This window comes from Desulfoplanes sp. PS50 (assembly GCF_053851535.1).
The window spans coordinates 1-105249 of sequence record NZ_JBSPZA010000010.1; the positions used below are offsets into that span (position 1 = coordinate 1).

Below are 105249 nucleotides of genomic sequence, written 5' to 3' on the forward strand. Positions count from 1 at the left end.
AACGCCGTAAAACCCAAGGAGCACTCTCCATGTCTTCAACCAGCAAACGCCCTCAGGATTGGACTGCCGAAGAACGTCTACAAGCATTGGTTGAAACAGCGCCCCTATCTCCAGAAGAAAAAAGTGCGTGGTGCAGGTCAAGAGGTGTGCATGTTCAACATCTCGACAATTGGAAAAGAGATTTTCTAGAGGGAGCTTCTCAGAAATCCAAGTCGAAACGATCTTTGAATGATTCAAAAATTCAAAAAAAAGTTCATACATTGGAAAAGGAGTTGCTCCGTAAAGAGAAAGCTCTAGCTGAAGCATCTGCCCTGCTGTTGCTCAAAAAAAAAGTGGACGCGATCTGGGGGGATCAAGAGGAAGACTGATCACCCCGGAAGAAAAACAACTGGTCATCCAGCTGATTCGCGAAGCTGTTGCCTTGGGAGCGAGAAAGAAAAAGGCCTGTGAGATTCTGGGACTTTCCCTACGAGCGTTACAACGTTGGGAAAAGCACGGTGTTGAGGATAAGCGTAAGGACAACAACAAATCTCCCGTCAACAAGCTGACAGAGTTCGAGAAAAAACGGGTTCTGAAAGTCGCAAACAGCAAAGAATTCAAAGATCTTCCTCCGAGCCAGATTGTCCCCAAGCTCGCTGATAGAGGTGAGTATGTCGCATCAGAATCCACGTTCTACAGAATACTCAGGGCAGCTGGTCAAAATGCTCACAGGGCAAAATGCAGACCAAGAAAAAACAAGGCTCCCAAGCCGTTGACTGCGACAGGTCCGAACCAGGTCTGGAGCTGGGATATAACATATCTCCCTGCGCCTATACGAGGAACGTATTGGTATCTCTATATGTACCTGGACATCTACAGCCGCAAAATCGTTGGCTGGAGTGTGCACGAAACAGAGAACTCAGATTATGCGTCGGAGCTTGTTCGGACCGCTTGTTTCACTGAACAGGTTGCGCGGGATCAACTGGTCATTCACTCCGATAACGGATCACCGATGAAAGGTTCTATCATGCTTGCCACGCTGCAAGAGCTTGGAGTGATGCCATCATTCAGCAGGCCAGCTGTCAGCAACGACAATCCCTTCTCGGAATCGCTATTCAGGACCTGCAAGTACCGTCCTGATTATCCGGAGAAGCCTTTTGAAACTTTGGATGTCGCCCGGAAATGGGTCTCTCAATTCGTAGCCTGGTATAACACAGTGCATCTTCACAGCGGGCTGCGGTTTGTGACCCCGGATGACCGTCATCAGGGCCGAGATAAGCAGATATTGTACGCACGACATCAACTCTATCTGGCTGCTCGGAAGAAACGGCCTGAACGCTGGGCTAGAGAGACCCGAAATTGGTCTGTTGTGGGCGATATAAAACTCAACCCCAAGGATCACAAAGAAACATCAAAACGGAAGGTCGTATAGGTATCAAAAAAAGCGACAACTTCTTTGACAATTACCGTTCATGATGCTGCCGTTTTTGCAAAACCTGTTAACCCATGGGGTCTGACCCCTCGAAGTACTTGATATCGTTTGATTTAAGCTTTAAAAAAGGCTATTTTTCGTGTTTAGAATTAACGGCATGAGTCACGATTAGCTACAGATATTTGAGATATATGGCTATTTGCCATATATGGGTTGCTATGGGGTCTGATCTCTTGAACTGTTTTTTGCACGTCCAACGTACTCCAAAAAGCAGGAACTGTTTCGTTGGCAAAATTTAATTTGCTCATGGAAAGAAATGCCTCGACCTATTAGATTCTTTGTTCCTGGCCATGTGTGGCATATTACGCACCGGTGTCATGACAGGGAGTTCCTCTTGGACTATGCCGTACACCGTAATCTTTGGATAAAATGGCTGGCCGAGGGCTCTCTTCGGTATGGAGTGCCCATTTTGAATTTTACGGTCACGTCCAATCATATCCATCTTCTGGTTTTGGCGCCTGAAGATAAGACGGCTATTCCCCGGCTGATGCAGCTTGTGGCGGGCAGAGTCGGGCAGATTTATAATAAAAAGCAATGCAGAAAGGGCTCCTTTTGGGAGGACAGATACTACGCTACGGCAGTACAGACAGGTGAACACTTGGCCAGGTGTTTTCTGTATATTGATCTCAATATGGTACGGGCAAAAGTCGTCAATCATCCGGCCAAGTGGCAGCATGGCGGGTACCATGAGATCGTCAAACCCAAGAAGCGATACCGGCTAATCAACCGAGATGAAGTTGGCCGCCTGTTGGAGATTGAGGAGAAAGACCTGAGTAAAATTTATCAGGCTCGGATCAAGGAAGCTCTCCGAAAAGGGAATTTATCAAGAGACGATATCTGGACAGTAAGTCTTGCGGTTGGTGACGATGGCTTTGTGGAGAAGGTCAAAAAGAGTGTCGGCAGATTTGTGGCAAAAATGAATCTAAGGGAAGAACCTGCTGCGTATGGCCGGATCGAGCAAGTTTTTGAGAATTCCCTGGAATGGAAGATTTTTGATGAGTCCGAATTGTAGTAAATTCTCCTTTATTTCGTTGGTTTATTTGCGTTTGGGCTGAGTCCGGTTCATTCTAAGGCCGGAAACCGAACCTTTTTGAGCAGAAAAAATTGGAATATCAAATAGTTAGATGGGTCAGACCCCACGGCTATTTTCAGCATAACTCATTGTTTAACGGGCTAAATTCATTTGACGAGCAGTTTCGTATCGCAGGTGATTCTGATTTCTTGATTAGAGAACTGAAGGATAGAGACGCGAAGTTTATCCCTATCACCATAACAAAACATACGATGGGTGGGGTAAGCGCAGATTGTAAAAATATAACAGCCTGTTATGACGAATGTAAGGCTATAATGGCAAAATACGGTCTTAAAGTCCCCTTCATGACAATGATTGTTGATTGGAGTAAAGTAAAAATAAAAAGTTTGCTGTATCGTTGCCTTGATAAAAAAAAAGCGAATATATGTCGCGATGTAGGAAGATTTTTTTTTCGCAAGAAAAAATTATGGTCTAAACTAGAGAATGGTCAATGAGCGATGTGTTGATAATCACTGGTTTTCATGACAAACTGGAAACAGATAGTCCTGTGATATCTATTTTAAATTATTCAAAAATATACGCTGCTTCTTTTGGATTGGCTATGATTATGTTTTTGTGGCCGATGCAAATTTCAGTTAGTGACTCAGGCATTCCGATATATATTCCGATAAGCCTATTTTTGTTGCTGGTTTCAAATATAGATTACAAGTATATATTTGTTTTCTTGTTATTTTTTTGTATACTAGTGTTTTTATCTCTTTTACAGTGCCTTCAAGGTGTTAGTTTTACAACGCCGATACGTTCTCTATTGTCCATACCTATATTTTGTTTTGTAGTTTCCTGTGCGTATCGATGGATAGCATTGGCAGAAAAAAATAATTTTTTGATTTTTTTTAAAATTGCCAAGTTATTTCTTCTACTTCAGTGTGTTCTTCAGGTAGCCCAGGTTGTTCTTTTTGAGCTAGGTATGTTTGAAACGCATTATCAGCATCTTTTTGGATTTCCAAGATGTTCCGGCTTTTTTGAGGAACCTTCGCATGTTGCTTATGGTCTGTCTCCATTTTTATTTTTATTTTGTTTTTATAACAAACTTTTTTTTGCATGGATGGGCCGGAAAGAAGCTATTCTGATTTTTTGTATATTTGCTCTTAGTCCTTCTTCAACCCTTGTTGCTGTTTTCATGATCATTGTATGTTTTTTACTAATTCGATCATGCAATTCGCTTAAATCATTTTTAAGGATTATTTTTCCTATTCTTCTATTATCATTTTGTATTTTTGTTGCATTATTTCAAGTCCCAGCAACATCAGAAAGATTTTTTAATTTAGTCAATGTTTTTTTTGACCCATCAATTATTCAAGCAAGTGATAACTTATCAGCTCTTATGTTTTTAAAAGGTTTCCAAATGGCCTTTGCCTCACTGCAAAATTTTCCCTTTGGTTCTGGTTTTTTGAACTTTCAATTTCTGAATGATTACAGTTCTGTTAGCATGTTAAGCGATATGCACTATGTAATGAATATGCATGATGGGACTTCTGTTGGATTCAAGCTTGTTGGGGAATATGGATATATAGGATTGCTTTTAATTTTTTATTTGATATGTGCATTTCTTAAAAATATTAGAAAAACCAATATCAAGTTGGTCTTTCAAAATATGTGTTTTTTTGGAGTGATTGTTTGCTGTGTGAGGGGGGGTTCATATTTTGATGGTTCCCCGGTTTTTTTCTTTGCTTATGTGTTTTTGAATTTGTTTAAAAGGTATCGTATCCCATATGTGGCTAATCGTATGGAATTATTTCAACATAAGAACAAAGTGAATTTGTCTGTGTAATATGATTATATGATATTAAAAATTCTTTTTTTTGCGAAAATATCATTTACAATTTATTCCATGTGCATTTAATAAGGTATTAGTGATGTCACAAGTAGTTGTTAATACGCGTATCCTTAGCGGCCACATTACTGGCGTACAGCGCTATCTCTACGATATTTTGGACGTACTTCCTCGTGACGCCCGAATTGATTCAATTAGCCCTGAGAAGCCAATGCATGGAATTGCTGGACATTTTTGGGAGCAATTTGTTTTGCCATCGCCTGTCAGGGGAAAAGTGCTTTGGAGCCCAAGCAACACAGGCCCTCTTGCTGTCAGTAAACAAGTTGTCACTATCCATGACGTTGTTCCTCTTGATCATCCGGAATGGTTAAACACTCGTTTTGGAGCATGGTATCGATTTTTATTGCCAAAACTTGTTCAAAGGGTTGAGCGGGTAATTGCTATTTCTGTATTCACAAAATATCGTTTGCTTGAAAGAACAAATATTTCTGCAGATAAAATTGAGGTCATCTACAATGGAGTAAGCCCACGATTTAGCCCTCAATCTTCCGAAAGCATCGCAGAGATGGTTCAATCCCTTAAAATTCCGAGCAAAAATTATATTCTAAGTCTTGGTTCTCTGGAGCCCCGCAAAAATTTAGGTCGTTTACTCCAAGCATGGAATTTTATCCAATCAAAAGTGCCAGATGATATATGGTTGGTTGTAAGTGGCGCAAAAGGGAAAAATTTGGTTTTTCAGGATGTCCCGGAATTAAAAAAATTGCCGTCACGTGTATATTTGACAGGTCATGTACCCGACACATTACTTCCTCAATTATATGCCGGGGCGTTAGCGTTCGCTTACCTTTCTGTTTATGAGGGATTTGGCCTACCTCCGCTTGAGGCTATGGCGTCCGGAACGCCAACTCTTGTTGGCAATCGAAGTTCGCTTCCGGAGGTTGTTGGCGATGCGGCTATTCAAGTTGATCCATACGATGCAGAAGCAATTGCCGAAAGCCTTAAGTTGCTCATTGAAGATAGTGAGTTGCGGAATGTACTTCGAAAAACAAGTATAAAGCAGGCAAAGAAATTCAGTTGGAAAAATACAGCAAAGCAAACATTGCAAATTTTAAATAAAGTAATATAACAAATTGATATATAAACTCGAAACTTTAATGGATTTAAAATTCAAACAGTCGATTCTGGGAACTAACGTTCTATTTTGGAAAATATTTTGTAGCCATTATTAAATTAATTACGATTTAACCCATGCCTAAAATTGCTGTTATACATGATTGGTTGGTTACCTATGCTGGTGCAGAACGGGTTCTTGAACAAATTTTGGAATGTTTCCCCTCTGCTGAGATATATTCCGTAGTTTGTTCGCTACAAGATGATGAACGTTCCTTTATAAAAAACAAATCAGTTCATACCTCGTTTGTCCAACGTCTTCCTTTCGCTAAAAAGAAGTATCGCTCATATCTTCCTTTCATGCCACTGGCTGTAGAACAATTTGATCTTTCCAAGTACGACATCATCATTTCAAGCTCCCATGCAGTGGCAAAAGGAGTGATCACAGGACCGGATCAGCTGCATATTTCCTATGTTCATTCCCCCATGCGCTATGCCTGGGACTTGCAGCACCAATGCCTTAATCAGGCAGGTTTTTGTGTCATTAAGTCCGGTATTGCTCGCTATCTCCTCCACAAAATGCGCATCTGGGATGAACGCACCGCAAACGGTGTGGATTATTTTCTCGCCAACTCTCGATATATCGCCAGGCGCATACTGAAGGTCTATAGAAGAGATTCTCTCGTGATGTACCCTCCAGTTGCCTTGCGAAGATTCAAGCCTATACAACCAAAGAATAGTCATGATTATTTTGTGACGTACTCCCGGTTCGTTCCATATAAAATGATTGATCGCATAGCAGCGGCCTTTAAATCACTCACCAGCCCTTTAACAATCATTGGTACTGGCCCTGACTGGAAAAAAGTACAAAACGCCAGCTCTCCTAATGTCTCTTTGCTGGGCTTTCAATCAGATGAGGAACTGCTCTTCCAGCTTCAAAATGCGGCCGCATTCGTATTTATGGCAGAGGAAGATTTTGGCATCGCATGCGTGGAAGCACAAGCATGCGGCATTCCCGTGATCGCATACGGGAAGGGCGGAAGTCTTGAGACTGTCAAGGGAGTATGGTCTGGAGATCCTTGGCCAACAAATTATGCCCCCACTGGTATCTGGTTTCGAGAGCAAACTCCCGAGGCATTAGCTGATGCCGTTCGTTATTTCCAAGTCAACAAGTATCGATTTTCCGCTGAAGCATGCCGGAACAATGCACTACGTTTTTCTGAGGAACGATTCCGAAGAGAATTTAAAAATTTTGTTTTGGATAAATGCACTCAATTACAGAATGAAATTACTCCTGTATTGCATGATGACCAATTAATATAAGAAAGGTTCTTGTTGGATTCCGGGGACCTTTTTTTTGTGGATCATCTATAACATTATGAATTTATTCAAATTGGATGATGCTAACGAAACGCGATGGATCCAAAAAAGGGTATAGGAAAGACTCAAATGAAATGCTTCAAAGCCTACGATATCCGTGGGCATCTCGGTGACGAACTCACTGACGATATCGCGTACCGCATCGGCAGGGCTTTTGGGGAATACCTTCATCCAAAAGCGGTTGCTCTGTAAGCGTCCAGCCAACCCCTTATTCTTGGTCATGGGGTCTGACCCCCCGAAGCTACCGATTTTATAAGATTTATGTGCCTAAGAAGGCCATTTTTTGGCGTTAGAATCAATAGCATCAGTTATAAGTGGTAATAAGCATACAAAATATATGACGATTTAGTTAAATTGGCCGCGTGGGAACAATTCCTGCCTGGATTTCACGCCGGAGGGGGTAGGCTCTGTGGGGCGCATTCGCCAACAACATTCAATCCGTTCATGAAAATAAATGCCTCGACCCATAAGATTCTTTGTTCCTGGACACGTGTGGCATATTACACACCGCTGCCATGACAGAAAGTTCCTTCTGGACTATGCCGTACATCGCAATCTCTGGATGAAATGGTTGAACGAAGGGACTAACAGGTACGAAGTGCCAATTCTCAATTTCACGGTGACTTCAAACCATATCCATATCCTGGCTTTGGCACCTGAAGATAGAATGGCCATCCCACGGCTGATGCAGCTTGTGGCAGGCAGAGTCGGGCAGGTTTACAACAAGAAGCAACTTCGGAAGGGGGCCTTCTGGGAAGACCGGTACTACACCACTGCCGTACAGACGGGTGAACACTTGGCCAGGTGCTTTTTGTATATTGATCTTAATATGGTGCGGGCGAAGGTAGTCAATCATCCAGCCAGATGGCAACATGGCGGCTACCATGAGATCGTTAAGCCGAAGAAGCGCTACCGAACAATAAACCGAGACGAAGTTGTCCGTTTGCTTGAGATTGAAGAAAAGGATCTGAGTAAGGTTTACCAAGCACGGGTCAAGGAAGCTCTGCGAAAAGGCTGTCTGTCGAGAGACGATATCTGGACGGTGAATTTGGCTGTAGGTGACGATGGGTTCGTTGAGAAGATCAAGAAGGGTGTCGGACGCTTCGTGAGCAAACTGAACGTGAAGGAAGAACCGGCTACCTATGGCCAAGTTGACTGGGGATCAGAGAATTCTTTGGAATGGAAAATTTTCGACGAGTCTGAATTGTAGTAAATCGTAAATAATTTTAGCTAATTACTTGTATTTGAAGTCGTTGTCGTTAATTCTAAGGCCAAAAAAAGACCTTTTTGGGGGAACAAAGTCAACAATATCAAGCGTTTCGAGGGGTCAGACCCCACGGACAGAAAATTTCTGGGGGGGGTGAGGTCATTATTGGCGACAATTTTCACTCCGGCCCTGAATGTCTGATGATCACGCAAAATCATAATTTTGATCACGGCACAGCCATACCCTACGACAGTACGTATATCTATAAAAAGATCGTGATCAAGGATAATGTCTGGCTGGGTAGCCGGGTGATCGTGTTGGGCGGAGTGACCATCGAAGAAGGCGCCATCATCCAGGCGGGCAGCGTGGTTGTAAAAGATATCCCTAAATACGCCATTGCCGGGGGACACCCTGCTACGGTTTTCAAGTACAGGGATATTGATCATTATGAGCGACTGAAAGCTGAGGGCAAATTTCATTAAAATCCTTTCTACCTGCTTTCCAGAACCAATCCTGTTTTTCTCGGATCATCCTTGGTATTAGCCATGGGGTCTGACCCCTCCAACAACAAGAAAGGCGTTGGTCGTTTTGTCAGCAAGATGAATGTGAAGGAAGAACCGGCAACCTATGGTCCGGTTGACCGGGATTCAGAGAATTCTTTGGAATGGAAGATTTTCGACGAGTCTGAATTGTAGTAAATCCTCATTGATTTCATATGGTTGATGTGGTTCGAGCCGAACCCGGTTTATTCTAAGGCCGAAAAACAAGCGTTTTTGAGCAATAAAATCAATAGTAGTAGGGCTTTGGAGGGGTCAGACCCCACGGGCAGAGTATTTTGTATTTCTCTGTGTAACTCTGAGATCTCTGTGGTGATAAGAATGTTTTAAAGATATTCTACCACGGAGCTCGCAAGGGAAGACAGGATAACGAAGCTTCGGGCTTGGTTTCCATATAATTTCCTCTCATATTTTTTTTCATCATAGCCATAAGGAATATTTTCAATGATCATACCTGTCATACTTTCCGGTGGTTCAGGGACTCGTCTTTGGCCCATGTCGCGGAAATTGTTCCCAAAGCAACTCATGCCTCTGCTGGGTGGAGATGCTTCTTTGTTCCAGACGACCGTCAACCGTCTCGACGTGGTTGACGGATGCAGTTCACCCCTTGTGATCTGCAATGAAGTGCACAGATTTATGATCGCCTCACAGCTTCAGGAGCTTGGCATCGAGCCGTTACGGATCATTCTGGAGTCTAGCGGTCGAAATACCGCACCTGCAGTAGCTGTTGCCGCCCTGGAGGCTCTTAGTCATGAGGATGATCCCGTCCTGTTGGTGTTGCCGGCAGATCATGTGATCAAGGATCAAGATGTTTTTGCTCATGCCATGCTCACCGGTGCATCTCGGGCTAAGAAGGGCGACCTTGTCACTTTCGGGATAGTTCCGGACAAGGCCGCGACAGGATTCGGGTATATCCGTTGCGTTAAAGATGGTAGAGATGTGGATGTGTTTCCCATCGCCGAGTTCGTGGAAAAGCCCGATCGGCAGACAGCGGAAGTCTATGTGAATTCCGGAAATTTTTTGTGGAACAGCGGGATGTTCATGTTCAGGGCGCGTGTCTACCTGGATCAGCTTGGATTCTTTGAGCCTGATATAGTTGAAAGTTGCCGAAAGGCCTTTGATCAAGCTCGTCGCGATCTTGATTTTCTCCGTCTTAACCCAGCGTCTTTTGACGTCTGTCCCAGTGATTCCATTGATTATGCTGTCATGGAAAAAACGAAAAACGGTGTGGTCGTTCCGTTAGATGCCGGTTGGAGTGATGTTGGATCATGGTCGGCATTGCATGGCGTTCGGGAAAAGGATGAACATGACAACGTGTGCATTGGTGACGTCATTTCCCATGATACCACTCATTGTTATCTTCATTCCTCAAATCGTTTGGTGGCCACTGTCGGTCTTGAAAATCACTGCGTTGTCGAGACCAAGGATGCCGTGCTCGTATCGCCTCTCGACCGTGTTCAGGAGGTCAAAAAGATTGTCGAGAGGCTTGCAGCCCAGGGACGCGAAGAGGCCTTATCGCATTGCAAGGTGTTCAGGCCTTGGGGAAACTATGAAGGGATCGATCTTGGGGGGCGATATCAGGTCAAACGGATCACGGTCTATCCGGGCCAGGTTCTTTCTTTACAAAAGCATTTTCACCGTTCGGAACATTGGATTGTTGTCAAGGGAACTGCATTGGTCACCCGTGGTGAGGAAGAAATCATGCTCGTGGAAGATCAGTCGACATATATTCCCCTTGGAACAATTCATCGCCTTGAAAATCCAGGTAAGGTCAACCTGGAATTAATCGAGATTCAAACAGGGAGCTATCTGGGAGAGGATGATATCGTTCGGCTGGAAGATATATATGGGAGAGGTGGAGAAAATGTATAGCCAGCCCACTGTGCCCATTGAAACAGAAGAGAGGAATAAATGAGGGTGGACCCCGTAGGTGCAACTATGTTTACCATTCTTGATTCGTTTCTGCTTCCCGATCAAAAATACCTGCATTACCAATGGCCTCCCGACTCATGATAATCAGGGGCAATTTGGCGAGTGAGTGGTTGTGGGCTATTCTCAGAACGCGTTCTTGCCGCAAAATCCTTTGCACAGGGTCATGAGGATGATCTTGATGTCCAGCCAGAGCGACCAGTTCTGGATGTACCAGAGATCGTATTCAATGCGTTTTTGCATTTTTTCCAGGGAATCCGTTTCCCCCCGCCATCCATTGACCTGCGCCCACCCTGTGATTCCGGGTTTGATCTTGTGGCGCAGCATATATCCGAAAATCTGTTTGCGATAGAATTCGTTGTGAGCCACGGCATGGGGCCGGGGGCCGACAATGGACATTCTGCCCTGGAGCACGTTGATAAATTGGGGCAGTTCGTCCAAAGAGGTGCTCCGCAAAAAAGCGCCCAGTCGGGTCACCCGGGGATCGTTTTTGCAAGCCTGGGGGACATGGTCGCCATCCTGGCAGACAGTCATCGTGCGAAATTTCCAGACTACTATTTTTTCTCCGTTCAGGCCGTAGCGCTGCTGCTTGAACAGGACCGGACCCTTGGAGGTCAGCTTGATCATCACGGCGATGACGCACATGGGCACGGCAATGATGAGCAGGATAAGAGCTGCCAGGACCATGTCTTCGATTTTCTTGGTCAGGACGTTGATTCCAAAGAAGGGAGAGTCAAAGAGGCGGATGGTTGGGATGCCGGCAAAGTCGGCCCAGTCTCCGTGCAGGATGCTGAATATGAGTGTATCCGGGACAACGTAGATGGATGCGGTTGTGTCGGCGAGCCGGGAGGTTATGGAGCGAAGCTCTTCGGAAGCGATGGTTGCTGAGCAGAGAAAGACCTGTTCGATGCGCCCCTGCCTGGCCTGTTCCACGAGATCGTCCAGAGTGCCGGCCAGTTTCCATGCGGGTGAGGAGATTCCGGCAATCTCGGAGGGGAATCCCTGACCGTAAAATCCCACGAATCTGAGCCCCAGCCAGGGGTTGCTGCAGATGGTCCTGGTGATGGATCGGCTGGCCGGACCTGAGCCGACAACAGCAACCGTGCGGGTATTACGGCCCTTACTGCGAAGGTGTTTGAAGCCGACATGGGTGGCGATGCGCAGACAGGCCAGAAAGACAAAGACGAGTACGAGCCAGGAAAAAATGGCCAGGCGGGAATAGGCTTCGCTGGTTTTCAATGCGTAGCCGAGCCCGAAAAGCGTCAGCCCCGTTTCCGTCCAGGTGAACAGCAGGCTTTTCAGCTGGCTGGAGAGGGGTTTACCCCGCCAGGAGCGGTACAGCTCGTTGAAATGGGCGTATATGTAATAGATAATAAAAACGACCAGTACTACCAGCAGAAAGCGCGTGTCCCAGGCCAACCCCCGCAGACGCAGGGAGAGATGAAGGCCCAGGGCTATCAGAGCGGCGTCCATGGTCTTGTATATCAGGACCATGGACGCCGCATGTTTTGTGCCGAGCCCGCGGGGGATGTCGAAAGTATTGAACATGGATGGGTTGGGTTGATATGTGTTGATGAAAACTGTCAGAAACCGGTCATGATTGTTTTTTTCCATTCACAAACGAAACTAAAACCTAGCGGATTTCCATAAAAAAACAACCCTTCGCTGGCCCCTTGAAATAGGGCTCATGGTAGGGTTGTTTATGGTTTTTAATAAGGTTTTTTGCTATATCTGGTTGAAATAATAGAAAACAAAAATTGTGAGATATATTGAGTGGTGGTAGGGTTTTGGGCCGTTTTTTATGATCTGCCATGGAGCCCTCGGCTGGAAGCATTAAAATACGTATACGCTGACCGAGCTTTGTCGTCTCCTCCTCCTGGTGGTGCGGCCAGGTGTTTCTCCTTCATTCAGAGGCTACGTCATGCTATGTGTTTAAACGTCTATCCCGTTGTTTTGGATATCGGGCGGTTCGATTTCGGCACAGCATGGTTACTTGCCTTGTCTTGTGCAGCCCAGTGTCTTCCGATTGCTAATCCATAAACGATAAAGAAGATGAACAGTCCGTCTTTTCTGTAAATAAAGAATTCCAATAAGCCGGATAGAGCGAAATACGACAACGCCAGAAAAGGAAAGACATATCTATTCTTGAAAGAAGCAATGGCAACGGACCCTGTAGCCACTGTAAATGCTAGGAATCCAATCAATCCCCAGCAAAAAAGAATGCCGACATACATATTGTGGGGGTGTGATATTTCTATATAAGAAAATTTATATTTTTCTTTTAATTCGTCATGGTGTTTAGTGACATAGTTTCTATGAAATTCTCGAAAATTAGAAAATTCATGCCCCAGGATTGGTTTTTGCGAAAAACCTCCATTCATGCACGCATCCCAGATAGAAAGTCTGCATAACAAATTGGGCTCATTGAGTGGATCGATAAGCGCATTTTTCATACGCATCGTTCTGTGCGTTGAAGACAGTGTGAATCCTGTAAAAAGTAGTGCACCGATGATACAGATCGTTATAGCCAGTTTCTTGCGTCGTGAAAAAAATAAAGCATAGATGAGAAGTGCTCCGCCAAGACCAAGTATGGAATTTCTGGAATTAGTCATAGCCAGAATAATGGTCGGGAACAGAATCCCCGGCATGAACAGCCATTGTTTCCATTTTCGGGACATGTCGTTGAGATGGCCAAGATAAATGAGTACTGAATATCCCGCCAACAGGCCGAGTTCGTTATGGCCCCGTTCCGGAAATGAAAATTTGGTTTCCATGGAAACTTTTCCAGTCAGTGCCAGATACAAAAAGGTCAGGGAGAGGGTGATGGGCAGAAGCATCATGGGCTTCCAAACCTGACGAGGAAAAGCCGATCCGGCAGCCATCCCCGTGGCAACCACGGCCAGCCACATCCAGGCATAATGGAGATCGCCGTCCTCCCCGCCTTGAAGCATGGTGGTAAAGGTCGTCAGGTAAATGGCTGCAACAGGGAGTAGAGGCAGCAGCAGATGCCAGGGGAGCTTTTGCTGTTTGCTGAGCATGAAAAAATACACGATCGAGGCTATTAGCCCCATATGCAAGCCAAGATACATGTGTCTGTCAAAAACAGCGAATATCGAAATCCAGGCAAAAGAAAATGCAATCAGAGCTATTATAATATTCTCATACTTCAAAAAAATTTTTTCCATTTACGATCTCATCGGTTTCAGAGTCACAAAAAAATCATGATGCGTGCATAGACAGATGTTTTGTGCCTTTGGAGGTTTATAAAGCACTGCTTGCTAGCGTGCTTCGATTGTTATTTTTTCCTGAAAAATTTTGAAAAAAGTATCGCCCCGGGGCGTGAGGCATGCATGCGCAGCCTGGTTCTAAGCCACTGGGGTGTTTTGCGCGTGGTCACCGGTATGCGGTGGAGATGAAAGGGATCAGTTCCCGTGCCATTGTAGAAACGGTCGAGGTTGAACGCGCCTGCAAATCCGGCCTTGCGGGCCGCCTTGATGGTGATGGCATCAAATTCCCCCCAGGGCCAGCAGATGAGCTGGGATCTGGCTCCATTGATCGTCTGGATGGTTTTGAGACTGCGTGTGAAGTCCTGAACGCAGAAATCAAAGCGTTCCTGGTCGCTGCGCTTGTGAAACGATTCAGAGGTTCCGCCCGGTCCGGTCGGCCAGAAGCCGTTGTAGGCGTAGGCGCTGCCACGCTCGTAAGTAGGCCAATCACCTTGCGGGCGATCATAGATCCCGTAGGATGACCAATGGCCGTCGGAGACGGTGACCTTTCGGGTGAGCCGGCGAAAACACCCCTGATGCCGGGAACTGTGGGAGTACACTTCCATGCCGTGATCTGCAATGGCAGAAATGAGCTCCTCCCTGGTCATGAACTGGGAGCAATCATTATGGGCCAGGGCCAGGGTAAAGGAGTCATGAGCTGAAAGAAAGGTTGGGGCGGTTTGTTCGGTTCGAGCAGGACCGTTGGTGATAAAATCGGTGATGGCAAAAAAAATGCCGTGCATGGACCGTTTCCTGAGCTCGGGGATAGCATGGATCCAATTGCTTACATGGCAGTCGTCAAAGGTGATGACAATGGGTTTACCCCGAAAGCTTGTCTGCCCCGAGCAGATGGCCAGAAGCTTTTGGCCGGAAATGGTTGTGAATCCCATGGCTTCGATGACGTCCAGATGGGCACAAAAGCGCGTTAGAGTCATACCCTCAGGCGTGGCCAGGTCATGGAAGCAGAGAACGGGTATGTTGGTCAGAAATGGGGGCATATAGCTCGTCGAATCCTAATCACTCATGCGGGTAAAGCCCGCACTCCAAATAAAGGCATGAACCGCCCGTTCGCAGGCTCACTCGACAACTGCAGGACCACTGCAGGACAAAAGATCTGGACAACTGCAGTTCCGGCCGGCGGACTGTCGCCGGGCGAAAAGTGCCACCACTTCGTGGATCAGTAACAGTGTCGGTCTCATCGATACTTATGTGCGCAGCACCAGCAGTTTTTTCCTGGCAGAGAGGGACGGGCGGCTGACCAGGATTAATCGTCAGTTGCTGCCGAATAATTTCTTACAATCCGTTTGATTTGGGCTTTGGGGCTACGAAAATTCACCAATAAACCGATCATAAAGCCTGTACCCGTGAGGTAATTCATCAATTGAGCAATATGTACTCGATCAAGAGATTCAACGGTCTTCAACTCGATGATGACTTGGTCTTCGACAACGATGTCGGCATAGTATTCACCAACAGTTTTATCTTTGTAGAAAATCTTAATAGGCACTTGGCTTTCTGCATGCAGTCCCCGCTGTCGCAATTCAATAAGAAGCGCATTCTCATAAACCTTCTCAAGGTAACCTTCTCCGAGAATTTTATTGACCTCGAAGACAGCTCCATTGATGGCGTATGTGATCTCGTTAATGTCCATGCAAACCTTTACAAAGCTATTAGCCGCCCGTTCGCAAGTTCACTCGACATCTGCGGACAACTGCAGGACAATTGAGCTGGACAACTGCAATTCCGGCCGGCGGACTGTCGCCGGGCGAAAAGTGCCACCACTGCGTGGATCAGTAATAGTGTCGATACAATCGATACTAATGCGGGCAGCTAATCAGGGTTTAAAAAACATGAACCGCCCGTTACTGCTTTGCCCGGGGGCCAGACGTATTATCACTCGTTACCTCGATTCTGCTTGATTTCCTGTTCGTAAAGTATGTCACGCATGGAGGTAATCCTTCTCGATCTTGGAGATAATGGACATTTCAACCCGCCGTACATGGGGAACAAGGCGGTCGTACAGCCGCTTGCCCTTGATGATGTTCATCTGCAAAGGGGGTGGGACGAGTTCCAGGTCGACAACCGATATTTTGGTGTACATATTCAGTTCACGCTCAAGGCGCGCTTCGACCTGTTGCGGGCGGGAGACACGCTTAAGAATATCGGGTTCAAAATCCGAAAAAAGCACGGCAAGATCCCAGTCGCTTTCGGCATGTTCCTGATTTCTGGCCCGTGAACCATACAGATAGATGGCGTCAACCGCAAAATGGGTGCGAATGATGCTGATCATTTCATCGAGCAGAGGGCCGTCTTGTGTCATTGTGCCATTTTTCCTTGCAGCGGTCTTGTATCGTAGATTCTGTCAAAAGAAAATCAGATCATGATTCGCAAACCTTGGCCTTGGAGTATTCCATGAAAGAGGATGTAAAAAGTCAGGCTGTAGAGAGACAGTTTCTCTTGTCTGGTCGGAAACACTGGCCGTTTTTGATTGAAGAGGAAATTCCCGCAAAACCAAAGAGCATGGTTGAGAGTTGTGATCCGTACAGGCTCATATTGAGTTGAAAGGCGATAAAGGCGATGCAGAACATGCCTGTTATTGCCATGGCAGTGACGTCCCGGGTACGCAATCCGGCAAGCATGACCGTGCCCCAGAAACAGAGCATGGTCAGCAGGCCGACAACGCCTGTCTCTGCCAAAAAATGCAGGAAAATGTTGTGCGCATTGTTTGTTGATGGAATGGTATGGGGGAATTTTTCATGGAAGTCTTCTTGTTTCGAGTGACGTTTCAATCCTGCATCGTATTGTCTGTCAAACGTGTCGAATCCGTTACCAATCAAGGGATGCTTGAGAAAGTTTTCCCAGGCGATGGTCCAGGTGAGCATTCTCTGCTGAAAGGAGATGTCGTGTTCAATGCCCTTAGCCAGCGTTGCCATTCGACTTTGTTGTAAAGGGGAATGCATGATCCCCAAGGCACCCAATCCGAAAATAAGACCCATAATTGCCAGCGTTTTCCAAGAGTGCCTGAAACGCCAGACAAGAGCGATCCCATAGATTGTGATCGTGGCAATGAAGCTTGCCCTGGCTCCGGTCTTGAAAAGGAGAAAGAGACATATTCCCGAAACGAAAAGAAAGAGTGCTTTTATAAGGAGCCCACGCTGCATCACGGCAAAGCATGAGGACGTGAATGCTGCTGCTCCACAGATGACTCCAAGGTGGTTAGGCCGCTGGCTGAAGTAACGCTCGAGGCGGACCGGAGATGCCGGGTTGAGATATTCCAGCCCTTGTCCGATAAGAAGCGGGTGCAGAATATAGACGCACACAAGGGTAATCGGAATGACCATGAGCATGAGAAGGCGATGCTCACCCAAAAAACGGGTTGCAAGGTATCCGGCGGCAAAGGCGATCATCCAGTTGAGAATCTCATCCACATTGCCAAGCGGCTGCCCGTTGAAGGCAAGACTTGTGAACGCCACCACCAGAAAGGCGGCCAGGATAACGAAGGGATATGAAGAAATCAGCGCCTTGAATGTGTCTCGCTCTTTCATACAATAGAGCGCAATCAGGCCCAGAAGGACATATCTGGAGTACTCGATCCCCCTTCGGTAGAAGATGGTAAAGGAGAGCATTGACAGAAAGGCAACAACCAGGATGCTCTGCAAAGAGAACGGCTTTTTACGACGAGCTGAAAAAAAAACCATCATGCGTCCTGTGGGAAACTATATTGACATGCAGGTATGAACAAGGCCCAGGATTTTTTGTGCCGTTGCATCCACGGAGAATGTCGTGAGTAAGCTGTCTCTCTCAAATGATGCAATGGGTAGCTGATCCAGTGTTGTCAGTGTCTGACCAAGAGATGCCGGATCGTCGGCTTTGAAAAAAATGGCGTTGCGACTATCAAAAATTTCAGTATACATGGGGATTCGGGGGATAATCGGAACCAGACCGCATTCCACATAGTCTGTGACCTTGAGGCCTTCCATAAGGGACAACCCGTAGCGGTATCGAGCCAGAACTTCGGGGACCTTGCTGTACGGCACGCTGCCTAGAAAGGTAAGATTGTCCAGGACCCCTCTTTGTTCTGCTTCGTCTTTGACACGCTCGATGTCCTTTGATGTTCCCCCCAGGATGTCGATCTGGATCGAGTGGCTACCTAATGGTAGGGCATCGAGCAGAAGATCTATGAGTTTGTTTGTCGCCAACGAGCCGCAGTAAACAATTTTCTTGTCCCGGGGCTTGTCGAATCTGCGACCATCAAGTGGATACCAGATGAATTGTGTATGCCGGACCCCCACTTCCTCTTCGATGATTCGCCTGCTCTCGTTGGACGTGAACGTGATTGCGTCCACGTGCTTGTAGATTTTTTTGAGGGTGCTTTTGCTTTTGTTGTTTTTTTCGATATTCCCCCGAAGGGATGCATACCTGCTGTTTTCGACGTTGTCTTCCTTATGATATCCGCTTTTTTTGTGCGATTCCAGGATGACCTTTCGCAAATGGAAGGGTCGCGTTCTCCCCAGTCGTTTGGCTATGTTGTAGGAGCGGGTGTAAAAAACGGTATTCTTGTCAAATTCTTTGCAGAGTCTGGCAAGGGTCACGTAAAAGAGAAACCCGGTGAGTTTTTTCTTGGGGATCTCCAGAAAGCGAACGGGGGAGAGATCGTAGCCATATTGGTCAAGAATTTTTTTAAAAAGATCGCCTTTTGCTGTCAGTTTGTTACATATAAATGTCACATCGGTGTGTCGGGAGAGTCCGAAGAGCACCTTTGTTATCTGGATCGAGTGCGCTTTGGGATTGGGATAATCCGTGTTCATGAAATAGACGATCGGAGGATGCATGCGTCTATGCCTCGTTCAATTCAGCTTCGGAAAACTGCATGGTATAGAGCTTTCGGTACACAGAACAGGACTCAAGAAGCTGGTCGTGCGAACCGATATCCACGATCTTCCCTTTGTCCATGACCACGATCCGGTCGGCGGACAAGATCGTTGAAAGCCTGTGAGCGATGACAATGCTGGTCCTGTCCTGCATCAGATTTTCCAGGGCCTGTTGCACAATGCGTTCGGACTCCGTATCCAGGGCGCTGGTGGCTTCGTCCAGGATGAGCAGGGGCGGATTCTTGAGCAAGGCCCTTGCGATTGTGATGCGCTGCTTCTGTCCGCCGGAAAGTTTGACTCCGCGTTCTCCGATGATTGTTTCATATCCGTTATCCAGTTCTTCGATGAAATCGTGGGCATAGGCAGCCCTGGCCGCGTCTATGATCTGTTCGCGTGTCATCCCGTCCTGACCGTAGGCGATGTTTTCGGCAATGGTCTGATTGAAAAGGAAGTTATCCTGGGAAACAATGCCCATGCACAGCCTAAGACTGGGCAGGGTATAGTCTTTAATGGGAATATCATTGAGCAGGATAACGCCGCTTTCCGGTTCATAAAAACGGGGGAGCATATTTACTAGGGTGGTCTTGCCCGATCCGCTGGAACCCACAATGGCGATGCGTTCTCCCCGGCTGACCGTGAAATCAATGTGATCAAGGGCTGGCGTGGAGCTCCCGTGATAGGTGAAGCAGATGTCCTGGATCTTCAGATGTTCAAAAGGGAGTTGGACCTCGTGTTTGCCGCCTGTTTCAATGGCAATTTCCGGTGTATCCAGAACTTCGAAAACACGCTCGGCTCCGGCCAGGGCTTTCTGGATAGTCAGGTTGGCGTCATTGAGCTTTTTGACTGGATCGTAGAGCATAATCAGGGCGGTCATAAAAGAAAAAAAGGTTCCCGGTGTTGAGTTGCCTGCAATAACCTGCTGGCCTCCATACCAGACCACTAGACCGATGCCCAGCGCTCCGATGAGTTCCATAACCGGCGAAGAGAGCTCATTGTACACGATCTGATCAACGGCTATCTTCACCAGCCGACCATTCTCCTTGCCGAAGCGTTCTTTTTCTTTGGGTTCAGAGGCGAATGCTTTGACCACCCGGATGCCGCTGAAAATTTCCTGGAGAACCGTTGAAATATCGGAAATTTTTGCTTGATTTTTCCGGCCCAGCTTGCGCAGTTTTTTTCCAAAATAGACAAAGGGATACACGGCCAGGGGCAGTACCAGAACGGCGAAACATGCCAGATAGGGATCGCGGTAGAAAACAACTACCAGCAGGCCGATCATGGTCAGGATCTGGCGGATGAGCATGACGATGGAGGGCAGGCTGGAGCGGATCTGGGTCACGTCATTCAAGATTCGGGACATGAGCATGCCCACCTGGTTGTCTTCAAAAAAACCAAGGGGAAGCCGGATTATTTTTTCGTACAGCTCGTTTCTGAGCTCTTCAAGCACTTTCAGGCTGCAATAATTCATTTCATAGTTCTGCAGAAATCGGAAGATCCCCTTGAGCAGAAAGACCCCGATAAGCACCACGGGAATGAAGACCAGGGACTTCTCGTCTTTGTCGATGAAGATATTATCCAGGGCCGGTTTGACCAGAAAGGCAGCAGCACCAGAGCAGGCCGCCACCACGGCCATGGAGATGACCGAGAGGGTGATCCTGATTTTATAGGGGGTAAAATAGCTCATGGACCGCTTGAGCAGTCGGAGGCTATCGACTTTTTTCCAGGTTGATTCAAGTTTCATTGAAGTTCCAGACCACCGGTGTGGTTGTTTGTATGTTCTTCTCTGTGCCTCTCTGTGCTCTCGGTGTTGCTTTTTTATACCACAGAGAGCACAGAGAACACCGAGGGAAAGACATTTGCGAAATGCAGATGTTATCTAGTCGTATTCGGATTCCAGACCACGGGCGTGGCGGTTTTTTTTTCATTTTTCTTACGGAAAAATTTATAAAAGATCGTGGCACCCAGGGCTGTTGTGTGCATACGCAACCGATTTTTGAGCCAGGATGCGTTTTTTTTTCGCCCCACTCCGATGCGGTGCAGGTACATGGGATCGGTTCCCAGGCCGTTGCGGAATCGGTCCAGGGAAAAGGCGCCTTCATATCCTGCCTCGCGGGCCGCCTGCACCGTGAGTTTGTCAAAATGCCCCCAGGGCCAGCAGATAAGCTGGGTGTCTGCCTTGTTGATCTCTCTGATCACGTCCAGGCTGGTTGTAAAATCCTTCAGGCAGAAGTCGTACCGTTCTCTATCTGTCCTGCGCCTGAAGGTTAGGTTGTTGCCTTCCTGATTGTCCGGCCAGAATCCGTTGAAGGCGTAAGCACTTCCGTATTCAAAGGTTGGCAGCTCGCCTTGTGGATGATCATATATTCCGTGGGCCGACCAATGACCGTCCGAGACAGGAGCTAGAAACTGCAGATTTTTGAAGCACCCCTGATGGCATGTGGTGTGGGAGTAAATCTCCATACCGAAATCATGCACAGCGGAAGAAAGTTCCTGCCTGGTCATGAACTGGGAATACGCTTTGTCCCCCAGAGCCTGTTGAAAACTCTGGCTGGCTCTGGAAAGAACCGGCGCGTTCTCAAGAGTGCGCACGGGACCATCCCAGATGAAATCCGTGACGGGAAAAAAGACCCCGCACATGTCCCGTTTGGAAAGCTCGGGCACACCGTAGAGCCAGTTGCTGACATGGGCATCGTCAAATGTGATGACAATTTGTTTGCCTTTGGGACGTGCCTCGCCTTTGCAGATTTGCACAAGCGTATGTGCTGAAATTGTTTGAAATCCCATCTCCAGAATGGCGTCGAGATGGTCACAGAAATGTGCCAAGGGATGTCCGCCGGGCGTGCCGATGTCGTGGTAGCAGAGGATGGGGATATTGTGGGTGGATGGGATCATGTATTTTCCAGGTTTGCCAGGATACCTGCGTAGGCAAAAAGGACGGTACTCACGTGTCGATCGTATAGATTCATGTTCAACTGAAATTCAATAAAAGACAGGATAAATACGCAGGCGATTGTCCCCCCGAGCATTGAAGACGACCAGAATCCTTGCCATATCACTATCCCCCAAAAACCAAGCATGAGAAGACATCCGATAATTCCTGTTTCAGCCAGAAAATGGAGTATGAAGTTGTGGGCGTTGTTGGTGCTCGGATTGATACAGGGATATTTTTTTTTGAAGTTCGGAGATTTTTTGGCTGCAGAATATTCGTTTTGATATGCTTTATGGAACGTTGCGAATCCGTGCCCAAAAAAAAGGTTTTTTGAAAAGATATTCCATGCTGAATCCCAGATAAAAAAACGTTGGCGAAAGGATATGTCTGTTTTAATATTGGTAATAACATTTGCATATCGGCGAGGAGAAGGCTGTTTTGGGGAAAATTGTGCGATGCAGATCGTTATCAAAGCGAGAATTGCACCTGCAAAGATAATTTTTTTTATATTTTTTTTGAATGTGAAGATAATCATAATTGCAGCGGCAACCAGTAGGGCAAAAAAACCTGATCTTGCATTTGTGAGAAAACTCAAAATGAAAAGGATTGCTGCACCGAAAATACAAAAAATACGAACGAATTTTTTTTCTGTTGATTCTATTGCGATGAAAAATAATGAAAGAACTCCTGTCCCGCAGAGAATAATGAGTCGGTTCGCCTGTGTCCCGTCAGCATAAAAGAGGATCAGCCGCGATGTTTTCAGGATGTCCATATCTATATAATCGAAGGTATGTAAAAGAATCGCACCCAGCGTGTAGCCTAGGAGACCCAGGGGGAGTGCGGCCAGAAGCCGGCTTTTTTTGTCGCCAAGGATCGCGGCTGCCGTGAATCCTGCGCCAAGGGCAAGAATCCAGTTCAGAATGCGATCAATGCCTCTCAGGGATTGGTGTCCGACGAGAAGTCCGATGCATGCTGTACCTAAAAAAGCAGTGAGGATCCATAGTTCCTTGCTTGTAAGAAACTTTTTTCGTTGTTCTGGAAAAAAATAGAGGAATGCCAGACATAACGGGATGATTATGTATCTGGTTATTTCAATGCCGTAATGCCACGATCCGGAAAAAACAAGTAGCATGAAACATGCTGTTGTAAGGATTGTATTGCATATTGTTAATGGAGTGAAATTTTTTTCCATAATATACCCTGCATTGTATTTTTGATATTTATGTATTGCGATCCATGCGTTTTGAAAAAATACGTTATTTTAGGGTTCCTTGTTGTCGATATACACATGCAGAAGATTTTTTATTTTTGCATCCAAACTGAAAATCTTACGGAATGATTTCTTGTTGTTGCACGACATGCCATGCCTGAGATCAGGGGTGTTCGCCAATTGTATGATGCGATTCGCAAGGCATTGTATTTTATTGATAGGACAAAGAAAACCGTTGGTTCCATCCTTGAGAACTTCAGGTATACCTCCTGCCGTTGTCGATACCACGGGAACACCTGCTGCGTACGCTTCAATCAAGGTATTGGGCAGACTTTCCTGGCGTGAAGTGATGACAAATATATCGGTTTTGCAAAGAAGATCGAAGAGCTTTTCGTGGGGCAGGGCACCTTTAAATTCTATCATGTTAAGTATCGCTGGAGAAATAATCCTTTCGAATTCGGGCTTCTTCTTAATACCGGCCACGATGAAATACACATCTTTCAGACCTGAGTCTATAAGCGCCGCAACTGTTTGTAAGAAAATATCCAGACCCTTGTACGGCTGCTTATTGCCGATATAGAGAATGGTCAGCGTCTGTTTTTTTGCGTGTGTATCAAGAGTTGGCTGTGCGGACGGAATAACAGCATTGTAGATCACATGAAGCTTTTTCGAGGGGACATGATATTTTTTAAGAACATCGGCTGCCGCCCAGGAATTGCAGATTATGCCTGTTAGCTGAGGAAGATAGAACAGAGGAAAGCTACCCGGTGCGAAGATGACTCCTCGGTTGAGGAAAAGTTTGAACCGGGGGCACATGAATCTGAGGAGCAAAAAATATTTGTACAATTTGTTGTGAAAACAATGCACCACATGGATGTTTCTGGTCACCAGGAGATGGCGAAAAAAAGACAACCGACCCCGCAGGGAGTTCTGCTCAATGATCGAAATGACGATATTTTTACTATCGGTCAGTTCATGGATAAGGCTGGCTCCTGCAAAACAGCACACGGTTACGCTGTGTCCGGCTTCTGCCATACCCACAGCATTATTTATGAGCTGCCGGGTTCCTCCGGAGAGGCTCGTGGATGTTGTGGCGTAAAGAATATTAAGCATGGGTAAATTTCCGGATGGTGCGGGCCAGGTGTTTTCCAAAAGATGGGATGGAGTAGTGGTCGATGATGTTTGAGACATCTTTGAGCTGTGCAGATCGATTATAAGCACGTGTGAGGGCCTCAGCCAGGGAGTGTGGCGAGTCCGGCGTGAAATAGATGACCTGGTCGTCTTTGAAGACACCGGCATAGGTCCCCAGACGAGGAATGATAGGTGTGAGGCCGTTTTCCACGTAGTCGACAACCTTGATGCCTTCCATGGTTGCAATGCCGAATCGGTACTGCTGGAGGGCGGGTGAAAGTTTCTGGTATGGAACGGATCCCTGAAAGTTGATCCTGGAGGATACATCTTTTTGTTGGGCCAGGGTTTGCATCGCCGTTCTGTCCGTATCCCCTCCGCCATATATATCGATAATGATGTCCGCCGGTGTGAGTGCCAGGGCATCAAGGAGCAAATCCATCAATTTTCCTTGAGTAATGGAGCCGCAATAGACAAAGGGGGCGGGACGCAGCAGGGGATCATCCACATATTTTTTATCCAGAGGATACCATATGTTGGTCGTATTCAGGATGCCGAGGTCTGATTGGACTATCTGTTCACTGCCAGCCGATGTAAAAACGATCCCGTCCATTTTTTTGTAAAGTTTTTGAAGAAATCCCAGAGATTGATTGCTGGTTTCCATGGTTGAACGCAGGGCCCTGTACGGAGAATCCGGCACGCGTTCTTCCTTGTAGTACCCGTCTTTTTTATGGGCTTCCAGAATGACACGTTTGTGGTGCCAGAACCGGGAACGCACAAGGCGTTTTGCCAGGTTGTATGATCGGGTGTAGAAACAGGCGTCTTTTTCGGCCAGGCTAAGGATCTTTTTCAGGGTGAGATGGAAGCCTATTCCGCGCAGTTTCTTCTTGGGGATCGCTATAAATTCAACGCCTTGAAGATCATATCCGTAGCGTTCCTGAACCGCGGTGAGGAGTTCGTTTTCGGGAACTGTGAGGGTATTGACCACACAGATGATCCGAAAATAGGGCTTCAGGGAAAAGAGCGTTTTGGTGATCTGGATAGAGTGCGCTTTTGTGTTCGGATAATCGGTGTTGAAGAGATAGAAAAGTGTCTGCATTATGATTGTTCGTATTCCTGTCTGGTGATGTTCAGCATGTTGTGAGCCACTGGTTCAGGGTGTTCACCTGGGTTGTTATATGACAGCAGCAACGTGCCTGGGTCAGAAAGTTCTTTTTCAGTTGATCCAGGTCCGTACGCGGGGCGACGCATTGTTTTTCAATGCAGGCACGCCATATTTCCGGGCCGGACGTTTCGTCTACAAGAAATTCCCCCCCCCATTCCGGCCATATCTCTTTCACCCCTCCCACATCCCGGGCTATGCATATGAGCCCTTCGGCCATGGCCTCAAGAAGGCTGTTGGGCAGTCCCTCGTTGTAGGAAGGAAGCAGATAAACATCCGCCTGTCTGAGGAGCGCGCGGACGTTCTGCTGGAATCCGTGCCAGATGATTTTTTCTGTAAGTCCCAGGGTGCGGGCCAGCTCCTGCAAAGGTTTTTCTTCCCGGCCGGTGCCTACGATATGGTATCTGAAGTCAGTGCCTTGTTTATTAAGATCCGCCAGGGCCAGGAGAACATCTTTATGTCCTTTGTCGGCATTGAGCTGGCTGGTGGAAATAAACCGTACCGGGCCAGGCGCATGGTCGGGCGGGGTGTCCGCAATAATCTTGCCCGTGTGGATGACGGTGATTTCTTCCGGTCTCAAATGGGGAAGTTCCTCCAGTAAACCTGTCTTGATGTACTCGCAGGGTACCAGAATCCGGGGTTTGATCCATTTGTGGAGCAGCCGGACCTTGAAGGTGTCGAGCATGTCTCCGGGAAGTCCCACCCTGTGGATGACGGGAATTCCGAGCATTTTTGCGGCGATCCCGGCACTGCGCATATCCTTGCCCACGTTGACCATAACGTGGGTTGTTTTGCGTTTCTTGAACAGTGTCAGAAAGGTGGCAATGAGACGGGGGTTGAAATCCGGTCCAAAGGAGACGGACTGGGCCTCGAGTCCCATTTCCCGGGCTCTGTCCACAAAGGGCCCCGGTCGTCCGATAATCAGACAGGTAGAGCCCAGTGCCTGAAGACCCCTGGCCACGTCAAGGGTCCATGTTTTGACCCCGCCCCAGCGGTGCGTTGCGTTGATAAAGATGATATTCATGGTCGCAGCAGGGATTGGTAGAGCTGGTGGGTGCGGTTTTTCATGGCCTCGATGCTGAACTGGGAAAGAATGGGACCGGTGGAAGCCTGGGGCATGGCCAGGGCCTCTTGAAGATCTGTTTGTGGAGCAATATTCTCGTCGATGAATCTGATGCGCGGATAATACGTCCGAACCTCTTCCAGGGTTTCAGAACGCCGGGCCAGAATGGGAAGTCCTGCTCCGCATGCTTCAAGGACAACACCGGGCATACCTTCTGTCTGAGGATCAGAGGTGAAGAGGAGCAGGTCAAGCTGGGGGTAGTAATCCTGAATGTCTGCTTTTTCGCCCAGAAAAACGATCCTCTTCTCGCATCCGGCCTGACGGATGGTCGTCTCCCATCCCTCGGTGGGGTGTCCGCTTCCGATAATGAAAAACATATATTCAGGGTCGGCCCGCAGGGTTCTGGTGGCAAAATCGATAAAGTCCCCGACGCCTTTGCCCCGGGAAAGGCGGCCCACGAAACCGATGCAGGTGTCCGTTTCCTTGAGGCCATACATGGTTCGCAGGGATTGTTTGGGGGCGGTCCCGGACTTGAATGCAATGCCGTTGTGCAGGATCTGCAGCATGGTGTCCGGGAGATGAGTGAAAGATTGGAAATAATTTCTGGACTGGCGGGATACAAAGAGAATCTTTTGGGTAAACAGCCGGTGGACCAGGGTTTCTTCGATAATCTGCTTGCGGCGGCGAAAAGGTGTTCTGGCATACCAGTGGAGATCGCACAAATGCACCTGCCCCACGCGAATACGCACCCCGGCCAGGGCCGCTGCAATGATTCCTGAGATATTTCCCCCAAATGAATGGGTGTGCACAATATCGGCCCGGTATTTTTTGAGCAGCCGGGCGATCCTGAAAATACCCAGAGGGCTCCATTTGCCGTGCAGTGGCACAAAATGCGTGTGCACCCCGAGTTCTTGCAGCTCTTCCCAGAATATCCCTTTGCGCTTGTAGGTGATGATATGGACCTCATACTCATCCATGAGCAACGGAAGAAGCGACCTGAGACGGCGCTGGATACCGCCGATACACAGGTTATTGGTGATACGAAAAAGAACGGGTTTGGTCATAGGGTCCAGTATGGTATCGTGATCCGGCAGGGCCGGAAATGGGGAAGCGCGGGTAGAGGGATCGGATAGGTGATCCGGGTGCTCCGTATATCTTGAATCAGAACCTGAAACCGCTACCCGTGGAACCGATGATGGTCAAGAACCGATTGGGGAGAGGGGGAGGCGATCAGGAAGGCTCGGGGGCATGCCATCCATAATTGAAGGCTGTAATTTCTCTGGCACATACCTGTTCACTATGTGCGCGGGCCCGGGCATCAAGAAGGGTGCTATATTTCAACCTCGTGCATGGGCAGAGTCTGGAAAGGCAGGCCAAAGGATTGCTGCCGCAGCAGGTCTGCTATTTTTTCAGGATCAATTGATCGATTTTCAGGAGCGATTTTACACCCCTTGATGTTCACAATGTCGTAGCATTGGGAAAAGGGAAGGTCTGCATGTATCCTGCCTTCCCGGAAATCGTAACGAGAATCTTCTGATGAATGCGTTCAACTATCCAAAATACAATGTTTTATACTCATAATACCTGCCGAGCTGCTCGTGATAAAAGATGCTATTCATAACGAGGTTTGAAGAATGCTATATTCCTGTAATATCCTGAATTTTAATGATATGAATGAGCAAGCTGGCACCTTGTTATAAACTGTCCGGGAATCCAGGTTACATGATAAGGCCCAATGTTTAAGGGCACTTTCTTGTTTATTTCTTGTCCGATGCGCAATCATTCATTGTTTTATAAATAAAATCAGATACTTCTTTTGAAAGGCCGTCTTGAGATTTTTTTTTGTTCTTATGCGGTAGTTGGATTGTGCATAGTGACCGCAAGCCTAAAAAGGTAACCAGATTATGGATGGTTGTTTCTTGAATGGGCTTATCGGTAATGTCAATTTTCAACAGACGGGAAGGATCGTTTTTTTCAAAAAAATCAATTACTTTATGCTCGTAGTTGTATTTATGTCTAATAAAACTTTCTATTATTAATAACGATTTATATTTCCAATCATCATGGTATATTTTTTTTTCATCATCTACCTCGATAATGGTTTGCTCAGTCCACCCCGCATGTTTTAATTTTGAGACTATCCAATTTTTAGTAGGACGAGTTTGGAGAATAAAAAGTGCGTTTGGATAGTCATGGAAAAGCCGCTTGAAATCGAACTCGTTTTGACCGTCAAAATGACTTCCACCATCACTAAAAAACTCAAATTCTTTAAGTTTGTTTGCGTCACTGATCCAGTCCGTGGAGTGTATCGCTTTGTAACCATACTTTGTTGCTAATGCACGCAGACTCGTTGTTCCTGTTTTGTGCAATCCGATACAAAATACCTTCCTTGTTATTTTTTTTCTATTTATACATCTATTAATAAGGTTTATGGCTTTTGTGTAGGTTTTTCTCATCATATTTTTCCTTGATATAGCGACCTGCTATAAAGATGGAGGTCTTTGATGTCGTCGTGAATTGTTCAAAAATAACAAGTTATTATATTTATATATGGTTTGCTCATAATTCTGACATGTAGGCTTACCCCACACAAAACAGAAAAGAACCCTAATAGTCGTATGCAAAATAATCAAAATCTTTTCTATAAAATTCAATGATTCTATTATAATGTTTGTTAAATGTACTCTCTATACGGGTGTCTTTGATAGAGGCTTTTTTGTGTGTACTTTGTATCGGTTTTGAAAAGTATCTATTTTTCCATGAAGTAAATTTTGAGCTTTTTTCAGACAGACGAAGGAATACGTTTTCAGCTTTTTGGACACCGCCTTCTTCTAGCTTGAATATTTCGACCTTCTTGCATGTTGGTATGAATTCGACTTGTGGGCGAATATGATTGTCATGGCAATAGGAGTTGTGCTCATACTGATCGAAGGTATGAGCTACCCATTCGTCAACATCCAGAGCTGTTATTTTTTTTGAATATTGCCAGTAATATTCAGATTTAAGGCGACTGAACGGATTTCTGACCACAGTAAAAATTGAATCGAATTCATGAAGGTTAAAAATATACTGCAGTGGCTCATTATGTAGATGTTGAGGGGTGCATTTATAAAATTTTAATTCACGCAGACTCTTTCCTTGGACTGAAAAACTTTCAATCCAACCTGAATCTACACCGAATTGCTCAATGCTTGACCCTGCAGATTTAGGTATATGTATAAATAAGATATTTTTGTTATTTTTCGAAAAAACAGGCATGTACGCCTCGTAAAAGCAGATGGTTGATACGTTGTGTCTATTATGTTCCGGATTTTGATAGTGAATGGGGGCATAACTAATTTTTTACTATTTTACTGTATAGGCCAAAAATCGGAATGCGGACCATCCGTAAAACATTTTTAGGACGAAGAAGGTGGCCTATTCCAACATGTGGTGAGATTTTCATTATAGGATTTGACTGCAAAAACTCTCTACTATAACGAAAAATTACTACCTGTACTATTTACAAAATATACAAAATTTAGTATATATCATCGAAACTGAATGAGGATATTTCGATGATAAAATGCAAGGATAGAACGAGAAGAGAGATGTTTGACTATATTCCTTGGGGAACAAAAAGTCATCATAACAAGCTCAAGTCGAGCATTTATCATACATTTAGAAAAGAAATTCTTCCATATCTCAACATAAATATTCTATCAAAGCACTTTTCAAATGATACTGGCAGAGCAACTAAAGACCTTCAGTCTGTAATGGGCTTGTTTATTATTCAAGCCTTGAAGAATATGACCGATGAAGAAGCGATCGAAGCTTTCTGTTTCAACGACGCCTTCAGGTATGCCCTTGATATCCAGAGAGATGAATACATCTCAGAACGGGCTTATTACTATTATCGCGCAAAACTGCTTGGGGAAGAGGAGAAGGTTTTCGATTCAGTCCTCAAGAGGATTGCTGACCGCATCAATCTGAACACTGCCATACAGCGAGAAGACTCGACCCTCGTTCGAACCTGGCTAAAGAGCATGTCCAAACTGGATTGTTTTTCGACCACGATCAACAAATTCCTCAAGGAAATCAAAGAGACACACCCGATTATTTTTTCAAGAATCGATGAGGATATCAGGACGAAATATTTTTCCACAAAGGATGACCATCGTTGGTTTGGATCCAAGAAGCCCGCTGAATACCAGAAGTGTCTTGTGGAAGCGGCCAAAGATGTTCTCTCGCTTTTGGGCCAGTTCGATGCGCATTCAAAAGTCAGCAAGCTTGAATCCTATGCGTTACTCAAGCGGCTGGCTGACGAACAGATCACCGAAGATTCCAAAGGAATCACCGTCAAGGTAAAGCCGGAAGCCAAGGGCACGGCCATGGCGAATCCGCATGATCCTGATGCCCATTACAATGGACATCGTAAGAAAGTGGGCTACAAGACTGATTTCACTGAGACTTGTGGTCCTGACAAGGATACTCCCAACCCCAAGATCATAACCAATGTCGAGGTAACCAAAGCAAACGTAGCAGATTCCAAGATCATAGAAGACGTTGTAGATAAGCTTGAGGAAAAAGGACTCAAACCCGAGAAATTATTAGCTGACAACGGGTATGATAGTGACGCCATTCAACAAAACCTCAGACAGAAAGACGTTGAGCTGATTTGCCCTCCATCCGGAGATTTCCCAGACGGATTCTCTCTCCTTGATTTTAAAATCAGTGAGTCCGGCAAGGAGATCGTCAAATGCCCCATGGGGCAATCTTGTTTAGAGAATAAAATTTCAAAAAATCGCAAGGAAACAAGCTCTTACTTTAACCGGGAAGCCTGTGGCAACTGCCCACACTCGCATGATTGCCCTGTAAAAATCACAAGACGGAAGGCCAAAGTCGTTTGGAAGTGGAACAAGCCGAGGATCGAGGCACGGCGGCTCATGTTCAACGATGACGAGGAAATCAAGTCGCTTTATCGCCAGAGGTCCGGAGGCGAAGCCCCGTTCAGCATCGCCAAACGAGTCCTGGGGCTGGATCGTACCCGACGTCGTGGATTTGCAAAGAACAAGATGGTCATCTTTCTGGCAGCAACCGCCCTTAATGTTCTCAGAATGCACCTCTGGGTTCATCTCCCAGGGAACTTGCACGGGTTTTTTATAATTTTACGCAATTTTTGGCTGAATTTTGTCCATTTCTGGCAAAAAGTAATGGCCGAGAATGATTTTGTGATCGCGTCCTGAAATTATCCGCTTAAGTCTTTCCGTTTGCAGCGAGCGACCTTTTTACTTTTTGCAGGCAAATCTTATAGCCCAAACATAAACAAAATAGTTCTTCAATGAGCGCCTTGTCTTAAGTAGTTCTCGCACTCTCACTTTTGTGCGATTGGCTAAATGCAGCGTCATCCAATGTTTGAGAAATGCAGGAGCTACCTTTGACATGGGGCTGTCAATAATAGATTCAGGGGCCATAAAAGCCTTTAGGTTATCAATCATTTCCTGAACAGGCTGGTTTCGACTGGCATTGCCATCATGCTTGCGCCAAACGGAAGCCCAGACGGGAATAATGCCCACATCTCCACATGCCATAAGACGCAAAAATGAGTCATCGTCTGTAGCTGTCATATCGTAGCGGTAAAAGCCTAGGGCAACTGCTGTTTTTCGATGATACAATGTCGTTGCATGCCAATAGTAATACTTCTCTTCCAAAAGGGCTTGATAGGCTTGTTCCGAATTCATTACTCTTTCGGGCCCATTATTCCTTTTATTTCTGATTAAATTTTGACTTTGATCCATAATTTTTAGGCGTCTTCCAGACACCATTACCAACCCTGGATTCTTTTCAATCAGAGATATTGCCCTTTCGATATAGGTTGGGTCATAAAAATAATCGTCTCCATCTAGATTAATGATCCATTTTCCTGAAGTCCTTTCATATAATGTAGTGTGGTAATTTTTAGCTCGCCCCATATTCTCATCATTTATGTATACTGAGATATTTGGACATTTTTTATACAAATGTAAAATTTCAGACACTCGAGGGCTTGTAGAGGCATCATCCGAAATAATTATTTCAAGAGGTGTATATGTTTGTGAAAGAGCACTTTTTATGGCCTCATCCAAGTACTTATTTTGATTATAGGTGGGGATCATAATGCTCACAAGAGGACGTGACATGATGGATACTCCAATATTTAGACGATAGCGGAGAGTTAATCTATTAGTTTTGAAACAGTCTCGATAGCGGATAGGCCGCTCGCCCGTAAAAATTGTTATGTATATAGTGGGTTATTTAAAATCGTCGGAATAGTGAGGCGTTTTGCAATGGTTTTCGATGAATCGACAATATCTGGACGCACTTTTTGTCAGAGTATTTAGGGTAATGGACTGATATCCATTTGATCTGATAGTAACAGGCTTTCGTGTCAGGATATCCCCCAAAAGAGCTGCCAACTCCTCGGTATCTCCCGGTCGGCATAGGTAACCGTTTTCACCATGGTTGATAATCCCGTCTACTCCGGTACCCTTTGAAGCAATGGTCAGCATCCCTTGGGCGAGAGCTTCGAGGTAGACCATTCCTAACGTCTCCAACACACTGATCATCACGAAGATATCCCCTCCGCGCATGATGCGGATGGTTTCTTCAGGAGAAATTTTTCCAAGAAAGGTGACCCTTGATTCAAGTCCCTTGGCGTAAACCAGAGCTTCCAGGGTCATCCGGTCGGGACCATCACCGATGATGGTGTATTGCCATGGAAGATTCCCGGGAAGTTCAGACAACGCTTCCAGTACGGTATCCACATTTTTTCTCTTGATAAGGCGGCAGGCTGTGACGATGTGTGTAGGGTTATGATACCTATATTCCGGGGTAGGGTGAATGAGAGAGGACGGTATGCCCGACGAGGCGATGGTCTGGGGGGTGGTGCCGATAGCATAGTTTTTGAGAAATTCTTTGCGCACGGAACATGATCTGAAGGCGAATCCATCCACCGTGTCCAGAATTTTCATGAACCTGCGTTTGAATAGTCGTTTTTTGAGGGTGGGCGAGGGAATGTCCAGAACCGTGATATCGGATATGTGCACGCCAAAAATCAGGGGTTTTCTTGAATCCCGTTTGACAGCATCCCCTGCCACCAGACCGATCTGCATGTGGCTCACAATGACGTCGAAAGGGAGTGTGCGGGCAAAGCGGACAATGGCCGCATTACTGTAGTGCTTGAACCCCGGCATTTTGGGCATGGCAATATGGGTGACAGAAACGCCGTCAATGGAAAAAGAACGCATGACCCCTGCCCGATTCCAATTCACCCTGGGCCGTGTCACAACGGGCACGACAACTGTGACTGTCATTCCGGATGCTCTCCATTCCCGGACAAAATCGTGCAGGGCCGGATTCATTTCCAAAGGGGATTGCCCTTCATATTCGGGATAGAGTTCTGTAATGAAAAGGATATGCATGGAAGTTCTGGTCCCGGTAGTGGTAAAGGGTAAGGTTTAAGGGGTACGTCACAAGCCAAATTAAATGGGTGGGTATCTGTCTGAAGTCCCCTTATGATTGTGTGCAGATGCAGCATCTTACAGGGCACAAGCAAAGGCATACACCTGGCTGGCCCTGTCTTCCCAGTCATACCTCGTGTTCTGCGCCCGGGTTTTTGCATGGATTTTTCTGATCGTCTCTGGATGGTCGCCAAGAGAGCGTATGGCTCCGGCAAACTCGTGCGGGCTCGAACCTGCGGATATAATGACGTTGGGGAGGGTTGCCGCAGCACTTTGGATCGCGGGAACCGGCGTGGCCACAACGGGTAGTTCCATTCCCAGGGCTTCATACAGCTTGATAGGGGACAGAAATTCAACTTCAGAAACAAACGGGATAACGATCATATGGCATCCTGCAAGGTGGTTACGGACCTTGTCGGGAGGTAGCTGGCCGATAAATTGGACTCGTTCCGGTTCATTTATTTCTTTCTGCACCCTTGCCTGCAAAGCCAGGTATTCCTTGCGGGGGTTGCCGCCGATGATTCGCAACCGGTAGTTTTGAGGGAGCTTTTTGAATGCCTCAATAAGCAGTGAGACTCCTTTGCCCGGGTGCAGACTGCCGAAATATCCCAGAGTGATCGATGTCGTTGGCAACTCAAGCGGAAGAGGGGAGAAAATCTGCTTGTTAAAACCGGGAACCGCAACAATGGATGGCGTGGAAACCGGGAAGAGTTCTTCGATTTTTTTTTTAAGATAGGTGCCTGTATAAACGATACCATCTACGTCTGAAAGAATCCTTTTTTCCCACTTTTTGTACGCATCTGCATCTTTTTGGCCATATTCACGATGCTCGAGGAAAACCGAATCGTGCATCTCATAGACAATTTTCTGTTGTCTCTGAAAAAGTCTTCGAAGGTCTAGGAGGAACAGAGTCTCTTTGACATCCCGGGAAAAAAAGAGGGCGTCTGGATGGGTAAGCCATTTCTTGAAGATGCAAAAACGAAAAAGTGCGCCATATATTCCCTTGTTTCGAGCTGGCAAAAAGGTGACGTGGGGTCGGGTATTTTTGTCGAGGCGATACTCTGTTTCTAAGTTCTGCAGTAGATGAGAGGGAGTCGTTTGGGAGAGTCCCGGAAATAGATGTACGCTCGCTCCTGCAGATTGAAACCCCCATGCCATGTTGAGGGTTTGAATGATATTGGCTGCCGGTGATGGGAGACGGAATTTTTTGGTAAAGATCAATGTATTTGGTTGATTCATAGATACATGTCGAATCGGAGCACCGACGTTTTGTGTTATTTGCGGATTGAGGAAAGAACCCGTTTGAGTGTAGAAAAGCAAGTGAGGGGGAGTAGTGTTGTGGGATATTTCAACTGTGGCCATTTCGGCGGGAGGCACTGATTTTTTCCAAAAGACGTGAAAGTACGGTTTCCGGGCTCAATTTTGTCAAACAGGGTACATTTCCATGGTTACAACTACTTCGTTTGCACGGTTGGCAAGGCAGTTTTTTGACTACATGGTAGTGGTACGAACCCGGAAAGGTCCAACCGATACCGGCAGATCCCACGATGGTCAAGGACGGGGTGTCGACGGCGACTGCGAAATGACGCGGCGCCGAGCAGTTGCCAAAATGAATGTCGGATTTTTCAATGACTGCGGCCATTTGACGCAGGGAGAGCATGGTTTCGGGAAGGATACAATTGTCGGGACATTCGGCTGCCTCGGCGACTTCCTCGATACAGGATCTTTCTCCGGGGCCGTGAAAAAGGAAAAATTTGAGCTGCGGGTTGTTTTGCACCGCAAGTTTGATCAGTTTGCCGTAGTGTGAAGCCGGCCAACGCCTAGTAGCGCAATGATGGGTCGGGGCTGTCGAGATGAGGAGATCCGTAGGTTGAACATCATGCTGGGTAAGGAGATTCGAGGCCTGATTTTTCTCTTCTTTAGTGAGAAAAATGTGCGGCATTTCCCCGTGGTACTCGATACCCAGAGGACGAAGCATGCTGGCCTTGCGGATAATGGGGTGTCCGTCTTTCATATGGGTCCAATGTGTATACAGCCATCTGTTGTACCAGGGGGGAGTGGACGTGAATCTTACGGGAGCACGGCTAAAAAGCACCACGAATCTGCATCGTGGAAGTTGTTGAAAATCGATCACCAGATCGTAGTCATTTCGGGCGATTCGCCAATATGCCGCAAGCTCCTTGCCGAAATGGGTCAGCTTGCTCTTGTCCAGGGTTTTAATCTCGGAGATGAAAGGGTTGTGTTCAAGGACGGGAGCACATTTTTTTTCCGTAAAAAAATCAATTGCGGCATCTGGAAATTTTTTTTTGAGCATCTCCGGAATATGGCTTGTCAGAACGACATCACCGATTTGTCTGAGCTGACAAACAAGTATCCGTTTGGGATGTATATGTAACAGGTCGTTTTTTGCCATAAAATTATGCTGCTTCTCTTCCAAGGAGCTTTTTGATTTTGTGGACATAGGGATCAAGCCCGGCCTGAAGATGCGCAGGGAAGGTAAAGGATGCGGCTTTTTTCGAATTAAGAACTCGTGCAATCAGTGAGGCCAGGTCAACAGGCTGAATCGTGGGGTCAACGATGGAGTTTTTGGAAAGAAAATAACTGCTTCCATTGGTCCTGGTCGATATGACAGGCAGTCCAGCTGCAAGGGCTTCGAGCACGGCGTTTGAGCAGGCGTCGTAGAAACTTAGGAGAATAAACATATCGCTTGCCTGGTAGAAAGTGCGCATATCATCCACCTTGCCCAGAAATCGAACTCGTTCGCTCACACCTATTTTGCAGGCCAGACGTTGATATTTTTCACAACGACGTCCTCCGGCTATTAAAAGCATCGTGTCATTGGGAAGATACTTTAGACACCTGATCAGCGGACCAATTCCTTTGAGCATGAAATTGGTCCCTGCCGTGGCGATGATGCGTTTGTCTTCACAAATGCCCAGGTGGTTACGGGCCTGTTTGCTCTCAGAGAGAGTGGCTGGTGAAAATTTTTGAAGGTCAGGCTGGTTGTAGATGACATCGACAGCAGGCGGCAGAAGATGCGGGAATGCTTCCAGGATCCAGTCTTTGACCAGGTCTGAGTTGGCGACGATCTGTCGGGAATGGCGTATCTGGAGTTTTTCAATAAGCAAAACAAGATGGTTGGCCGGAGAACAGCGTCTTCGGATCATTTTCCAGCTGCGGGCGAACCCTCTGGGATAGGCCCGGATGGAATGTTTCCAGAAAATCCCGGTCGGTCCTCCGCTGATGCGCAGTATGTCCTGACACATGGTGTTACCGAGTCCGATGGAGAGATCATAGTGCCCTTTGCGACGGATCCACTCGGCGGCTATGGCAAACCAGAGAATCTTGACGAATCTGCCTAGAACCGGCCGTCCAACGCAAATGACCCGGACGCCTCGAGGCGGATCGGTCTCCTTCCGGGTGCAGATGAAATCAACTTCATAATCCCGGATCAGCGCTTCGGCAAGACGCCAGGCAAAGCCCTCGACGCCACCGTAATGGCTGAGTTTGGGGAGCATTATGGCGATTTTTGAGCGCTTCTTGGCCATTTTCGTCTCGGGTCCGACAGGACCGGAAAACAATCAGCGATCCCCGTTTCTAAAGCGACGGGGATCGCTGAATTTATTGGGGAACACGGATAGACACAAATAAATACGGGCAGGCAGGCAGACGGGCTGGTCCTGTGGATACGAAAACGCGATCGGGCTGAATCCTATCTCCTGTACCATGTATCCTGTTTTTTTACATGACCATACGCACATCCCCGCCCGGGGTGAGGCGGTGTTCCAGCCGGTTGGCGATGATGCTCATGGTGTAGCAGCATACAAAGTATAAAACGGCCACGGTGGCGTAGATCTCAAAGGGGTAGATCATCAGTCGGCTGTTCAGGCCCTGGGCCACGAAGGTGAGTTCGAGGACGCCGATGATATAGGCAAGCGAGGTGTCCTTGAAGATGGCGATGAACTGGCCGACGATGGCCGGGATCATCTGTTTGAGGGCCTGGGGAAGGATGATGTGGATCATGGTCGAGGCGTAACTGAGTCCTGTGCCGTAGGCTGCCTCGATCTGGCCTCTGGGGATGTTCTGGATGCCGGAGCGGACGATTTCACCAATATAAGCACCGGTAAAGATGGTCAGGGCGATGGTCGCGGACCAGAACACGTCCAGGTAGGATTTGATGAAGATGGGGATGAAGAAATAGACCCAGAAGATGACCAGAATGAGCGGGTTGCCGCGGATGATCTCGATGTACAGGGTGCAGGGAATGCGAAAGATCACGTTTTTGGAGACCCGGCCGATGCCCACGATAAGCCCGATAAAAAAGCTCACTGAGATGGAGATGACCGCCATGGCAATGGAGGCGGACAGCCCTCCGATTCCCCAGAGGACATCGCTTGGATCGTCACTGGGGAATCTCCAGATGAGCAGGGAGCCCAGATTGTCCCAGATGACAGACCACTCGAAGTTGTACAGCCCCACCCCGAGACCGTAGAGGATGAAAACCAGAAAGGCGACAAAGCTCCACCGGCCGAGCAGCACGATCCCCCGGGCCAGCAGGGCCTTGGTTTTCTGCCACATGAGCATGGCACCGGTATAGGTCAGATCGTTCTTTTGTCTGCCCATGATCCCGGCGGAAAGGGTCAGCAGAAGCCAGAGTTTTTCAAAGGGCCAGAAAAGAAGATTGCCCAGAAAAATGGCCAGACCTTGTTTTGGGGTATGCCCGTCGTTGATGCGAAGACGCAGGTTGATCATGTTCAAAATGGCCGAAATGCCCAAAGAAAGGCCGAGATAGAGGATGCTCGCTGCGGTGGTTGCCTCAAATCCCCTGAAGGTGAGCGACTCCACCTGCTGGGACTGCCAGCAGAGTTCGGCCACGCCTACAACCATGGCCAGGGAGGAGTTTTTCATGTTGTTTAAAAATTCGCTCCCCAGAGGAGGAATGATCGCCCGAAAGGCCAGGGGAAGGATGATCGTCCGCAGTGCCTGGAAATAGGTCAGACCTGAGGAATAGGCCGCCTCGAGCAGTCCCTTGGGGATGGACTGCATGCCCGCCCGGATGACCTCGGCCATGAACGCGCTTGTATATACGGACAGGCCGATGGTTGCTGCCCAGAATTCGAAATTATGATCGAATACCCACAGCCGCCACGATTCGGGAAGGCCCATGGGAAGGGCGAAATACCAGAAAAAGAGCTGCACCAAAAGCGGGGTGTTCCGGAAAAATTCAACATAGGATGACGAAAAAATATAGAACGGCTTGAAAGCGGAAAGACGTCCCAGGCCGAACAGGGTCCCGAGAAACAGGGCGATGCCCGAACTGATCAGGGTGATTTTGAGGGTCGTTAGGAGCCCCTTTAAGAGCTCAATGGCAAAGACCATCCCGTAGGTCTCATTGGGAACGTAAAGGACGTCCCACTGGAATTTGTATCCGAAATTGAATACGAATCCCCAGTAATAGACCGCTGCGCCGAGGATGGAGCATAAAATGAGATATTGGACCCAGGTTTTTTCAAGCCAGTAACGGAACATATATTTTATTGAATTTAAGAGATTTAAGAGATTTTAGAAATTTAAGAAATTTGAGAAATTTGAGAGATTTTAGAAATTTAAGAGATTTTAGAAATTTAAGAGATTTTAGAAATTTAAGAGATTTTAGAAATTTAAGAGATTTAAGAGATTTTAGAAATTTAAGAGATTTAAGAGATTTTAGAGATTTTAGGGATTTAAGAGATTTAAGACATTTTAGAGAGTTAAGACATTTTAGAAGGTTAAGAGATTTGAAAGGATTAAGGTATTTTAGTGGGTGGAGGATTCTTTTTTGGCGATGGAAAAAAGATAGCGGCGGAATCCTTTGATTTGGGCTTGGCATTCATTGGTCAGTGTTAGGATTTCGGTGTGTCTTTCTTGGGAAATGTATCCGAAGTCAAGAGCTCGGTAGGACTGTGATTGGACTTCATTGGAGGATCGCAGGGCATATCCAAGGAATCTGCAAAATTCCTTGGCGGAGCAGTTTCCAAATCCTTCGGCAATATTGTCCATCACAGAACCGGAAGAACGGGAAATCTGATCTCGTAAGGCATAGTCTTTTCCCAGCTGAGTCGTGTTGATCAGCTTACCAACTCGCTGACAAAGTTCCCGTGCCTTCTGCCAGCAGGGCAACTCCTCAAAGCGGGAGTAACGCATGCCACCTCTCCAGAGTTATCGATCCCTCAGCCCCCATGCTTCCCCTCAAAATTCAAGATACCACAATTTCTTAAATTTCTAAAATTTCTAAAATTTTACACCATAAACTCCGGCGGCCCGTGCGCATCACAGGCCACCGGAGTTTTACATATCGTGAGTAATAATTCCTACGGCCACATCTCGATTTCTTCGGTCATGGGGAAGGAGTAGGGGGTGTCGGGACCGTACCATTTGTTGTAGATCTTCATGTAGGTGCCGTCTTTCCACATGTCCTGGATGGTGAAGTTGATGGTGTCGCGCCATTTGGAATCATCTTCGGGCAGGCCGATGCCGTAGGGTTCGTTGCTGAAGAAATCACCGACCAGTTCGTACTTGCCGGGTTCCTTGGCAGCATAGCCGAGAAGGATGGTCGAGTCGGTGGTGAATCCGGCCACGCTTCCCATCTGCAAAGCGGCAAACCCGGAGGCGTAATCAGGAAAGGATTTGACGTTGGCGTTGGGATTGGGATCGCCGAGTTCCTTGAGCAGATTCCGGATGTTGATCTCGGAGGTGGTGCCCTGGGTGGTGGCGATCTTCTGGCCGACAAGATCCTTCAGGGTCTTGAATTTGCCTTTTCGGGCCAAAACTTTCTGACCGTCGAAAAAGTAGGTGATGGAAAAGTCGATGGATTTGTCACGTTCGCGTTTGTGGGTCATGTTGGCCACGGACATGTCGATACGGCCCTGCTGCAAAAAGGAGATTCTGGTTTTGTCGGTCACCTTGACCCGGTCGAGCTTGCAGCCGAGACGGTCGGCGATTTCCTGGGCCATATCCACGTCGAAACCGACCCAGTTGTTGTTCTCGTCATAATAGGCCCCGGGGATGGAATTGGTCATGATGCCGGCCCGGATGACCTTGTCTTTCATGACCTGGTCATAGGTCGCGCCGGCAAAGGACATCTGCGCGCAAAAAAACATGACTGCAACGAGGGTGAGGATTCTCAGACTACGCATCGTGCATCTCCTTGGTTGAGAGTGAAACGGGTTGGTATGTGTCCCGAAAAAAACCGGGTTGGACGCGGGAAAGACGGTTTTAGGTTTTAAGTTTTAGGTGTTAGGGAAATACTCAAGGGTTAAGGTTTAAGGGGCAAAGGAAAGACGGGGTGCCAACGAAATACGCGAAACAAGCGAAAAAAGGCAGTTTTAAAAAAAATCTTTCGCAGACCCGAGGGGCAGAAACTGTTTCGTCGGAAAAAAACCTTTCGCTGCCCTTTACCCGCTCGCAACTCTCTTACTATTCAATCTTTTTTCAGTATCAGTGGCTGATGATCTTTTTGAGAAAATCCTTGGTGCGGTCACTTTTCGGGTTGGCAAAGAATTGATCCGGGGTGTTTTGTTCGATGATGCAGCCATCGTCCATGAAGACAACCTGGTCGGCCACTTCCCTGGCAAAGCCCATCTCGTGGGTCACGCAGATCATGGTCATGCCTTCCTTGGCCAGGGTCTTCATGACGTCGAGGACCTCGTTGATCATCTCCGGATCCAGGGCCGATGTGGGTTCGTCAAAGAGCATGATCTTGGGCTGCATGGCCAGCCCTCGGGCAATGGCCACGCGTTGCTGCTGGCCGCCGGAGAGCTGTCCTGGATAGGCGTCGGCCTTGTCCGGGATATCCACTTTCTTGAGCAGGTCCATGGCAATGTCCACGGCCTGGTTTTTATCCATTCGTCGGACCATGGTCGGGGCAAGCATGATATTTTCGAGAACGGTCATGTGCGGATAGAGATTGAACTGCTGGAACACGAATCCGATTTCCGCACGAAGCAGGGTCAGGTTCAGTTCTTCGGCATAGAGATCGGCCCCGTCGACATGGATTGTGCCCTTCTGGATGGGCTCAAGTCGATTGATGCACCTGATGAGCGTGCTCTTGCCCGACCCGCTGGGACCGCAGATGACGAAAACTTCACCCTTGTCCACATGCAGTGAAACGTCCTTCAATGCATGGTGTTCGCCGTACCATTTATGAATATGTCGTATGTCGATCAAAACGAAACCAGTGGTTGGGGATGGCCGGAAAATCCGGAGCCTGTCTGTACGCATGCCGATTGCGGCCCGGTGTGCGTTTGTCAGGCCTAAAAAGAATGAAGGCTTGTAGCAAAAACCCTTCTTATGGGCAAGCACAAGGGTGTCCGCTCGATATTGCAAATAATGTTCTTTACGGATACTGACCCATCTTATGTCTGCGACCAATGTCCTCTTTGTATCCCGCCCGGAACATGTTACCCCGGTTTTCTCCGCATTGAAACAGCGCGGGGTTTCCGTGCTCATGGCCGAGAATGGTGATTTTGCCCTCAAGACCGTGCGCAATGCTTTTCCCCGGGTGGTGTTCATCCAGGAAGACCTCGAGGGATGCGATGCCGCCAGGCTGCTTGCCGCCATTCTTGAGGAACAGCAGGAGATCGAGGTCATTGTTTTTACAGAACAGGGAAATGTGGATAACGCCCAGGCCGTTCTCGAGGCCGGGGCCAGAGATTATTGGCTGACACCGCTGGACCCGGAAAAGGTCGTGGCGGTTCTTCCCCCGCCCGCACAACCAGAATCTGCCTCTTTGCCTGCGGACGTGTCCGCTCCTTTGTCCTGCAAAAAGATCATCGGGGTTCATCCGGCCATCCGCAGGGTGCTTGCTCTGGCCCGTCAGGTGGCACCTTCCCGGGCAACGGTGCTTATTTCCGGAGAATCAGGGACCGGCAAGGAGATGTTTGCCAGGTATCTCCACGAGGCATCCGACAGGAAGGACAAACCGTTTATTGCCGTGAACTGCGCGGCCCTTCCGGAACATCTTCTGGAATCTGAATTGTTTGGGCATGAAAAAGGGGCCTTTACCGGGGCGATCCAGAAAAAACCCGGTAAATTCGAGCTCGCCCACGGCGGCACCCTGCTTTTGGACGAGATCTCCGAAATGGATATCGGCCTGCAGGCCAAGCTTTTGCGCGTGCTGCAGGAGGGAGAGATTGACCGGGTGGGTGGAACCGAAACCATCCGGGTCGATGTGCGGGTCCTGGCCACGACCAATAGAAATATCGAGGAGAGTGTCCAGAACAAGGAGTTTCGCCAGGATCTCTACTACAGATTGAATGTCATCCCCTTGAAGCTGCCGCCCCTGCGGGATCGGGGACAGGACATCATTGCCCTGGGAGAATTTTTTATCAGGCGCTACAGCAAGGAGTATGGCTTCAAATCTTCCGGGTTCACGCCCGAGGCCATATCCTGGCTCATGGAATATCCCTGGCCCGGCAATGTCCGGGAACTGCAGAATCTCATGGAGCGGGCTGTTCTTCTGGCCGCCGGTTCGCCTATCAAGCCGAGTCATTTCCTTCTCGACGGGGAGGAATGGCCCCTGGATGAATCTCTGGAGATCCCTGAAGAAAATCCGGTTGAAGAGGATGACCGGGCTGATGAAATCCTCGGTGGTACAGATGGGGTTGTCCCCCTGCAGGAGATGGAGCGAAGGCTCATCATGCAAAGTCTTGATCAGACCGAAGGCAACCGAACCCAGGCCTCCAAGCTCTTGGGCATCTCGGTCAGAACCCTGCGCAACAAGCTCAACGAGTATCGCAAGCAGGGGATGGAGATTGAATAGGAAACAAAGTACGCAGTACGCAGGAAAGGCGGGAAGAACGGAGACGGGAGACGGGGGGCGGGATGTGTCTTTTTCTGGGAACGCCGAGCGTCTGCTCGGCCTTTCGGGCATTGTAGATGGAGTATCGTTATGCTACCGGGCGTGCCGTTTGCCTCTGTTTCTTGCTGGTTCGCAGACGCAGTGCCGAGCAGACGCTCGGCGTTCCCAGGGGGGGCAAAACATAATCGGCAATCGGTGGTTGAAAGTTCTCAATTTTTATCCTAGCCCTCCCCAACTGTTTATAATCTCTTAAGTTTTCTAAGTTTATTCAATATTTTCAATTTTATATCATTATGTTTTCAAGGAGTTTATCCATGCATACGTTGTCGAAACAGGTCGCTGGGTACATTGAGCATTCTTCATGGATACGCAAGATGTTCGAAGCCGGGATGGTTCTGAAGAAAAAGTATGGCGAGGAGAATGTTTTTGATTTCAGCCTGGGCAATCCGGATCTGGCGCCTCCCGAGGCGGTTGCCCGAGGGCTTCACGCCATTGCGGAGCAGGCATCTTCGCCCTTTGCCTTTGGGTATATGCCCAATGCCGGCTATCTTGATGCCCGACAGACTCTGACGGAGTATCTTTCCAAAGAACAGGAGTGCCCGGATCTCGGTCCCGAACACCTGATTCTGACCTGCGGGGCAGCCGGAGGGCTGAACGCCTTTTTCAGGGCCGTACTCGAGCCCGGCGACGAGGTTATCTGTCCGGCCCCTTATTTTGTGGAATACGGATTTTATGTTCAAAATTATGGGGGGACGCTCAGGCCGGTTCCCTGTGACAAGGAAACATTCGGCCTTGATTTTGACGGAATCGAGGCGGCCTTGTCCGAGAAGACCCGGGTCGTATTGATCAATTCTCCCAACAATCCCACAGGGCAGATCTATTCCCGCGAGGATCTCGACCGTCTTGCAGAACTTCTGACGGCTCAAAGCCGGAAAAATGGCCGCCCGGTTTACCTGGTTTCCGATGAGCCGTATAGATTCCTGGTCTATGACAAAAAGGAGGTTCCCCCGGTTCTTCCCCGGTATCCTTACAGCATTGTCATCGGCTCTTTTTCCAAGAGCCTCTCCCTGGCCGGGGAACGGGTCGGGTATGTGGCCGTGAATCCGGCCATGGAGGATGTCACCACCCTGGTAGGCGGACTCATTTTGACCAATCGGATTTTAGGCTTTGTCAATGCACCGGCGATCGGTCAGAAGCTTTTGACCGCGGCCCTGGGCGAGGGTGTGGATCTCGGCGTATACGAGAAACGACGCCGGGCCATGGCGGATGTCCTCGATGGTGCGGGCATTTCGTACGTCATGCCCAAGGGGGCCTTCTACTTTTTCCCGCGGGTTCCCGGAGGGAGCCTCGATGACCCAGGCTTTGTCAATGCGCTCATGAACGCCAATATCCTGGCCGTGCCCGGATCGGGATTCGGCTTCCCCGGTGGATTCAGGCTCGCCTTTTGTGTGCCCGAGGACGTCATTGTCCGTTCGGCCGAGCCGTTTAAACAGGCCGTGGCCGCCTACCTCGAACAGAGGTAGAAGTTGTTGGAATGTGAGAGATTTCAGAAAGTCAGGAAATTTGAGAATCTAAAGAGCGTTGGGCGCTTCAGGAACAGGAGGGCATCTGCCTTGGCGATTTCCCGAATTTTGTGATGTACCCCCGCTTATCCGATGCGCTGCAGGGAGAGCGTTTTTTTCATTGCATCCTCAGCAAAGCGTGTGATCGTGCGTATCCGCATTTTCAGGAGAGCCGATTGTGCTTGACTTGGAGCCGCTTCTCCTTTATTCGGATCAACTTCTTTTTTTGCAGGCAAGGAATACACACGAATGTTCGATAGCTTAAGTGATAGACTCAATGCCGCGTTCAAGCGGTTCAAGGGCCACGGCCGTCTGGATGCCAAGAACATCAAGGACGGACTCCGGGAGGTCCGGCTGGCTCTGCTCGAGGCAGATGTCCACTTTTCCGTGGTCAAGGATTTCATCGAGCGGATCAAGGATCGGGCCGAAGGCCAGGAGGTTCTGGAGAGTCTGACGCCGGGCCAGCAGGTGGTCAAAATCGTCCACGAAGAGATGATCGAGCTTTTGGGTGGAACAACCACCGAGCTCGATCTTTCGGTCAAGCCGCCTCTGGTCATCATGATGGCCGGTCTTCAGGGTTCGGGTAAGACGACCACCGCGGCCAAGCTGGCCTTGCATCTGCGCAGGCAGAAACACAAACCCTACCTCGTTCCCGCAGACGTTTACAGGCCTGCGGCCATCGACCAGCTGCACAAGCTGTCCGTGGAGCTGGGCGTGCCGGCGTTTGCCTCTTCGGCGGACATGAATCCCGTGGACATCTGCTCTCAGGCCATTGAAGAGGCCAAGAAACAGGCCTGCGATGTGGTGCTTCTCGATACGGCCGGTCGTCTGCATATCGACGAGCTGCTCATGCAGGAACTTCAGTCCATCAAGGAAACCTGCAAGCCCCAGGAAATCCTTTTTGTGGCTGATTCCATGACCGGTCAGGACGCCGTGAACGTGGCCAAGCGGTTCAACGAGCTGCTCGATGTCACCGGTATCGTGCTGACCAAGATGGAGGGTGATGCCCGGGGTGGTGCGGCCCTGTCCATCAAGTCGGTCACAGGCAAGCCGATCAAGTTCGTTGGTATGGGTGAAAAGCTTTCCGATCTGGAGGTCTTTCATCCCGACCGGGTGGCCTCGCGGATTCTGGGCATGGGTGACGTGCTCACCCTGATTGAAAAGGCGCAGGATACCATTGACGCCAAAGAGGCCGAAGAGCTCGAAAAAAAGTTCAAGCGATCCGAATTCAATCTGGAGGACTTTCGTTCCCAGATGAAAAAGATCAGAAAGCTCGGTTCTCTCGAGGGGATCATGAAGATGATTCCCGGCATGGGGCAGATGCGTAAACAGCTTCAGGATGTGAAAATGCCTGAAAAGGAGCTGACCCGCATCGATGCCATCATCAGTTCCATGACCCTTGCCGAGCGCGAAGATCATAAGCTGATCAGCCTGAGTCGAAAAAAACGCATTGCCACAGGAAGCGGGACAACGGTTGCCGATGTCACCGCGTTGCTCAAGAATTTTGAGCAGATGCAAAAAATGATGAAAAAGATGATGGGCAAACAGAAACAGGGCAAACCCATTCCCGGTATGCCCAAGAACGCCTCCGCCCAAATCAAGCAAAAGCGTCTCAAGCGGAAAAAACTCAAACAGATGAAGCGTAAGCAGAAAAAATAAGTAACTATGCAGGTCAAAATTTAGCAGGAGCAACAGGCTGGAATATATCGTTAGATTTGAGTGCCAGCCCGTAAGTTTCAGAGATTTAAGGATTTCAGAAATTTTAGAAATTGAGGACCTGGACGCTAACCGCTTGTAATTTCTTAAATCTCTTAAATTTCTTAAATTCGTAATTCTGATTCTTGAGAAATGCACCTGAATAGTTACAAAAACAAATAGATTTTCTAAACCCAATTCATGAAGAGGATATATCATCATGGCAGTTAAAATCCGTATGACCCGCATGGGTTCCAAGAGAAAACCCTTTTACAGAATCGTCGCCCTTGACAGCAAAACCCGCCGGGATGGTCGGCCCCTGGAATTTCTGGGCTACTACAATCCCATGACCGAGCCCCCCGAGGTCAAGCTGGAAGACGAACGGATCACCTATTGGCTGGAACAGGGCGCCATCCCGTCCGACACGGTCAGGTCCCTGCTGCAGAAAAAAGGCGAATAGCTCCTGATTGTCACGGGTTCCTCAGGGCGATGCCCCTGTCAGACAAGGAAATTCCCGCCTCCTGCTTGCCCTTTATTCTTTTTTCACGCTATATGGAAAAACCGTTTCCGGGCGAGAGGCACATCATCCTCTGTGATCGATATGTCCATTGGTATCCCGGATGCGGTCGTGTGATGCAAAGCGGCAATGATCCAAGCGTGGCGGGTGAGCATGGGCTGGACTGAACCAAGTGATACAACATGAGCTTGCGGCGGAGGTGGTTATGCTGAAGGGTCTTATCGAATACATTGCAAAATCGTTGGTCGACTATCCCGACCAGGTCGTGGTTTCCGAGGTCGAGGGCGAGCAGACATCCGTGCTCGAACTCAAGGTGGCCAAGGAGGATCTGGGCAAGGTGATCGGCAAGCAGGGGCGGACGGCCAGGGCCATGCGCACCATCCTTGGCGCGGCCTCGACAAAATTCAAAAAGAGGGCTGTCCTCGAAATTCTGGAATGATGCTTTCTAATACGGGATGGGGACAGAACCCTGCCTGGCCGAAGATGCGACAGGGAGTCTTCTCTGATGGATAAGATCACTCTGGTCCCTATCGGCAAAGTCCTCAGACCTCATGGTCTCAAGGGGGAGCTGTGCATAGACATCTATGCAGACTCCCCTTTTCTCTTGGACCGCATTTCAAGGATCTATCTGCAGCGTGAGGGACACAAGCCCAAACCCTTTTCAGTTGAAGGGTGGCAGCCTCACGGGAACCGGGTCATCCTCCGCCTGGACAGATTTGGTGGGTTGCGTGAGGAGGCGCTCAAATGGACCGGCGCGGACATTTTGATGCGGTCGCGGGATCTTCCCGCCCTGAAAGAGGGGGAGTATTTTTGCCATCAGCTCGTCGGATGCGAGGTCTCGCTTAAGCAGGGCGAGCATCTTGGCCGCCTCGATGCAGTCCAGAGTTTTTCCGGTCGCGAAGTATGGACCATCCTGACACCCCGGGGCCAGGAAATACTTTTTCCGGCAGAAAATGATTTTGTGCTTTCCATCGATCTCGATGCCAGGCGGATTGTCATCCGTCCCCCCGAAGGGCTTTTGGACGTCTATCTATGAAGTTCACCATTGTTTCCATTTTTCCCGAGTACTTCACCTCGCCCCTTTCCTGCGGACTTGTTTCACGCAATATTGAAAAGGGGCTGGTTGCGGTAGAGGTGATTTCGCCCAGGGATTTTTCCCAGGACAAGCATCACAATACCGATGATAGAGTCTATGGCGGCGGACCGGGAATGGTCATGATGGCCGATCCCCTGCTGCGAACCCTTGAAAGTATTCCGGGCCGTCCACGAACGCTCATGCTTTCGCCCAAGGGAAGGCCGCTGACCCAGGACTTTGCCCGTGAGCTTGCCGGGGAATCCGAACTGACCCTTGTTTGTGGTCGCTACGAGGGCATTGATGCGCGTATCGAGGACCTCTATCCCGTTGAGCCCGTTTCCCTGGGGGATTTCGTGCTCAATGGCGGGGAATCCGCAGCCATGTGTCTGATGGAGGCGGTGGCCAGATTGCTTCCCGGATTCATGCAGCATGACGAGTCCGTGGATGAGGAGAGTTTTACCTCCGGGCTGCTCGAGTATCCCCACTACACCCGCCCGGAAACATACGCCGGACTCAGGGTTCCGGAAATCCTTCGCTCCGGAGATCACGGCAAGATAGCTGCATGGCGCAGGGAACAATCCCTTGAGGCGACCCTTGCCCACCGGCCCGAGATGCTTGCGTCAGCCCCGTTGACCAAAGAGGATATCCGCTTTTTGCGGGGTCGAAATATTGCATCAAGAGGGCGGAATCTTTTCGTTACTCTTGTTCATTATCCCGTATTGAACAAAGCGGGCAAAGAGGTGACAACCTCTTTGACAAACCTGGATGTTCACGATATAGCGCGCGTTTCCGCGACATATGGTCTGGGGGGCTATGTCATTTGTACGCCTCTTAAGGATCAGCAGGTCCTTGCGTCCAGGATCATCGATCATTGGTCCCAGGGAAGCGGATCAGGTTTCAACCCGGACAGAAAAGAGGCTCTGAGCAAGGTCATTGTGCGAAACGATCTTGCCGAGGCCATCAGACACGTCCGGGACGTGACTGGTGAAATCCCCTATGTGGCAGCCACCAGCGCACGCGAGGGGAATATGCCCCTTGTGGATCTGCGACCCGTTCTCAACGAACGACCGGTTCTTCTTGTCCTGGGGACGGGTTCGGGGCTGGCCGATTCCATCATCGAACAGGCTGATGGACTGACACGGCCGGTTCGTTTTTTATCACGGTACAATCATCTTTCAGTACGCTCGGCAGCGTCGATCATGATCGATAGGCTTTTGAGCGACATCTACTGAGTTTTTTGACAATTGTCGGTATAGACGTGTCCCAACGGGCACGGGTAACACATACTTTCTGCGGATTCCGTTCGTTGTCGTCGCGAATTTTGGTCTGGCTTCGGACCGCTTCGGTTTGATCGACAACAGAGGTATCAAGGAGAACATCATCATGGATAAAATCAGAGCGATCGAAAGAGAACACATGCGTTATGACGTGCCCACCTTCAAGGCCGGTGACACCGTCCGGGTTCATGTCCGTATCATTGAAGGTGAAAAGGAAAGGACCCAGGTTTTTCAGGGGACTGTTTTGCGACTCAACCGTGGCACGACCAATGCCAGTTTTGTGGTTCGCAAGATTTCCGACGGCATTGGGGTTGAGAGAATTTTTCCCATTCACTCACCCGGGATCGAACGGATCGAGGTCGTGAGCGAAGGCAAGGTTCGCCAGGGACGCATTTACTACCTGCGCAAGCTCAAGGGGAAGGCCGCCCGGATCAAGAGCAGGAACAGCTGGGATTAAGATTGCCGGATCGGGTCTGGGGGTTGCCTCCAGACCCGATTTTTTTTGGGCCAGTGGAATAGAATGCAGAGGCCGGAAGACGGATGACAGGTTACGGACGGGCACGGACACCCACTGACGCCGACACAAAAAAACGTCATCCCGGACTTCGTCGGGATGACGATATTCGTTGCGGGTTTTTCCGCAAAAGATGAACCCTGTTTTTTAACTGAGCACTGCGCACTGCGCCCTGCGTACTGCGTACGTCCAATCCCTCTATGAATCTTTTCGCGAGTCCGACAAGCCCGCCACCCGATCAGGTGGCCGGGGTGGACGAGGCCGGGCGAGGGTGTCTTGCCGGTCCGGTTGTGGCTGCGGCTGTCATTCTTCCCGTCTCATACGATCTTTTAGGATTGGGTGATTCCAAGAAACTCACCCGTGCCGGTCGCGAACGTCTCGAACCCCTGATCAAAAAACAGGCCGTGGCCTGGTCGCTGGGCGTGTCCTGGCCCCGGGAGATCGAGACCATCAATATCCTTCAGGCATCTCTTGTCGCCATGCGCAGGGCCGTATCTACCCTGCGGGTGGTCCCCGCCTATGTTCTGGTTGATGGGAATCAGAAAATCCCCTTTTCTCTACCTCAGGAATCTGTTATTGGCGGCGATGCCAAAGTGGCCTGTATTTCAGCGGCGTCGGTCCTGGCCAAGGTCTTCAGAGATCGACTCATGGTCCACCTGGATCGCCGTTTTCCCGGCTATGGTCTGGCCGCTCACAAGGGCTACGGGACCAGGATGCATTGGGAAATTTTGCAGCAAAAAGGCCCCTGTCCCCTTCACAGAATGACGTTCAAAGGGGTGGGGGACATACCCCGTTCCAAGGAGAGATCCCTATGTCTTCCGGGGCTGGAGAGCTAGGACGTTATGGTGAGGATGTTGCCTGTGACTATCTGATCGAGAAAGGATATCAAATCATCGAGCGCAATTGGCGGACCAGAAAGGGAGAGCTTGATATCATCTGCTCACGTGACGGGGAGTTGATATTTGTCGAGGTCAAATCCCGCGGTCCAGGCAGTCTCGGAGAGCCTGGCGAGGCTGTGGATATGCGCAAGAAAACACGGCTGGTCAAAGCGGCTGCCGCCTATTTGAGCACAAACCGGCTTTGGGAAGTGCCTGCCCGATTCGATCTGATCGGTCTGCGGATGCGTCCCGATTATGTCCAGGTGGAACACGAGAAAAATGTCATCGACGCAAGCGAAATTATGGGTGGTCGCCACACCCCTTGGCAACCCTGGTGACATGTCCCCGCGGGGAACGCAGGTGATACAATCGGCCGGATTGATCCTTGCCGAGGATACCCGCCGGGCCGGGCTGCTCTGCCAGCGTCTGGGCATCTCCCACGGTCGGATGGTCAGCGCCTTTGACCACAACGAGGCCTCGCGAGTCTCTCTGGTTCTGGAGACATTGGCGCAGGGAACGGATGTGGCCGTGATCTCCGATGCGGGCACCCCGCTCATCTCCGATCCCGGCTATGTCATCGTCCGGGCCTGCAGAGAGGCCGGATACGATGTTTCCCCGGTCCCCGGACCTTGTGCCCCCATCGCCGCGCTCATGGCCTGCGGTCTGCCCACGACACCGTTCACCTTTTTGGGCTTTCTGCCCCGCAGGAAAAGTGATATCCAGGCGGTCCTTTCTCCCTATGCGGCGATCCAGACCACACTGGTCGCTTTTGAACGAAAAAATCGTCTGCCTGTTTCACTGGATATTGCCCGCGAGATCCTGGGGGATCGGTCCTATTGCGTGGCCAGGGAACTGACGAAGACCCATGAGCAATGCATCCCTGGTTCTCTAGGCAACGCAGCGGATATCGAGTCCCTCGCGGCCATGGAAATCAAGGGAGAGTGCACCCTGGTCATCGGTCCGGGAGTATCGGCCGGTGAACCGACCGATCAGCAGCGGGTCATGGAACTGCTTGGCCAGGAAGCCGCGTCAGGGGACAAGCCCCGTGCCGTGGCCAAGCGGGTTGCCGCCCGGGTTACCGGGTGGACGGCCAAGGATGTTTACGCCATACAGCAGCGCATGCGTGCTGAGAAATAAAGACATCGTCCGATTGCATACAGCCGGGCGGATGCCGGGACACTCATGGTCAGCAGGGAACTCACCGTTTTCGTGCGCATGTTCTTGCGCACCTATCTGGTCGGGGCATGCATCAACACCCGCGGGATGCAGAATATCGGCCTTTCCTATGCCATGGATCCGGGCCTGCGTCTGCTCTACACTTCGGTGGATGACCTGCAAAAGGCCAGGAAACGGTATCTCAGGATTTACAACACCCACCCCTGCTGGACACCCCTTTTGGTCGGTCTGTTTTTCTACATGGAAAAGAAGATCCTCAAGGGACTTCTCCCGCCCAGGGCCCTTCCCAAGATGAAGAGCACCATCGCCTATACCCTCTCAGCAGTGGGCGATTCCCTGTTTGGCGGGAGCATCTATGTCTTCTGGTCCCTGTCGACCATGATTTTTCTGGCCCTGAAACTGGACTGGGTCGCTCTCGTTTGGGCGGTGACCTGGATCCTTATGCTTGAAGGGTTCAAGCTGTACACGTTCTGGAAGGGAATCAGCCAGGGAATACCCTTTTTAGCCCGACTCAAATCCTGGAATCTGATCAATTGGTCCGCCCGGATCAAGGTGGTCAATGCGGTGCTTCTTGTCATATTCTGGCTCATTGTCTGGCCGGGTCAGAAAACGCCCCTGTCATGGATTGTTGGAACCGCTGGAATTCTGTTTCTGGCCTGGCTGGGCACGCTCTTTTACCGGGCTCGGGAAGTGATCATCATCTTGTTGGCGGTCCTGGTCATGGCCATGCCGATGATACTTCCCTGGGTGCACGGCTGACCGGCTGGAGACGCCGGGCAGTTCGAGCACGTCGTTTTTATTACAAATCTGCCGTTTTCGGACAGTGAATCATATCCGGGATGGGTCGGTGGAAAACGATATACGGAGTGGTTACGTGTGTGATGGTGTTGTTCTTGAAAAAACCATAAGCGTGCGCAATGAGCTCGGGCTTCATGCCCGGCCGGCGGCGCAACTGGCCCAGATTGCCCAGAAATATGCTGCAACCATCAAGATTGTCCTGGATGAGCGGGAAATCGATGCCAAATCCATTCTGGATATTTTGAGTCTGGCTGCCCAAAGGGGGACGGATTTGTGCATCAAGGCTTGGGGAAGTGATGCCGACGAGGCCGTGACCAACATTGTTCGTCTTTTTGAGGAGCGTTTTGGAGAGGATCGCTGATGGCAAAACATGTACTGACCGGAATACCCGTTTCCTCGGGAATCGCCATAGGCAGGGCGTTTTTTCTGAACAAGAACAGAATGTCCCAGGCCCCTCGCCAGGCAGTCAGGGAAGAGCTTGTCGAGCAGGAACAGGAGCGTCTCAAAACGGCCATCGGACTGGCGTTTGATGAGCTCGAGCGTATCCGGTCGAATGTGCCCCGCGAACTTCAGGAGCACGGCGCCCTCATCGATTCCTATCTGATGATCCTAAAAGACCGTAAGCTCAGCGAAAATGCCATGAACTATATCGCTGATCTCAGGATCAACGCTGAATGGGCCCTTGAAAAGGCGGTCGATGATGTTGAAAAAATGTTCAGCACCATTGATGACGAGTACATCCGGGCGAGGATGCAGGATGTCAAGCTGGTCTCTCAGCGGGTCATGAACCAGTTTACCGGCCAGGATCAGGAGATGACCGAGGTGAGTCACCGGGTCATCCTCATGGCCCATGATCTGACAGCTGCCGACACCATCGAGCTGGAAGTGAACAAAATCATGGCCTTTGCCACGGTCATGGGTGGAAAAACCTCCCATGCAGGTATCCTGGCTAGATCCTTGCAAATTCCCGCCGTTGTCGGTGTGGAGGAACTCGACGGGATTGTCGAGGATGACCAGATCGTTATTCTGGATGGCTTCAACGGGCGCATTTTGATCCAGCCCACTGAGGACGAACTCGGCAAGTACACGGATCTGCAGTACCGATTCGAGGATTATCAACGCAGTCTTTCCCGGGTCTGCCATCTTCCCGGGGAGACCCGGGACGGATATCATGTGGATGTACTTGCCAATATCGAGCTCTTTGAAGAGGTCACCTCGGTGATCGATAACGGCGGGGAGGGGATCGGGCTGTACCGAACCGAGTACAACTACATGAACCGGACCTCGTTTCCCACTGAAGCGGAACTGATCGAGATTTACAGCGAACTGGCAGAAATCATGGCCCCGGCCAAGGTGATCATCCGAACCCTGGATCTGGGTGCGGACAAGGTCGCTTTTTTCGGTTCCCTGGAAGAGGCCAATCCCGCCATGGGGCTGCGGGCGATCCGGTTTTGCATGTCCCACAAGGAAATTTTCAAGACCCAGCTTCGGGCCATCCTTCGCGCCGGGATCAAGGGCAATGTGTCTATCATGTTTCCCATGATTTCCGGGCTCCATGAACTCAAGGAGGTCAAGTCCTTCTATTTTCAGGTCAAGGAGGAGCTGCGCAAGGAGGGGGTGGCCTACAATCCGGATATCCCCCTTGGGATCATGGTCGAGGTCCCTGCTGCTGTGACCGTGGCCGATTCCCTGGCCCAGGAAGTGGATTTTTTTTCCATCGGCACCAACGACCTCATCCAGTATTGCCTGGGCATTGACCGGACCAACAAGCATGTGGACTATCTCTACCAGCCTCTGCATCCGGCCGTGGTCACAAGCATCAAATCGGTCATCGATGCCGCCCACCAGGCCGGGATCGAGGTCAGCGTGTGCGGTGAAATGGCCGCGGATCCCTTTTGTGTGCCCATTCTCATGGGCATGCAGGTGGACAGCATCAGCCTGACCCCCCAGGCCATTCCGGGTATCAAGCGGATCATTCGCCAGGTGACCATGGAAGACTGCAAATATCTTTTAAAGGAGGTTCTGGAAAGCGATTCCGTGGCCGGGAGCAATGTCCTGGTCAAGGAGATGATCTTCCGGCGCTTTCCCGACGAGCTCATGTTCTATACCTCGCTTCTGGACGGGGATAGATAGGAATGAAGTGAGCAGGAGGCAGGAGGCAGGGCGCAGGAGGCAGGGCGCAGGAAGGGCTGGTTTTTCGACGTGAAAAGGGGAGATCCCTTTTTTTGGCCGGGGCTTTTTGTGAATGATCGTGGGGGAAGGGGTTTACTTCTCTTCGTATGATCTTACCTGCTTGTTTGGGTTTTCAAATCAGGCGTTTCATACACATTATCCAGGAACAGCCATCAAACTGCGCACTGTGTACTGCGTACTGTGCACTGCGACGCACTCTTGGTCTTTTTATGTCAAACTCATCAGGCAAGATAAAAATTATCGGGCTGAACAGAAAGGCCCGTCATCTCTACGAACTCGAGGAGTTTATCGAGGCGGGCATGGTGCTGACCGGTTCCGAGGTCAAGTCGTTGCGCGAGGGGCGAATCAGCTTCATGGACGGGTATGTGAACTTTCAGGGAGACGAAGCCTTTCTGATCGGGGTACACATCGCCGAGTACGAGAATGCCGGGTACGCCCAGCATATCCCGGATCGTCCGCGCAAGCTGCTCATGCACAAACGCGAAATCCAGGGGCTGATGAAGAAGGTGGAACAAAAAGGCCTGACCGTGGTTCCTACAAAAATCTATTTCAAGAATGGTCGGATCAAACTTGAACTCGCTCTGGGCCGGGGCAAGAAACTTCACGACCACAGGCAGGATCTCAAGGAACGCGCTGTCAAACGGGACACAGCCCGGGAGATGGCGGGGAAAGGGTAACAAAGTGCAAAAATAAGAAGTTCGCAGGGCACAGTGAAAAAATAAGAAGTGCGCAGGACACAGTGCGCAGTGCGCAGTGAAAAAATAAGAAGTGCGCAGGACACAGTGCGCAGTGCGCAGTTTTATTTCTTTTGCAATTCGATCCAGTACGAGTGAACGCTTTCAGGAAATCCACTCGTCCCGAGTAAAGCTTTTCACTGTGTACTGCGCACTGTGTACTGTGCCCTGCTGCGTTTTGCGCACTCAAATCACTATGTACTGAGTTAGTTTGTCCGTCTCCTGCTCGTCATCGTCTCAATTCGAGGAATCGTATTACCTATGTCTTTACCCATCATCATAATCGGCGGCGGTGCCGCAGGGCTCTTGGCTGGAATAGCTGCTGCCCGTCAGGGCAGGCCAGTCACGATTCTCGAGAAAAAGGATCGGGTCGGGCGGAAGCTGGCCATTACCGGAAAAGGGCGGTGCAATGTCTGCAATGCGGCATCCATGAAGGAGGCTATCGGCCATTTCTTCCCCCATGGTAAATTTCTGTATCAATGCTTTTCCCGTTTCTATACCTCGGAATTGATCGCTTTGCTTGAGGAGAACGAGGTCACGGTGAAGACTGAACGGGGCGGGCGCATGTTCCCTGAAAGCGACAGGGCCGGGGATGTCATCGCTGCGTTGACCCGGTTGTTTACGCAGCAAGGCGGGGTGATAAGGACCTCGACATCGGTCATGGGACTGCTCGTAACAGACGGGATCTGCCGCGGGGTAATCACCGAGGATGGGCGTGAATTCAATGGTTCCGCGATCATCCTGACCACTGGCGGGGCCTCCTATCCGGCAACGGGTTCCACTGGAGACGGATATCGTCTGGCAACCATGGTCGGGCATACCATTATTCCCATCCGTCCCGCATTGATCCCTTTGGTCACGGCCGGGGAAACCGCCAGGCGCCTGCAGGGACTGGCCCTTAAAAATATCCAGGTCAATGTCTGGATGGACGGGAAAAAAGCTGATTCCCTGTTCGGAGAGATGCTTTTTACCCATTTCGGGGTTTCAGGTCCGGTCATTTTGACCTTGAGTCACAAGGTGGTGCAGGGACTCGAGGCGGACAAAGAGATCAGGCTGACCATCGACCTCAAGCCCGCTCTGGATCACAAGCAGCTCGATGTCCGACTTCTGCGCGATATCGATACCTTTGGAAAGAAAAAGACCAAAACGCTTTTCAAGGGCCTGTTGCCGGCCTCGCTCATCCCTGTCTGTCTGGATGAACTCGGCCTGGATCCTGATCTTCCAGCCCATCAGATTACTGCGCAGCAGCGCAAGAAACTGCGGAACTGGCTCAAGGAGTTTTCGCTGATCGTCACTGGTCATCGTCCCTTGCGGGAGGCCATTATCACCGCCGGCGGTATCGCTACCCGGGAGATCGATCCCAAGACTATGGAATCGAAGATCTGTCCCGGGCTTTTCTGTGCCGGCGAGGTCCTTGATATCCAGGCAGACACCGGCGGATTCAATCTGATGGCCGCATTTTCAACGGGCTGGATGGCTGGAAAGAGCGCAGCGAGCACGTGATTGTAAACCACGGGGTTTTGGTTTAGACGGCTCTTCCACCCTAGGTGGCATGCCGGTGCGATACGTCGGCAACCTCAAAGGTTTTGTTTGCAACTGGTTGTATCATCAAGACAGCGTCTCATCATCTAACACACTATACACATACTATGTTTGGAATCGTCAAAAAAGTATTCGGCTCGAAAAACGAGCGGTTTTTGAAAAAACTCCGTCCGATGGTGGAGCGGATCAATGCCCTGGAGCCCCAGTTCACCGGACTGGACGATCAGGAGTTTCCCCAAAAGATTGCGGCCTGGAAAGAAGAGGTTGCCAAAGGGAAATCCCTTGATGCGCTTCTGCCCGAAGTCTATGCCCTGGTCCGTGAAGCGAGCAAGCGGGTCCTTGAGATGCGGCATTTCGACTGTCAGCTGGTCGGAGGGGTCATTCTGCATCAGGGCAAGATCGCGGAAATGAAGACCGGTGAAGGAAAAACCCTGGTCGCCACACTGCCCGTTGTCTTAAACACCTTGACGGGCAAGGGCGTTCACCTGATCACGGTGAACGATTACCTGGCCCGCCGTGACGCCGAGTGGATGGGCAAACTGTACAATTTCCTCGGCCTTACTGTTGGGGTCATTGTCCACGGGCTCGATGACGCCCAGCGCAAGGAAGCCTATAACGCGGATATTACCTATGGGACGAACAACGAATTCGGGTTCGACTATCTGCGCGACAATATGAAATTTTACAAGGAGCAGCTGGTTCAGCGCGATCTCAACTACGCCATTGTGGATGAGGTCGACTCCATTCTCATCGATGAGGCCAGAACACCGCTGATCATCTCCGGACCGGGCGAGGAATCGACCTCCCTGTACGGGCGGATCAACGCGATCATCCCCCTGCTGAAAAAAGAGACCGACTATACCGTGGACGAAAAGGCCAAGACCGCCATGCTCACGGATGACGGCGTGGCCCGGTGCGAAGAGATCCTCAAGGTGGACAACCTCTTCGATCCGGCCAACATCACCCTGCAGCATCATATTCTGCAGGCGCTCAAGGCCCATGCCATGTTTGCCCGCGACGTGGACTACATCGTCAAGGACGGCCAGGTCGTCATTGTCGACGAGTTCACCGGTCGGCTCATGCCGGGCCGGCGCTACAGCGACGGACTGCACCAGGCTTTGGAGGCCAAGGAGCATGTCAAGGTCGAGGCGGAGAACCAGACCCTGGCCTCGATCACCTTTCAGAATTATTTCCGCATGTACGATAAACTGGCCGGGATGACCGGAACAGCCGATACCGAGGCCGTGGAATTCCGCCAGATCTACAACCTGGACGTCATGGTCATCCCGACCAACCAGCCGATGCAGCGCAAGGATTTTCCCGATGCCGTGTATCGCAATCAGGATGAGAAGTATGCGGCTATTGTTCAGGAGATCAACAAGCTGCACCACAAGGGGCAGCCTGTTCTTGTCGGGACGACATCCATTGAAAAGTCCGAGCTTATTTCCAACCAACTCAAGAAACTCCATGTCCCCCATTCAGTCCTCAATGCCAAACAGCATGAAATGGAGGCCGAGATCGTAGCCGAGGCCGGGCACAAGGGCAGGGTGACCATTGCCACGAATATGGCCGGTCGTGGAACCGATATCGTCCTTGGCGAGGGTGTCCGGGAGGTGGGCGGACTGCACATTTTAGGCACAGAGCGTCACGAATCCAGACGGATCGACAATCAGCTCAGAGGACGAAGCGGCCGTCAGGGCGATCCCGGGTCATCCCGGTTTTTTCTGGCCCTTGACGACGATCTTCTGCGTCTTTTTGGTTCGGACCGTATTGCCGGGCTCATGGACAAACTGGGCATGGAAGAAGGCCAGTCCATTGAAAACGCGATGATTTCCCGGGCCATTGAAAATGCCCAGCGCAAGGTTGAAGGACACAACTTCGACATCCGCAAGCAGCTTCTGGAATACGATGACGTCATGAATCAGCAGCGCACGGTTATCTATTCCCTGCGCCGGGATCTCATGACCACCACGGACATGGAAAACGTCATCGAAGAATTCATGGACGATGTCCTGGACGAGGTTTACGCGCCCATGGAATCCGGAAACCGGGATGACGCCGATGCAGAAACCCGGTCCATGATCCGCAGCAAGCTCGATGAAATTTTCAATCTGCGCAGGGCCGATCATTCCACGGAACTTCCCCACCGGGAAAAGGCCGTGGAGGGGATCATGTCTCTGTTCGCGGATTTGAAAAAGGATGCCGGGGACCAGTATGCCGAAATCCTGCGGTTCTTTCTTTTGGACAGCCTGGATCGGAACTGGAAGGAACATCTGCTGAACATGGATCACCTCAAAGAGGGGATCGGCCTTCGCGGATATGGGCAGAAGGATCCCAAGCAGGAGTACAAGCGGGAAGGATTTTCCCTGTTTCAGGATCTGCTGTTCAGGATCAAGGAAAACACCTTTCAGCCTCTGACCCGGCTGCAATTGCAGGTGGTTCGGGAAGAAGAGTTCAAGCACGAGGAACAAAAGGAGCTCCAATACGCCGGTGGTGAAGAACCCGGCCAGGAGAAAAAGGAACCGGTTCGCCGATCCGCGCCCAAAGTGGGACGCAACGATCCCTGTCCCTGCGGCAGCGGCAAGAAGTACAAACAGTGCTGCGGTCGATGATCCCTTTGTGTCCACACCTTGTGTTCAAGGGGTGAAACGAGTACAAACGCTCGGTCATGGTTACATGATCGGGCGTTTTTTTTTGCAGATCACGACAGATCATTTTATCAAGGAGTCGGAAGATGTTCGACCTGCCCAAAGGATACCGGTTCGCAGCTGTTGAAGCCGGATTCAAATATGCCAGCCGTTCTGATCTGAGTCTTGTTGTAAGCGACTGTCCGGCCGCCGCCGCCGGGGTTTTCACGACCAATCGGTTTCAGGCCGCCCCTGTCGTGGTTTCACAAAAATCCCTGGCCGATTCACCCACGGCCCGGGCCATCATGGTCAATGCGGGTCAGGCCAATGCCTGTACCGGCGAGGAAGGGATCCGCAGGTGCCTTGCCACCCGGGAGATGATTGCCTCCCCTTTGGGGATCGATCCAGAGGAGGTTCTGGTTGCCTCCACCGGGGTCATTGGTGACCACGTACCCATGGATCTGTTCGAGCAAGGGACACACGCCCTTGCTGACAATCTCGGACACAGTTCTTCCCTGGACATGGCCAAGGCCATCATGACCACGGACACCTTTCCCAAGCTGGTCACCACAACGGTTGCCCTGGAAAATGGCGAGACACGGCTTTTAGGATTCTGCAAGGGGGCGGGCATGATCTGCCCGAACATGGCCACCATGCTCGGGTTCGTCATCTGTGACGCACAGGTCGATCCCCTTTGGTGGCAAAAGGCGCTGCAAAAGGCTGTGGACACGAGCTTCAACGCCATCACCGTGGATGGAGACACCAGTACCAACGACTGCATCCTGGCCCTGGCCAACGGCTGCTCCGGGGTTAAGGTGGTTTCCCAAAATGACCAGCGGCTGCTCGCCGCCGGGTTGACTGATCTGTGCCGGGATCTGGCCTTTCGCATCGTTCAGGACGCCGAGGGAGGGACCAAGGTGCTGCGCATCCAGGTGGACGGGGCCAAAAGCCGGCAGCAGGCCGAGACTGTGGCCCGGGTGGTCGGTCATTCTCCCCTGGTCAAGACGGCCCTGTACGGCCAGGATCCTAATTGGGGCCGGATTGTGGCTGCAGTGGGACGTTCGGGGGCTGAGTTTGATCCCGGAGACGTCTGTGTAGCCATTGGCCAGACAATGATTTTTGACAAGGGTCAGCCCGTGGATGGAGATTGGGACAGTATTCTGGCACCGGTCTTGAAAAGAGATGAAGTCATTCTGCGAATTTCTCTGGGAACAGGACGGGGCAGATACGAACTTCTGGCCTCGGATCTCACCGAAGAGTATATCAGGATCAATGCTGACTATCGAACCTGAGGTGTACCGGTCTTGAGTGCATGGCAGCATGTGTGAGCGTGGTGGGCACATACGCGTGTCCTGTTTTTGTATACATTTGTATGACTATTTAGGCGTGGAGGAGAAGCATGGCACTGAACAAGGAACTTTTGGATATTCTGGCCTGTCCCGTTTGCAAGGGTCCGCTGGAGCTGACCGAACCCGAGGACGGATTGATCTGTCATGCCTGCAACAAGGTGTATCCCGTTCGAGAAGAGATTCCGGTGATGCTTGTGGATGAGGCCGTCAGTCTTGAGGACTGGCAGGCCGGGAAGAGGAACGCCTAGATCCATGGGGAAAAAGAAAAAACGTCCCCTGCCCCAGTCGCTGGAGCTTCCAAGGACAGGGATGGACGCCCATGCCCATCTCGATGCCCGGGAATTTGATGAGGATCTTGACGAGGTGCTCGATCGGGCCCGGGAATCCGGGCTTAATGGTGTGGCGACTATTTTTTTGGGACCTGACCCTTACGTGCGGGGAGTATCCAGATTTGCGGACCACAAGGATGTCGTTTTCCTCATGGGACTTCATCCCGAAGATGCGGGTACGGCCGATCCTAAGGATGTTTCCCGGATGGAAGGATTGTTTCGAAAGGACCCGAGACTCTGCGCCGTGGGCGAGATCGGGCTTGATTACTATTGGGACACGACCTTTAAAAGCGAGCAGCAACGCCTTTTCAGGGACCAGCTGCAGCTTGCCCGCGAACTGAGTCTCCCGGTGGCCATTCACTCCCGGGATGCCGAAGAGGACACGCTGAGCATCCTGCTGGACATGGGGTTTCACGATTACCCCCTGCAATGGCACTGTTTCGGGCAATCGCGGGATCTTGCCCGCGAACTCCTCTCTCACGGCTGGCAACTTTCCATCCCCGGGACCGTGACCTACACAAAAAACACCCGACTCATGGAAGCGGTCCGCGTGATTCCTCTTGATCGGATGTTCGTGGAAACGGATTGTCCCTATCTGGCGGCCGATCCCTACCGGGGAAAACGCAACGAACCCGCCCTGGTCGTTTTCACGGCCAGGAAGATCGCCGCGATCAAGGAACTTCCCGTGGAAGAAGTCTGGACAGCCTGCGGGGAAAACGCCAGACACTTTTTCGGGATCGATCAGCCCACGTAACCACGAGGCGGCAACAAGGAAATTCCATGAAACGGGTATATATCGTCTATACCGGCGGGACCATCGGCATGCGCCGAACCGATGAAGGGTATGCCCCGGCACCGGGGCATCTGGAGTCCCTGCTGGCAGGTTTTCCCGAGCTCAAGGATCCGTCCATGCCTGCCTATGCCATCCACGAGTATGATCCCCTTCTGGATTCCTCGAACATGGGTCCCGAGCATTGGCTGCTCATTGCCCGGGATATTCTGGACCACTATACGGACTATGACGGGTTCATTGTCCTGCATGGCACGGATACCATGGCTTACAGCGCCTCGGCCCTGGCCTTTATGCTCAACGGGATCGACAAGCCGGTCATATTGACCGGGTCCCAGATTCCTCTGTGCGAAGTACGAAGCGACGGCCGGGATAATCTGATCACCGCCATGATGATCATCGGGCAACATCCTGTGCCCGAGGTCTGCCTGTATTTTGGAAATCGACTGCTCCGGGGGTGCCGGGCCGTGAAGGTGAACGGCTCAGGGCTTCAGGCCTTTGATTCTCCCAATTTTCCTCCCCTGGGTACTGTTGGGATTCGCATCCGGATCAATCGTGATCTTGTCCATGCGTCCACCTCGCTGCTGCCGGAACTTTCCGGGACCTTAACGGATACCAGCGTGGGGGCCCTGCGTCTTTTTCCGGGTATTTCCATCAACATGATCACTGCCATGCTCGAGGCTCGCCTGCAGGGGCTGGTCATTCAGACCTACGGCATGGGCAATGGGCCGAGCGAGAACCGGCCGTTTATGCGCGCTCTTGAGAATGCTGTTGCCCGGGGAATGGTCATTGTCAATTGTACCCAATGTCTGAAGGGCGTGGTGGATCAGCAGGGATATGCAACCGGATATGCCCTTGGCAAAGCCGGACTGGTGAGCGGTTTTGACCTGACCGCCGAGGCCGCTCTGACCAAGCTCATCTATCTGTTTGGGCAGGGGTATGGTTCGGACGCGGTCAAAAAGATGATGGGCAAAAATTTGTGCGGGGAGATGACGCTTCCCGAAGATGGACGATAAAATAACCAAAAAGGGCCGGTCATTGACCGGCCCTTTTTGGTTATTCGGCGTGGATTTCGATTTTTTTGGGTTTGGCCTTTTCCGCCTTGGGAAGGTAGAGTTCTAGCACCCCGTTTTTCATGGTTGCCTTGATTTTTTCGGCGTCAACAGCATCGGAGATGGTGAACCGACGGACGTAGGTGCCGCTGCCGAATTCGATATGCACATCCTTGGCTGTTTCCTTGACAGAATATTCAGCCTTGCCGGAAATCTCCAACTCGTTTTCCTTGAGATCGATGACCAGATCCTCTTTGGCAACACCGGGAAGATCCATGAATATATGGAACCCGTCTTCGCGTTCAAGGATGTCCGAATCAGGATTGAACCGAGGGAGAGTGTCTTGTTTGGCAATGTCTTTGGTCATGATAGCCTCCCTTTACGATACCGTGATGTCGATTTTTTTAGGCTGGGCCTCTTCCGTCTTGGCCAGAACAATACTGAGAACCCCGTTTTTCATGGTGGCGGCAACTTTGTCAGGATTGACCGGGACGTTCAGGGTGATGATGCGTTGAAAATTACCCGTAGCTCGTTCCTGGCGGAAGTATTTCCCCGACTCGGAAGTTCTTTCTCCTTTAATGACGAGACTTCCATCTGTAAGAGTAAGATCGATGTCGCCGATCTCTACACCGGGGATTTCCGCAGATACATAAATGTTGGACTCATCCTCGCTGATGTTTACTGGAGGGTAAGACACTCTGCGTTGGGTAAAATAGAGAGGTTTGCGCATTTCTTCGAAAATCCTGTCAATCTGTGCGGGTAAGTCATAGTACGTGCTAAAATCTATAACCATAATGCACCTCCTTTTTTTGATTACAAAGAGAAATAAACATCAATCTTCAGTCGTCAAGACAAAAATGCATAAATTTTGTGACCACCCGGGTAGAAAGGCGGCTGCTGGTGTCGGATACGCGTAACCGACCACAGGGCGGCCCAAAAAGGCTCAAGAAATGCTGCCGCCATCAAAAGCCGTATGCTGTTATCTTTTCGAAAGAAATCAGAGGGGATCATCAAAATCCCCCCTGTGTCAGGGAGATTGTCGTCCACCTTCATCAGATTCTTTTCTGATTGCCCACACGAAACATCAAGGAGCCAAGAAAACACCCTCCTCACATTTTTTTTCGGAGGGTTTTTTCTTGGCTCCAGACATATAGCTTTTCGTTGTATTCAGGATGATTGGTTTCTGTGGTCAAATTTTTTGTATCTTTACGAACTCGACCTTCAGGGTTAATCACTCAGAAACTGCCAAAAATAATGTAATATCAACAAGTTGTGCTTTAATTTTTTGTAAGACCCCCATTGTGTATTTTGCAGCTGCCCCTGGATTTTTTCTCAGAGCATTTTAACTAACAAATTGGTCTGCCAGTCTGAATGACAAAACTTGTATAATTATTTAAAATCGATTATAAAAAATTGTCACACGATGAGTTTTTAAATGACAAGGTTAACGGTGGAGGCAAAAATGGCCTTACAGAAAAAATTACAGAACAGCCTGTTGGAGTATCTGGCCAAACGAAATAAAAATGTAAAATTTGCAGAACTATCCAAAGAGTTTGAGGAAAAGGCATCGGACCGGACAATTTTCAGGGCCCTTGCAGAGCTCGAAAAAAACGGTCGTATCCTTCGAAAAGGTACCAAGAGACACTATCTCTATTCCGTGTCTCAGAAGGATACACGAGATGAACCGGCTCAAGATTTCATGAATTGGTCTATTCCTCTGAGTGCAGAGGCCCGCGAGACGATTCGACTGGTATCTCGGCCCAAAGAACAGCGAATGCCGGTGGGATACAATCGGGATTTCATCGGGGCGTATACCCCCAACGAGACATTCTATTTGCCTGAAAAGGCGCGCGCTGCCCTGAAGTGGATGGGTGAGCCATTTGAAGATGCAGGCGCTTCAGGAGTAACGTTTCTACGTAGGATCTATCAGCGCTTGCTGATCGATCTATCCTTTGCATCTTCTCGGCTCGAAGGAAATACCTATTCCCTGCTCGACACAAAGCGGCTTTTGGAATTGGGGGAAATGGCAGAGGGCAAGGGCGCTGAAGAAGCCACCATGATTCTCAATCACCGTGACGCGATTTCATATATGATAGAGAATAAGGAGAGCCTCGAGGTTGGCAGAATTGACCTCCTTAATTTGCATGGGATTTTGTCCCGTGATCTTATGGGCGATCCAGGAGATGAAGGACGTCTGCGAAATAAAATCATCGAAATAGGCAAAAGTGTGTATCAGCCGCCTTCTATTCCGCAGGTCATACAGGAAATTTTTGAAGAAATTTTAGAGAAAGGGATACACATTAAAGATCCGATTGAGCAGTCATTCTTTCTAATGGTCCACTTGCCATATCTTCAGCCGTTCACAGATGTTAATAAAAGAACTTCACGGCTTGCGGCAAATATCCCGCTCATTAAAGCGGACCTTAGTCCCCTGTCTTTTTTGGACGTTCCCAAGGATTTGTATATACAGGGAATAATGGGCATATACGAGAATAACAGAGTTGATTTACTCCGCGATATCTATTTTTGGTCGTATGAGCGATCTTGTAATCACTATAAAGCTCAGAAGCATGAATTACGGCTGTCTAGGCGAGAGCGTTTGACATACCGGGATGAAATAACAAAGGTTACCCGTAGTATTGTGAAAAACAAACTTAAACCAAACAGTGTAGTCATTTTTGATTTGGCAGATGGCAGGGTCCCTGTTGGGGATAAAGAAATTTTCGTTAAAATGATTCAAGAAAATCTCAATTATCTCCATGAGGGCAATATCGCCAGGTATGGTATCCATCCTAGCGAATATTATGCCTGGAAAAATGATCAATAACGTGAAGATCAAAAAAAGTGCGGAATCAGCAATGAGGGGACATGGATCCAGACGTGTCGGGTTCAGAAAATTTTTATCGGTTGACATGGATTCCTGCGTCCGGCTATAGGCATGTGCTATGATTTCATACTCGGCCACCGATATCCACGCTCTCGTTGCCTCCAATTCCTGGTGGTGGTGGCATGCGTCCTGTGGTCGAGTATACGGCATGGTCTAATCACTATCACTTATCGCCGTCACAAGGGCCGCAGGAAGAGCATTCCGGCGGCCCTTTTTTATGCTTCCGACGGAACGCGGCTGTTACGACGCACAAGACATGGAGGGGTTATGTTCCGCATCATTGGTTCGCTTGTCGTGTGTTTTCTGGTTTTCGGATTGCCTGGCGTGTCAGCAGTCCATGCTGGGCCGGTCACCTTGCGCTATGCCAATTTTCCACCGGCTTCCACCTTCCCCTGCGTCCAGATGGAGCGGTGGAAAGAAGAGGTGGAAAAACGCACCAACGGGCAGGTGGCCATCCAGACCTATCCGGGCGGGACATTGCTCGGGGCCAAGAACATGCTCAGGGGGGTCATGAAGGGACAGGCCGACATCGGATGCCTGTGCATGTCCTACCAGCCGGGGGTCTTTCCCATGACCACGGTCACCGAACTCCCCGTGGGGTTTGCATCCTCGGCCGTGGCTTCGAGGGTCCTTTACGATCTCTACCAGATGCATAGGCCAAAAGAGTTTGCCAAGGTCAAGGTCCTGGCCATGTTCACTACCGCGCCCACGAACATCATGAGCAAGGTTCCCGTCAACACGGCCGCGGATCTCAAGGGACTGGAACTGCGCGCTTCGGGCATGGCCTCGCGGGTTCTCGATCGTCTCGGGGCCATCCCGGTATCCATGCCCATGCCCGAGACCCCGGAGGCCTTGCAGAAAGGGTTGGTCAAGGGGCTGATGTCGTCCCTTGAGGTGATGAAGGACATGAACTTTGCAGAATACTGTCCCTATGTGACACGCACGGAATTTCAGGTCTATCCCTTTGCCGTGGTCATGAACCAGCGAGCCTTTGACAGCCTCCCCGATACGGTCAAAAAGGTCATGGACGACCTGGCCCGGGAGCAATCGGCATGGACAGGGGAATATATGGATCAGCATGTCCTCGACTCCCTGGCCTGGTCCGAAAAGACCTACGGGCTCACGACCATCACCCTTGATGAGAAACAGCACGAAGCCATGCACCAACAGCTTGTCCCCCTGATCGACGAGTGGAAGACCCGGGCGGCAGAAAAGGGTGTGGACGGGGAAGCCGTTCTTGCCGATCTCTATCGGCTCAAGGCTACGTATCAGAAATAAATACCAGCGAGTGCGCAGAACAACGGCATGTTTCAATCGAGGCAGGCGTGTCTGTTTTTCGCCTGATTCTCTGTGTACAAAGGGGCATTCTCATAATGCCCCTTTGTACACAGAGAATCAGGCGATCACACCCTCAATCCGACAATAAAGAAAATGAAACGAGTGCAGGGATATATCGATCTGATCAACCGGTTTCTGTTCTGCCTGGCCGGACTGTGCCTCATGGGCATGGTCGTCCTGGCCTGCTCGAACATGGTCTTTCGTTTTTTCGGCTACCCTATCAAGGGGACCTTTGAGCTGATGGGGTTTCTCGGGGCCATGGTCGCCGGACTCGCCCTGGCCGGGACCCAGGCGGGCAAGGGGCATATCGTGATTACCATTTTTCAAGACCGCTTTCCCCGGTGGATGCGCAAGATTCTCGACGTGACGACATCGTTTGCGTGCCTGATTTTTTTCGGATTGATTGCCTGGCAGACCTGGAATCTGGCCTTTTCCATCCGTGAATTCGAAGAGGTTTCCGAGACCCTGCATATCATCTACTATCCCTTTATCCTGGTGATCTTTCTGGGACTCATTGCCCTGGTGATTCAGATACTCATGGAAACGATTCTGATTGGTTGCAATAAGAAAGAGGAGGGCTCGTCGTGAGTCTGACCATGCTCGGGCTTATGGGAATCGGCATCCTGTTGGCCATGATTTTCCTGCTGCGTATTCCTGTGGGCTTTGCCATGGGAATTGTCGGCTTCTGCGGCTTCTGGGCCGTCCTGGATATGCCGGCCGCTCTGGGGATGATCGGGGACGAGACCTGGAAGGTGTTTTCCTCCTACGGACTCACTGTCATTCCCCTGTTCATCCTCATGGGACAGATCTGCTTTTATTCGGGTCTCAATGAACGCCTGTACCGGACCGCCTATGCGTGGATGGGACCGGTACGCGGCGGCGTGGCCATGGCCACGGTACTCGCCTGCGCCGGGTTTGCGGCCATCTCGGGCTCGAACACGGCCACCGCAGCGACCATGAGTTCCGTGGCCCTGCCCCAGATGAAGAAATACGGGTATGATCCCATCCTGAGTACAGGTGCCGTGGCCGCTGCCTCGACCCTGGGGGCGGTCATTCCTCCAAGTATCGTACTCATTGTCATCGGCTTGCAGACCGGCCAATCCATTGCCGCGCTTTTCTGGGCCGCTTTGATTCCCGGGCTTTTGCTCGTGGCATTTTTTCTCATCCGCATCGTCATGGTCTGCAAAAAACATCCGGGCCTCGGGCCTGCCGGTCCGAAAACCGGATGGGGGGAAAAGATCCGTTCCCTGCGAGGGTCTTTGGAGATGGTCGTCCTGTTCGCTCTGGTCATGGGCGGGCTTCTTGCCGGATTGTTCACCCCCTCCGAGGCTGGAGCCGCCGGTGCCGCCTTGGCCCTTGTGGTCAGCCTGGTCGGCGGGAATCTGACCTGGGAGCGGCTTGTCAAATCGATCAAGGATACCCTGACCATCTCCTGCATGATCATGACTATTGTTCTGGGAGCGGTCATCTTTGGCCGGTTTCTGGCCGTGACCCGGATTCCCTTTACCCTTGCCTCGCAGGTGGCCGAGCTGGCCTTTCCTCCTCTGGTCATTTTGGGGCTTATCTGCCTTTTATACATCCTGGGCGGGGCGATCATGGACGCTTTGGCCCTGCTTATCATCACCATCCCCATTTTTTTCCCGGTCGCCGAATCCCTGGGGTATGACCCTTTGTGGTTTTCCGTGGTGGTCACCGTGGTCACGACCATGGGGGCGATCACGCCTCCTGTCGGGGTGAATACCTTCATTGTTTCGGCCATGGCCAGGGACGTGCCCCTCTCCGATGTGTTCAAGGGAGTGGCAATGTTTTTGCCGTGTTATCTGGTTTGTCTGGCTATTCTGATTTTCTGGCCGGGCATGCTTACCATCTTTTAGTACCTTACGCGTGTAAGTCTGCCATAAAAAACAAGAAAATTTTATAACAGCTTGAACTTAAAGCTTAAAACCTAAAACTGCGGCTTGGCCGCATAGAATTTTTTTTGTTCCATCAAAAAGCCGGTCTGCAATGCAGACCGGCTTTTTGATTTCGTACGAAAGAGTGAGGGACTATTCGTCGGGCTGAAAGAGAGATTCGACCTGCTGGATGCGTCCTTCCTGCTTGAGGGAGGTAATGGCCTGCCCGATTTTTTCAAGGTCTTCCGGGGTACATGGTCCTTTGGGCTTACACCGTTTGCACAGACCGTGGAGAATGATCTTTTCGCCATCGCCCTCTTCCGCCTGGAAGGCACCCACGGCCACGGCCGGGCTGTGGCAGACCACGCAGGATTCGATCTCCAGCTGGGCCTTGGTCAGATGGACAGTGGTCTTGTATTCGTCCTCTTTGAAAATAGGGCAGTACAGGGCGCAGATGGCACAGGATCGGATGGTCTCTTTTTCCATGGCCGCAAAGGTTTCGTGTTCCCTGCAGGCTGTTTCGTCCGGGACAAGGGCGGGATGGCGCGCAAGGGCCTCTTCCTTGGGCAGGGGCACGATGAGCTCGAAATGGTCGTCGGGCAGGATGTCTTCCTTTTCGATCCGTCCGAACAGACCGAGTTTTCTGGCCAGCTGCTCTTCGGGTTCGATGATCCGATCCACGAACAACGGCCAGAAAGGTAGTCCTATCCGGCGCCCCAGGGCCTGCTGGAAGTTCTGCTTGGCCTCGGGTTCCAGGGAATAGAAGTCAGCCAGTTCGCTGGCCGGAATTTCCACCTTGGGTTCACGCCCTATCATATCCTGGACATAAAAATAGACATTTTCGTTTTCGTCTATGGTCACTTTCCAGCGTTGGTCTTTGAGATCGGTAAGAAACATGGTTGCTCCTTGATTGGTTCGAAGAAGACGGATGCATACGACGTTTAAAGGACAAAGACAAATCCCAAACCGTGCAGATCGCATCTAGCGGCTGCACACTGCATACAAACTCTGGTCGATGGATGTGCTGAGACGGCCGGTCAGATAAGACCGCGAAAAGAGGCCCAGGCAAGGCCCATGTACTCGTAGATGGCCCGTTCGGATCGGAGCAGATTGTCAGCTGAGGGGAGGAAATCCTGATAGGAAATCCCGGAGGATGTCTTGCACAGGTATCCGGCTGGCGCGGGAACAGGAGAAAGTCCCTGCTTGATGAACAAGCGCAGGGCTCGGTGGAGATGGGAAGCCGACGTGACCAGGATCATGTGACCGTTCTTTGGGATGATTCCCGCGCACATGCGGGCCTCGTCCGGAGTATCCTTGGCCTGGCCCACAAGGGTTATTCTGGATTCGTCCACGCCGAAATCCATGGCGGTTCGGGCCATGATCTCTGCAGTGGAGTCAAAATCACCGGGGCTGCCAACTCCGGTGAAGACCATGCGGGCCTCTGGAAAGAGCCGGGAGAGTCTGACCCCTTCGACAACGCGGGAGAGGGAGTTCTCTGCCAGCCGGGAGTTGGAGGGACGGTGTTTTGTGGGGATGGTTCCTCCCCCGAGTACCACGATCCAGTCGATCCGCGGGAGCTCTTCCTCCTCAGAGAGTTCTGCAAAGGCCGGGGGATACATGGTTTCCAAAGGTCGCAGCAGCAGACAGGACGGCCCCTGAAGACTAAACAGCAGCAGCAGCCCGGTTCCGGTGATCATGCACAGGGCGGCTGTTTTTTTTGCCCGGGTGATCAGCTGGAGAAAGATCCCAAGGAACAGAAGTTCCAGACACAGGGGGATGGGAAAGAAAAGGCGGGAGACCAGTTTTTTGAGGACAAACAGATCCATGTCATCTCCTGGCTCTGTGCATGAGAAGCATGTCCGCAAGGGTCATGGCAGCCATGGCCCTGAGAACGGGAACCACCCGGGGAATGGCGCAGATGTCATGGCGGCCGCCAATGGCAATGGTTTGCTCGTTGCCTTTGCGGTCAATGGTCTGCTGCTTTTTGGCAATGGACGGGATGGGTTTGATGGCTGCCTGAACAACGATATCCTGTCCGCTGGATATCCCGGCCAGAATGCCGCCCGCATTATTGGAAAGAAATCCCTGGGGGGAGAGAGGATCGTTGTTCTCGCTTCCCAGACGCCGGGAGGCCTCAAAACCCGAGCCAATGGACACGCCCTTGACCGCACCCACGCTCATCAAGGCCTGGGCCAGGCGGGCGTCGAGTTTGTCAAAAACCGGTTCGCCCAGGCCGGCCGGAACGCCCTGGGCCCGAATGGCAACCACCCCGCCCAGGGTATCTCCCTGCTGTCTGACGGTATCGATGCGATCCTTCCAGGCGTCAATGATGTCAGGGTCGGCCGCAAAAAAGGGACGCGACTGCATGTCTTCCGGAATCAGGTTCGGGGCCACAATACCACCCAGCTCCACGGTATAGGCCATGACCCGGATGGATTCCCGGGCCAGGATCTGCTCGGCGACAGCCCCGGCAGCAACCCGGGAGACTGTTTCCCGGCCCGAGGATCGTCCGCCGCCCCGGTAGTCCCTGACTCCGTACTTGGCCTCGTAGGTATAGTCCCCGTGGCCGGGACGGAAGATTTCCTTGATTTGCGAGTAGTCCCTGGAACGCTGATCCGTGTTGGCTATGAAAAAACCGATGGAGGTTCCGGTTGTTTTTCCCTCGAACACCCCGGAGAGCAGGGCAATCCGGTCATCCTCCTTGCGGGCCGTTGCACCGTATCCCTGACCGGGTTTGCGGCGATCAAGGGCTTCTTGGATGATCGCCTCGTCAAGCTCGATGCCGGCCGGGCATCCGTCAACCACACCGCCAAGGCCGGGCCCGTGGGACTCGCCAAAGGTGGTCACCCGAAAGATGGTTCCAAAGCTGTTTCCGCTCATGCTTGATTTCCCAGGTTTATTTACTGGCCCATTCGGTCCGTAATTGTTGGAGTTCGTCGGTGGAAAAAGAGGGTTGGTCAAACATGCCGGCTGCTTCCCGCTGTCGCCAGGCCTCGTAGAGGATGATGGCCGCGGCCACGGAAACGTTCAGGCTCTGGACCATGCCGACCATGGGGATGTAGATTTCGCCGGGCACATGCATCTTGATGTCCTGGTCCATGCCCCGATGTTCGTTGCCAAGGACAATGGCTGTGGGTTGGGTGAAATCCCATTCGTGTACCGGTTTGGCTGCAGGTCCGAATCCGGTACCCAGACATTGGTACCCCTTTTCCCGAAACCCGGCGATCATGGCTTCGGCATCCTGGTGTCTGGTTCGGGTGATCCATTTGCGGGCCGAGGCCGAGGAACGTTTGCCAACGGCTGGAAACCGTTCCTTGGTATAATAGAGATGAACCCCGTACACCCCGAAGGCGTCGCAGCTTCGCAGGATGGCGGCCACGTTGTGGGGATCGTGAACGTTATTGATGACCAGGGTGAGGTCCTTCTGACGTTTGGAAAGGACTGTTTCAATACGCTGCCTGCGTTCATCGGTGAGAAAAGAAGTAGTATCCATCGAGGTTATATACGTGGGTGTTTGAAGTGGACGAGATATTCCTGATTGCCCTTGGGGCCCTTGATCATCGCCGGGATGGATCCCAGGGGGATGAGGCCGAGCTGGGAGGCCGCAAATTCCGTGATCGAGGCCACAACGCGTTCCTGGGTCTGGCGGGAAGCGACCACCCCATGGTCTGTCTGGCCGGCCTGGACCTCGAACTGCGGTTTGACCAGGGCGATGATCTCTCCTCCTGGTCGTAAAAACTGCAGGCAGGGCGGCAGAATCAGTTTCAGGGAGATAAATGAGCAGTCAATGACCACGAGATCCACCGGTTCGGGGATGAGATCAGCAGGTGCGGTTCGCAGATTGACCCGCTCCATAACGACAACCCTGGGGTCCTGACGAAGTTTCCAGTCAAGCTGCCCATACCCGACATCAACGGCATAGACCCTGGAGGCTCCGTGCTGCAGCAGGCAATCTGTGAACCCGCCGGTGGAGGCGCCCGCATCCAGGGCCACAGCTCCACCGAGATCCAGGGAGAAACGCTCCAGCGCTGTGAGCAGTTTGTATCCGCCCCGGCTGACAAACCGGGATTCCCCTTTTTTTTCCATGCGGGTATCCGCAGGAAAGGGTTCCCCGGGTTTGACAACAGGTAGCTTTTCTCCGTTTTGAAGTACCCTGAGCACCTGTCCGGCCATGATCAGCCGCATGGCTGCGCCCTGATCCGGTGCAAGTCCCTGCTCGACCAGGAGGTTGTCTGCGCGCAATTTTTTACGGGCCATGGAGAGAAAAGAATGCCGTGAATTAAGGATGTATGATCTACGGCCCAAAGGCCCTGGTGGCGGGGGAGGTTTTGCCCTGCGAACCTTTCTGCCGGAAAAAAGCTGCCCGCGTGACTCCCCCCGGATTCCTGACTATGCCCATTGGATGAGCCCCAGGGAATGCGGGTCAAGCAGCAATGGGTGCGAAGGCAGGATACGGACCGTATAGCCGAATTTTCCAGAGTGCAGGGGGGCTACCGTGCCCCGGTAGAGCTGCCAGCCGTCGTTCAGGGATTCGGCGGGTCGCATGGGAGTTGTTTTCCGTGCCGTAAAATGGCCCTCGTGGTCAAGGGGGCCCGCGTAGATCTCCACCTGGATGTCCTCGGTGCGCAGCCCGTTGATCTGGATTTCAGCGGTGACCTCGATCTGTTCGTCAACATAGAGCTCGAGGTCGCTCGTCGACTGGACGTTTCTGATCTGCAGATTGGACCATTTGGTCATCAGGTCCATGCGCCAGGTCGAGAGATCCTTGGCTGCGGCAAAATCATTTTCCGTAAGCCGGCTGTAATTGGTGAACGCCGGCATATAGGCCATGCGTGCGTACTCTTCCACCATGCGATGCCCATTGAATACAGGCCCGAGGGATGCGAGCTGGGCCTTCATCCTCCGGATCCATTCCCGGGGAAGATTTCCTTTGTCCCGGGCATAGAAGAGGGGCACGACATCCTTTTCCAGAATGTTGAACATGATCTGGGATTCCACGAAATCCTGGTATTCGGTGTCGGTATAGTCCTCCCCCTGGCCGATGGCCCATCCCAGGCTGTTGTCCGGACGATAGGCCTCATACCACCAGCCATCCAGGGTGCTCATGTTCAGGGCGCCGTTGATCATCGCCTTCATCCCGCTTGTACCACAGGCCTCGAGAGGTCGGCGCGGGGTGTTGAGCCAGACATCGCATCCCTGGACCAGATAGCTGGCTATTTCCATGTCGTAATTCTCGATGAACACGATCCGTCCTCTGCACTCGGTTTCCTTGCACAGCTGGACCAGTTGCTGGATGATCTTTTTGCCCTCGTTGTCCCGGGGATGGGCCTTACCCGCGATGACAAACTGAATGGGTGCCTTGGTGTTGTCCAGCAGCGAGAGAAGTCGTTCCTTGTCGCGAAGCAGCAGATAGGCGCGTTTATAGGAGGCAAAGCGTCGGGCGAATCCAATGGTCAGCGCCTGGGGATCAAGGACCTCCTCGGCAATTTGAAGCTCCATGCGTCGTCCGCCCCTGGCCATGACCTGCTGCTTGAGGCGTTTGCGGGCGAAATCCACGAGCCGTTCCCTGAGCCGTTCGTGGGTTCTCCAGAGTTCGGCGTCCGGGATGGTCAATGTCTTGGACCAGATCCTGTCGGTATGCGGATTGTCCTGCCAGGTGCTGCCCATGTACCGGCGCATGATATAGGCGATATCCGGGGCGATCCAGGTCTGGATGTGGATCCCGTTGGTGATGGATTTGATGGGTACGTCTTCCACCGGGTATTGGGGCCAGACCTTTTGCCACATGGTTCTGGAAACCTTGCCGTGCAGCTTGCTTACTCCGTTGCTGAATCTGGAGAGCTTGAGGGCGAGCACGGTCATGCAGAAGGTTTCGGTATCATCGCGTGGATTCTCCCGCCCAAGGGCCAGGAAAACCTTGAAGGCCAGTCCAAGATCCCGGGCGTATCCTTCAAAGTACTGCTGCATCAGCTGGGGAGGGAAACGGTCATTGCCTGCAGGGACCGGTGTATGGGTGGTGAACACGCTGCTCGAGGCCACCAGCTCCAATGCGGCCTCAAAAGAGAGATGGTGTTCGTGCATGAAGATCCTGATCCGTTCGAGCCCGGCAAAGGCTGAATGCCCTTCATTCATGTGAATGACCTTGGGATGCATACCCACGGCGTGCAGGGCCTTGATGCCTCCAATGCCCAAAAGGATTTCCTGGCGGATGCGCATCTGCAGATCACCGCCATAGAGTTGGGCAGTGATATTTTTGAACTCAGGTGTGTTTTCAGGGACGTTGGTATCAAGAAGATAGAGAAATATCCGGCCGATTCGGGCCTGCCAGATCTGGAATTTGAGTTCCAAGCCCTGCATGTTCAGTCCGATGTACAAGGGGGCGTTGTTTGTATCCCGGACCAGTGAAAGGGCCATCTGGTCGAAATCGTTGTACGGATAACGTTCCTGCTGCCAGCCGTCATGGGTCAGGTACTGGTTGAAATATCCCTGCTGGTAACACAATCCCACGGCCACGAGAGGGATATTGAGATCGCTGGCCGACTTGAGATGATCCCCGGCCAGGATGCCCAGTCCCCCTGAATAGATGGGCAGGGAGAGTGACACCCCGTATTCCGCGCTGAAATAGGCCACAACCGGGCCCTTGTCAGGGGACGTAAGGGGGATGTTCGAGGATGTGTCGCTGTTGTATTGCTCCTGCATCCTGGTCAATTCATTGAGCCGCTCCAAAAAAAAGGTGTCCTTGGCCAGTTCCTCCAGGGTGGCCTGGGGAATGTGATTCAAAAACCAGACCGGACTGTGGTGGCTCTGACTCCACAGATCCGGATCGATCTGGGCAAAAAACTCCTGGATTTCATTTTTCCAGCTGAATAAAAAATTGTAGGCCAGATCCCACATGGAGGAGAGAGACTGGGGTAATCGCGGGATTACGCTGTATTTTTGCAAAGGGTGCATCGAGGTCCTCCCCGCTGTGCGCGGTGTGCTGATGATGGCCCAACCCAAGAGCCGTGGTTGGGATTTTGGTGTTGACGAGATATGGGTTTACCCGGATAATACTTTACTTTTATGACGATTGCAGCAGATGCGGGCGTGTGTCCATGGGATGTGTGGATGAACACAAACGGTTTCTCGTCCACCCTGTGTACATGGAAGAATCTCTTTTGCCAAGACAAGGAGTCGTTGTGAGAGTAAAATCATCATCAAACGGTTTGGACGTTCGGGTCAAATTTCTGTCCGCTGTGTGCAGCCCGGATAATTTTGGCTATGCCACGGACGTATCCTCAGGCGTGGATCTCCGGGCGTGCATGGATGAGGACGAAGTCGTGCTCGCGCCGGGACAGCGGTATCTTTTTCCCGCGGGCATCGCCATAGAGATAACCCGACCGGGTATTGCGGGTTTCGTGTTTTCCCGAAGCGGCCTTGGAACCAAACAGGGATTGACCGTGAGTCAGGGTGTTGGGGTGATCGATCCGGATTATCGTGGAGAGATCAAGGTTTCTCTCCTGAATACATCGTCAAGCGAACAGCGGGTCAGCAAGGGGCAACGGATTGCCCAGCTTGTATTTTTACCCTTTTTTCATGCCAGTATCCTCCCCGTCAAGACATTGGGAGAAACGGCCCGGGGAGAGGGGGGGTTCGGACATACGGGGAAGATGTAACGACTGTTGAACAAAGATGTAAGGACGAGTTTGCCTGGCATCTTGAGATATGGCGTTTCATTTGAGTTTCGTATTTTTTTGTGCCCATACCTGATGCGCAAATGATTCCAAGATGGAGACTGATTATGGATTATGAAGAGCTTAAAGAGCGTGAGGCCCGGGTCATGTGCCAGACCTATGGGAGATATCCCCTGGCCGTGAAGTCAGCCAAAGGGACAACACTGATCGATTTCAACGACAAGCGTTACCTTGATCTTCTGGCCGGGATCTCTGTGTGCAATCTGGGGCACAGCCATCCTGAGATCGTTGATGTCATGCGCGCCCAGGCGGAGAAACTGGTTCATGTGAGCAATCTTTTTTATCAGCAGGAGCAGGTCATTCTGGCCGAAAAGCTTCTCCCGCTGACCGGAATGGACCGGGTTTTTTTCTGTAACTCCGGCGCCGAGGCCAATGAGGGGGCTATCAAGCTGGTGCGGCGATACATGCAGGAAATTCGGGGGCGAGAGGCCTACGAGATCATTTCCCTTGAGCGGTCGTTTCACGGCAGGACCCTGGCTACCTTGACGGCAACAGGCCAGGACAAGATCAAACAGGGGTTTGGTCCCTTTCCTCCGGGATTTGTGACCGTGCCCTTTGATGATCTTGTTGCACTCAAAAAGGCGATCACTCCCAGGACCGCTGCCGTGATCGTGGAGGTCATCCAGGGAGAGGGCGGGATCAGACCGCTTGCTGATGACTATCTGCGTCAGCTCAGAGCCTTGTGTGACCAGGAGGATATCCTGCTTGTTGTGGATGAAATCCAGTCCGGCATGGGGCGAACCGGCCGTTTTTGGGCCCACGAACAGGCCGGGATCAAACCGGATATCTTTACCGCTGCCAAGGCCCTGGCCAATGGGCTTCCCATGGGGGCGGTCTTCTGCACCCAGGAGGTTGCCAAGGCCTTTGGTCCGGGAAGCCATGGGACCACCTTTGGAGGTGGTGCCTTTGTGGCGGCCGTGGCCACCCGGGTTCTCGAGATCATGGAGCGCGACCAGCTCGTTGAAAGGGCTCGGGAACTGGGTGCGTGGATGCTCGATGAATGCACTGCCCTTCAAAAGGCCATGCCCGAGAAGATCACAGAGATCCGGGGCCGGGGTCTGATGATCGGCATCGAACTTGCTTTTCCGGGTCATTCGGTCTGGGAGAAACTCCTTGAAGAGGGATTTGTCCTCAACCTGACCCAGGACCGGGTCCTTCGACTTTTGCCGCCCCTTGTGATTACCCGCGAGGAATTGCAGAGATTTTTAAATCGTCTGCAGCAGATACTCGCATCCTCGTAGGCAGATGAAAACGTGGAAACACAGAGAACGATATGACAAAATTGTCTTTTTGACGGTTGAAAGGGGTAAAAATCCCGGCCTGCAGCTCAAAGTCTCGCCTCTGGCCCTGGAGAAAGGCATGTAAGTTTGTGTTTGTTTGACAAAACCGTCATTATTACCTAGGAATCCTGCCTTGTAGCTGGAAGAGTTCCTGGTGATGTTGGCCCTTTTTTTCTTTTTTGAACGACCAAGTAGGTACTTTACATGGCAATGATAGAATTTCGCAACGTTCACAAATGGTATGGGGATTTTCATGTCCTCAAGAATATCAACGAGGAAGTCGAAAAGGGCGATGTGCTTGTCATTTGCGGTCCGAGCGGGTCGGGCAAGAGCACCATGGTCAGATGTGTGAACCGGCTCGAGGAGATCGATAAGGGTTCCATTTTCATGGAGGGTAAGGATATCACCCGGAAAACGGTCAACCTGAACCATCTTCGGTCCGAAATCGGGATCGTTTTCCAGCAATTCAATCTCTACCCGCATATTTCCGTCTTGAAGAACGTCATTCTGGCTCCCCTCAAGGTCAAGGGGGTTTCCAAGGTCGAGGCCGAGGCCACGGGTATGGAACTCTTGGATCGGGTGGGCATCAGCGATCAGGCCCACAAATATCCTGTCGAGCTTTCGGGGGGGCAGCAGCAGCGCGTGGCCATTGCCCGTGCCCTGGCCATGAAACCCAAGGTCATGCTCTTTGACGAGCCGACCTCGGCACTCGATCCGGAAATGATCAACGAGGTCTTAAACGTCATGAAGGATTTGGCCCGGGAAGGCATGACCATGCTCTGTGTGACCCATGAAATGAGTTTTGCCCGCGAGGTCGCCGACAGGGTCATCTTCATGGATGGCGGCGAAATAATAGAACAGGGAACCCCGGAGCACTTTTTCACCAATCCCCAGCACGACCGTACCAAGGCCTTTTTAAAGGAGATTCTTTAGCTGAAAAACCTTTTTGTCATACCAACCAGCAACAGATACGGAGGAACGTATGGGTAGCAATTGGAAAAAAACCTTTGTTTTGGCTCTCGTGCTCGTACTCGGTGTTTTCCTGGCCAGTGCCAATGCCGGAAACATCGAAAAGATCAAGGAACGTGGTGCATTGATCGCCGGTGTCAAGGATGCGGTTATCCCGTTTGGCTATATCGATGGCGATTCAAATCAGCTCGTGGGTTTTGATATCGATATCTGCCGGGCCATTGCCAAGCAGCTCGGTGTGGACCTGAAACTCAAGCCTGTTACCTCTGCAACCCGCATCCCCATGCTGGCCCAGGGTTCCGTCGATTTGTCCGCTGCCACCATGACCCACAAGTTTGCCCGTGAAGACAGCATCGACTTTTCGATCACCTATTTCATGGACGGTCAGAAGATTCTGGTCAAGAAAGACAGCGGCATCAAGAGTGTTGCCGATCTGGCCGGAAAAAAGGTTGGTACCGCCAAGGGTTCCACCTCTGAAAAGAACATCAAGGAAGCCCAGCCCGAATGCAAGGTTCTCTCCTTTGAGGGCTATCCCCAGGCCTTTTTGGCCCTGCGCCAGGGCAAGGTCGCTGCCGTGACCACCGACTCGACCATCCTTCTCGGTCTCAAGAACAGCGCTCCCAATCCCGGAGATTACGCCATTGTTGGCGAGTACATCTCTGATGAACCCTATGGTCTGGGCCTCCCGGAGAATGATTCCGATTTTCGCGATCTGGTCAACCGGACCTTGGTCGATCTCTGGAATACCGGGGAATATCTGAAGATTTACAAGAAGTGGTTCGGTAAGGACACCAACTACTATCTTCCTTTGAACTGGAAGATGGAAACCTGGCCGTACTAGTTCTATCACCTCGTGCCGGTGATCCACTGGCACATCCTCCTTTCCTGCCCCCGGACATTGATCAGCCAATCGTCCGGGGGTCAGGATCTTTCCTCCACCCCAACGAAGTGAAACGAGTGAAACGTTGAACTACCAATTCGACTGGCATCTTGTATTGAGCGGGGAGTACGCCCAGTGGCTCAAGGAAGGTTTCATCACGACCCTTGAGATCTCGGCGGTCTCCATTGTTCTGGCCATCCTTTTCGGAACGATCATCGCTGTTTTTCGCCTTTCCAAGGTCAAACCCCTGGAATGGATCAGTATGGCCTATACGGAATTTTTTCGGAATACCCCGCTTCTGGTGCAGATTTTTTTCTGGTATTTCGGTTCCGAGGCCGTGCTTCCCCAGGCGGTCAATGAATGGCTCTATGCCCGGGATTTCGAGTTCATGGCCGGGGTTATTTCCCTGACCGTGTATTCATCAGCGTTCGTGGCCGAGGAGATCCGTTCGGGGATATTCTCCATTCCCAAGACCCAGCTGGAGGCCTCTCGAGCCTCTGGTCTCAGTTTTCTCCAGGCCATGGGGTATGTGATCCTGCCTCAGGCCTTCAGGATCATTGTCCCTCCGCTCATTTCCCAATGTCTGAACATCATCAAGAATTCCTCTCTGGTCATGACTATTGGGGTGGCCGAACTGACATACATGGCTCGACAGATCGAGTCGTATACCTTTCATGGTTTCGAGGCCTTCACCATTTCCACCTGTTTGTACATCATGATTTCCCTGGTGGTCTCTTTGAGCATGAATGTGTACGACAAGCATTTTCTGCGCACCATGCAGTATTAACTGATTTGAAATTTCAGAGATTTTAGAGCGTCAAGAAATGTAAGAGGGTTGAGGGGGTATGCAAAAAAGCATACGGGATGCGCGCATGCAACTCATCCCTTCTCACCTTTTTCGACTTCCTTTACTTATATGCATTTTTACTCTTCACCTCGTTTACCAGTAGAAATTTTTTAGCAAAAGGAAACAGCCTTGCACTGGGATATTGTCTGGAATAATTTTGATTATTTTCTCATTGGAGCCTATCCTGAGGGCCCGTTGGGTGGTATGGCCATGTCCATCCTGCTGGCCATCGGGGGGGTGTTCGGGGCATTCTGGCTGGGACTTCTCTTCGGTCTGATGCGGCTTTCCAAAAAAAAATGGATCAAGTGGCCGGCTGTTGTCTATGTAGAGATCATCCGCGGAACCCCGCTTCTGATGCTCATATTCTGGTTCTATTTTCTGGCCCCCATTGCTTTTGGGCATACGCTTCCAGAAACCTGGAGTGCCCTGATCGCCTTTATCGTCTTTACCGGCGCCTATATCGCCGAGATCGTCCGGGCCGGAGTGCTCGCCCTGCCCAAGGGACAGACCGAGGCAGCCCGGGGAAGCGGTCTCTCCCCTTTCCAGACCATGGTGCACATCATTTTGCCCCAGGCACTCAGGAACATGATCCCCTCCTTTGTCAACCAGTTCGTCAGCCTGACCAAGGATACATCGCTGGCGTACATCATCGGCGTGAACGAATTGACCCGTACGGCCACCCAGGTGAACAACCGCACGCTGATCGCGCCCACAGAAATTTTCATCACCATTGCGGTGCTCTATTTCATCATCTGCTACGTGCTTACGGCCACCAGCCGGCGGCTCGAACGACAACTCGCCAAATACCAGGCCCGTGGAAACTGATAACAAACTGCATATGATCGGGTTCAGTCTGCCCGATATTCTCGTTGACCAAGTCACGCCTCTCTTGGCCCGTTACTGCCCGTACGGGTGGCAGGAGGCCGGGGGCGAGTCGGACAGCGAGCAGACCATCATACTCTATTTCGACAATCCTGTGGATGCGACCAATGTGCTGCAGGTGCTGACAGCCAGATGGCCATCCATCCAGCCGGAAACAGATTTACTGAAGAACGAGCAGTGGGCCAGTGCCTGGAAACGATTTTTCACCCCCATCGAGGTGGCCGGACGATTTCGGGTCGTGCCTCCCTGGGCCCAGGATGAACACGATGATCTGGAACCCATCGTCATCAATCCGCAGATGGCTTTTGGTACCGGCCATCATGCCACCACAAGTCTCTGTCTGGATGCGGTTGTTCGACTTCATGCATCGGGTAGGTTGCGGCCACAAGATCGTTTCCTCGATGCAGGAACCGGTTCCGGCATCCTGAGTATTGCCTGCGCCAAAATCGGACTCACCGGTTTCGGATTCGATCTCGATGTCCTGACTCTGGAAAATATCCAGGAGAATCGACGGCTCAACCACATCGATCAGGGATTTTCCGCCTTTGTGGGGTCCATTGAATCGGTTAAAGAGGATCAGCATTTCGACCTGATCATGGCCAACATTCTCGCTCCTGTGCTCATTCACCTTGCCCCTTCCCTGGTGAAACGGATGCATCCCCGGGGAAGTCTGGTTCTTTCGGGTCTTCTTGAGTCCCAGGTTGACGAGGTGGTTGCTGCATACCGCAACCAGGGATTGCTCGAGCCAGAGGTCACCCTGGAAGGCGAATGGGCCTGTCTGGTTTTTTCCTGATCGGGCTCCTTGCTTACTCATGCAAGATGCCCCCTGACCGGATCCCGCTGAGAACACCTCGGGTGGATCACGAGGTAACTCTTCAGGCGAAGGTTTTTAACAATTCAGAATTTTTGGTTGTATTGGCTGCTGCTCAAATTTGTCCCGACATGGCAGGCCGGATGAGTAGCCGGGTTTCGACCTGCATTGTTGTATCACCACGTTCGTAACGCAGGATGGCCGCTCATAGAGGCTGTCAGCTGCTTTATCGCTATTCTCCCAAGGCCCCTTGTATCAGGGCCACCACTCTCCAGGCGCCCATAAACCGGGCCTTTTGTCTGTATTTCCATGCAACGCAAATTTCTCCTCCTGAACATGTATCAGGCCATGCTCGACGAACTCGGCCCCAGTCATTGGTGGCCCGGGGAAACGCCTTTCGAGATCGCTGTGGGTGCCATTTTGACCCAGAACACCAACTGGGCAAACGTTTCCAAGGCCATCGCAAACCTCAAGGAGGCGGGGGTACTCGATGCAAAGATCATGTACGGGCTGCCCATGGAGGCGTTGGCCGAGCTGATCCGTCCAGCCGGATATTTCCGGCTCAAGGCCAAACGTCTGCATCATTTTCTCGCCTTTCTTCGATCCTCGTGCCGTTTTAATATGGATCTTTTGCCAGCCAAAGGGCTTGGTTCCCTGCGCTCCGCATTGCTGGGGGTCAACGGTATCGGTCCTGAGACCGCTGATTCCATTCTCTTGTATGCCCTGAATAAACCCACCTTTGTCATCGATGCCTACACCGCCCGGATCTGCCAACGGCATGGCCTGGTCCCCGAAGACGTCAGCTATGATGAACTCAGGGATTTTTTCATGGACGTGCTTAATCCTGATCTTAGACTGTTCAATGAATTTCATGCGTTGTTCGTGCGTGTCGGGGGGAGATGGTGCAAGAAAAGCAAGACCCTGTGCGCCACCTGTCCCCTCCAGCCGTTCATGGAAGGAGCAATCTAGAATGAAGGGTTCATTTCGTGATCACGGGACTCGTCCATGGGTTTTTGTATGTGCAGTCAGCCTGTGCTGCTGGCTTTTTTTCGGGCAGGGAATCTGTTGTGCCACCACAGCCTCAGGGATCAAGGAAGATATTGCCAGGGAAAAAAGCAGGGCATCGGCCAAAAAAAAGGCACTAACCGCCTTGTCATCCAAGGAAAGGTCCCTGTTCAAGGATTTGGCCGGAATCGAAGATCGGATTCAAAAATTGGAGGCCGATCTTGCAACCAACCGCAAGGAACTCAAGGCATTGACCCGTCGCCAGGAGGCCATGAAAACGACCTACGAGGTTTCCCGAAAAAAGAGGGAGATCCTGCGCGGGGAAGCTGAAACCCTGGTGCGCGCCCTCTGGCCCGTGTTCATCACCAAACAGACCAGTCGGCGTTTCGATCAGGGGGAATCCTGGGCTCGTGCGGAACGCGAGGCCACCTGGTTGTCTTCACTGTACGCGGAAACCGGCAGGAAGCTTTTGGCCCTCGAGGATGCTGAAAGGCAAACCCTGGCCGATCTCAAACAATTTGAGGATGCCAAAAAAGCCAGTGAAGCCAAAGACCGGGAGTTGCGGGCGGTTCAAGAAGAGTTGCTTGGCAAACGGCTGCACTTTCTAGCCGAGGTCAAGAAGGTCAGGTCCAGGGAACTTGATCTCAAGGAACAGCTCGAAGCCATTGCCGGGACGATCAAGGATCTCCATTACAAATTGGAACTTCTTGATACGCGTTCTTTTTCAAAGCTCAAGGGGCATATCGCCTGGCCGGCAAAGGGGCGGGTAGTCGAACGATTTCAACCCAAGGCGCAGCCGCCGCACCGTGGCCTCAGCCTGGCTTTGTCAGAGAATCATCCCGTGCGTGCGGTATCATGGGGCAAGGTCGTTTATGACGATCAACTTCGAGGTTTTGGCCGGGTGGTCATTGTCTTTCATGGGGAGGATTATTATTCGCTTTACGCGTTTTTGTCCCAGTCCCGAGTGACCATAGGACAAAAGGTTGAAAAGGGCGAAGTTATCGGATCGTGCGGGTATTATCCGTTGATCAAGGGAAGCGGTCTCTATTTTGAATTGCGTTTTCAGCAAAAAGCCATTAATCCTTTACAATGGTTGGAACCTGCTTGACGTGAATCAGCCCTTGTCGGTAGCGGTTTAGATAACGATTCCGTCTCGGGAACCATAGACAAAGATGAATGACCCTTTTTAGGTCGTACATGGATACAAACATTTCGGAGGAACTCATGCGTTTGAGTCATATGGTGGGTACCGCCCTCCTGCTCGGGGCGTTGCTGGTCACGACCGGTTCGGGTCTGGCCAAGGACGACCCCTATGAATCGCTCAGGCGGTTCAGCCAGGTACTCGATATGGTCGAGGAAAACTATGTGCAGGAAATCGATCGCGACGAGCTCATAAGCGGGGCCATCGACGGTATGCTTCAGGAACTCGACCCCCATTCCTCCTACATGAGCAAGGAAGATTTCGAGGTCACCCAGGAAGATCTTTCAGGCAAGTTTGGCGGGATCGGGATTCAGATAGGCATCAAGGACAAGCGCCTCACCGTGATCGCCCCCATCGAGGACACCCCCGCGTTCAAGGCCGGGCTTCAGGCCGGAGACATCATCTTTGAGATCGATGGCGAATCGGCCCTGGACATCACCTTGATGGAGGCGGTGAACCGCATCCGCGGCCCCAAGGGCAGTCCCGTCACTCTGACCATCCTGCACAAGGAAAGCTCCCGGCCCGAAAAGATCAAGATCGTCAGGGGGATCATTCCGGCCATCAGCGTGAAAACCCAGGGGCTTGAACCCGGGTATCTGTATCTGCGGGTGACCGATTTCAAGGCAAATACCGTCTATGACATGCGCAAGGCCTTGAACGAGTATACCAAAAAAGAGTCGCTCAAGGGATTGATTCTCGATCTCAGATCCAACCCCGGAGGAATCCTGAGTCAGGCTGTTGACGTGTCCGACGTCTTCCTCTCTGAAGGGTTGATCGTCTATACGCAGGGCCGGGATACGAACTCCAGACGGGAGTTTGCTGCCCACAAGCAGGACTCGGACATCTCCTGCCCCATGGTTGTGCTCATCAATTCCGGATCGGCTTCGGCCTCGGAAATCGTTGCCGGAGCGCTCCAGGATCAGAACCGTGCCCTGATCATGGGGGAAAAATCCTTTGGCAAGGGATCGGTCCAGACGATCATCCCCATGGCCGATGGCTCCGGGATCAAGCTGACCATTGCATTGTATTATACTCCCAATGGCCGCTCCATTCAGGCCGAAGGGATTGTCCCGGATATCGAATACGCCTTTGAGCCCCCGCGTTCCGCGGACGAGGATGCGACCTTCCTGGAATTCAGGGAACAGGATTTTTCCAGGCATTTGGAAAACCCCAATGGCAAGAACGGGGACGCCGATGCAGATGCTGTCCAGTCTGATGACGAGGAAAAGGAAAATCGTCGCAAGGCCGAGGAGATGCTTTCCAGGGACAACCAGCTTCGCCTGGCCCTGGAATTCGTCAAGCAACTTCCGCGGATCAGCCAGATCCATTAATCTGCGGATGCAGATACTCATTTAAACACCGGTAACCTGCCGGAGATCGTGCTCTTGACGGTCTCCGGCTTTTTTACAAAATTATTCGCCTCATGGCCGTCAAGAAACGTACACCTTCCAAAAAATCAGCTGCCAGAAAAAAGACCAAGCCCTCTGTTCATTGGTTTTTACGCTATCATGTGGCCTTGTGGGTCGTCGTGGTTGCGTTGACCGCGCTGACCACCCTGGTAGTCATGCAGCTTCCCGATCAGGATTCTGTTTCAGAACCACCGGTCCACTCGGCAGATTCAAACACTCCGGCGCAACGATCCGTCCACAAACCTACCCATAAGCCTCCTCAATCTCCGCAGACCGCTGCGCGGTTGTACGAGGAAAAAACGGAAACCCTTGAGACCCGGATCAGAGAACTGGATCTGGCCCTGATCCAGACCATGGTGGTGTATGGATATGATCCCGTGGGAATCGAACACGGCAACGTGGATACGCGTCAGCACAACGGACATGCATACCATTTTCAGCATCTTGAACTCGCACGTCCCCAGGATACGGACGGATTTCTGGATTCCCTGAGAAAGAATATCGCTTTGCTGGTACAGGGGGGTGAGCTGCGCTATGACTGCTCGGGAAATCGTGTGGTCTTGGCGGTAAACGGCGTTCAAACCCATGACATCGTTTTCAAGGCGCCTCGTCGCACGCAGCAGAAAGCACCCGCCGTTTCGCAGGGGGACGCCCGTATGGTCATTGTCATGGATGATCTTGGTCGATCCCTGGGGGCCGGACATCGCCTGGCCGATCTGACCTTTCCGATCACCTTTTCCGTCATGCCCTATGAGTCGTATTCCGCGGAGGTGGCAGATATCGCCAGAACGTATCATTGTGAACTCATCCTGCATCTGCCCATGCAGCCTCAAAGCTATCCCGAGACCGATCCCGGTCCGGGTGCCCTGTTCGTGGACATGCAGCCCAAGCTCGTGATCGAGACGGTGAATCGTGATCTGTCCATGGTCCCCGGGGTCGTCGGTGCGAACAATCACATGGGATCGCGATTCACCGAAGACAGGCTGGGGATGGATGCGGCCATGCGGGTTCTTGGAGAGCGCAATCTCTTCTTCCTGGACAGCGTGACAACCCCAAAGAGCTGCGGGGGGGAGATGACAAAAAAACATGACGTCCCGTATCTGCGCCGGGATGTATTTCTGGACAATGTCAGGGACGAGCAGGCTATTTTGTTCCAATTGCGCAAGGCCCAGACCGTGGCCGGGAAAACCGGAACCTGCATTGCCATCGGACACCCTTATCCCGAAACCCTGGCGGCGCTGGAAACCTGGCAAGAGATTCGCGATCACACAATCCGTCTGGTCCGGCTGCGTGACCTGCTTCCCTGACCGAGATCCCCACGGCAAAGGTGATCGTGTCCAACCACCGGAGATATTTGAGGCGGATTCACCCATTTGAGGCGGCCCGATTGTCTGTTCGGGCCAGGCATCATTCATCAAGCCGTTTTCTGACATCGTACCAAAATATCTTCTACTGAGTAACGGCCTGATGGTCCGAGGCCGGGGAGGAGGTTTCGAACCGTTTTTAAACGGGGTAAACCATCTATGTGCCCCACCCTGCAGGCTTGCACTTTTCAGGGCTCAGGGGTAGGTAGCGCCATTATTTAACCATTCAATTGTCAATGAGGAGGATCGTAATGATAGAACGTACTTTTTCCATTGTGAAACCCGATGCGGTTGAACGCGGTCTGCAGGGAGCCATCCTGAAGATGATCCAGGAAGCCGGGCTCAAGATCGTGGCCATGAAGATGATCCAGCTGACCAAGGAGCAGGCCGAAGGATTCTATGCCGTGCACAAGGAGCGCCCCTTTTTCGGCAGCCTGGTGTCCTACATGTGCTCCGGCCCCTGTGTTGTTTCCGTGCTCGAGGGCGAAAACGCCATAGCCACATACCGCGAGGTCATGGGTGCGACCAATCCGGCCGAGGCCGCTGAAGGAACCATCCGCAAAACCTTTGCCCTGGATATTGAAAAGAATTCCTGCCATGGATCGGATGCCCCCGAGACCGCTGCCCAGGAGATTCCCTATTTTTTCAGCCAGCTCGAGATCGTGGGTTAGCCCATGGAACATCTGGGAATCATAGGAACCGGCAATATGGGCGGGGCCATGGCCCTGGGAGTCAAGGACCTTTCAGAGGTTTCCCTCTACGGATTCGATCCCTCCAAGGAGCGGATCAAATCCCTGGGCGAAACCTGCGGGCTCGTTCCCTGCGAGCATTTGAAGGAGTTGTGCGAGAAATCCACCTACATCCTTCTGGCTGTCAAACCCCATCTGGTTCCCGTGGTCCTGAAAGAGATCCAGGAATACCTGAAGCCGGACACCTGCCTCATCTCCATCGCCGCCGGGGTAAGCATCAATCGACTCCAAAAACTGAGCGACAATATCTGCCCCGTGGTCAGGGTCATGCCGAACACCCCTGCCCTGGTGGGCAAAGGGGTCTTTGCCCTCTGTCTGGACGATGAGCGTTTGAGTGAGGCGAACAAGATCTTTGTGACTGATCTCCTCGAGCACATGGGGGCAACCTATGTGCTCGAGGAACGGCTGTTTGATGCCTTTACCGGATTGATCGGCTCGGGTCCTGCCTATGTTTTTCATATCATGGAAGGACTCATCGATGCCGGAGTGAGTCTGGGTCTTGGCCGCCATGAGTCCACTGAAATGGTCAAAGGACTCTTCACCGGATCGGCGAAAATGGCTGAAAAGACCTCCCTGCATATTACCCAGCTCAAGGAGATGGTCACCTCCCCGGGGGGAACGACCATTGCCGGATTGAACAAGCTGGAAAAATACGGGGTCAAGCATGCCCTGTACAAGGGGGTCAAAGCGGCCCATGACAGGAGCAGGAAACTCGGATAATTTGTTGGATAACGAGTATACGTCACATAAAAAGGCGGTCCTTAAGGGCCGCCTTTTTTTGTGACGCACGTCGAGGTGTTGCAGAGGCACACCCGCGCATATCCGTGCCACCTGCAGCTGGTCGACGGAGGGCACTCCCTACTTGCCCAAACAGGTCTGACCGATTAGCTCAAAGGGCATGTTTACCAAAGACAATAATTCAGGCAAGATCGCCATGGCAGAGGATAGCCGAAAACGAGTTCCCCACGACGATGTTCCGAAAGGTGAGACAACGTGCTCAAAAGACCGAGAGCTTTCCCGGATTGCCGACTTTCTCTTCGAGGCCGGGATGCTCAGGAAGACCCCTCGATCGGGATATCAATTTCTGGGAACCGGACAGGAGAATGTTGCCGAGCATTCCTTCAGGACTTCGGTCATTGGATATGTTCTGGCCAGACGCATGGGCGCGGATGTTGGACACACGGTCTGCCTCTGCCTGTTTCACGACATTCATGAGGCCCGGATCGGCGATTTCAATTATGTCAACCGGATTTACAACACCTGTGATGTGGAAAAGGCCTTGCGTCATGCCACCGAGGGCACCGGAATGGGCAAGGAGATGATCGAGCAGTGGCGGGAATTGGAGGCGACCCAAACCTTGGAGGCACGCATCGCCCAGGATGCGGATCAGCTGGATTTCATCCTCAATCTGAAGGAAGAGGCGGATCTTGGCAACACCTTTGCCGCCAAGTGGCTGGACGGTGCCCTGCCCAGGTTGCGCACCGAGGAAGCCCGGGAATTGGCCGACGAGATCATGCGCACAGGCATTGACAGATGGTGGTTCGACCGTCCGGACAAGTCATGGTGGTCCAGGGGAAATGGGCATCGAAAATCATGAGAGGCATGGATACCTTGTGTGGCTTGTTCTCGCTTTCGGGCTTGCCATCGGTCTGCATCTGCTTGTTGCCGGATTGATCGTTTCCGAGGTTTTCAGGTCGTATTCCGAAAATCAGAATATGCCGACTCTGGAACTCGCATCCCTGAAATCTGGAATCATGGTTCGTCCCCTTGCCACGCAGGAAATGGCCCCACAGGGCTCTCCGGCTGAGAACCTGCTGCCTATGCGTATTGTTAACGGTGCAAACAAACTCGGGCAGGTGGAAAAGACGACCAGGGATATTCTGCGGGCTGTTCGAAAGGGCGTTCTGACCCGATGGGAACCGGCACAACCAGCGGGAAGGGGGCGAGCTGTCGTTCTTTTGGAGTTTGACGACGAGGCCCGGGTGAGGGTTGCACAGATCGCGGCTGTTTCAGGGACCAAGGATTTTATCGGATTTATGGAAGATTTTTCCGATCAATTGCAGGGACTTCGCGTAGCTGAAGACCACTGCGCATTGATCCGGGTTGAATGCGAATTCCGTGTGGGGGAGTGATGGGAGGGAAATGGTTCAAGGATGTTCTCTGGCCTCTGGCGATCACATTGACCGTGGTTATCGTGGTGTCGTGCGGCTATCTGACCGGGTTTCCCTTTTTGGAGGAACTCGAGCTCAAGGCCTTTGATCTGCGTTTGCGGGCGCGTGGGCCCATTGCTACCAGCGAGCAGGTAAGCATCGTGGCCATTGACGAGGAAAGCCTGGAAAAGATCGGGCGATGGCCCTGGTCCCGTGATGTCATGGCCAAACTGGCCAGGAAGATCGACAGCCATTCACCCCGGGCCGTGGGGTATGACATCAGCTTTTTCGATTCTCAGGAAAATCCCGCGCAAAACGAGATCCTTCTGCTGGCCAAGCATGCGGCAGAGCTGGGAATCAAGGTAACCCCCGAATTGATGGGGTATCTGAAAAATCGTCTCACAGCCACCAATGCCGATCTTCAGCTCGCCCTTGCCCTGCAAAACGCCACTTCCCCGCAAATTCTCGGGTATTATTTCAATCTGGCATCAGACGCCCAAAGGATCGAGCATACCCTGGACAGGGCGGCCTCCTATCCGATCCAGAAGACAGTGAAAAATGTCGAGATCAAGGAGCCTCCCGTGCCCCGGGCCCGCAAGGCGCGCACAAATATCGAAATTCTGGCTCGGGCAGCCTCTTCCCAGGCCTTTTTCAATATTCTTCCCGATGGTGATGGAACCATCCGCAGATATCCCTTGACCATGTCCTATGGCGGACAATTCTACCAACCCCTGGCCGCGGCCCTTGCCTGTCTGACCGATTCCCGCAAGCCGCCGACCATTCTCCTTGGACCGCTGGGGCTCATGGGTGTCGAGCTCGGTGACAGGTTTGTTCCCAGTGACGAATCCGGTCGGGTCATTCTGAACTACCGGGGTCCGGAAAAAACTATTGCCCATGTTCCGGCCTGGAAAATTCTTCAGGGCACAGCGGAAAAAGATCTGTTGACAGACAAATTTCTCATGGTCGGCGTGACAGCCCCGGCTGTGTATGATCTTCGGGTTACCCCCTATGGGGTGGCCTATCCCGGGCTCGAGGTTCAGGCCACTGCTTTGGACAATATCCTTCAGCAAGACTTCATCCGTAAGCCGGGGTGGGCACCCCTGTTCGACCTGACAGCCATCATCGGACTCGGTCTGATCTGTCTGGTCTTTTTGTGGCGGATGAATCCGGTGGGTTCCGTATTCGGATTCGTGATTCTTTTTGCCGGCTATCTCGTTGTGAATCAGTATTTTTTTGTCCAGCGTCTCTATTGGCTCAACCTGATTTATCCCCTGACCACCTTTTTGACCTGCTATCTGGGGCTCAATGTCTATCGGTTCATCTTTGCGGACAAGCAGAAACGGCAAATCCGACAGGCCTTTAGCAAATATCTGGACCCCCATGTGGTCGAGGATGTGGTCGATGATCCTGAAAAACTGCGGCTTGGAGGGGTCAAACAGGACCTGACCGTTCTTTTTTCCGATATCCGCGGGTTTACGTCCATCTCGGAAAGACTTTCCCCTGAGGCCCTGGTTCGTCTGCTTAATGACTATCTTACCGAAATGACAGGTATTGTCATGGCCAGGCGCGGACTGCTCGACAAGTACATCGGTGATGCGGTCATGGCCGTGTTCGGGGCCCCCCGTCATTATCCCGACCATGCGCGCATGGGCTGTCTGGTGGCTCTGGAGATGATCGAGCGACTGGAAAAGCTCAACGACACGTGGAAGGTCCAGGATTGGGGGAAGAGCGGTCCGCCTCCACCTCTTAGGATCGGGGTGGGCGTGAATACCGGACCCATGGTTGCCGGAAATATGGGATCGCGGGATCGATTTGACTACACGGTCATGGGGGATAACGTGAACCTGGGGTCACGATTGGAGGGGCTGAACAAGGTCTACAAAACGCAGATCATTATCAGTCAAGCCACTCTGGATCAGCTCGGGGACGGGTTCTGGGTCCGTTGCCTGGACCGGGTTCGAGTCAAGGGCAAGGGAGATCCTGTGGCCATTTATGAACTTCTGGGTAAAAAGATCGAAAACGTGGCCTGTCCGCTCGGCTACCTGGCCGAATACGAGGAGGCTCGGCGTCTTTACGAGCAGGGGCATTTTCTCGAGGCGGATAGAACGTTTGCCGGACTTCAAAAAGCGTCTCCCCAGGATCCGGTTATTTCGCTTTACCGGACGAGACTTGGGCAGCTTATGTCCGATCCGCCCGAAACGTGGGACGGGGTGTATACCTTTACTACCAAATGAGAAGCAAGGAGTGCGCAGTACTCAGTACGCAGGGCGCAGTAAAACAAGGTGGGTATATGCAGGTGGCAGTGATTTCGGATACGCATCAATATGTCGTGAATCGTGAACTCGAAAATCTCTACGAACGGTTCATGGCCGGGGCCGATGTGCTCATTCACCTTGGAGACATGGTCGGGGAAGAGGTGAATGGTTTTTTTCATCAGCATCCCCGATTCTATAGCGTTCGCGGGAATTGTGATTTCGGAAGCTGGGCCCAGGAGGTTCCTGTGACCCGAACCTTGTCCCTGGACGGCTTCAGGATCGGCGCAGCCCATGGCTGGGGGCCGCGAAGTGCTGTCTGGAAAAGTGTTCTCGACTCCTTTGGGCCGGGATACGATCTTATCCTCTATGGGCACACCCACGCGCGGGACCAAAAGGTTATTCCGGGAGGACCCATGGTTATCAATCCCGGTTCTCTGATGGCACCTCGGGATGGGTTGCCCGGGCTGGCGATTCTCCATCTCCATCCAAAGATTCTTCCAGAGGTCGCCTGGGTCGATGTGGAGCCTGATCCGGTATGAAGATGCTGGAATCTGCAGGAGACAGATACAAAACGCGGCAGCCATGAGTTCATGGCTGCCGCGTTTTGTATGTGCGATCGAAGCACAAGCGCGGATCAGTTTTCCAGCACCCGCTGGTTCAGGACCTCGATGGTCGCCTGAGCGCGCAGGGCATCGAGCAGTGCGGAGAACAATTCCTGCTTGCGGGCCTGCTCCAGGGTCATGGTCCAGTAGGAGGATTCCTTGTCCCAGGCCTCGGTGTCCGGTTTGATGCGCTCATTCACCCTGGCCAGGACAACACCGGTGGTCACAGGGAAGGTGGTGTCAAACCAGTTTGTATCCTCAGTGCTGAAAACCTTTTCAACCAGTTCGGGGTTCATGCCCAGGCCAGGGATAAAACCCTGTCTTCCAAAGGCTTCACTGGTCTTGATCTGGTCATCGAGACTCGTTTTCGGATCCTTGAGCCGTTGAGCGAGTTCGGTTTTGGCTTTTTCCTGGGCGATGGCCTTGGCCCCTTCCTGCTTGAGGGCCGAGACGATCCGTGGCTTGACCGCATCGATCTCCAGGGTGTGGGCGGCATCTTCAGCGACCTTTTTGGCCATGAGGTAGCCGTCCTCCAGGAGGATGGGTGCCTGGGTGGTTTCACCATCCATAAGCGCGAACAATGTGCCAACGGCTTCAGAGGGGATCTCGATTTCCCTGGGACCTTCGGCTTGGGTGAAAAAATCCGTGGTCTTTATATCCACGTTCAAAGATTCTCCTGCCTTGTCCAAATCCTCTCCGGTGATGACCATCTCAAGAACCTGATCCAGGGCATCCTGGATGGAGTCGGCAGCCTGATCTTCGGCCAGCTTGATCCGAATGTCGTCACGAACCTTGTCCAGAGGACTGATCCCTTCGGGCATGCGGTCTTCGACCAGGATCAGGTGGAATCCAAAGGCAGTTCGGATCGGTTCGCTGACCTGGCCTTTCTCAAGATCAAAGGCGGCCTGTTCAAATTCCGGGACCATGTTTCCCCTGGAAAACCAGCCAAGATCTCCGCCCTGCGCCCTGCTCGGACCCTGGGAAAAGGTGGTCGCCAAATCCTCAAACGAGGCACCCTTCTTGTATTTGGCAAGGATCTCTTCAATCTGTTTGCGGGCCGTGTTCACCTCTTCGTCTCCGGCATCTTCGGGCACCTTGATCAGGATATGTCTGGCCTTGACCTGTTCTTCCTGCATGAATTCGTCAGTATGGGCCGCGTAATAAGCCTCAATGGCGGGTTCGGGGATTTCTTCGCCAGCGGCCAGGGTCTCGGGGGAGAGGAGGAGATACTCGACCTGTATCTTGGTCGGTACGGCGAACTCGTCCTTGTGGTCTTCGTAGTAGGCCGTGATCTGCTCCGGGGACGGGGTGACCTGGTCAACATAGTCGGCCTGGTTGAACAGGACATAGTCGATACGGGCCTGTTCCCGGGCAAAGAGGAAGAAATCCCTGGCCTCCTCTTCACTGATCATGCCGGGAAGGGTGAAGTATTCCCGGATCTTGCTGGTTTTCAGATCCTGAGCAAAACTTGATTCAAATTGGGCCGGGGTCATTCTGTTGGCCTGGAGCAGGGACTGATATCTGTCCCTGTCGAATTGTTCTGCCTCGTTCAAAAAGACCGGCATGTTCATGATGGCATTTCTGAGCTCTACATCGGAGACCATGACACCTTCCTTGTCAGCCAGCTCCGAAAGAAGTTCCTGATCGATCATGGCATTGAAAACCTGCTGTTTGAACTGCATGGCCCGAATGTCTTCAGAGGAAAGGTTCGGGCGCTGCTGGCGCAGGGCCTCAAGACGGCTCTCATATTCCTGCATAAAATCCTGGACCGTGATGACACGTTCGTTGACCTTGGCCAGGATATTGACGTTGTCGTTCGTAAAACTGCCGACGCCCCAGAAAACAAAGACCAGGACGATGAGTCCGAACAGGAGTTTGACTCCCCAGGATTGTGAGTGCTGACGGATGATATCGAGCATTGTTTCTCCGATATGGCGGTTATCAACAAGGTGGAAGACGCGGATTCCGTTCAGGGAAGTACGTTTCTTGCCGACTACACGTTTTGAGGTTGATTCTTGACGTAATTGAGCAATCCGCCGATCCTGATAATGGCAATGTCTTTTTCGGTCAACTCATGGGCCAAACGAATCGTGGTTCCGGTATCAAGAAGCGCGGCAACGGTTTGTTTGGGGCGGATCTCGGCGGTGGTCAGGGACATGGTCGCAGCCAGGGTCACCTTGTCGTAATCAGCCGGGTCGGCAAAGACGAGGGGAAGGATGCCGAAGTTGATCAGATTGGCCATATGGATGCGTGCAAAGGATTTGGCGATGACGATTCGGATCCCCAGGTGCCTCGGAGCCAAGGCCGCATGCTCACGGCTCGAACCCTGGCCGTAGTTTTCTCCTCCAACGATGATGCTTTCCTTCGCCTGTTTGGCCCGTGTGACAAAAGCCTGATCCGTTCGGGAGAAGATGAATTCACTGATGGCCGGGATGTTCGATCGCAGAGAAGTGATTTCTGCCCCACCCGGGAGGATGTGGTCCGTGGTGATATTGTCCCCGACCTTTAAGGTTACCGGCAGGGCGATACGATCGGGCAGCGGGGAAAAGGTTTCCAGGGCGACAATATTGGGGCCGCGAACAATGGGCACGTCCTGGCCATGTTCCGGAGGGAAAACGAACATGTCCCGGATGGAGGGGATGTCTGCGGGAAGCTCGGGTCTGACAATCTCCTCTCCCCAGGTGGCCGGATCGGTGAATGCCCCGTTGAGCGCACAATAGGCCGCAGTGACCGGACTGGCCAGATAGACCTGAGCGTCGAGAGTGGCACTGCGTCCCTCGAAGTTCCGGTTGAAGGTTCGAACGCTCACGCCGCCGGAACAGGGGGATCCCCCCATGCCGATGCACGGGCCGCAGGCGCATTCGAGCAGCCGTCCGCCCGCATCGATGATCGGTTCAAGAAGATTGTTGCGCACGAGCAGTTTGAGAACCTGCCTGGACCCCGGGGCGATGAGGACGTCAGTTGTCTCGGCGGTTGTTTTGTCCGAGAAGATGGTTGCTACCTGGGTCAGGTCGGCGAAGGAGGAGTTGGTGCATGAGCCAATGGCCACCTGATCAACCTTCAGCCCGGCAAGTTTGCGCACGGGAACGACCTTGTCGGGCATGTGCGGAGCTGCGACCAGGGGTTCCAAGGCGTCAAGATCGATGGTGATCTCTCGGTCATAGGTCGCATCCGGGTCAGCGGCCAAGGGACTGAAATCAGATTCGCGGCCCATGGCTTTCAAAAAAGACCGGGTGTTGTTGTCCGAAGGAAACACGGAACCCGTAGCCCCGAGCTCGGCACCCATGTTGGTGATTGTGGCCCGTTCGGGGACGCTCAGGGTTGATACACCTGGGCCATCGTATTCCATGACCGCACCGACTCCCCCCTTGACCGTGAGTTCTCCGAGAAGATGGAGGATGATGTCCTTGGCGGTTGCAAAGCCTCGAAGTTTTCCTGTCAGATGAATCCGAAAGACCCTGGGCATGGGCAAGGTATACGGATGGCCGGCCATGGCCAGGGCCACGGAAAGTCCCCCCGCCCCCATGGCCAGGGATCCGAGGCCTCCAGCGGTGGGGGTATGACTGTCCGATCCTATAAGGGTGGTGCCGGGCTTGGCGAAATTTTCCAGATGAAGCTGGTGGCAGATACCGGTACCGGGGGGAGAAAAAACGATCCCGTACCGGGCGGCAATGGATCTGAGAAACCGGTGGTCGTCAGGGTTTTTAAACCCCATCTGCAAGGTGTTGTGATCGACGTAGCTGACGGAAAGATCGGTCTTGACCCGGGAAATGCCCATGGCCTCGAGCTGCAGATAGGCCATGGTTCCTGTGGCATCCTGGGTCAGGGTCTGGTCGATGCGCAGGGATATCTCCCGGCCGGGACGCATCTCGCCGTCAACAAGATGATCGGCTATGATTTTTTGGGTCAATGTGCTGGACATGGCCTATCCTGTATTTTCAAATCCATTTGAAAAAAAGATCGAAACGGGAAATCCGCTTCGCAGCAATTCGGATTGTCGCATAAAGAGAGCGATGGATCCTTGGCTGGGTAACTATCGGCTATTGCTCGAAGCGCATTCGGGCGAGCTTGTTCTTTCGAAAGAGAATTTCTGTTTCAAGACGCAGTTTGTCCTGTTTGAGCTGAAATATCTCCTGGGGAAAGAAGATCCCCTTAGAAGGGTCTTCCTGCAGAAGAAGCTCCCTGGCCTTGGCCTCGCACTCGGTGCGCTCCTTGGAAAAGGCTGTTATCTCGGCTTCAAGTTCTTCAGGTGTTGGTAATTTTGATTCGCTTGGGTTTGTGCTCATTGGAAACCTTTTTGGGCCCGGGCCGGGTGGATCGCATGGCGTCCTGGGGTCGGGGCAGATTGTTGAATGTGGTCCAGAAATCCGGCCAAAGGGCTGTGAGTTCACCGGGATTGGCCAGACAGATGCCCGGAATGACAAAGGAGGCCATGACATAGGCCACGGTCCACAGGGGAGAGGGGCTTTCCCATGCATCGGCAGGCGGTGTGGATCGTGAACCAGTGGGGCGGATATCGATCCGGTCTTTTTTAATGGTATGGTCCACACCGAGAAAATTGAGAAAATCTTCGGCATGGGCCAATTGGTTCGTTAAAGAACCGCATGTGATGGTCGCGTTTTTGGTCACCCCGAGGCACATGGCCGTGACCAGGGGGAAAAACATTTCCCGTTCGGAAATATCCACATAGACCCCATCGGGGCGACCCTCGCAGGATGATTCAATGCCCTTGTCGGTCATGTTCAGGCTGATCCCAAACTCAGTGAACAACGAGGCGATGGAAAGGGCGGGGTCGTCCCCTTCGACCCATTGGCCGCTAAGATGTGCCTTGCCTTCTCTGAAAAAGGGCAAGGCCAGGAGGTAACTGCCAAGGGAACGGTCAATGGGGATTGCCACCTGGCCTTTCCTGCATTCCGGCCTGCGGGGGGGAATGGCGATACAATTTCCCTCCTGGCGGATGGAAATGTTGAACTGGTCCAGAATCTGTTTAATCGGATCGGCCACAGATTTGGCAAAGGCCTCGTTTTTGAGTGTGAGTGTGAGTCCTTTGGGAAAAAGGGGCGCGGTCACAGCCAGGGCCAGGATGAAGGATGTTTCGATATCCCATGGAATTTCGACGCGTTCGGGCAGGTGTCCGGCGGTTTCAAGACGGACAGGAAGGCCGTTGGCATGGGGATCGATGATTGTCATCCGGGCCCCAAGCTGGGGGAGAAATTTCTGGATAGGGCGCAGATCAAAGAGCTTTGTGCTCGAATTGCCTGTGAATTTGATCTGTCCGGGTTTGACCAGGCCCAGACACAGGAGCAGGTAAAAATTGAAGGTGCAGCTGCCGCAGAAAATGACCTTTCCATCCATGGAAAATTCTTTGCCGGGCTGGCTCTTGAAGGAAGATCGGTCCCAGGAAAGGGACGCCCCGGCCTGGTTCAATCCCTTGATCAGCTCGATATTCACATCGCTGCACTGGAAATGGTTCAGGATGAAGGGTGTAGAACAATGGGTCGCGAGGGTGATGGCCACTCGGGTCTGGAGGGTATCTCGGGGACCCTGGATATCAATCTGAAGGGGCTGTTTGCGTGGGTACATGCAAAACGCACCCCTGGCCTTGCCGCTTTTCTGCTCGGCCTGGGCGTAGGCAAGGGAGTTGATGATCAAAAAGAGTTTCCGCAGATTGGCCTTGTCGAGATCGTGTTTTTCAAAGGCCTTGCTCCAGATGGACCACAATCGTTTTTCCTGGCCGGCATCAATAATGGAAACACGTTTGCGTTTGCGCGAGCCCGCAGCCTTGGCCAGAAGCTGGGTACGTTCACCCACCAGGGCGGCGATCTTTTCGTCCAGCAATTCGATTTCCTGGGAAAGAGATATGGTTTTGGGTCGTTCGGATCGGTTCATGGGATTCGCCTGGAAAAAGAGTGAAATAAAGTGAGATACTTTAAAGAGAAGATGAGTGAAACTCAACCTTTTTATTGGGTACGATTTTGTCAGCAGCGTTTGCTGTTGCTCGATCCTGTCGACTGGCTCAAAGGGTCGATACCAGCCTGGCAGCCAGACCGGAGATATTTTTACTGTCAGCGACCCCTTTTCTCCCATCCTGGTCATGTCGGGCGACTCGATGCAACCATGCTTGTATCAGCCACAAAAAGATGTCAGAATCCTTTACAGGGTGTCAAATCAGGGCAACGGGTTGTGAAGAATGGAACATAAATATCCCAGGTGGCATCAGGAATATCACCGTGTTGGGCAAAAGAATCGCCTGGCATCGTCATTGCTTTATACCACGCTGTTGGCGGCGAGATGGACTGGTGGCATGCATAATAACTGAATTTTTAGGTGGTTAAGGATAACATGATAAAAAATTCACAAAATGCTTGAAATCGGAATCCTTTCGCTGTAAACAGTGAACACGTTATTTGCTAGCGTCGATGAAGACATACACATGTCCCACACTGAAAGGAGGTTCTATTATGGCTTTGGTTGCACCACATGGTGGTAAAGGTTTGGTTTGTGCTTTGCTTGAAGGCGATGCTCTCGCCGCTGAACAGAAAAAGGCCGAAGGCCTCAAGCGTATCGCTATTTCCCCCCGTGCCAAGGGTGACTTGATCATGATGGGTATCGGCGGATTCAGCCCTTTGACCGGCTTCATGGGCAAGGCCGACTGGAAGAGCGTATGTGACAATTTTACAATGACCGATGGTACCTTCTGGCCCATCCCCATCACCCTGGACATCTCTGCCGAAGACGCTGCTGAGATCAAGGAAGGCGACGAAGTCGCTCTCTGGGATCCCAAGAAGGATGTCATGATGGCTACCATGAAGATCGAAGAAAAATACGAGATGACCGAAGACGACAAGCTCTACGAGTGCGAAAAGGTCTTCAAGGGCAATGGCGAAGACTCTCAGGGCGACTTCATGAAGATCGCTCTCGAGGATCATCCTGGCGTCAAGATGGTCATGGCCCAGCAGCCTTTCAATATTGCCGGTCCCGTCAAGGTTCTCTCCGAAGGCGACTATCGCGAAAGATTTCCTGGCTGCTATATGACTCCTGCCGAAGCCCGCGCCACCTTCGAAGAACGCGGATGGTCCACTGTCGCCGCTCTGCAGCTTCGTAATCCCATGCATCGTTCCCATGAATTTTTGGCCAAGATCGCCATTGAAGTCTGTGACGGTGTATTCATCCACTCCCTGATCGGTAATCTGAAGCCCGGCGACATCCCGGCTGAAGTCCGTATCAAATGCATCGACACACTGATCGATTACTATTTTGTGAATGAAAACATCGTGCAGGGCGGATATCCTCTGGACATGCGCTATGCCGGTCCTCGCGAAGGCCTGCTGCACGCCACTTTCCGCCAGAACTATGGTGTCAACCGTATGATCATTGGTCGTGACCATGCCGGCGTTGGCGATTTCTACGGTCTGTTTGAAGCCCAGGAAATTTTCGACAGGATCCCCTATGTTAAGGATGCATGTCCCGATCCGGGCAAGGCGCTCCTGTGCGAACCTTTGAAGATCGACTGGACCTTCTACTGCTTCAAGTGTGATGGCATGGCCTCCATGAGAACCTGCCCCCATACCAAGGAAGACCGTGTCATCCTCTCCGGAACAAAGTTGCGCAAGGCCCTTTCCGAAGGCCAGGATGTTCCTGATCATTTCGGTCGTGACGAAGTCCTCGTATTGCTGCGCGAATACTACGAGAATCTGACTGAAAAGGTCGAGGTCAAGATGCAGAAGGCAGCATCTGCTTCAGACATGAAATAATTTGTTTCTTGTGTGGTTCAGTACAACCGGGGAGAGATCAAATGGTCTCTCCCCGTATCATCGTCATGTCCTTTGAGATGACCTGTAGCGTGTGTGGAAAAACCTGTTGGCCGGAGAGGCGAAGAGCCCGGTGCGCCACCTTGCGATTTTTTTCACTTTCTCCTTGACACGCTATGTGCGGCTTGATAATCCCGCTTCAAAGCTAGTTGATGGTAGTGGAAGGGAAGGCCGGAATTTTCGAGTCTGTCTCGAACACTCAGCTTAGGCTTCATGAGCGGTAACGTGGTTATGTGTTAACAAACTCTTAGAGTAGGAGGAAATTATGCCAACCTATGTAAACCCGGAAAAGTGTGACGGCTGTAAGGGCGGCGAAAAGACTGCCTGCATGTACGTCTGCCCCAACGACCTGATGATCCTCGATCCTGATGAGATGAAGGCATACAACCAGGAGCCCGAAGGTTGCTGGGAGTGTTATTCCTGTGTCAAGATCTGTCCCCAGGGCGCTATCACCGCTCGTCCTTATGCCGACTTCGCACCCATGGGTGGTACCTCCATCCCCATGCGGAGTGCTGAAGACATCATGTGGACCATTCAGTTCCGCAATGGTCAGGTAAAACGTTTCAAATTCCCCATCCGGACCACTCCTGAAGGTTCCATCAAGCCTTTCGAGGGAAAGCCCGAAGCCGGTGATCTCGAAGACAGCCTGATGTTCAACGAGACCGAGATTGTCACTCCCAAGGAAGTTCTGAACAAGAAGTTCGACGTCGAAGACGCTGATCTCTCCGAAACTTGGGTTTCCGCTGCTCACAAGTAGCCGTGACAAAAGGAATTTAATCCGTTTTATCTCTAATACATTCAAGGAGGAGCAAAAATGCCTCGTATTCCTGTAAAAGAACAGCCCAGAGGGATCGCTCTCGCTGAGCCTACTGTTGAAGAAATGGATGTTGACATCCTACTCGTTGGTGGCGGCATGGGTTGCTGTGGCGCCGCTGTCGAAGCCGTTCGCTGGGCCGACAAGGTCGGTGGCGACATCAAGATCTTTCTCCTGGACAAGGCCGCTCTGGAACGTTCCGGCGCTGTTGCCCAGGGACTTTCCGCCATCAACACCTACATGGGCAAGAACGATCCCGACGATTACGTCCGCATGGTCCGTACCGACCTCATGGGCCTCGTTCGCGACGACTTGATCTTTGATGTCGGCCGTCACGTCGATGACAGTGTCAAACTGTTTGAAGAATGGGGCCTGCCCATCTGGATCCGTGACGACGACGGCAAAATCCTCAATGGTGCCAAAGCCAAGGCCAAGGGCAAATCCCTGCGCAATGGCGACGCCCCCGTCAACGAAGGTAAGTGGCAGATCATGATCAACGGTGAATCCTACAAATGTATCGTCGCTGAAGCTGCGAAGAACGTTTTGGGCGAAGACCGTTACATGGAACGCATGTTCATCGTGAAACTGCTTCTGGATGCCAACGAGCCCAACAGGGTTGCTGGCGCCGTCGGTTTTTCCGTTCGTGAAAACAAGGTCATCCTTTTCAAGACCAACGCCATGCTCGTTGCCTGTGGTGGTGCCGTTAACGTATACCGTCCCCGGTCCACCGGTGAAGGTCTCGGTCGTGCCTGGTACCCCGTATGGAACGCCGGTTCCACCTACACCATGTGTGCTCAGGCCGGTGCTGAAATGACCATGATGGAAAACCGTTTCGTCCCCTGTCGTTTCAAGGATGGTTACGGTCCTGTTGGTGCATGGTTCCTGCTGTTCAAGGCCAAGGCAACCAATGCTTTCGGTGAGGACTATTGTGTCAAAAACGCTGCCATGCTCGCTCCTTACGAGAAGCGCGGCTACGCAAAGGGCAACGTCATCCCCACCTGTCTGCGTAACCACATGATGCTTCGTGAAATGCGCGATGGTCGCGGTCCCATCTACATGGATACCGCTGGCGCTCTGCAGTCCACGTTTGCTACCATGACCGAGCCCGAGCAGAAGCAGCTTGAAGCCGAAGCCTGGGAAGACTTCCTGGACATGTGTGTTGGTCAGGCCAACCTGTGGGCCGCTATGAACATCGAGCCTGAAAAGGTCGGTTCCGAGCTTGCTCCTTCCGAACCCTATCTGCTTGGTTCTCATTCGGGTTGTTGTGGTATCTGGACTTCCGGTCCCGACGAGGACTGGGTCCCCGAAGATTACAAGGTCAAGGCTGACAACGGCAAGGTCTACAACCGTATGACCACCGTCAACGGTCTCTTCACCTGTGCTGATGGTGTCGGCGCTTCCGGTCATAAGTTCTCCTCCGGTTCCCATGCTGAAGGTCGCATCACCGGTAAGCAGATGGTTCGCTGGGTTGTCGATCACAAGGATTACAAGCCTGCCATCAAGGAAAAAGTCGAAGATCTGGCCAAGGAAATCTATCAGCCCTGGTATACCTATACCGCGAACGAAGCTGCCTCCACCGACTGTAACGTCAACCCCAACTTCATCAGCCCCAAGAACTTCATGATGCGTCTGATCAAGGCTACTGATGAATACGGTGGTGGTATTGCCACAAACTACATCTGCTCCGAGAATTCCTTGAAGACCGGTTTCAACCTTCTGGATATGCTCGAAGAAGATTCCCTGAAGCTGGCCGCCCGTGACCTCCACGAACTGCTTCGCTGCTGGGAGAACTATCATCGTCTGTGGACCGTTCGTCTGCACATGCAGCACATCATGTTCCGTAAGGAAACCCGTTATCCCGGTTTCTACTATCGTGCTGACTTCATGGGTCTTGACGATTCCAAATGGAAGTGCTTCTGTAACTCCAAGTACAATCCTGCTACCGGTGAGACCGTTGTTTACAAGCGGCCTTACTACCAGGTCATCCCTGATTAATAGGGCATGTTAAATAACTGCGGGCCGCTTATGGCCCGCAGTTATTTGATGTTCATGAAATGGTCTATGCCAAAGCTATGACATCAGGGTTCTAGTTTCGGCTTAGGCCATTTTGTTCGTATTATGGATGCATAAGATTGTTCCCCTGGAGGAAGATAATGTCTACAAGCAGCATTTTAGTAATTGGTGGGGGATTCAGTGGGATTACCGCCGCACTGGAGGCTGCAGAAGTGGGTCACGAGGTGTTCCTCATTGAGAAGAGCCCTTTTCTTGGTGGCCGCGTTTCGCAGCTGAATAAATATTTCCCCAAATTGTGTCCTCCGTCTTGCGGACTGGAAATTCAGTTCCAACGACTGAAAAAGAATCCTAACGTGAAATGCTTCACCATGGCCGAGGTGACTGCAGTCTCCGGCGAAGTGGGAAATTACGAAGTCAGCGTGAAGGTTCGGCCCAGACATACAGCTCCTCAGTCCGTTGAGCTCGACGAACTGGCGGGTAAACTCTCCATGAACGTCGAAGACGAATTCAACTTCGGACTGAGTTTTCGTAAGGCTGTCTACAAGGATGTGCCCTTTGCCTTTCCGTCCAGATACGTTGTCGACACGGATAATCTGTCGGATGCTGACAAAAATGTGCTCGCCCAGAATGAGTACATCGATTTGAATGAAAAGGAAAAGGACATCACCCTGAATGTAGGGAGCATTGTCATCGCTACCGGCTGGAAGCCCTATGATGTGACCAAGCTCACCCTTTTAGGTGCTGGAAAGATCAAGGATTGCATTTCCAATATGCAGATGGAGC

General features: G+C 51.4%; 97 protein-coding genes. 60 read left to right on the top strand and 37 right to left on the bottom strand.

What is annotated here, in order from left to right; translation table 11 throughout:
• The 12 genes from ACTVJH_RS06180 to ACTVJH_RS06235 form a co-directional block, all read left to right on the top strand.
• Positions 1-368, top strand: a 368-nt coding sequence (locus ACTVJH_RS06180) for a transposase (protein ID WP_455988553.1), incomplete at its 5' end; no start/stop codon positions are given.
• Between the two features lie 35 nt (positions 369-403).
• Positions 404-1411 (top strand): IS3 family transposase, encoded by a 1008-nt coding sequence (locus ACTVJH_RS06185; RefSeq protein WP_455988723.1) that lies wholly within the window; start codon positions 404-406, stop codon positions 1409-1411.
• A 316-nt stretch (positions 1412-1727) separates the two neighbouring features.
• A complete protein-coding gene (locus ACTVJH_RS06190; protein WP_455988555.1) occupies positions 1728-2483 on the top strand; it encodes a transposase in 756 nt (251 codons plus the stop codon).
• A 92-nt stretch (positions 2484-2575) separates the two neighbouring features.
• Positions 2576-2998 (top strand): hypothetical protein, encoded by a 423-nt coding sequence (locus ACTVJH_RS06195; protein ID WP_455988557.1) that lies wholly within the window; start codon positions 2576-2578, stop codon positions 2996-2998.
• Positions 2995-4335: a hypothetical protein gene (locus tag ACTVJH_RS06200; RefSeq protein ID WP_455988559.1), complete on the top strand. Its 1341-nt coding sequence runs from the start codon at positions 2995-2997 to the stop codon at positions 4333-4335. Before ACTVJH_RS06195 ends, ACTVJH_RS06200 begins: the two co-directional genes overlap by 4 nt.
• Positions 4336-4420: 85 nt before the next feature.
• On the top strand, positions 4421-5464 hold the full coding sequence (locus ACTVJH_RS06205) for a glycosyltransferase family 4 protein (protein ID WP_455988560.1): 1044 nt from the start codon (positions 4421-4423) through the stop codon (positions 5462-5464).
• A gap of 122 nt (positions 5465-5586) precedes the next feature.
• Positions 5587-6771 carry a glycosyltransferase family 4 protein gene (locus tag ACTVJH_RS06210; protein ID WP_455988562.1) on the top strand — a complete coding sequence of 395 codons (1185 nt, stop codon included), beginning with the start codon at positions 5587-5589 and terminating at the stop codon, positions 6769-6771.
• A gap of 126 nt (positions 6772-6897) precedes the next feature.
• The gene (locus ACTVJH_RS06215; protein ID WP_455988564.1) at positions 6898-7020 is read left to right on the top strand and encodes a hypothetical protein; all 123 of its coding nucleotides are present in this window, start codon (positions 6898-6900) and stop codon (positions 7018-7020) included.
• Between the two features lie 262 nt (positions 7021-7282).
• On the top strand, positions 7283-8038 hold the full coding sequence (locus ACTVJH_RS06220) for a transposase (protein ID WP_455988566.1): 756 nt from the start codon (positions 7283-7285) through the stop codon (positions 8036-8038).
• A gap of 197 nt (positions 8039-8235) precedes the next feature.
• Positions 8236-8517: an acyltransferase gene (locus ACTVJH_RS06225; protein WP_455988568.1), complete on the top strand. Its 282-nt coding sequence runs from the start codon at positions 8236-8238 to the stop codon at positions 8515-8517.
• A gap of 63 nt (positions 8518-8580) precedes the next feature.
• A complete protein-coding gene (locus ACTVJH_RS06230; RefSeq protein ID WP_455988570.1) occupies positions 8581-8730 on the top strand; it encodes a hypothetical protein in 150 nt (49 codons plus the stop codon).
• 306 nt (positions 8731-9036) lie between these two features.
• On the top strand, positions 9037-10464 hold the full coding sequence (locus tag ACTVJH_RS06235) for a mannose-1-phosphate guanylyltransferase/mannose-6-phosphate isomerase (RefSeq protein ID WP_455988571.1): 1428 nt from the start codon (positions 9037-9039) through the stop codon (positions 10462-10464).
• A 183-nt stretch (positions 10465-10647) separates the two neighbouring features.
• Here the strand turns inward: ACTVJH_RS06235 and ACTVJH_RS06240 are convergent, their stop codons facing one another.
• From ACTVJH_RS06240 to ACTVJH_RS06315, 16 genes are all read right to left on the bottom strand, one after another.
• Entirely contained in the window at positions 10648-12069 is a 1422-nt protein-coding gene (locus tag ACTVJH_RS06240; RefSeq protein WP_455988572.1) for an undecaprenyl-phosphate glucose phosphotransferase, read from the bottom strand.
• A 392-nt stretch (positions 12070-12461) separates the two neighbouring features.
• On the bottom strand, positions 12462-13706 hold the full coding sequence (locus tag ACTVJH_RS06245; protein WP_455988574.1) for an O-antigen ligase family protein: 1245 nt from the start codon (positions 13704-13706) through the stop codon (positions 12462-12464).
• A 110-nt stretch (positions 13707-13816) separates the two neighbouring features.
• Positions 13817-14785: a polysaccharide deacetylase family protein gene (locus tag ACTVJH_RS06250; RefSeq protein ID WP_455988576.1), complete on the bottom strand. Its 969-nt coding sequence runs from the start codon at positions 14783-14785 to the stop codon at positions 13817-13819.
• Positions 14786-15051: 266 nt separating this feature from the next.
• A complete protein-coding gene (locus tag ACTVJH_RS06255) occupies positions 15052-15438 on the bottom strand; it encodes a GxxExxY protein (RefSeq protein WP_455988578.1) in 387 nt (128 codons plus the stop codon).
• Between the two features lie 288 nt (positions 15439-15726).
• Complete coding sequence (gene mntA, locus ACTVJH_RS06260) at positions 15727-16107, bottom strand: type VII toxin-antitoxin system MntA family adenylyltransferase antitoxin (RefSeq protein WP_455988580.1); 381 nt, start codon at positions 16105-16107, stop codon at positions 15727-15729.
• Positions 16108-16219: 112 nt separating this feature from the next.
• Positions 16220-17488 carry an O-antigen ligase family protein gene (locus tag ACTVJH_RS06265; RefSeq protein WP_455988582.1) on the bottom strand — a complete coding sequence of 423 codons (1269 nt, stop codon included), beginning with the start codon at positions 17486-17488 and terminating at the stop codon, positions 16220-16222.
• 15 nt (positions 17489-17503) lie between these two features.
• Positions 17504-18619, bottom strand: a complete 1116-nt coding sequence (locus tag ACTVJH_RS06270) for a glycosyltransferase (protein ID WP_455988584.1) — start codon at positions 18617-18619, stop codon at positions 17504-17506.
• Positions 18620-18623: 4 nt separating this feature from the next.
• Positions 18624-20399, bottom strand: a complete 1776-nt coding sequence (gene msbA / locus ACTVJH_RS06275) for a lipid A export permease/ATP-binding protein MsbA (protein WP_455988586.1) — start codon at positions 20397-20399, stop codon at positions 18624-18626.
• Between the two features lie 131 nt (positions 20400-20530).
• A complete protein-coding gene (locus ACTVJH_RS06280; protein WP_455988587.1) occupies positions 20531-21550 on the bottom strand; it encodes a polysaccharide deacetylase family protein in 1020 nt (339 codons plus the stop codon).
• Positions 21547-22719 carry an O-antigen ligase family protein gene (locus ACTVJH_RS06285; protein ID WP_455988588.1) on the bottom strand — a complete coding sequence of 391 codons (1173 nt, stop codon included), beginning with the start codon at positions 22717-22719 and terminating at the stop codon, positions 21547-21549. The genes ACTVJH_RS06280 and ACTVJH_RS06285 overlap by 4 nt, the downstream gene beginning before the upstream one ends.
• A 129-nt stretch (positions 22720-22848) precedes the next feature.
• Positions 22849-23910 (bottom strand): glycosyltransferase family 4 protein, encoded by a 1062-nt coding sequence (locus ACTVJH_RS06290; protein WP_455988590.1) that lies wholly within the window; start codon positions 23908-23910, stop codon positions 22849-22851.
• Positions 23903-25024, bottom strand: coding sequence for a glycosyltransferase (locus tag ACTVJH_RS06295; RefSeq protein WP_455988592.1), 1122 nt, complete (start codon positions 25022-25024; stop codon positions 23903-23905). The genes ACTVJH_RS06290 and ACTVJH_RS06295 overlap by 8 nt, the downstream gene beginning before the upstream one ends.
• A gap of 31 nt (positions 25025-25055) precedes the next feature.
• Positions 25056-26111: a glycosyltransferase gene (locus ACTVJH_RS06300; protein WP_455988594.1), complete on the bottom strand. Its 1056-nt coding sequence runs from the start codon at positions 26109-26111 to the stop codon at positions 25056-25058.
• Positions 26108-27214: a glycosyltransferase gene (locus ACTVJH_RS06305; RefSeq protein ID WP_455988596.1), complete on the bottom strand. Its 1107-nt coding sequence runs from the start codon at positions 27212-27214 to the stop codon at positions 26108-26110. The genes ACTVJH_RS06300 and ACTVJH_RS06305 overlap by 4 nt, the downstream gene beginning before the upstream one ends.
• A gap of 693 nt (positions 27215-27907) precedes the next feature.
• Positions 27908-28609: a sulfotransferase gene (locus ACTVJH_RS06310; RefSeq protein ID WP_455988598.1), complete on the bottom strand. Its 702-nt coding sequence runs from the start codon at positions 28607-28609 to the stop codon at positions 27908-27910.
• A gap of 148 nt (positions 28610-28757) precedes the next feature.
• Entirely contained in the window at positions 28758-29408 is a 651-nt protein-coding gene (locus tag ACTVJH_RS06315; protein ID WP_455988600.1) for a sulfotransferase family 2 domain-containing protein, read from the bottom strand.
• 332 nt (positions 29409-29740) lie between these two features.
• On the opposite strand from ACTVJH_RS06315, the gene ACTVJH_RS06320 reads away from it, so the two are divergent.
• A complete protein-coding gene (locus ACTVJH_RS06320) occupies positions 29741-31375 on the top strand; it encodes a transposase (RefSeq protein ID WP_455988602.1) in 1635 nt (544 codons plus the stop codon).
• A 42-nt stretch (positions 31376-31417) separates the two neighbouring features.
• Here the strand turns inward: ACTVJH_RS06320 and ACTVJH_RS06325 are convergent, their stop codons facing one another.
• The 6 genes from ACTVJH_RS06325 to ACTVJH_RS06350 all read right to left on the bottom strand — a co-directional run bounded on the left by ACTVJH_RS06325 (position 31418) and on the right by ACTVJH_RS06350 (position 39157).
• A complete protein-coding gene (locus ACTVJH_RS06325; RefSeq protein ID WP_455988604.1) occupies positions 31418-32308 on the bottom strand; it encodes a glycosyltransferase family 2 protein in 891 nt (296 codons plus the stop codon).
• 111 nt (positions 32309-32419) lie between these two features.
• Entirely contained in the window at positions 32420-33589 is a 1170-nt protein-coding gene (locus tag ACTVJH_RS06330) for a glycosyltransferase family 4 protein (RefSeq protein ID WP_455988606.1), read from the bottom strand.
• A gap of 117 nt (positions 33590-33706) precedes the next feature.
• Positions 33707-34990 carry a glycosyltransferase family 4 protein gene (locus tag ACTVJH_RS06335; RefSeq protein ID WP_455988608.1) on the bottom strand — a complete coding sequence of 428 codons (1284 nt, stop codon included), beginning with the start codon at positions 34988-34990 and terminating at the stop codon, positions 33707-33709.
• On the bottom strand, positions 34977-36041 hold the full coding sequence (locus tag ACTVJH_RS06340) for a glycosyltransferase family 9 protein (RefSeq protein WP_455988610.1): 1065 nt from the start codon (positions 36039-36041) through the stop codon (positions 34977-34979). Before ACTVJH_RS06340 ends, ACTVJH_RS06335 begins: the two co-directional genes overlap by 14 nt.
• 4 nt (positions 36042-36045) lie before the next feature.
• The gene (locus tag ACTVJH_RS06345) at positions 36046-37176 is read right to left on the bottom strand and encodes a glycosyltransferase family 4 protein (protein ID WP_455988612.1); all 1131 of its coding nucleotides are present in this window, start codon (positions 37174-37176) and stop codon (positions 36046-36048) included.
• 193 nt (positions 37177-37369) lie between these two features.
• On the bottom strand, positions 37370-39157 hold the full coding sequence (locus tag ACTVJH_RS06350; RefSeq protein WP_455988614.1) for an amino acid ABC transporter permease: 1788 nt from the start codon (positions 39155-39157) through the stop codon (positions 37370-37372).
• Positions 39158-39165: 8 nt separating this feature from the next.
• Between ACTVJH_RS06350 and ACTVJH_RS06355 the strand changes: the two genes are divergently transcribed.
• The gene (locus ACTVJH_RS06355) at positions 39166-39483 is read left to right on the top strand and encodes a hypothetical protein (RefSeq protein WP_455988729.1); all 318 of its coding nucleotides are present in this window, start codon (positions 39166-39168) and stop codon (positions 39481-39483) included.
• On the opposite strand, the gene ACTVJH_RS06360 is transcribed toward ACTVJH_RS06355, so the two are convergent.
• The 3 genes from ACTVJH_RS06360 to ACTVJH_RS06370 form a co-directional block, all read right to left on the bottom strand.
• Positions 39425-39811 carry a four helix bundle protein gene (locus ACTVJH_RS06360; protein ID WP_455988616.1) on the bottom strand — a complete coding sequence of 129 codons (387 nt, stop codon included), beginning with the start codon at positions 39809-39811 and terminating at the stop codon, positions 39425-39427. The genes ACTVJH_RS06355 and ACTVJH_RS06360 overlap by 59 nt on opposite strands.
• Before the next feature lie 167 nt (positions 39812-39978).
• On the bottom strand, positions 39979-40803 hold the full coding sequence (locus ACTVJH_RS06365) for an ABC transporter substrate-binding protein (protein WP_455988618.1): 825 nt from the start codon (positions 40801-40803) through the stop codon (positions 39979-39981).
• 301 nt (positions 40804-41104) lie between these two features.
• Positions 41105-41833, bottom strand: coding sequence for an amino acid ABC transporter ATP-binding protein (locus ACTVJH_RS06370; protein WP_455988620.1), 729 nt, complete (start codon positions 41831-41833; stop codon positions 41105-41107).
• A gap of 190 nt (positions 41834-42023) precedes the next feature.
• Between ACTVJH_RS06370 and ACTVJH_RS06375 the strand changes: the two genes are divergently transcribed.
• From ACTVJH_RS06375 to ansA, 21 genes are all read left to right on the top strand, one after another.
• Positions 42024-43427: a sigma-54 dependent transcriptional regulator gene (locus ACTVJH_RS06375; protein ID WP_455988622.1), complete on the top strand. Its 1404-nt coding sequence runs from the start codon at positions 42024-42026 to the stop codon at positions 43425-43427.
• 353 nt (positions 43428-43780) lie between these two features.
• Positions 43781-44989: a pyridoxal phosphate-dependent aminotransferase gene (locus ACTVJH_RS06380; RefSeq protein ID WP_455988624.1), complete on the top strand. Its 1209-nt coding sequence runs from the start codon at positions 43781-43783 to the stop codon at positions 44987-44989.
• A gap of 288 nt (positions 44990-45277) precedes the next feature.
• Complete coding sequence (gene ffh / locus ACTVJH_RS06385; protein ID WP_455988626.1) at positions 45278-46687, top strand: signal recognition particle protein; 1410 nt, start codon at positions 45278-45280, stop codon at positions 46685-46687.
• A gap of 256 nt (positions 46688-46943) precedes the next feature.
• On the top strand, positions 46944-47183 hold the full coding sequence (gene rpsP, locus ACTVJH_RS06390; RefSeq protein WP_455988628.1) for a 30S ribosomal protein S16: 240 nt from the start codon (positions 46944-46946) through the stop codon (positions 47181-47183).
• Positions 47184-47445: 262 nt separating this feature from the next.
• A complete protein-coding gene (locus ACTVJH_RS06395; protein WP_455988630.1) occupies positions 47446-47679 on the top strand; it encodes a KH domain-containing protein in 234 nt (77 codons plus the stop codon).
• A 66-nt stretch (positions 47680-47745) separates the two neighbouring features.
• Complete coding sequence (gene rimM, locus ACTVJH_RS06400) at positions 47746-48276, top strand: ribosome maturation factor RimM (RefSeq protein ID WP_455988632.1); 531 nt, start codon at positions 47746-47748, stop codon at positions 48274-48276.
• Entirely contained in the window at positions 48273-49547 is a 1275-nt protein-coding gene (trmD, locus tag ACTVJH_RS06405; protein WP_455988634.1) for a tRNA (guanosine(37)-N1)-methyltransferase TrmD, read from the top strand. Before rimM ends, trmD begins: the two co-directional genes overlap by 4 nt.
• A 151-nt stretch (positions 49548-49698) precedes the next feature.
• A complete protein-coding gene (gene rplS / locus ACTVJH_RS06410; protein WP_455988636.1) occupies positions 49699-50049 on the top strand; it encodes a 50S ribosomal protein L19 in 351 nt (116 codons plus the stop codon).
• 257 nt (positions 50050-50306) lie between these two features.
• Positions 50307-50942: a ribonuclease HII gene (locus ACTVJH_RS06415; protein WP_455988638.1), complete on the top strand. Its 636-nt coding sequence runs from the start codon at positions 50307-50309 to the stop codon at positions 50940-50942.
• Positions 50918-51322 carry a YraN family protein gene (locus ACTVJH_RS06420; RefSeq protein ID WP_455988640.1) on the top strand — a complete coding sequence of 135 codons (405 nt, stop codon included), beginning with the start codon at positions 50918-50920 and terminating at the stop codon, positions 51320-51322. Before ACTVJH_RS06415 ends, ACTVJH_RS06420 begins: the two co-directional genes overlap by 25 nt.
• Positions 51264-52121, top strand: a complete 858-nt coding sequence (gene rsmI / locus ACTVJH_RS06425; RefSeq protein WP_455988642.1) for a 16S rRNA (cytidine(1402)-2'-O)-methyltransferase — start codon at positions 51264-51266, stop codon at positions 52119-52121. The genes ACTVJH_RS06420 and rsmI overlap by 59 nt, the downstream gene beginning before the upstream one ends.
• Positions 52122-52166: 45 nt before the next feature.
• Positions 52167-52919: a PTS system mannose/fructose/sorbose family transporter subunit IID gene (locus ACTVJH_RS06430; RefSeq protein ID WP_455988644.1), complete on the top strand. Its 753-nt coding sequence runs from the start codon at positions 52167-52169 to the stop codon at positions 52917-52919.
• Positions 52920-53034: 115 nt separating this feature from the next.
• A complete protein-coding gene (locus tag ACTVJH_RS06435; protein WP_455988646.1) occupies positions 53035-53319 on the top strand; it encodes an HPr family phosphocarrier protein in 285 nt (94 codons plus the stop codon).
• Positions 53319-55091 (top strand): phosphoenolpyruvate--protein phosphotransferase, encoded by a 1773-nt coding sequence (gene ptsP / locus ACTVJH_RS06440; protein WP_455988648.1) that lies wholly within the window; start codon positions 53319-53321, stop codon positions 55089-55091. The genes ACTVJH_RS06435 and ptsP overlap by 1 nt, the downstream gene beginning before the upstream one ends.
• Before the next feature lie 269 nt (positions 55092-55360).
• Positions 55361-55828, top strand: coding sequence for an SsrA-binding protein SmpB (smpB, locus tag ACTVJH_RS06445; protein ID WP_455988650.1), 468 nt, complete (start codon positions 55361-55363; stop codon positions 55826-55828).
• Positions 55829-56146: 318 nt separating this feature from the next.
• Positions 56147-57388: an NAD(P)/FAD-dependent oxidoreductase gene (locus tag ACTVJH_RS06450; RefSeq protein ID WP_455988652.1), complete on the top strand. Its 1242-nt coding sequence runs from the start codon at positions 56147-56149 to the stop codon at positions 57386-57388.
• A 146-nt stretch (positions 57389-57534) separates the two neighbouring features.
• A complete protein-coding gene (gene secA, locus ACTVJH_RS06455) occupies positions 57535-60039 on the top strand; it encodes a preprotein translocase subunit SecA (RefSeq protein ID WP_455988654.1) in 2505 nt (834 codons plus the stop codon).
• 122 nt (positions 60040-60161) lie between these two features.
• Positions 60162-61346, top strand: coding sequence for a bifunctional glutamate N-acetyltransferase/amino-acid acetyltransferase ArgJ (gene argJ, locus ACTVJH_RS06460; RefSeq protein ID WP_455988656.1), 1185 nt, complete (start codon positions 60162-60164; stop codon positions 61344-61346).
• A 107-nt stretch (positions 61347-61453) separates the two neighbouring features.
• Positions 61454-61651, top strand: coding sequence for a Trm112 family protein (locus ACTVJH_RS06465; RefSeq protein ID WP_455988658.1), 198 nt, complete (start codon positions 61454-61456; stop codon positions 61649-61651).
• Between the two features lie 4 nt (positions 61652-61655).
• The gene (locus tag ACTVJH_RS06470; RefSeq protein ID WP_455988660.1) at positions 61656-62486 is read left to right on the top strand and encodes a TatD family hydrolase; all 831 of its coding nucleotides are present in this window, start codon (positions 61656-61658) and stop codon (positions 62484-62486) included.
• A 26-nt stretch (positions 62487-62512) separates the two neighbouring features.
• A complete protein-coding gene (ansA, locus tag ACTVJH_RS06475; RefSeq protein ID WP_455988662.1) occupies positions 62513-63538 on the top strand; it encodes an asparaginase in 1026 nt (341 codons plus the stop codon).
• Positions 63539-63578: 40 nt separating this feature from the next.
• On the opposite strand, the gene ACTVJH_RS06480 is transcribed toward ansA, so the two are convergent.
• Complete coding sequence (locus ACTVJH_RS06480) at positions 63579-63941, bottom strand: Hsp20/alpha crystallin family protein (protein WP_455988664.1); 363 nt, start codon at positions 63939-63941, stop codon at positions 63579-63581.
• A gap of 12 nt (positions 63942-63953) precedes the next feature.
• The gene (locus ACTVJH_RS06485; protein ID WP_455988666.1) at positions 63954-64367 is read right to left on the bottom strand and encodes an Hsp20/alpha crystallin family protein; all 414 of its coding nucleotides are present in this window, start codon (positions 64365-64367) and stop codon (positions 63954-63956) included.
• A 669-nt stretch (positions 64368-65036) separates the two neighbouring features.
• Between ACTVJH_RS06485 and ACTVJH_RS06490 the strand changes: the two genes are divergently transcribed.
• The 4 genes from ACTVJH_RS06490 to ACTVJH_RS06505 all read left to right on the top strand — a co-directional run bounded on the left by ACTVJH_RS06490 (position 65037) and on the right by ACTVJH_RS06505 (position 69673).
• A complete protein-coding gene (locus tag ACTVJH_RS06490; RefSeq protein ID WP_455988668.1) occupies positions 65037-66401 on the top strand; it encodes a Fic family protein in 1365 nt (454 codons plus the stop codon).
• Positions 66402-66728: 327 nt separating this feature from the next.
• Complete coding sequence (locus ACTVJH_RS06495) at positions 66729-67739, top strand: TRAP transporter substrate-binding protein (protein WP_455988670.1); 1011 nt, start codon at positions 66729-66731, stop codon at positions 67737-67739.
• Between the two features lie 153 nt (positions 67740-67892).
• The gene (locus ACTVJH_RS06500) at positions 67893-68387 is read left to right on the top strand and encodes a TRAP transporter small permease (protein WP_455988672.1); all 495 of its coding nucleotides are present in this window, start codon (positions 67893-67895) and stop codon (positions 68385-68387) included.
• Positions 68384-69673, top strand: a complete 1290-nt coding sequence (locus ACTVJH_RS06505; protein WP_455988674.1) for a TRAP transporter large permease — start codon at positions 68384-68386, stop codon at positions 69671-69673. The genes ACTVJH_RS06500 and ACTVJH_RS06505 overlap by 4 nt, the downstream gene beginning before the upstream one ends.
• A gap of 171 nt (positions 69674-69844) precedes the next feature.
• Here the strand turns inward: ACTVJH_RS06505 and ACTVJH_RS06510 are convergent, their stop codons facing one another.
• The 6 genes from ACTVJH_RS06510 to glgP form a co-directional block, all read right to left on the bottom strand.
• On the bottom strand, positions 69845-70588 hold the full coding sequence (locus tag ACTVJH_RS06510) for a hypothetical protein (RefSeq protein ID WP_455988676.1): 744 nt from the start codon (positions 70586-70588) through the stop codon (positions 69845-69847).
• A gap of 140 nt (positions 70589-70728) precedes the next feature.
• The gene (locus ACTVJH_RS06515; protein WP_455988678.1) at positions 70729-71517 is read right to left on the bottom strand and encodes an ElyC/SanA/YdcF family protein; all 789 of its coding nucleotides are present in this window, start codon (positions 71515-71517) and stop codon (positions 70729-70731) included.
• A gap of 1 nt (position 71518) precedes the next feature.
• Positions 71519-72571, bottom strand: coding sequence for a chorismate synthase (gene aroC, locus ACTVJH_RS06520; RefSeq protein ID WP_455988680.1), 1053 nt, complete (start codon positions 72569-72571; stop codon positions 71519-71521).
• Between the two features lie 16 nt (positions 72572-72587).
• The gene (locus tag ACTVJH_RS06525; RefSeq protein WP_455988682.1) at positions 72588-73184 is read right to left on the bottom strand and encodes a TrmH family RNA methyltransferase; all 597 of its coding nucleotides are present in this window, start codon (positions 73182-73184) and stop codon (positions 72588-72590) included.
• 5 nt (positions 73185-73189) lie between these two features.
• A complete protein-coding gene (locus ACTVJH_RS06530) occupies positions 73190-73948 on the bottom strand; it encodes a TlyA family RNA methyltransferase (RefSeq protein WP_455988684.1) in 759 nt (252 codons plus the stop codon).
• 132 nt (positions 73949-74080) lie between these two features.
• Complete coding sequence (gene glgP, locus ACTVJH_RS06535; protein WP_455988686.1) at positions 74081-76642, bottom strand: alpha-glucan family phosphorylase; 2562 nt, start codon at positions 76640-76642, stop codon at positions 74081-74083.
• 227 nt (positions 76643-76869) lie between these two features.
• On the opposite strand from glgP, the gene dut reads away from it, so the two are divergent.
• The 17 genes from dut to ACTVJH_RS06620 all read left to right on the top strand — a co-directional run bounded on the left by dut (position 76870) and on the right by ACTVJH_RS06620 (position 93765).
• The gene (gene dut / locus ACTVJH_RS06540; protein ID WP_455988688.1) at positions 76870-77346 is read left to right on the top strand and encodes a dUTP diphosphatase; all 477 of its coding nucleotides are present in this window, start codon (positions 76870-76872) and stop codon (positions 77344-77346) included.
• 125 nt (positions 77347-77471) lie between these two features.
• Entirely contained in the window at positions 77472-78665 is a 1194-nt protein-coding gene (locus ACTVJH_RS06545) for an acetylornithine/succinylornithine family transaminase (protein ID WP_455988690.1), read from the top strand.
• Between the two features lie 243 nt (positions 78666-78908).
• Positions 78909-79637, top strand: a complete 729-nt coding sequence (locus ACTVJH_RS06550) for an amino acid ABC transporter ATP-binding protein (protein ID WP_455988692.1) — start codon at positions 78909-78911, stop codon at positions 79635-79637.
• A 49-nt stretch (positions 79638-79686) separates the two neighbouring features.
• Positions 79687-80514, top strand: a complete 828-nt coding sequence (locus tag ACTVJH_RS06555; protein WP_455988694.1) for an ABC transporter substrate-binding protein — start codon at positions 79687-79689, stop codon at positions 80512-80514.
• Between the two features lie 124 nt (positions 80515-80638).
• Entirely contained in the window at positions 80639-81340 is a 702-nt protein-coding gene (locus tag ACTVJH_RS06560) for an amino acid ABC transporter permease (RefSeq protein WP_455988696.1), read from the top strand.
• Positions 81341-81529: 189 nt separating this feature from the next.
• A complete protein-coding gene (locus ACTVJH_RS06565; RefSeq protein ID WP_455988698.1) occupies positions 81530-82225 on the top strand; it encodes an amino acid ABC transporter permease in 696 nt (231 codons plus the stop codon).
• The gene (locus ACTVJH_RS06570; protein ID WP_455988700.1) at positions 82215-83075 is read left to right on the top strand and encodes a 50S ribosomal protein L11 methyltransferase; all 861 of its coding nucleotides are present in this window, start codon (positions 82215-82217) and stop codon (positions 83073-83075) included. The genes ACTVJH_RS06565 and ACTVJH_RS06570 overlap by 11 nt, the downstream gene beginning before the upstream one ends.
• Positions 83076-83402: 327 nt before the next feature.
• Positions 83403-84062 (top strand): endonuclease III domain-containing protein, encoded by a 660-nt coding sequence (locus ACTVJH_RS06575; protein WP_455988702.1) that lies wholly within the window; start codon positions 83403-83405, stop codon positions 84060-84062.
• Between the two features lies 1 nt (position 84063).
• Positions 84064-85206: a murein hydrolase activator EnvC family protein gene (locus tag ACTVJH_RS06580; RefSeq protein WP_455988704.1), complete on the top strand. Its 1143-nt coding sequence runs from the start codon at positions 84064-84066 to the stop codon at positions 85204-85206.
• Between the two features lie 116 nt (positions 85207-85322).
• A complete protein-coding gene (locus ACTVJH_RS06585; protein WP_455988705.1) occupies positions 85323-86630 on the top strand; it encodes a S41 family peptidase in 1308 nt (435 codons plus the stop codon).
• Between the two features lie 92 nt (positions 86631-86722).
• Positions 86723-88015, top strand: a complete 1293-nt coding sequence (locus ACTVJH_RS06590; RefSeq protein WP_455988707.1) for a divergent polysaccharide deacetylase family protein — start codon at positions 86723-86725, stop codon at positions 88013-88015.
• A 308-nt stretch (positions 88016-88323) separates the two neighbouring features.
• A complete protein-coding gene (gene ndk, locus ACTVJH_RS06595) occupies positions 88324-88743 on the top strand; it encodes a nucleoside-diphosphate kinase (protein ID WP_455988708.1) in 420 nt (139 codons plus the stop codon).
• A 3-nt stretch (positions 88744-88746) separates the two neighbouring features.
• Positions 88747-89541, top strand: coding sequence for a pyrroline-5-carboxylate reductase (proC, locus tag ACTVJH_RS06600; RefSeq protein WP_455988709.1), 795 nt, complete (start codon positions 88747-88749; stop codon positions 89539-89541).
• A gap of 328 nt (positions 89542-89869) precedes the next feature.
• The gene (locus ACTVJH_RS06605; protein WP_455988725.1) at positions 89870-90418 is read left to right on the top strand and encodes an HD domain-containing protein; all 549 of its coding nucleotides are present in this window, start codon (positions 89870-89872) and stop codon (positions 90416-90418) included.
• A 16-nt stretch (positions 90419-90434) separates the two neighbouring features.
• Positions 90435-90953 carry a hypothetical protein gene (locus ACTVJH_RS06610; RefSeq protein ID WP_455988710.1) on the top strand — a complete coding sequence of 173 codons (519 nt, stop codon included), beginning with the start codon at positions 90435-90437 and terminating at the stop codon, positions 90951-90953.
• The gene (locus ACTVJH_RS06615) at positions 90953-93205 is read left to right on the top strand and encodes a CHASE2 domain-containing protein (protein WP_455988711.1); all 2253 of its coding nucleotides are present in this window, start codon (positions 90953-90955) and stop codon (positions 93203-93205) included. Before ACTVJH_RS06610 ends, ACTVJH_RS06615 begins: the two co-directional genes overlap by 1 nt.
• A gap of 56 nt (positions 93206-93261) precedes the next feature.
• On the top strand, positions 93262-93765 hold the full coding sequence (locus ACTVJH_RS06620) for a metallophosphoesterase family protein (RefSeq protein WP_455988712.1): 504 nt from the start codon (positions 93262-93264) through the stop codon (positions 93763-93765).
• A 95-nt stretch (positions 93766-93860) separates the two neighbouring features.
• On the opposite strand, the gene ACTVJH_RS06625 is transcribed toward ACTVJH_RS06620, so the two are convergent.
• From ACTVJH_RS06625 to ACTVJH_RS06640, 4 genes are all read right to left on the bottom strand, one after another.
• Entirely contained in the window at positions 93861-95747 is a 1887-nt protein-coding gene (locus ACTVJH_RS06625; protein ID WP_455988713.1) for a SurA N-terminal domain-containing protein, read from the bottom strand.
• Positions 95748-95821: 74 nt separating this feature from the next.
• Entirely contained in the window at positions 95822-97750 is a 1929-nt protein-coding gene (locus ACTVJH_RS06630; RefSeq protein WP_455988714.1) for an aconitate hydratase, read from the bottom strand.
• Between the two features lie 118 nt (positions 97751-97868).
• On the bottom strand, positions 97869-98114 hold the full coding sequence (locus tag ACTVJH_RS06635; RefSeq protein ID WP_455988715.1) for a hypothetical protein: 246 nt from the start codon (positions 98112-98114) through the stop codon (positions 97869-97871).
• Positions 98074-99717 carry a hypothetical protein gene (locus ACTVJH_RS06640; RefSeq protein ID WP_455988716.1) on the bottom strand — a complete coding sequence of 548 codons (1644 nt, stop codon included), beginning with the start codon at positions 99715-99717 and terminating at the stop codon, positions 98074-98076. The genes ACTVJH_RS06635 and ACTVJH_RS06640 overlap by 41 nt, the downstream gene beginning before the upstream one ends.
• Positions 99718-100286: 569 nt before the next feature.
• Here ACTVJH_RS06640 and sat point away from each other — a divergent pair.
• From sat to ACTVJH_RS06660, 4 genes are all read left to right on the top strand, one after another.
• A complete protein-coding gene (gene sat / locus ACTVJH_RS06645; protein WP_455988727.1) occupies positions 100287-101582 on the top strand; it encodes a sulfate adenylyltransferase in 1296 nt (431 codons plus the stop codon).
• Positions 101583-101904: 322 nt separating this feature from the next.
• Positions 101905-102396: an adenylyl-sulfate reductase subunit beta gene (gene aprB, locus ACTVJH_RS06650; RefSeq protein ID WP_455988717.1), complete on the top strand. Its 492-nt coding sequence runs from the start codon at positions 101905-101907 to the stop codon at positions 102394-102396.
• A gap of 57 nt (positions 102397-102453) precedes the next feature.
• Entirely contained in the window at positions 102454-104448 is a 1995-nt protein-coding gene (gene aprA, locus ACTVJH_RS06655; RefSeq protein ID WP_455988719.1) for an adenylyl-sulfate reductase subunit alpha, read from the top strand.
• Between the two features lie 158 nt (positions 104449-104606).
• The coding region (locus tag ACTVJH_RS06660; protein ID WP_455988721.1) for an FAD-dependent oxidoreductase at positions 104607-105249 on the top strand (643 nt) is incomplete at its 3' end.

Bases quoted from the DNA above. Each gene is read 5' to 3' on its own strand.
- ACTVJH_RS06190 (WP_455988555.1), top strand. From the start codon at position 1,728: ATGCCTCGACCTATTAGATTCTTTGTTCCTGGCCATGTGTGGCATATT.
- ACTVJH_RS06200 (WP_455988559.1), top strand. From the start codon at position 2,995: ATGAGCGATGTGTTGATAATCACTGGTTTTCATGACAAACTGGAAACA.
- ACTVJH_RS06205 (WP_455988560.1), top strand. From the start codon at position 4,421: ATGTCACAAGTAGTTGTTAATACGCGTATCCTTAGCGGCCACATTACT.
- ACTVJH_RS06210 (WP_455988562.1), top strand. From the start codon at position 5,587: ATGCCTAAAATTGCTGTTATACATGATTGGTTGGTTACCTATGCTGGT.
- ACTVJH_RS06215 (WP_455988564.1), top strand. From the start codon at position 6,898: ATGAAATGCTTCAAAGCCTACGATATCCGTGGGCATCTCGGTGACGAA.
- ACTVJH_RS06220 (WP_455988566.1), top strand. From the start codon at position 7,283: ATGCCTCGACCCATAAGATTCTTTGTTCCTGGACACGTGTGGCATATT.
- ACTVJH_RS06225 (WP_455988568.1), top strand. From the start codon at position 8,236: ATGATCACGCAAAATCATAATTTTGATCACGGCACAGCCATACCCTAC.
- ACTVJH_RS06230 (WP_455988570.1), top strand. From the start codon at position 8,581: ATGGGGTCTGACCCCTCCAACAACAAGAAAGGCGTTGGTCGTTTTGTC.
- ACTVJH_RS06235 (WP_455988571.1), top strand. From the start codon at position 9,037: ATGATCATACCTGTCATACTTTCCGGTGGTTCAGGGACTCGTCTTTGG.
- ACTVJH_RS06240 (WP_455988572.1), bottom strand. From the start codon at position 12,069: ATGTTCAATACTTTCGACATCCCCCGCGGGCTCGGCACAAAACATGCG.
- ACTVJH_RS06245 (WP_455988574.1), bottom strand. From the start codon at position 13,706: ATGGAAAAAATTTTTTTGAAGTATGAGAATATTATAATAGCTCTGATT.
- ACTVJH_RS06250 (WP_455988576.1), bottom strand. From the start codon at position 14,785: ATGCCCCCATTTCTGACCAACATACCCGTTCTCTGCTTCCATGACCTG.
- ACTVJH_RS06255 (WP_455988578.1), bottom strand. From the start codon at position 15,438: ATGGACATTAACGAGATCACATACGCCATCAATGGAGCTGTCTTCGAG.
- mntA (WP_455988580.1), bottom strand. From the start codon at position 16,107: ATGACACAAGACGGCCCTCTGCTCGATGAAATGATCAGCATCATTCGC.
- ACTVJH_RS06265 (WP_455988582.1), bottom strand. From the start codon at position 17,488: ATGATGGTTTTTTTTTCAGCTCGTCGTAAAAAGCCGTTCTCTTTGCAG.
- ACTVJH_RS06270 (WP_455988584.1), bottom strand. From the start codon at position 18,619: ATGCATCCTCCGATCGTCTATTTCATGAACACGGATTATCCCAATCCC.
- msbA (WP_455988586.1), bottom strand. From the start codon at position 20,399: ATGAAACTTGAATCAACCTGGAAAAAAGTCGATAGCCTCCGACTGCTC.
- ACTVJH_RS06280 (WP_455988587.1), bottom strand. From the start codon at position 21,550: ATGATCCCATCCACCCACAATATCCCCATCCTCTGCTACCACGACATC.
- ACTVJH_RS06285 (WP_455988588.1), bottom strand. From the start codon at position 22,719: ATGCTACTTGTTTTTTCCGGATCGTGGCATTACGGCATTGAAATAACC.
- ACTVJH_RS06290 (WP_455988590.1), bottom strand. From the start codon at position 23,910: ATGCTTAATATTCTTTACGCCACAACATCCACGAGCCTCTCCGGAGGA.
- ACTVJH_RS06295 (WP_455988592.1), bottom strand. From the start codon at position 25,024: ATGCAGACACTTTTCTATCTCTTCAACACCGATTATCCGAACACAAAA.
- ACTVJH_RS06300 (WP_455988594.1), bottom strand. From the start codon at position 26,111: ATGAATATCATCTTTATCAACGCAACGCACCGCTGGGGCGGGGTCAAA.
- ACTVJH_RS06305 (WP_455988596.1), bottom strand. From the start codon at position 27,214: ATGACCAAACCCGTTCTTTTTCGTATCACCAATAACCTGTGTATCGGC.
- ACTVJH_RS06310 (WP_455988598.1), bottom strand. From the start codon at position 28,609: ATGATGAGAAAAACCTACACAAAAGCCATAAACCTTATTAATAGATGT.
- ACTVJH_RS06315 (WP_455988600.1), bottom strand. From the start codon at position 29,408: ATGCCTGTTTTTTCGAAAAATAACAAAAATATCTTATTTATACATATA.
- ACTVJH_RS06320 (WP_455988602.1), top strand. From the start codon at position 29,741: ATGTTTGACTATATTCCTTGGGGAACAAAAAGTCATCATAACAAGCTC.
- ACTVJH_RS06325 (WP_455988604.1), bottom strand. From the start codon at position 32,308: ATGTCACGTCCTCTTGTGAGCATTATGATCCCCACCTATAATCAAAAT.
- ACTVJH_RS06330 (WP_455988606.1), bottom strand. From the start codon at position 33,589: ATGCATATCCTTTTCATTACAGAACTCTATCCCGAATATGAAGGGCAA.
- ACTVJH_RS06335 (WP_455988608.1), bottom strand. From the start codon at position 34,990: ATGGCCACAGTTGAAATATCCCACAACACTACTCCCCCTCACTTGCTT.
- ACTVJH_RS06340 (WP_455988610.1), bottom strand. From the start codon at position 36,041: ATGGCAAAAAACGACCTGTTACATATACATCCCAAACGGATACTTGTT.
- ACTVJH_RS06345 (WP_455988612.1), bottom strand. From the start codon at position 37,176: ATGGCCAAGAAGCGCTCAAAAATCGCCATAATGCTCCCCAAACTCAGC.
- ACTVJH_RS06350 (WP_455988614.1), bottom strand. From the start codon at position 39,157: ATGTTCCGTTACTGGCTTGAAAAAACCTGGGTCCAATATCTCATTTTA.
- ACTVJH_RS06360 (WP_455988616.1), bottom strand. From the start codon at position 39,811: ATGCGTTACTCCCGCTTTGAGGAGTTGCCCTGCTGGCAGAAGGCACGG.
- ACTVJH_RS06365 (WP_455988618.1), bottom strand. From the start codon at position 40,803: ATGCGTAGTCTGAGAATCCTCACCCTCGTTGCAGTCATGTTTTTTTGC.
- ACTVJH_RS06375 (WP_455988622.1), top strand. From the start codon at position 42,024: ATGTCTGCGACCAATGTCCTCTTTGTATCCCGCCCGGAACATGTTACC.
- ACTVJH_RS06380 (WP_455988624.1), top strand. From the start codon at position 43,781: ATGCATACGTTGTCGAAACAGGTCGCTGGGTACATTGAGCATTCTTCA.
- ffh (WP_455988626.1), top strand. From the start codon at position 45,278: ATGTTCGATAGCTTAAGTGATAGACTCAATGCCGCGTTCAAGCGGTTC.
- rpsP (WP_455988628.1), top strand. From the start codon at position 46,944: ATGGCAGTTAAAATCCGTATGACCCGCATGGGTTCCAAGAGAAAACCC.
- ACTVJH_RS06395 (WP_455988630.1), top strand. From the start codon at position 47,446: ATGCTGAAGGGTCTTATCGAATACATTGCAAAATCGTTGGTCGACTAT.
- rimM (WP_455988632.1), top strand. From the start codon at position 47,746: ATGGATAAGATCACTCTGGTCCCTATCGGCAAAGTCCTCAGACCTCAT.
- trmD (WP_455988634.1), top strand. From the start codon at position 48,273: ATGAAGTTCACCATTGTTTCCATTTTTCCCGAGTACTTCACCTCGCCC.
- rplS (WP_455988636.1), top strand. From the start codon at position 49,699: ATGGATAAAATCAGAGCGATCGAAAGAGAACACATGCGTTATGACGTG.
- ACTVJH_RS06415 (WP_455988638.1), top strand. From the start codon at position 50,307: ATGAATCTTTTCGCGAGTCCGACAAGCCCGCCACCCGATCAGGTGGCC.
- ACTVJH_RS06420 (WP_455988640.1), top strand. From the start codon at position 50,918: ATGTCTTCCGGGGCTGGAGAGCTAGGACGTTATGGTGAGGATGTTGCC.
- rsmI (WP_455988642.1), top strand. From the start codon at position 51,264: ATGTCATCGACGCAAGCGAAATTATGGGTGGTCGCCACACCCCTTGGC.
- ACTVJH_RS06430 (WP_455988644.1), top strand. From the start codon at position 52,167: ATGGTCAGCAGGGAACTCACCGTTTTCGTGCGCATGTTCTTGCGCACC.
- ptsP (WP_455988648.1), top strand. From the start codon at position 53,319: ATGGCAAAACATGTACTGACCGGAATACCCGTTTCCTCGGGAATCGCC.
- smpB (WP_455988650.1), top strand. From the start codon at position 55,361: ATGTCAAACTCATCAGGCAAGATAAAAATTATCGGGCTGAACAGAAAG.
- ACTVJH_RS06450 (WP_455988652.1), top strand. From the start codon at position 56,147: ATGTCTTTACCCATCATCATAATCGGCGGCGGTGCCGCAGGGCTCTTG.
- secA (WP_455988654.1), top strand. From the start codon at position 57,535: ATGTTTGGAATCGTCAAAAAAGTATTCGGCTCGAAAAACGAGCGGTTT.
- argJ (WP_455988656.1), top strand. From the start codon at position 60,162: ATGTTCGACCTGCCCAAAGGATACCGGTTCGCAGCTGTTGAAGCCGGA.
- ACTVJH_RS06465 (WP_455988658.1), top strand. From the start codon at position 61,454: ATGGCACTGAACAAGGAACTTTTGGATATTCTGGCCTGTCCCGTTTGC.
- ACTVJH_RS06470 (WP_455988660.1), top strand. From the start codon at position 61,656: ATGGGGAAAAAGAAAAAACGTCCCCTGCCCCAGTCGCTGGAGCTTCCA.
- ansA (WP_455988662.1), top strand. From the start codon at position 62,513: ATGAAACGGGTATATATCGTCTATACCGGCGGGACCATCGGCATGCGC.
- ACTVJH_RS06480 (WP_455988664.1), bottom strand. From the start codon at position 63,941: ATGACCAAAGACATTGCCAAACAAGACACTCTCCCTCGGTTCAATCCT.
- ACTVJH_RS06485 (WP_455988666.1), bottom strand. From the start codon at position 64,367: ATGGTTATAGATTTTAGCACGTACTATGACTTACCCGCACAGATTGAC.
- ACTVJH_RS06490 (WP_455988668.1), top strand. From the start codon at position 65,037: ATGGCCTTACAGAAAAAATTACAGAACAGCCTGTTGGAGTATCTGGCC.
- ACTVJH_RS06495 (WP_455988670.1), top strand. From the start codon at position 66,729: ATGTTCCGCATCATTGGTTCGCTTGTCGTGTGTTTTCTGGTTTTCGGA.
- ACTVJH_RS06500 (WP_455988672.1), top strand. From the start codon at position 67,893: ATGAAACGAGTGCAGGGATATATCGATCTGATCAACCGGTTTCTGTTC.
- ACTVJH_RS06510 (WP_455988676.1), bottom strand. From the start codon at position 70,588: ATGTTTCTTACCGATCTCAAAGACCAACGCTGGAAAGTGACCATAGAC.
- ACTVJH_RS06515 (WP_455988678.1), bottom strand. From the start codon at position 71,517: ATGGATCTGTTTGTCCTCAAAAAACTGGTCTCCCGCCTTTTCTTTCCC.
- aroC (WP_455988680.1), bottom strand. From the start codon at position 72,571: ATGAGCGGAAACAGCTTTGGAACCATCTTTCGGGTGACCACCTTTGGC.
- ACTVJH_RS06525 (WP_455988682.1), bottom strand. From the start codon at position 73,184: ATGGATACTACTTCTTTTCTCACCGATGAACGCAGGCAGCGTATTGAA.
- ACTVJH_RS06530 (WP_455988684.1), bottom strand. From the start codon at position 73,948: ATGGCCCGTAAAAAATTGCGCGCAGACAACCTCCTGGTCGAGCAGGGA.
- glgP (WP_455988686.1), bottom strand. From the start codon at position 76,642: ATGCACCCTTTGCAAAAATACAGCGTAATCCCGCGATTACCCCAGTCT.
- ACTVJH_RS06545 (WP_455988690.1), top strand. From the start codon at position 77,472: ATGGATTATGAAGAGCTTAAAGAGCGTGAGGCCCGGGTCATGTGCCAG.
- ACTVJH_RS06550 (WP_455988692.1), top strand. From the start codon at position 78,909: ATGGCAATGATAGAATTTCGCAACGTTCACAAATGGTATGGGGATTTT.
- ACTVJH_RS06555 (WP_455988694.1), top strand. From the start codon at position 79,687: ATGGGTAGCAATTGGAAAAAAACCTTTGTTTTGGCTCTCGTGCTCGTA.
- ACTVJH_RS06575 (WP_455988702.1), top strand. From the start codon at position 83,403: ATGCAACGCAAATTTCTCCTCCTGAACATGTATCAGGCCATGCTCGAC.
- ACTVJH_RS06580 (WP_455988704.1), top strand. From the start codon at position 84,064: ATGAAGGGTTCATTTCGTGATCACGGGACTCGTCCATGGGTTTTTGTA.
- ACTVJH_RS06585 (WP_455988705.1), top strand. From the start codon at position 85,323: ATGCGTTTGAGTCATATGGTGGGTACCGCCCTCCTGCTCGGGGCGTTG.
- ACTVJH_RS06590 (WP_455988707.1), top strand. From the start codon at position 86,723: ATGGCCGTCAAGAAACGTACACCTTCCAAAAAATCAGCTGCCAGAAAA.
- ndk (WP_455988708.1), top strand. From the start codon at position 88,324: ATGATAGAACGTACTTTTTCCATTGTGAAACCCGATGCGGTTGAACGC.
- proC (WP_455988709.1), top strand. From the start codon at position 88,747: ATGGAACATCTGGGAATCATAGGAACCGGCAATATGGGCGGGGCCATG.
- ACTVJH_RS06605 (WP_455988725.1), top strand. From the start codon at position 89,870: ATGCTCAGGAAGACCCCTCGATCGGGATATCAATTTCTGGGAACCGGA.
- ACTVJH_RS06615 (WP_455988711.1), top strand. From the start codon at position 90,953: ATGGGAGGGAAATGGTTCAAGGATGTTCTCTGGCCTCTGGCGATCACA.
- ACTVJH_RS06620 (WP_455988712.1), top strand. From the start codon at position 93,262: ATGCAGGTGGCAGTGATTTCGGATACGCATCAATATGTCGTGAATCGT.
- ACTVJH_RS06625 (WP_455988713.1), bottom strand. From the start codon at position 95,747: ATGCTCGATATCATCCGTCAGCACTCACAATCCTGGGGAGTCAAACTC.
- ACTVJH_RS06630 (WP_455988714.1), bottom strand. From the start codon at position 97,750: ATGTCCAGCACATTGACCCAAAAAATCATAGCCGATCATCTTGTTGAC.
- ACTVJH_RS06635 (WP_455988715.1), bottom strand. From the start codon at position 98,114: ATGAGCACAAACCCAAGCGAATCAAAATTACCAACACCTGAAGAACTT.
- ACTVJH_RS06640 (WP_455988716.1), bottom strand. From the start codon at position 99,717: ATGAACCGATCCGAACGACCCAAAACCATATCTCTTTCCCAGGAAATC.
- aprB (WP_455988717.1), top strand. From the start codon at position 101,905: ATGCCAACCTATGTAAACCCGGAAAAGTGTGACGGCTGTAAGGGCGGC.
- aprA (WP_455988719.1), top strand. From the start codon at position 102,454: ATGCCTCGTATTCCTGTAAAAGAACAGCCCAGAGGGATCGCTCTCGCT.